This window comes from Streptomyces flavofungini, from assembly GCF_014650815.1.
GTDB lineage: Bacteria > Actinomycetota > Actinomycetes > Streptomycetales > Streptomycetaceae > Streptomyces > Streptomyces flavofungini.
Map to the genome: position 1 here is coordinate 1 of NZ_BMVR01000022.1, position 103,066 is coordinate 103,066.

80 protein-coding genes, 11 tRNA genes, 1 other RNA gene, 2 pseudogenes and 1 riboswitch are annotated in these 103,066 nt (G+C 72.5%); of the genes and pseudogenes, 52 read left to right on the plus strand and 42 right to left on the minus strand.

The window, feature by feature from the left end:
* The 7 genes and pseudogenes from IE274_RS36290 to IE274_RS36320 all read right to left on the minus strand — a co-directional run.
* Positions 1-731 (minus strand): annotated as a pseudogene (locus tag IE274_RS36290) (hypothetical protein); the annotation flags it as partial.
* 71 nt (positions 732-802) lie between these two features.
* Positions 803-2,614, minus strand: a complete 1,812-nt coding sequence (locus tag IE274_RS36295; RefSeq protein ID WP_190120217.1) for an acetate and sugar kinases/Hsc70/actin family protein — start codon at positions 2,612-2,614, stop codon at positions 803-805.
* A gap of 3 nt (positions 2,615-2,617) precedes the next feature.
* Entirely contained in the window at positions 2,618-4,204 is a 1,587-nt protein-coding gene (locus IE274_RS36300) for a hypothetical protein (RefSeq protein WP_190120218.1), read from the minus strand.
* A 266-nt stretch (positions 4,205-4,470) separates the two neighbouring features.
* A tRNA-Ser gene (locus IE274_RS36305) sits at positions 4,471-4,558 on the minus strand.
* Positions 4,559-4,606: 48 nt separating this feature from the next.
* Complete coding sequence (gene tadA / locus IE274_RS36310; protein WP_190120281.1) at positions 4,607-5,068, minus strand: tRNA adenosine(34) deaminase TadA; 462 nt, start codon at positions 5,066-5,068, stop codon at positions 4,607-4,609.
* 54 nt (positions 5,069-5,122) lie between these two features.
* Positions 5,123-5,662 carry a tRNA adenosine deaminase-associated protein gene (locus IE274_RS36315; protein ID WP_190120282.1) on the minus strand — a complete coding sequence of 180 codons (540 nt, stop codon included), beginning with the start codon at positions 5,660-5,662 and terminating at the stop codon, positions 5,123-5,125.
* Positions 5,663-5,855: 193 nt separating this feature from the next.
* Positions 5,856-6,053, minus strand: coding sequence for a hypothetical protein (locus tag IE274_RS36320; RefSeq protein ID WP_030363602.1), 198 nt, complete (start codon positions 6,051-6,053; stop codon positions 5,856-5,858).
* 105 nt (positions 6,054-6,158) lie between these two features.
* Here IE274_RS36320 and upp point away from each other — a divergent pair, with 105 nt between their 5' ends.
* Positions 6,159-6,794, plus strand: coding sequence for a uracil phosphoribosyltransferase (gene upp / locus IE274_RS36325; RefSeq protein ID WP_030363603.1), 636 nt, complete (start codon positions 6,159-6,161; stop codon positions 6,792-6,794).
* Between the two features lie 105 nt (positions 6,795-6,899).
* On the opposite strand, the gene IE274_RS36330 is transcribed toward upp, so the two are convergent.
* Together IE274_RS36330 and IE274_RS36335 are read right to left on the minus strand one after the other, a co-directional pair.
* The gene (locus IE274_RS36330; RefSeq protein ID WP_229910043.1) at positions 6,900-7,559 is read right to left on the minus strand and encodes a LytR C-terminal domain-containing protein; all 660 of its coding nucleotides are present in this window, start codon (positions 7,557-7,559) and stop codon (positions 6,900-6,902) included.
* A gap of 98 nt (positions 7,560-7,657) precedes the next feature.
* Positions 7,658-7,954, minus strand: coding sequence for a type II toxin-antitoxin system VapB family antitoxin (locus IE274_RS36335; protein WP_003955420.1), 297 nt, complete (start codon positions 7,952-7,954; stop codon positions 7,658-7,660).
* 120 nt (positions 7,955-8,074) lie between these two features.
* On the opposite strand from IE274_RS36335, the gene IE274_RS36340 reads away from it, so the two are divergent.
* Positions 8,075-9,772 carry a helicase HerA-like domain-containing protein gene (locus IE274_RS36340; protein WP_229910044.1) on the plus strand — a complete coding sequence of 566 codons (1,698 nt, stop codon included), beginning with the start codon at positions 8,075-8,077 and terminating at the stop codon, positions 9,770-9,772.
* Between the two features lie 150 nt (positions 9,773-9,922).
* On the opposite strand, the gene IE274_RS36345 is transcribed toward IE274_RS36340, so the two are convergent.
* On the minus strand, positions 9,923-10,516 hold the full coding sequence (locus tag IE274_RS36345) for an HhH-GPD-type base excision DNA repair protein (RefSeq protein WP_190120220.1): 594 nt from the start codon (positions 10,514-10,516) through the stop codon (positions 9,923-9,925).
* 267 nt (positions 10,517-10,783) lie between these two features.
* Between IE274_RS36345 and IE274_RS36350 the strand changes: the two genes are divergently transcribed.
* Entirely contained in the window at positions 10,784-12,376 is a 1,593-nt protein-coding gene (locus tag IE274_RS36350; RefSeq protein ID WP_190120221.1) for an ABC-F family ATP-binding cassette domain-containing protein, read from the plus strand.
* Between the two features lie 68 nt (positions 12,377-12,444).
* Positions 12,445-13,017 (plus strand): GNAT family N-acetyltransferase, encoded by a 573-nt coding sequence (locus IE274_RS36355; protein ID WP_190120222.1) that lies wholly within the window; start codon positions 12,445-12,447, stop codon positions 13,015-13,017.
* On the opposite strand, the gene IE274_RS36360 is transcribed toward IE274_RS36355, so the two are convergent.
* Positions 12,960-13,976, minus strand: a complete 1,017-nt coding sequence (locus tag IE274_RS36360) for a LysR family transcriptional regulator (protein ID WP_229910045.1) — start codon at positions 13,974-13,976, stop codon at positions 12,960-12,962. The two genes, IE274_RS36355 and IE274_RS36360, sit on opposite strands and share 58 nt — an antisense overlap.
* A gap of 93 nt (positions 13,977-14,069) precedes the next feature.
* On the opposite strand from IE274_RS36360, the gene IE274_RS36365 reads away from it, so the two are divergent.
* Positions 14,070-15,161 carry a DMT family transporter gene (locus IE274_RS36365; RefSeq protein WP_190120223.1) on the plus strand — a complete coding sequence of 364 codons (1,092 nt, stop codon included), beginning with the start codon at positions 14,070-14,072 and terminating at the stop codon, positions 15,159-15,161.
* Here the strand turns inward: IE274_RS36365 and IE274_RS39855 are convergent.
* Together IE274_RS39855 and IE274_RS36370 are read right to left on the minus strand one after the other, a co-directional pair.
* Positions 15,098-15,766: pseudogene (locus tag IE274_RS39855) on the minus strand (sensor domain-containing protein); the annotation flags it as partial. The gene IE274_RS36365 and the pseudogene IE274_RS39855 overlap by 64 nt on opposite strands.
* 326 nt (positions 15,767-16,092) lie before the next feature.
* A tRNA-Ser gene (locus IE274_RS36370) sits at positions 16,093-16,180 on the minus strand.
* Positions 16,181-16,300: 120 nt separating this feature from the next.
* Between IE274_RS36370 and ffs the strand changes: the two genes are divergently transcribed.
* The 6 genes from ffs (at position 16,301) to IE274_RS36400 (ending at position 26,093) form a co-directional block, all read left to right on the plus strand.
* Positions 16,301-16,397, plus strand: an RNA gene (gene ffs / locus IE274_RS36375) — signal recognition particle sRNA small type.
* 103 nt (positions 16,398-16,500) lie between these two features.
* Entirely contained in the window at positions 16,501-18,894 is a 2,394-nt protein-coding gene (locus tag IE274_RS36380; RefSeq protein ID WP_190120224.1) for a DNA polymerase III subunit gamma and tau, read from the plus strand.
* Positions 18,895-19,193: 299 nt separating this feature from the next.
* Positions 19,194-20,453 (plus strand): phosphoribosylamine--glycine ligase, encoded by a 1,260-nt coding sequence (gene purD, locus IE274_RS36385; protein ID WP_190120225.1) that lies wholly within the window; start codon positions 19,194-19,196, stop codon positions 20,451-20,453.
* 577 nt (positions 20,454-21,030) lie between these two features.
* Positions 21,031-23,151 carry a hypothetical protein gene (locus IE274_RS36390; protein WP_190120284.1) on the plus strand — a complete coding sequence of 707 codons (2,121 nt, stop codon included), beginning with the start codon at positions 21,031-21,033 and terminating at the stop codon, positions 23,149-23,151.
* A 420-nt stretch (positions 23,152-23,571) separates the two neighbouring features.
* Positions 23,572-25,086 (plus strand): N,N-dimethylformamidase beta subunit family domain-containing protein, encoded by a 1,515-nt coding sequence (locus IE274_RS36395; protein ID WP_190120226.1) that lies wholly within the window; start codon positions 23,572-23,574, stop codon positions 25,084-25,086.
* A 92-nt stretch (positions 25,087-25,178) separates the two neighbouring features.
* Entirely contained in the window at positions 25,179-26,093 is a 915-nt protein-coding gene (locus IE274_RS36400) for a phosphoribosylaminoimidazolesuccinocarboxamide synthase (RefSeq protein ID WP_190120227.1), read from the plus strand.
* Positions 26,094-26,138: 45 nt separating this feature from the next.
* On the opposite strand, the gene IE274_RS36405 is transcribed toward IE274_RS36400, so the two are convergent.
* From IE274_RS36405 to IE274_RS36440, 8 genes are all read right to left on the minus strand, one after another.
* Positions 26,139-26,211, minus strand: a tRNA-Gly gene (locus tag IE274_RS36405).
* 23 nt (positions 26,212-26,234) lie between these two features.
* Complete coding sequence (locus IE274_RS36410; RefSeq protein ID WP_190120228.1) at positions 26,235-26,846, minus strand: response regulator transcription factor; 612 nt, start codon at positions 26,844-26,846, stop codon at positions 26,235-26,237.
* Positions 26,843-28,120 carry a sensor histidine kinase gene (locus IE274_RS36415; RefSeq protein ID WP_190120229.1) on the minus strand — a complete coding sequence of 426 codons (1,278 nt, stop codon included), beginning with the start codon at positions 28,118-28,120 and terminating at the stop codon, positions 26,843-26,845. The genes IE274_RS36410 and IE274_RS36415 overlap by 4 nt, the downstream gene beginning before the upstream one ends.
* A gap of 56 nt (positions 28,121-28,176) precedes the next feature.
* Positions 28,177-29,004, minus strand: a complete 828-nt coding sequence (locus IE274_RS36420; RefSeq protein ID WP_190120230.1) for an ABC transporter permease — start codon at positions 29,002-29,004, stop codon at positions 28,177-28,179.
* The gene (locus IE274_RS36425) at positions 29,001-29,999 is read right to left on the minus strand and encodes an ABC transporter ATP-binding protein (RefSeq protein WP_190120231.1); all 999 of its coding nucleotides are present in this window, start codon (positions 29,997-29,999) and stop codon (positions 29,001-29,003) included. Before IE274_RS36425 ends, IE274_RS36420 begins: the two co-directional genes overlap by 4 nt.
* A 147-nt stretch (positions 30,000-30,146) precedes the next feature.
* Positions 30,147-30,222 (minus strand) — tRNA-Gly (locus tag IE274_RS36430).
* 79 nt (positions 30,223-30,301) lie between these two features.
* Positions 30,302-30,373: transfer RNA gene (locus IE274_RS36435), tRNA-Gly, on the minus strand.
* Between the two features lie 144 nt (positions 30,374-30,517).
* Positions 30,518-30,835: a histone-like nucleoid-structuring protein Lsr2 gene (locus tag IE274_RS36440; protein ID WP_190120232.1), complete on the minus strand. Its 318-nt coding sequence runs from the start codon at positions 30,833-30,835 to the stop codon at positions 30,518-30,520.
* A gap of 455 nt (positions 30,836-31,290) precedes the next feature.
* On the opposite strand from IE274_RS36440, the gene purS reads away from it, so the two are divergent.
* From purS to purM, 10 genes are all read left to right on the plus strand, one after another.
* Positions 31,291-31,554, plus strand: a complete 264-nt coding sequence (purS, locus tag IE274_RS36445; protein WP_030362773.1) for a phosphoribosylformylglycinamidine synthase subunit PurS — start codon at positions 31,291-31,293, stop codon at positions 31,552-31,554.
* Positions 31,551-32,234 (plus strand): phosphoribosylformylglycinamidine synthase subunit PurQ, encoded by a 684-nt coding sequence (purQ, locus tag IE274_RS36450; RefSeq protein WP_190120233.1) that lies wholly within the window; start codon positions 31,551-31,553, stop codon positions 32,232-32,234. Before purS ends, purQ begins: the two co-directional genes overlap by 4 nt.
* Positions 32,231-34,480 (plus strand): phosphoribosylformylglycinamidine synthase subunit PurL, encoded by a 2,250-nt coding sequence (purL, locus tag IE274_RS36455; protein WP_190120234.1) that lies wholly within the window; start codon positions 32,231-32,233, stop codon positions 34,478-34,480. Before purQ ends, purL begins: the two co-directional genes overlap by 4 nt.
* Before the next feature lie 109 nt (positions 34,481-34,589).
* On the plus strand, positions 34,590-35,096 hold the full coding sequence (locus tag IE274_RS36460; protein WP_190120235.1) for an ArsR/SmtB family transcription factor: 507 nt from the start codon (positions 34,590-34,592) through the stop codon (positions 35,094-35,096).
* A 60-nt stretch (positions 35,097-35,156) separates the two neighbouring features.
* Positions 35,157-36,032 carry a M23 family metallopeptidase gene (locus IE274_RS36465; protein ID WP_190120236.1) on the plus strand — a complete coding sequence of 292 codons (876 nt, stop codon included), beginning with the start codon at positions 35,157-35,159 and terminating at the stop codon, positions 36,030-36,032.
* A 48-nt stretch (positions 36,033-36,080) separates the two neighbouring features.
* Complete coding sequence (locus tag IE274_RS36470) at positions 36,081-36,770, plus strand: TetR/AcrR family transcriptional regulator (protein ID WP_190120237.1); 690 nt, start codon at positions 36,081-36,083, stop codon at positions 36,768-36,770.
* 9 nt (positions 36,771-36,779) lie between these two features.
* The gene (locus IE274_RS36475; protein ID WP_190120238.1) at positions 36,780-37,577 is read left to right on the plus strand and encodes a maleylpyruvate isomerase family mycothiol-dependent enzyme; all 798 of its coding nucleotides are present in this window, start codon (positions 36,780-36,782) and stop codon (positions 37,575-37,577) included.
* 114 nt (positions 37,578-37,691) lie between these two features.
* The gene (locus IE274_RS36480; protein ID WP_229910046.1) at positions 37,692-38,513 is read left to right on the plus strand and encodes an META domain-containing protein; all 822 of its coding nucleotides are present in this window, start codon (positions 37,692-37,694) and stop codon (positions 38,511-38,513) included.
* Positions 38,514-38,803: 290 nt separating this feature from the next.
* Positions 38,804-40,330: an amidophosphoribosyltransferase gene (gene purF, locus IE274_RS36485; protein ID WP_190120240.1), complete on the plus strand. Its 1,527-nt coding sequence runs from the start codon at positions 38,804-38,806 to the stop codon at positions 40,328-40,330.
* A gap of 35 nt (positions 40,331-40,365) precedes the next feature.
* Positions 40,366-41,466: a phosphoribosylformylglycinamidine cyclo-ligase gene (purM, locus tag IE274_RS36490; RefSeq protein WP_190120241.1), complete on the plus strand. Its 1,101-nt coding sequence runs from the start codon at positions 40,366-40,368 to the stop codon at positions 41,464-41,466.
* A 171-nt stretch (positions 41,467-41,637) separates the two neighbouring features.
* On the opposite strand, the gene IE274_RS36495 is transcribed toward purM, so the two are convergent.
* A complete protein-coding gene (locus IE274_RS36495; RefSeq protein ID WP_190120242.1) occupies positions 41,638-41,892 on the minus strand; it encodes a DUF3073 domain-containing protein in 255 nt (84 codons plus the stop codon).
* Positions 41,893-42,224: 332 nt separating this feature from the next.
* A complete protein-coding gene (locus IE274_RS36500; protein ID WP_190120243.1) occupies positions 42,225-43,307 on the minus strand; it encodes a Leu/Phe/Val dehydrogenase in 1,083 nt (360 codons plus the stop codon).
* A 236-nt stretch (positions 43,308-43,543) separates the two neighbouring features.
* Between IE274_RS36500 and IE274_RS36505 the strand changes: the two genes are divergently transcribed.
* Both IE274_RS36505 and bldC read left to right on the plus strand, forming a co-directional pair.
* Complete coding sequence (locus tag IE274_RS36505) at positions 43,544-44,437, plus strand: DUF8083 family protein (protein ID WP_190120244.1); 894 nt, start codon at positions 43,544-43,546, stop codon at positions 44,435-44,437.
* A 489-nt stretch (positions 44,438-44,926) separates the two neighbouring features.
* Positions 44,927-45,133: a developmental transcriptional regulator BldC gene (bldC, locus tag IE274_RS36510; protein ID WP_190120245.1), complete on the plus strand. Its 207-nt coding sequence runs from the start codon at positions 44,927-44,929 to the stop codon at positions 45,131-45,133.
* Between the two features lie 626 nt (positions 45,134-45,759).
* On the opposite strand, the gene IE274_RS36515 is transcribed toward bldC, so the two are convergent.
* The 3 genes from IE274_RS36515 to hrpA form a co-directional block, all read right to left on the minus strand.
* Positions 45,760-46,032 (minus strand): DUF6274 family protein, encoded by a 273-nt coding sequence (locus IE274_RS36515; RefSeq protein ID WP_190120246.1) that lies wholly within the window; start codon positions 46,030-46,032, stop codon positions 45,760-45,762.
* Positions 46,033-46,312: 280 nt separating this feature from the next.
* Positions 46,313-46,387, minus strand: a tRNA-Asp gene (locus IE274_RS36520).
* A gap of 108 nt (positions 46,388-46,495) precedes the next feature.
* Positions 46,496-50,440 carry an ATP-dependent RNA helicase HrpA gene (gene hrpA, locus IE274_RS36525; protein ID WP_190120247.1) on the minus strand — a complete coding sequence of 1,315 codons (3,945 nt, stop codon included), beginning with the start codon at positions 50,438-50,440 and terminating at the stop codon, positions 46,496-46,498.
* 83 nt (positions 50,441-50,523) lie between these two features.
* Between hrpA and IE274_RS36530 the strand changes: the two genes are divergently transcribed.
* The 3 genes from IE274_RS36530 to IE274_RS36540 all read left to right on the plus strand — a co-directional run bounded on the left by IE274_RS36530 (position 50,524) and on the right by IE274_RS36540 (position 52,766).
* Positions 50,524-51,003: a hypothetical protein gene (locus IE274_RS36530; protein WP_190120248.1), complete on the plus strand. Its 480-nt coding sequence runs from the start codon at positions 50,524-50,526 to the stop codon at positions 51,001-51,003.
* Positions 51,004-51,069: 66 nt separating this feature from the next.
* Positions 51,070-51,927, plus strand: a complete 858-nt coding sequence (locus IE274_RS36535) for a DsbA family protein (protein WP_190120249.1) — start codon at positions 51,070-51,072, stop codon at positions 51,925-51,927.
* Positions 51,924-52,766, plus strand: a complete 843-nt coding sequence (locus IE274_RS36540; protein WP_190120250.1) for a cytochrome c biogenesis CcdA family protein — start codon at positions 51,924-51,926, stop codon at positions 52,764-52,766. The genes IE274_RS36535 and IE274_RS36540 overlap by 4 nt, the downstream gene beginning before the upstream one ends.
* A 371-nt stretch (positions 52,767-53,137) precedes the next feature.
* Here IE274_RS36540 and IE274_RS36545 read toward each other — a convergent pair.
* From IE274_RS36545 to IE274_RS36560, 4 genes are all read right to left on the minus strand, one after another.
* A tRNA-Phe gene (locus tag IE274_RS36545) sits at positions 53,138-53,211 on the minus strand.
* A gap of 27 nt (positions 53,212-53,238) precedes the next feature.
* Positions 53,239-53,313, minus strand: a tRNA-Asp gene (locus tag IE274_RS36550).
* A gap of 38 nt (positions 53,314-53,351) precedes the next feature.
* Positions 53,352-53,424 (minus strand) — tRNA-Glu (locus IE274_RS36555).
* Positions 53,425-53,506: 82 nt separating this feature from the next.
* On the minus strand, positions 53,507-55,066 hold the full coding sequence (locus IE274_RS36560) for a metallophosphoesterase family protein (RefSeq protein WP_190120251.1): 1,560 nt from the start codon (positions 55,064-55,066) through the stop codon (positions 53,507-53,509).
* Between the two features lie 143 nt (positions 55,067-55,209).
* On the opposite strand from IE274_RS36560, the gene IE274_RS36565 reads away from it, so the two are divergent.
* From IE274_RS36565 to IE274_RS36580, 4 genes are all read left to right on the plus strand, one after another.
* Entirely contained in the window at positions 55,210-55,560 is a 351-nt protein-coding gene (locus tag IE274_RS36565) for a metallopeptidase family protein (RefSeq protein ID WP_030685713.1), read from the plus strand.
* A gap of 220 nt (positions 55,561-55,780) precedes the next feature.
* Positions 55,781-56,347: a hypothetical protein gene (locus IE274_RS36570; RefSeq protein ID WP_190120252.1), complete on the plus strand. Its 567-nt coding sequence runs from the start codon at positions 55,781-55,783 to the stop codon at positions 56,345-56,347.
* A gap of 309 nt (positions 56,348-56,656) precedes the next feature.
* Positions 56,657-58,996, plus strand: coding sequence for a DEAD/DEAH box helicase (locus IE274_RS36575; protein WP_190120253.1), 2,340 nt, complete (start codon positions 56,657-56,659; stop codon positions 58,994-58,996).
* A gap of 145 nt (positions 58,997-59,141) precedes the next feature.
* Positions 59,142-59,217 (plus strand) — tRNA-Lys (locus tag IE274_RS36580).
* Between the two features lie 257 nt (positions 59,218-59,474).
* Here IE274_RS36580 and IE274_RS36585 read toward each other — a convergent pair.
* Positions 59,475-60,107 (minus strand): type III effector protein, encoded by a 633-nt coding sequence (locus IE274_RS36585; protein WP_190120285.1) that lies wholly within the window; start codon positions 60,105-60,107, stop codon positions 59,475-59,477.
* Between the two features lie 129 nt (positions 60,108-60,236).
* On the opposite strand from IE274_RS36585, the gene IE274_RS36590 reads away from it, so the two are divergent.
* The 5 genes from IE274_RS36590 to IE274_RS36610 all read left to right on the plus strand — a co-directional run bounded on the left by IE274_RS36590 (position 60,237) and on the right by IE274_RS36610 (position 62,527).
* Positions 60,237-60,668, plus strand: a complete 432-nt coding sequence (locus IE274_RS36590; RefSeq protein WP_190120254.1) for an Hsp20/alpha crystallin family protein — start codon at positions 60,237-60,239, stop codon at positions 60,666-60,668.
* Between the two features lie 101 nt (positions 60,669-60,769).
* Positions 60,770-61,165 (plus strand): DUF2267 domain-containing protein, encoded by a 396-nt coding sequence (locus tag IE274_RS36595; RefSeq protein ID WP_190120255.1) that lies wholly within the window; start codon positions 60,770-60,772, stop codon positions 61,163-61,165.
* A 53-nt stretch (positions 61,166-61,218) separates the two neighbouring features.
* Positions 61,219-61,662: a DUF2267 domain-containing protein gene (locus IE274_RS36600; RefSeq protein WP_190120256.1), complete on the plus strand. Its 444-nt coding sequence runs from the start codon at positions 61,219-61,221 to the stop codon at positions 61,660-61,662.
* Between the two features lie 119 nt (positions 61,663-61,781).
* Positions 61,782-61,946 (plus strand): hypothetical protein, encoded by a 165-nt coding sequence (locus IE274_RS36605; protein WP_190120257.1) that lies wholly within the window; start codon positions 61,782-61,784, stop codon positions 61,944-61,946.
* Between the two features lie 203 nt (positions 61,947-62,149).
* Positions 62,150-62,527, plus strand: coding sequence for an STAS domain-containing protein (locus IE274_RS36610; protein ID WP_229910047.1), 378 nt, complete (start codon positions 62,150-62,152; stop codon positions 62,525-62,527).
* Positions 62,528-62,952: 425 nt separating this feature from the next.
* Here IE274_RS36610 and IE274_RS36615 read toward each other — a convergent pair whose 3' ends face one another.
* On the minus strand, positions 62,953-63,291 hold the full coding sequence (locus IE274_RS36615) for a MerR family transcriptional regulator (protein ID WP_190120258.1): 339 nt from the start codon (positions 63,289-63,291) through the stop codon (positions 62,953-62,955).
* Positions 63,292-65,496: 2,205 nt separating this feature from the next.
* Between IE274_RS36615 and IE274_RS36620 the strand changes: the two genes are divergently transcribed.
* Positions 65,497-66,183: a DUF4232 domain-containing protein gene (locus IE274_RS36620; protein WP_190120259.1), complete on the plus strand. Its 687-nt coding sequence runs from the start codon at positions 65,497-65,499 to the stop codon at positions 66,181-66,183.
* Positions 66,184-66,313: 130 nt separating this feature from the next.
* Entirely contained in the window at positions 66,314-69,775 is a 3,462-nt protein-coding gene (locus tag IE274_RS36630; protein ID WP_229910048.1) for an AfsR/SARP family transcriptional regulator, read from the plus strand.
* Here the strand turns inward: IE274_RS36630 and IE274_RS36635 are convergent.
* The 3 genes from IE274_RS36635 to IE274_RS36645 form a co-directional block, all read right to left on the minus strand.
* Complete coding sequence (locus IE274_RS36635) at positions 69,759-70,520, minus strand: ABC transporter permease (RefSeq protein WP_198897939.1); 762 nt, start codon at positions 70,518-70,520, stop codon at positions 69,759-69,761. The two genes, IE274_RS36630 and IE274_RS36635, sit on opposite strands and share 17 nt — an antisense overlap.
* On the minus strand, positions 70,517-71,494 hold the full coding sequence (locus tag IE274_RS36640) for an ATP-binding cassette domain-containing protein (protein WP_190120260.1): 978 nt from the start codon (positions 71,492-71,494) through the stop codon (positions 70,517-70,519). Before IE274_RS36640 ends, IE274_RS36635 begins: the two co-directional genes overlap by 4 nt.
* A 160-nt stretch (positions 71,495-71,654) precedes the next feature.
* Positions 71,655-71,912, minus strand: a complete 258-nt coding sequence (locus tag IE274_RS36645) for a hypothetical protein (protein ID WP_190120261.1) — start codon at positions 71,910-71,912, stop codon at positions 71,655-71,657.
* Between the two features lie 174 nt (positions 71,913-72,086).
* On the opposite strand from IE274_RS36645, the gene IE274_RS36650 reads away from it, so the two are divergent.
* From IE274_RS36650 to IE274_RS36695, 10 genes are all read left to right on the plus strand, one after another.
* Positions 72,087-72,494, plus strand: a complete 408-nt coding sequence (locus tag IE274_RS36650; protein ID WP_229910049.1) for an XRE family transcriptional regulator — start codon at positions 72,087-72,089, stop codon at positions 72,492-72,494.
* Between the two features lie 126 nt (positions 72,495-72,620).
* Complete coding sequence (locus IE274_RS36655; RefSeq protein WP_190120263.1) at positions 72,621-72,899, plus strand: hypothetical protein; 279 nt, start codon at positions 72,621-72,623, stop codon at positions 72,897-72,899.
* A gap of 278 nt (positions 72,900-73,177) precedes the next feature.
* Positions 73,178-74,407, plus strand: coding sequence for an alginate lyase family protein (locus IE274_RS36660; protein WP_190120264.1), 1,230 nt, complete (start codon positions 73,178-73,180; stop codon positions 74,405-74,407).
* A 101-nt stretch (positions 74,408-74,508) separates the two neighbouring features.
* Positions 74,509-74,582: transfer RNA gene (locus tag IE274_RS36665), tRNA-Met, on the plus strand.
* 221 nt (positions 74,583-74,803) lie between these two features.
* Entirely contained in the window at positions 74,804-75,187 is a 384-nt protein-coding gene (locus IE274_RS36670; protein WP_190120265.1) for a hypothetical protein, read from the plus strand.
* A gap of 77 nt (positions 75,188-75,264) precedes the next feature.
* Complete coding sequence (locus IE274_RS36675; RefSeq protein WP_190120266.1) at positions 75,265-76,428, plus strand: PLP-dependent cysteine synthase family protein; 1,164 nt, start codon at positions 75,265-75,267, stop codon at positions 76,426-76,428.
* Positions 76,425-77,687, plus strand: coding sequence for an MFS transporter (locus IE274_RS36680; RefSeq protein WP_190120267.1), 1,263 nt, complete (start codon positions 76,425-76,427; stop codon positions 77,685-77,687). Before IE274_RS36675 ends, IE274_RS36680 begins: the two co-directional genes overlap by 4 nt.
* A gap of 183 nt (positions 77,688-77,870) precedes the next feature.
* On the plus strand, positions 77,871-79,079 hold the full coding sequence (locus tag IE274_RS36685) for a PP2C family protein-serine/threonine phosphatase (RefSeq protein WP_190120288.1): 1,209 nt from the start codon (positions 77,871-77,873) through the stop codon (positions 79,077-79,079).
* 230 nt (positions 79,080-79,309) lie between these two features.
* A riboswitch (cyclic di-AMP (ydaO/yuaA leader) is annotated at positions 79,310-79,445 on the plus strand.
* An 11-nt stretch (positions 79,446-79,456) separates the two neighbouring features.
* Positions 79,457-80,572 carry a M23 family metallopeptidase gene (locus IE274_RS36690; RefSeq protein WP_190120268.1) on the plus strand — a complete coding sequence of 372 codons (1,116 nt, stop codon included), beginning with the start codon at positions 79,457-79,459 and terminating at the stop codon, positions 80,570-80,572.
* Positions 80,573-80,739: 167 nt separating this feature from the next.
* On the plus strand, positions 80,740-81,684 hold the full coding sequence (locus IE274_RS36695) for an aldo/keto reductase (protein ID WP_190120269.1): 945 nt from the start codon (positions 80,740-80,742) through the stop codon (positions 81,682-81,684).
* A gap of 1 nt (position 81,685) precedes the next feature.
* On the opposite strand, the gene IE274_RS36700 is transcribed toward IE274_RS36695, so the two are convergent.
* From IE274_RS36700 to IE274_RS36715, 4 genes are all read right to left on the minus strand, one after another.
* Entirely contained in the window at positions 81,686-83,065 is a 1,380-nt protein-coding gene (locus IE274_RS36700; RefSeq protein WP_190120270.1) for a PrsW family intramembrane metalloprotease, read from the minus strand.
* A 59-nt stretch (positions 83,066-83,124) separates the two neighbouring features.
* Positions 83,125-84,024, minus strand: a complete 900-nt coding sequence (gene trmB, locus IE274_RS36705) for a tRNA (guanosine(46)-N7)-methyltransferase TrmB (protein ID WP_190120271.1) — start codon at positions 84,022-84,024, stop codon at positions 83,125-83,127.
* A 184-nt stretch (positions 84,025-84,208) separates the two neighbouring features.
* Positions 84,209-85,414 carry an L-2-hydroxyglutarate dehydrogenase gene (gene lhgD, locus IE274_RS36710; RefSeq protein ID WP_190120272.1) on the minus strand — a complete coding sequence of 402 codons (1,206 nt, stop codon included), beginning with the start codon at positions 85,412-85,414 and terminating at the stop codon, positions 84,209-84,211.
* Positions 85,415-85,535: 121 nt separating this feature from the next.
* Entirely contained in the window at positions 85,536-86,999 is a 1,464-nt protein-coding gene (locus IE274_RS36715; protein ID WP_190120273.1) for an NsdA family TPR-like regulatory protein, read from the minus strand.
* Positions 87,000-87,813: 814 nt separating this feature from the next.
* Here IE274_RS36715 and IE274_RS36720 point away from each other — a divergent pair.
* Together IE274_RS36720 and IE274_RS36725 are read left to right on the plus strand one after the other, a co-directional pair.
* Positions 87,814-89,904, plus strand: a complete 2,091-nt coding sequence (locus IE274_RS36720) for an asparagine synthase-related protein (protein ID WP_190120274.1) — start codon at positions 87,814-87,816, stop codon at positions 89,902-89,904.
* 553 nt (positions 89,905-90,457) lie between these two features.
* Complete coding sequence (locus tag IE274_RS36725; protein WP_190120275.1) at positions 90,458-93,922, plus strand: AfsR/SARP family transcriptional regulator; 3,465 nt, start codon at positions 90,458-90,460, stop codon at positions 93,920-93,922.
* A 73-nt stretch (positions 93,923-93,995) separates the two neighbouring features.
* Here IE274_RS36725 and IE274_RS36730 read toward each other — a convergent pair whose 3' ends face one another.
* Together IE274_RS36730 and IE274_RS36735 are read right to left on the minus strand one after the other, a co-directional pair.
* On the minus strand, positions 93,996-96,053 hold the full coding sequence (locus IE274_RS36730) for a sigma-70 family RNA polymerase sigma factor (protein WP_190120276.1): 2,058 nt from the start codon (positions 96,051-96,053) through the stop codon (positions 93,996-93,998).
* A gap of 210 nt (positions 96,054-96,263) precedes the next feature.
* Complete coding sequence (locus IE274_RS36735) at positions 96,264-97,076, minus strand: TetR/AcrR family transcriptional regulator (RefSeq protein WP_190120277.1); 813 nt, start codon at positions 97,074-97,076, stop codon at positions 96,264-96,266.
* Positions 97,077-97,449: 373 nt separating this feature from the next.
* Between IE274_RS36735 and IE274_RS36740 the strand changes: the two genes are divergently transcribed.
* Positions 97,450-98,808 (plus strand): NAD(P)/FAD-dependent oxidoreductase, encoded by a 1,359-nt coding sequence (locus IE274_RS36740; RefSeq protein ID WP_190120278.1) that lies wholly within the window; start codon positions 97,450-97,452, stop codon positions 98,806-98,808.
* A 242-nt stretch (positions 98,809-99,050) separates the two neighbouring features.
* Positions 99,051-100,724 (plus strand): ATP-binding SpoIIE family protein phosphatase, encoded by a 1,674-nt coding sequence (locus tag IE274_RS36745; protein ID WP_190120279.1) that lies wholly within the window; start codon positions 99,051-99,053, stop codon positions 100,722-100,724.
* A gap of 80 nt (positions 100,725-100,804) precedes the next feature.
* On the opposite strand, the gene IE274_RS36750 is transcribed toward IE274_RS36745, so the two are convergent.
* Positions 100,805-102,079 carry an MFS transporter gene (locus tag IE274_RS36750; protein WP_190120289.1) on the minus strand — a complete coding sequence of 425 codons (1,275 nt, stop codon included), beginning with the start codon at positions 102,077-102,079 and terminating at the stop codon, positions 100,805-100,807.
* 115 nt (positions 102,080-102,194) lie between these two features.
* Here IE274_RS36750 and IE274_RS36755 point away from each other — a divergent pair, with 115 nt between their 5' ends.
* The gene (locus IE274_RS36755; protein ID WP_190120280.1) at positions 102,195-102,743 is read left to right on the plus strand and encodes a MarR family winged helix-turn-helix transcriptional regulator; all 549 of its coding nucleotides are present in this window, start codon (positions 102,195-102,197) and stop codon (positions 102,741-102,743) included.
* Positions 102,744-103,066: the final 323 nt, after the last annotated feature.

Here is a 103,066-nt window from a genome sequence, read left to right on the forward strand (position 1 = left end):
GACGGCGTACCCGGTCCCGCGCCCGACGGCGTACCCGGTCCCGCGCCCGACGGCGCACTCGGTCCCGCGCCCGACGGCGTACCCGGTCCCGCGCCCGACGGCGTACCCGGTCCCGCGCCCGACGGCGCACTCGGTCCCGCGCCCGACGGCGTACCCGATCCCGCACCCGACGACGCACTCGATCCCGCACCCGACGACGTACCCGACTGCCCGTCAGCCCGCCCCGGCGGTACGGCATCCCAAGAGAACTCCACCCCCGCCTCGACGGCGGCACCCCGCAGCGCCACACCGTCGGCCTCCACCGAGCCACGGTCGGCCCCTGCGGCCCCGGACGCCGCACCCTCGCCCCCCAACACCCTCCGCAACAGCTCCCCGACCCCCCGAGCCTGCTCCCGAGGACTCCCCACAGCCCGCCCGGCCCCACGCTCTCCCCCCGCCCGCCAAGCCCGCAGCCACACGTGCTGGAGGTCCTCCGCGACGTCGAGCGCCCGGCGCCGGGCCTCGTCGAGCACGTCCCCGCTGCCGGAACCGGCCGCAGCCGCGAGGAGGTCGCGTATGTCCTCCTCGTGCCGTTCCACGTCGTCGCCGAGAGCACGCACCGCGGTGCCGAGCGCGTCCAGCCGGGCGATCACCTCCAGCAGGCCGATGTCCGCGTACCCACCGCCAGTGGGCGCGCCCCCGCGCTCCCCGCGCTCACCGTCCTCAGCACGCTTGTCCCTCCGCGAGAACATCCTGGATCGCCTCCCCATCACCGCAGTTCGGGCCGTTCGGAATTCAGGTCGGCTTCGGTCCCGGATCCGGATCAGAATTCGGGATCGAGGTCGAGGGTGGCGTCGACCGCCTGGCCGTCGTGCCGGTTGACCGCGCGCACGGTGATCTCCGCCCGGCCGAACGACAGGTGGACGTCGACCTCGCGGGACTCGCGCGGCAGGTGCATGCAGGAGCTGAGGTCGACGGTGATGTCGCCGATGCGCTTGGCGGGGGCCGAGTCGTAGTAGCGGGGGTCGGGGGCGTGGGTGGCGTAGAAGTCGACGGTCATGTGGGTCCGGTCGGCCCGGATGGGGACCAGGTTCCGGTGGGCGACCTCGTGGCCGACGCCGACGCGCCGGCCGATGGTGACGAACCGCAGGAAGCGGTCGGGGCAGAAGGGCCGCCCCTCGTCGTTGTGCTCCAGGGCCCGGTCCTGGGCGCCGTCGGCGTCCTCGTACGGCACGGAGACTCGGGCGCCGTACGTGTAGAGCGCGCAGCGTTCCGTGATGTCCGGCCCCGAGCGGCGCGCGCCGATCCCACCGCCGGTTCCGGCGGCCACGTCGTCGCCCTCGCGGACAGCGGACGCGTAGCACCGGTGCACGGCCCCGTGCAGCACCGCCCGCTCGGGCCGGTCCGGCATGAAGACCCGGGCCCGCTTCCCGACATGGGCCCGGACCCGCTCCCGCAGATAGGGCGACTTCGAGAACCCGCCCACCAGGTACACGTCCGGGCGGGCCGCGCCGCCGCCCTCGGCCGCCGTCTCCACGTGCGCGTCGATCAGCGGCAGGATCCCGCCGACCGCGGCCTCCAGGAGGTCGGCCATCTCCTTGGGCCGGACGACGAGCCGGTCGCCCTTGCCGCCCTGGACCTCGCCGAGGTGCCGGAGGTCGTCCGGCGAGAGCAGCCCGTGCAGACCGTCCACGCGCAGCGCGACGCTCTCGCGGGAGCCGACCGTGAACCTGTTGCGGTGCGTCTCCCAGTCGCTCAACAGCTCCTGGAACTCGGTCCAGTGATACCTGGTCAGGCGCTCCAGGTTCGTCTGGTCCAGGAACCGGCTGCCGAGCACGTCCTTGATGAAGCCGTTCGTCGTGTACGTGGCACCGAACGCGCCCCCGGAGGGACGGCGGAGCTGCGCGAGCGAGCCGTCCCCGAGCACCTCGTACGCCACCACGTCGACCGTGCCGCCGCCGCAGTCCGCCACCACGAACCGCTGCCCCGACCTGCGGAACGCGCCGAGCAGCGAGCGCACTGGGCCGGTCGGCGCGAGCTCCTTGACGGCGCAGTACAACGCGGCCATGTCCGGCTCGGGTTCGAGCAGCAGCGTGTCGTGCCCGGCCGGGAACCCGGCGGTCTCCGCGGCCTCGCGCATGGCGCCGAGGGCGGCCTGGGACCAGATGGCGGGCACGGTGAGGCACCACCGTATGTCCGACTCCCGGTAGCCGCCCGCGGCGGTGATCTCGGCCACGGCGGCCGCCCGCAGCCGTTCGAGGTACGTGGCGATCAGCGGCACCGGGCGGGACAGGTCGTCGTCGAGCGCGCGCGGCACGCGGTTCCCGGGGGCCGGGCGTGAGGGGTCGTCGGCCGGGCGCAGCGACATCTTCATGCCGGTGACCAGGCGGGAGCCCGGCGGGCGGGCGGCGCGCACGGCCGGGTGCCCCCAGGCGAGCACGGCGCCGGAGCTGTCCAGGAGCAGGGCCGAGCGGGTCTTCGGATAGCGCTTCTCGGTGGTTTCCGGCCAGTTCTCCCGGTCGACGATGTCGCGCCGTCGGGGGTCCGCGTGGTCCCGGCTGACGGCGGTCCAGGCGTACCCGCTGGCGTGCGTACCGAAGTCGATGGCAGCCGCCACCCGGAACCGCGCCCCCATGCGTCAGCCGTCCTCTCCGGCACCCGCTCGGCCACCGGCGCCCGCCGGACCGGCCGGACCCGCGCCACCGCCACCCGCACCGGCCCCGCCGTCCTCCGCGCCGTCCTCGTCGTCGTCCTCCCCGAGGAGCCGACGGCGGTTCTCCGCGCCCGCGATCTCCTCGGCGGACGCCCGCAGTTCCGCCGCCTCGCCGCCGAGCTTCAGCGAGTCGAGGACGGGCAGCAGCCCGCGCACCCGGTCCAGATAGGTCTGGCGTTCCGTGCGCGTGCCGGGCGTGGGCAGGCGCAGCGCGCGGCGGGCGGTGAACAGGGCGGGTTCCTCGAAACCGGCCTCCTGGTAGGTGGCCGCCTGCTGGATGAGCGCGTCGGTCTCCGCCTTGAGGCCCCGGTCCACCGACACGTCCAGCATCGCGGCGGTGCCGAGGGCGGCGGCGCGGGGCAGCGGGTCCAGGGAGCCGTCGAGCCGGGAGTGCAGCTGCGGGTCGTGGCCCGCCGCCACGTGGAACCACTCGGCGATCACGGCGGCGACGCCCGCGGCCAGCGCCGCGATCTGCGCCTCCACCGCGTGCCGCTCCTTGCCCGCGTCCGCCGGCAGCGCCGGGAACGGCAGCGAGAGCCGCACCGCGGCGGGCACGAGGGGCGAGAGCGCGTCGAAGGTGCCGAGCCGCCGGGGGACTTCGGGCGGCGCGGCCGCGGCGGCGGCCTCGCCGTAGAGGTTCCAGGCGACGATGTCGACGCGGGTGCGCCAGCCCTCGGTGATCTCTCCGTGGACGAGCACCACCGGGTGCGCGGCGAGGACCTGCCGGACGAGGTACAGGTCGGTCTCGTGCCGGTTGAGCGGGCGGCGGAACAGGCCCGGCACCCCCGCCATCAGCTTCGGCCCCGGCAGCTCCCGGAGCGCCTCGCGCAGGTGGAAGTCGAACTCGGCGTTGACCGGGTCGATGAGCGCGTGCGGGTCGCTGGCGCGGAAGAAGGGGGCGGTGATGAGGGCGGGCAGGGTGCCGTTGCGGGTCTCGGCGGTGATCTGCGCGCTCACCTCGTGCGGATAGACCAGTGCGAAGGGCGTGTGCTCGCGGTGGTGGGCGGCGTCGGCGAGGGCCTGGTTCAGTTCGTAGTCCACCTGTGCGCCGTGCGACCGCTCGTCCTTGCGCTGCCGGTGCTTCCGGTCGGACCGCTCGCGCCGGAACCGGTCGTCCAACGTGAGCCGTTCCGCGGCGAGTTCGTGGGTCAGCCGGGCGTGCCGCTCGGCGAGCCTGGCCCCCTCCTGCTGGAGCTGTCGCTCGTGCTCGCGCTGCTCCTCGGACCACTGGTTCGGGGGCACGGTGACGGTCGAATGCGGGAGCAGTACGTCCACTTGGGACGACGGTGAGCCGCCGCCCCCGCCCGGGCCGAGGGCGGCGGGGGCGTGCTTGCGCTCGTCCTTGGCGAAGTCCCGCAGCCTGCGGTCGTGGATCTCCAGCCGCTTGGTCTCCTGCCGGGCGCAGTAGATGTCGACGGCGGCCTTGGGCAGATCGCCGATGGCGTCCGCCACGCCCCGGGCGACTTCCTTGGCCGTGTCACCGAGGCTGCGGAAGAAGTTGATGATGCGCATGGCTGTCCGTCCGTCCGGTGCGGGTCGGCTGACCGTGTGGGCGCCTTACCCGTGACCGTGCGGCGGAATGCCTGATTCTCCCGGCCCGTCACATAAAACAAAGAAATGGTTGCTTGTGGCGGTGTTCGATCGCTCGTGCGCACTTAGTGCGAAGCGCTCCGCTTCGCTGGACGCCGGGCTTCGCTGGATGCTTCGTCAGGTGCCGGGGCGGGGGCCGAACGCGAAACACCCCGCCGGTCCAGTTTCCTGGACCGGCGGGGTGTCTATGGCGGTAGCGGAGGGATTTGAACCCTCGGTGACTTGCGCCACACTCGCTTTCGAGGCGAGCTCCTTCGGCCGCTCGGACACGCTACCGAGAGAGATCCTAGCCCAAGGTGGGCCGTGGGCCGAAATCCGTTGGGACTACCCCTCGGCGGGCGGGGTGCCGCGGTCCCGGGAGCGGGCGAAGAAGTCGGTGAGCAGCCGCGCGCCCTCCTCGGCGAGGACCCCTTCGATCACTTCGGGCCGGTGGTTGAGCCGCCGGTCGCGCAGCAGGTCCCACAGGGAGCCCGCGGCGCCGGCCTTGGCGTCGCGGGCGCCGTAGACGACGCGGTCCACGCGGGACTGCTGGAGGGCGCCCGCACACATCACGCACGGCTCCAGGGTGACGACGAGCGTGCAGCCGGGCAGCCGCCAGGTGCCGAGCCTGGCGGCGGCCCGGCGCAGCGCGAGGATCTCGGCGTGCGCGGTGGGGTCGCCCCCGGCCTCGCGTTCGTTGTGGCCGGTGGCGAGCACCGTCTCGCCGTCCGCGGACAGCACGACGGCGCCGACGGGCACGTCACCGCCCTGGACGGCCCGTTCGGCCTGGTCCAGGGCGATCCGCATCGGCGCCCGCCAGCGGTCTCGTACCGGATCTGGGAGTTGTGTCACGCGGTGAAACTAACGGACGGCTTCGAGGACCTCCGTGACTCCGAGCATGTCGGCGATCTCACCGAGCGCGTCGCCGCTCTCCAGTGCCTTGAGGTCCTTGTCCGACACTCCGAGGTCGCCGAGGACCTGCGGGTCCCCGAGCGGCCCCGCGGGCACGGCCTCGCCGGTGCTGTCCGGCCCGTCCGTGTCGTCGTCGGAGGTGTCGGGCTCGCCGTCCTCCGTGCCGTCGAGGTCCAGGGACTCCAGGGCGTCCGCCTCGTCGTCCGGGTCGCGGCCCAGCATCTCGTCGGTGAGAAGGATCTCGCCGTAGGCGCTGCGAGCGGCGGCCGCGGCGTCGGAGACGTAGATCCGCGGGTCCTCCTCGCCGTCCACGCGGACGACGCCGAACCAGGCGTCCTCCTGTTCGATGAAGACGAGGACCGTGTCGTCGTCGACAGCGGCCTCACGGGCCAGATCGGCCAGATCCGACAGGCTCTCCACATTGTCGAGCTCCGTGTCGCTCGCTTCCCACCCGTCTTCGGTGCGCGCGAGCAGTGCGGCGAAGTACACCGTGACTCTCCCACTGTTCATAGGCGCCGGTTGGGGGTCCCCCCGGCGGACGTCGGCGGCGGGAGTGCTGTTCCAAGCCCCGCCCACTCGGAATCGTGGCAGAAACAACGGCTTCAGGAGAGGTCTTCGGACCGCTGTGTCCGCGTCGCGTTGTGAATCACAGGCCGCTTTGCCGCGGCGGCCTCCTTCGCGGCTACCAGCGGAACGTACGCATACGCATCGCCTGTCGCAGTCGGGCCGCCCGGGCGCGGCGCGGTGTCACCCGGGCCCGCAGCTCGCGGGCCTCGGTCAACTCGTGCAGGAACTGGGCGCGGCGCCTGCGCCGCTCGGCTTCCGTCTCGCGTCGCCTGCGTCGCTCGGCGTCGCTCTCGCGCGCTTCCCGGTCGGGCATAGGCCACACCACCCCAGTGTTCGTACGTCCACCTTCCCTCCGTGGCCGGGGTTGATGCCAGCGCGGAGGGATCAGGGGGCCGCTTCGCCCGGTTACTGTTGAACAATGCGGATCCACGTCGTCGACCACCCGCTGGTGGCGCACAAACTCACCACGCTGCGCGACAAGCGCACCGACTCCCCGACCTTCCGGCGCCTGGCCGACGAGCTGGTCACCCTGCTCGCGTACGAGGCCACCCGGGACGTGCGCACCGAGCAGGTCGACATCGAGACCCCCGTGGTCGGGACGACCGGCGTCAAGCTGTCGTATCCGCGGCCGCTGGTCGTGCCGATCCTGCGCGCCGGTCTCGGCATGCTCGACGGCATGGTCCGCCTGCTCCCGACCGCCGAGGTCGGCTTCCTCGGCATGATCCGCAACGAGGAGACGCTGCAGGCGTCCACGTACGCGACCCGGATGCCGGAGGACCTCTCCGGCCGCCAGGTCTACGTCCTGGACCCGATGCTGGCCACCGGCGGCACGCTGGTCGCGGCGATCCAGGAGCTCATCAAGCGCGGCGCGGACGACGTGACCGCCGTGGTCCTGCTGGCCGCCCCGGAGGGCGTCGAGGTCATGGAGCGCGAGCTGGCGGGCACGCCGGTGACGGTCGTGACGGCCGCGGTGGACGAGCGCCTCAACGAGAACGGGTACATCGTGCCGGGGCTCGGTGACGCGGGGGACCGCATGTACGGGACGGCGGAGTAGCCGTCAGGCAGTACGGCAGTACCGGCGGCCGAGTGGTCGTCGGGCCGTACGGGGCGGTCGAGTGGCCGCCCGGGTGGGTGACTGCTGAGCGGCCCGTCGCTGCGCTCAGCAGTTCTTGCCGTCGGACGACTCCGGCTTCGAGGGCGTCGGCGCGGGCCTGGTGAGTGCCGCCAGGGCCTTGTCGGCGTCCTTCTTCGTCGCCAGGTCCTTGAACTTGCTGCCGAGGATCAGGTCGACCTCGCCGCCCTTGCGGGCGTCCGTCTGCCGGGCGGCGCCCTGGAGCTGGGTGGCGAGCACCGGCAGCGCCGTGTCGGCGGCGGACTTCGCGCCGAGCACTATCCCCGGGCCCTCGACCTTCTTGTCGAACGCCTTCGTCGCGTTGCCCACGTCGCCGATGGCGAAGCCGCGCTTCTTCAGCTCGGCGGCGGTCTCCTTGGCGAGGCCGCCGCGCGGGGTGGCGTTGAAGACGTTGACGGTGATCTTCCGGGGCTGGGGGAAAGCTTTCGGCTCGGCCTTGCGGGCCGCGTCGGCCGACGCCGGTCTCGTCGGGCAGTCCTTCGCCCCGCCCGCCGCGGACGCCTCGTCGTCGCCGGAGAACACGTCGACGAGCTGCAGGCCGCCCCAGCCGAGCAGCCCGGCCACGGCGAGGGACGCGACGGCTCCGAGCACGATCCGGCGACGGCCGCTGGGGCGACGCATACGCGGGTATTTGTCCCCCGTGATGCGGTATTTGCCGCCCATGCCGGGGGGAGTGAGCATGCTCATGGGCGCAGCGTAGTGCTGCGCGGCGGCGATTCCTACTAAATGATCATTGCCCGGCGCCAAGGCCAACCCAAAAGGGCCAACGCGGGCCCCCGCGGGGCTCAGCCCAGTTCGAGAACGCGGGCGTGCAGCACCTGGCGCTGCTGGAGCGCGGCGCGGACGGCGCGGTGCAGCCCGTCCTCCAGGTACAGATCGCCCTGCCACTTCACGACGTGCGCGAAGAGGTCGCCGTAGAACGTGGAGTCCTCGGCGAGCAGCGTCTCCAGGTCCAGCTGGCCCTTGGTCGTGACGAGCTGATCGAGGCGGACCGGGCGCGGCGCGACGTCCGCCCACTGCCGGGTGCTTTCCCGGCCGTGGTCGGGGTACGGCCGGCCGTTTCCGATGCGCTTGAAGATCACACGGAAAGCCTACCGGTCAAGGCTCTCCGGGCGCAGCCATGGCGGCCGAGTGCGACCCTGGGAAATGACGTCGGAAACCGGGGCAAACCCGGAACTCTCAAGCCGGGAGCAGGGGCCGAAGTGAGCGACAGCCAGCCGATGCCGTCCACACCCGATGGCGGAAATCCCCCGAACGGGTCCGTGTCCGACGTCGGGGTGACGCCGTCCGCGTCACCTCCGGAGGTCGCCGAGATCGCCGCCGGGTACGCCTTCGACGGCCCCGCACTCGACCTCGGCGCGCTCCTGTGGGACGGCCGGTGCCACCCCGAGGCGCAGGTGCGCATCCCGTTGCCGATGCTCAACCGGCACGGCCTCGTCGCGGGCGCCACCGGCACCGGCAAGACCAAGACCCTCCAGCTCATCGCCGAGCAGCTCTCCGCCCAGGGCGTGCCCGTGTTCCTCGCCGACATCAAGGGCGACGTCTCGGGGATCTCGGCGCCCGGCGAGGCGGGCGACCGGGTCACCGGCCGGGCCCGGGACGTCGGGCAGGAGTGGGCGCCGCGCGGGTACCCGTGCGAGTTCTACGCCCTCGGCGGGATCGGGACGGGCATTCCGGTACGGGCGACGATCACCAGCTTCGGACCCGTCCTGCTGTCGAAGGTGCTCCAGCTCAACCAGACGCAGGAGCAGTCGCTCGGCCTGATCTTCCACTACGCCGACCAGAAGGGCCTCGAACTCGTCGACCTGAAGGACCTGCGCGCTGTCGTCGCCTTCCTCACCTCGGACGAGGGCAAGCCGGAGCTGAAGACGGTCGGCGGTCTGTCCACGGCGACCGCCGGGGTGATCCTGCGGGCGCTGACGGCGTTCGAGGCGCAGGGGATGGGGGACTTCTTCGGGGAACCGGAGTTCGACACGCGTGAGCTGCTGGGGGCGGCGGGGGCCGGGGGCGCGGCGGGTGCCGAGGCGGGATCGGGCTCGGCGGGTTCGGGTGCGCCGGGGCTCGTCTCCGTGCTCGAACTGCCCTCCGTGCAGGACAAGCCCGCCCTCTTCTCCACCTTCCTGATGTGGCTGCTCGCCGACCTGTACCACGACCTCCCCGAGGTCGGGGATGTGGACAAGCCCAAGCTCGTCTTCTTCTTCGACGAGGCGCACCTGCTGTTCAGCGGCGCCTCCAAGGCCTTCCTGGAGTCGATCACGCAGACCGTGCGGCTGATCCGGTCCAAGGGCGTCGGCGTCTTCTTCGTCACCCAGACTCCGAAGGACGTGCCCGCCGACGTCCTCGCGCAGCTCGGCAACCGGGTGCAGCACGCGCTGCGCGCCTTCACGCCCGAGGACGAGAAGGCCCTCAAGGCGACCGTCCGTACGTTCCCGAACTCCGCGTACGACCTGGCGGAGACCCTCACCGGCATCGGCACCGGCGAGGCCGTCGTCACCGTGCTCAGCGAGAAGGGCGCGCCCACGCCGGTCGCGGTTACGCGGCTGCGGGCGCCGCAGTCGCTGATGGGCCCGGTCGCGGCGGCGGACCTGGAGCGGGCCGTCCGGGAATCGCCGCTGTACGGGCGGTACGCGGAGGCGGTGGACCGGGAGTCGGCGTACGAGCGGCTGAGCGCCCGGGAGGCCGAGCGGGCCGCCGCACCCGCTGCGGCTCCGGTCCCGGCGCAGGCGAAGGGGAAGGCGGCGCCGAAGCCGCAGGAGGGCGCGGGCGGGTCCGGCGGTGGGTCCGTCGTCGAGCAGGTGATGGGCAGCGGGATGTTCAAGTCGCTGCTGCGGTCGATGGGGACACAGATCGGCCGGGAGATCTCACGGTCGGTCTTCGGCACGGCGAAGCGGCGGCGGTAGCCCCGGGTCGGCTAGGGCGTTTCTGATGGCTCTTGGTCGGCCGCCAGGGAGATCGTCGGCGCAACGGGAGCTGCCCCCCGAGGTGCTGCTCGCCCCGGCGCCCACACCCGTGACAGCCATCTGACGGTTTCAAGAGCCGTCAGAAACGCCCTAGCCCTTCGCGGCCTTGGCCGCCTTCGCCGCCGCCTTCATCTCCTGCTTGTGGGCGCGGACCTGCTGCAGGGACTCGGGCCCCTTGATGTCCGCGACGGACCGGAACGCCTTCGGCTCGCCGTACGCCCCGGCCGCCTCCTGCCAGCCCTCGGGCCGCACGCCGAGCTGCTTGCCGAGCAGGGCCAGGAAGATCTGGGCCTTCTGCTTGCCGAAGCCGGGCAGCTCGTTGAGGCGCCGCAGCAGTTCCTTGCCGTCGGCCGCGTCCCGCCAGACGGCCTCCGCGTCGCCCTCGTAGTGCTCCACCAGGTACTGGCAGAGCTTCTGTACGCGCCCGGCCATCGCGCCCGGGTAGCGGTGCACGGCGGGTTTGGCGGAAAGGAGCTCTACGAAGGCGTCGGGGTCGTACGCCGCGATGTCATGGGCGTCGAGGTCGTCCGCCCCCATCCGCTGGGCGATCGTGTACGGACCCGCGAACGCCCACTCCATGGGGACCTGTTGGTCCAGGAGCATCCCTACGAGCGCGGCCAGCGGGCTGCGGCTCAGCAGCGCGTCGGCGTCTTCTTGCTGTGCGAGGTGCAGCGTGGCGTCCATGGGGCGATCATCTCGCGGGTGCGGGGGGTTCGCAGGGCGGCGCGGGCGGCCGGGTACGCGGACGGGGCGGGCGGCGGCGGACGTACGCGCGGGCGATGGCGCCGGAGGGGGCCGGCGGGAGCACCGGCGGCGGCGCCCGGAAAAGCGGGTGCGGGCGCGGTGGGCCGCCGCCTAGCCTGGAGGCATGTCTACGCCCCGCATCTCCTAGCCAGGACACACGCCTTCACGTCACCCGTGTGTCCTTTCGCTGTTGCGGAGCGTTTCCCCATGCTTTCTGTACGTGATGTCGACCTGTGCGTCGGCGCCCGGACCCTGCTGTCCGGCATCTCCTTCCACGTCGGCCCCGGCGACCGCGTCGGCCTCGTCGGTCGTAACGGAGCGGGCAAGTCCACCCTCCTGAAGACCCTCGCCGGTCCGGCCCCGAGCGCCACCGGCACCATCACCCGCACCGGCTCCCTCGGCCACCTCGCCCAGGACCCGGCCGCCGCGGACCCGGCGGCCACCGTCACCGACCGGATCCTGTCCGCGCGCGGCCTCGACGAGGCGGTGCGCGCGCTCCGGGCCGCCGAGGCGGCCCTGGAGCGCGGCGCCGACGAACGGTCCGCCCTCGCCGCGTACGCCCGCGCCGACGACGCCTTCCAGGCCCGCGGCGGCTACGCGGCCGAGGCCGAGGCCGCCCGGGTCGCGGCCGGGCTCGGGCTGCCCGAGCGGGTCCTCGGGCAGGCCGTGGGCGAACTGTCGGGCGGGCAGCGGCGGCGCGTCGAACTCGCCCGGATGCTGTTCTCGCGCCACGACACGCTGCTCCTCGACGAGCCCACCAACCACCTCGACCGGGACTCGGTGGAGTGGCTGCGCGGATTCCTGCGCACGTACCCGGGCGGCGTCGTCCTCGTCAGCCACGACGTGGACCTGCTCGGCGACGTCGTGAACCGCGTCTTCCACCTCGACCCCGCCCGCGCCGCCCTCGACGTCCACAACACCACCTGGCCCGCCTACCTCGCCCAGCGCGCCGCCGACGAGCGCCGCCGCACCCGGGAGCGCGCCAACGCCGAGCGCAAGGCCACCGCCCTGCGCACCCAGGCCGACCGGATGCGCGCCCACGTCGCCACCGCCACCGCCGCGAAGAACATGGCGCGCCGCGCCGACCGGCTGCTCGCGGGCACCGAGCCCACGCGGCGCGGCGAGAAGGTGGCCCGCATCCGGCTCCCCGAACCGGCCCCGTGCGGCCGCATGCCCCTCGGCGCGGTCAGCCTGGCGAAGTCCTACGGGACGCTGCGCGTGCTGCACGGCGTGGACCTCGCCGTGGACCGGGGCAGCCGCCTGGTCGTGCTCGGCTTCAACGGGGCCGGGAAGACGACGCTGCTTCGCCTCCTCGCCGGGCGCGAGACGCCGGACGCGGGGCGGGTCGTGCGTGGCCACGGCCTGCGCATCGGGTACTTCGGGCAGGAACACGACACCCTGGACGGGGAGTCGACCGTACGGGAGAACCTCGCGGCGGCCGCCCCCGGCCTCACCGACGGCGAGGTGCGGCGGGTGCTCGGGTCGTTCCTGTTCAGCGGCGACGACGCGGACAAGCCCGCCAAGGTGCTCTCCGGCGGCGAGAAGACCCGCCTCGCCCTGGCCGGACTCGTGCACTCCGGCGCCAACGTCCTGCTCCTGGACGAGCCCACCAACAACCTCGACCCCGCGTCCCGCGACGAGGTCCTGGCCGCCCTGGGCACGTACCCCGGGGCGATCGTGATGGTCACCCACGACGAGGGCGCGCTCGACGCCCTGCGCCCCGACCGGGTCCTCGTTCTGCCCGACGGGACCGAGGACCTGTGGAGCACGGAGTACCGGGAGCTGGTCTCCCTCGCGTGAGAGCGCTCGGGGCGGCGCGGGCGGAAACACGCGCGCGGGGCGTGTGAGCCGTGTGCTTGCATGCCCGGATGAGCGACCGACGCAAGGGTGCCGTGGACCTTCTCGTACGACGGCGGGTCCCCGCCGACCTCGACGCCTGCGTGCGCGTCCTCGCCGACGTGCACGACAGCGACGGCTACCCCACCAACTGGCCCGCCGACCCGGCCGGTTGGCTGACGCCGTCCGGGTTGCTCGGGGCGTGGACGGCCGCGGCCGACGGGGACGTCGTGGGGCACATCGCGCTCTGTGCTCCCGGGGCGGACGACGTGGCGCCGAGGATGTGGGGCGCGCGGGACGGCTCGCCCGTCCGACGGACGGCCGTGGTCAGCCGGTTGTTCGTCGGTCCGGGGGCGCGCGGGCGGGGGATCGGCGCGGTGCTCCTCGACCGGGTGGCGGGGGCGGCGCGGGAGCGGGGGCTGTGGCCGGTGCTCGATGTGGTGGCCTCGGACGCGGGGGCGGTGGCGCTGTACGAGCGGGCGGGCTGGGAGCTGCTCGGGGTCGGCGAGCAGCGGTGGAGCGCGCGGCAGACGGTACGGGTGCGGTGTTACGCGGCGCCGGGGGCGGTGCCGAGGGTGGGGTCGGCGGGGTCGGGGTCGGAGTAGGCGGTCCCGCCCGCCCCGGTCGTCCTGCCCGCCTCGGCCGTCACGCCGGTCTCTGCCGCCGCGTCCCGCAGAGCGCCCAAGAACGCCCGCAGCACCGGCCCCTGCGGCGCCGTCGCCCGTACCGCCGCCCAGATCGACCGCACCGGCTCCGGATCGCGGACCTCGCGCACGACCCACTCCGGGCGGCCGGCCTCGGCCCCCGGCGCCGTGACGAGACCCATCTCCGGCACGAGCGCGACGCCGACCCCGGCGGCCACGAAGCCCTGCGCGGTGGCGTAGTCCCCGCTCTCCACCACGAAGTCCGGCGTGAACCCGGCCGACCCGCACGCGTCGAGGACCGCCTCCAGACAAGGGCCCGGCAACTCGCTGCCGACGAAGGGCTCTTCGGCGAGGTCGGTGAGGCGCAGGCCGGTGCGGGCGGCGAGGGGGTGGGCCGGGGGCAGCACCGCGCGGTAGCGGTCGTCCAGGAGGTGGACGAAGCGGATGCCGTCGACCGGGGGAGCGTCGTGGCGGCGGACCACGAGGGCCACGTCGGTGCGGCCCGCCTTCACCTCGGGCAGCGGGTCGTCCGGGTCGGTGAGGCGCAACTCGGCCTGTACTCCGGGGTGTTCGCGGCGCAGCCGGGCGAGGGCGGGCGCGGCGAGGCGGGCGCCCGCGGTGGCGAAGTACCGTACCGAGATCCGGCCCGTGCGCCCGGCGCGCAGATCGGCGAGCGCCGTCTCCGCGCGGGCGACGTGGGTGCCGATGGCCGTCGCGCAGTCGGCCAGGAGCAGCCCGGCGTCCGTGGGCCGCACCCCGCGGCCGGTGCGCTCCAGGAGCGGGGTGCCCGCCTCCTTCTCCAGGGCCGCCATCTGCTGGCTGACCGCGGACGGGGTGTAGCCGAGGTTCCGGGCCGCAGCGGTCACCGAACCGCTGGTGACGACCGCCCGCAGGATCTGCATGCGCCGCATGTCGAGCATGCGGCCAGCGTACGCCACGAATGAAGCTCAGCTTCATTCTGCCTTCGAATCTTTTCGCTTGTCTTACGAATAGGGCCGGGGCACCGTCGAGACATGCGAATCGCCGTCCTCGCCCTGCTCTGGGGTTCGAGTTTCCTGTGGATCAAGCTGGCCCTGGCGGGCGGCCTCGCGCCGCTGCACGTGACGATCGTGCGCTGCGCGCTCGGCGCCGCCGTCCTCCTCGTCCTCGCCCGCTCGGCCCGCCAGCGGCTGCCGCGCGAGCGCCGCATCTGGGGCCATCTCGTCGTGGCGGCCCTGTTCTGCAACGCGCTGCCGTTCCTGCTCTTCAGCATCGGCGAGCAGACGGTCGACTCGGGTGTCGCGGGCGTCATGAACGCCACGACCCCGCTGTGGTCGCTCGGGCTCGGCCTGCTGCTCGGTACGGAGCGGGGGCTCGGCCCGAAGCGGCTCGCCGGACTCGTCCTCGGCTTCGGCGGCACGCTGCTGATCTTCGCGCCGTGGCAGCAGTCGGGGCTCGCGAGCTGGGGCGCGCTCGCGCTGCTCGCCGCCGCCGTCAGCTACGCCGTCGCCTTCGCGTACATGGCCCGGCACCTCATCGGCCGCGGCACGCCGCCGCTGGCCCTGTCCGCCGCCCAACTCCTCGCCGCCACCGGCCTGACCACGCTCGGCCTGCCCGCGAGCCCGCACACGGAGTCGGCGCCGACCCTCACCGGCGTCCTCGCCGTCGTCGTCCTCGGCGTCTTCGGCACCGGCCTCACCTTCCACCTCAACTCCCGCCTCATCGCCGACGAGGGGCCGACCGCGGCGGCCACGGTCGGCTATCTGCTCCCGGTCGTCTCGGTCGCCCTCGGCGCGCTGGTCCTCGGGGAGGAGATCGGCGTGCGGGTGGTGGCCGGGATGGTCGTGGTGCTCGCGGGGGTGGGGCTCTCACGGGCGGGGCTCTCACGGGCGGGGCTCTCACGGACAGGGCTCTCGCGGACAGGGCGGTGCCGGGCGGGCGGGGCCCGCCCGGCACCTCGCCCGGAGCTTCACCCGGCGCCTCGCCCGGCGCCTCACCGGCCGAGCAGCGCCCGCACCGCGGCCCGGTCCACGCCGGTGAGCGCCCGCACGATCAGCGGCGTGAGCAGCACGAGCAGCCAGCCGACGGCGGCGACCCCGGCGACCTGCAGGGGCGACTCGATGTAGTACGCGTGGTGCTCGCCGCCGGACGTGTAGTCGAAGACGCGGTAGCCCGGCCAGTCGGTGTAGCGCGCGAACACCCAGGAGTACGCGGGGAACAGCGCGACCACCCAGCCGGTCACCCACAGGGTCAGCGCCACCACGAAGCTCGTCACCCGCCACGGGAACATGACGACCTGGAACACCAGGGCCTTCCACCCGGCCGCGTCCCCGATCCGGGCCCGCACCCCCGCCCAGGCACCGCCCTCGCCCACGCGCACCGCCGCGGGCTCCGCCACCTCGACCCCGAGCTGCTCCCGCGCCCGCCGCCGCTCGACCGCGCCGAGGCCGCGGGCCCCCGCCAGCAGCACCGCGAACACGGGCAGCCCGAGCAGCGTGACGGCGAGCCCCGCGCCCAGCGAGAACAGCGTGACGGCGAACACGAACCCGGCGATGGCGATCGGCAGCGAGACGAGCGTGTACCCGAACTCGCGGAAGGTGGTGGCGGCGAAGGGGGCCCGCCAGAAGCCGGGGCGGGAGGTGGGAACGCGCTCCCGGGTCGGGGTCGGGGTCGGGGGCGCGGACCGGGTCGGCGTCGTGGCGGGGGCGTGGGGGAGCGTGTCGATGGTCATGAGCGGGGCCTCGTATTCGTCCGTTCGCCCGGCAGGGGACGTACCGTGCTGACATCCCCAACTCTGCTGCGCCCGCGCTCACCAGGGCATAGGGGAAAACGGTGTCCTGGGGGTGTACCCAACCCCCCTCTTCGCCCCGGCCTCCGGCGCGCGAACCCGAGCGGACGGCGCGGACGGCGCGGACGACGCGGATAGCGCCGACAACGCCGACAACGCCGACAACACCGAGAACACCGAGAACGCCGAGAACACTGACAACGCCGACAACGTCGAAGGGCCCCACCGCGAACGGTGGGGCCCTTCAACGTTAGTGCCCGGTGAGGCACTGGCGGAGGATACGAGATTCGAACTCGTGAGGGGTTGCCCCCAACACGCTTTCCAAGCGTGCGCCCTAGGCCACTAGGCGAATCCTCCGCCGCAAACAATACAAGACGCGGAGGTGTGCTCGCGAACGCGTTCCGGTCGCGGGGACCTGGTGCGTTCACGTCCGGGGAGCGGACTCGATCCCACCCCCCGGGATCGGCTAGGGTGGGGGCCAGCCCCTCACGTGGCGCTATCTGACTGAACTCCCCCAGGGCCGGAAGGCAGCAAGGGTAGGTCGGCTCTGGCGGGTGCGTGGGGGGCCCTTTGCGTTCCGGGGCGGGCGCGCGGCGGGGTGGCCCGCGGCGCCGGTGGGGCGGGGTGTTCGTCCGGGGCGGTCCGGGTTGTCAGTGGGCGCCTATAACCTCGTATACGTGTCGTCTCTCGCGCTGTACCGCCGTTATCGCCCGGAGTCGTTCGCCGAGGTCATCGGGCAGGAGCATGTAACCGACCCGCTGCAGCAGGCGCTGCGCAACAACCGGGTCAATCACGCGTACCTGTTCAGTGGCCCGCGCGGCTGCGGCAAGACGACGAGCGCGCGCATCCTCGCCCGCTGCCTGAACTGTGAGCAAGGTCCCACTCCCACCCCGTGCGGAGAGTGCCAGTCCTGCCAGGACCTCGCGCGCAACGGCCCCGGGTCCATCGACGTCATCGAGATCGACGCCGCGTCCCACGGTGGTGTGGACGACGCGCGTGACCTGCGCGAGAAGGCCTTCTTCGGCCCGGCCTCCAGCCGGTACAAGATCTACATCATCGACGAGGCCCACATGGTCACGTCGGCGGGCTTCAACGCCCTCCTGAAGGTCGTCGAAGAGCCGCCGGAGCACCTCAAGTTCATCTTCGCGACGACGGAGCCCGAGAAGGTCATCGGCACCATCCGGTCGCGCACGCACCACTATCCGTTCCGGCTCGTGCCCCCCGGCACCCTGCGCGACTACCTCGCCGAGGTCTGCGGGCGCGAGGGCATGGCCATCGAGGACGGCGTCCTGCCGCTCGTCGTGCGCGCCGGGGCCGGGTCCGTGCGTGACTCCATGTCCGTCATGGACCAGCTCCTCGCGGGCGCCCGCGAGGACGGTGTGACGTATGCCATGGCGACGGGCCTGCTCGGGTACACGGACGGCTCGCTCCTCGACTCCGTCGTCGAGGCCTTCGCCGCCGGTGACGGCGCCGCCGCCTTCGAGGTCGTGGACCGCGTCATCGAGGGCGGCAACGACCCCCGGCGCTTCGTCGCCGACCTCCTGGAGCGGCTGCGGGACCTGGTGATCCTCGCCGCCGTGCCCGACGCCGCCGAGAAGGGCCTCATCGACGCCCCCGCCGACGTGGTCGAGCGCATGCAGGCCCAGGCCGGAGTCTTCGGCGGCGCCGAGCTGAGCCGCGCCGCCGACCTCGTCAACGAAGGCCTCACCGAGATGCGCGGGGCCACCTCCCCGCGGCTTCAGCTCGAACTCATCTGCGCGCGCGTGCTGCTGCCCGCCGCCTTCGACGACGAGCGCTCGGTGATGGCCCGGCTCGACCGGCTCGAGCGCGGGGGCCAGTTCATGGCCGGGGGGCCCGCGGGCGCTCCCGCCATGGCCTACGTTCCCGGGCCCGAGGCGCACGCCGGGGTGCGGCAGCCGGGGGTCGCGGTGCCGCCGCCGGGGCCGGAGGTTCCGCCCGGAGGCGGGGCCGCGGCCGCGCGAGCCGCTGTACGGGGCGGGGGGCCCGGTGGTCCGGGGGGTGCTTCCGACTCGGGCCCGGGTGCGGGCTTCGTAGCCGGTGCTGAGGACGGGGGGCAGCCCGCCGCCGCCCAGCCCGCCGCCGCCCAGTACGCCCCCGCGCCCGCCCCCGAGGCCCCGGCGGCGCCCCAGGCGCCCGCCCCGGCCGCGCCCACGGCCCCTGCCGAGCCCACCGCCGCCCCCGCGGGCAACCGCCCCGGCGGCTGGCCCACGACCTCGGCCCCGGGCGGCGGAGCCGCGGCGCCGAACGGAGGCGCGCCCGGCGGCTCGGCTGGCGGCCCGGCCGGCGGCCCCGCGCCCACCGCCCCCGCGGCGAACCGCCCGGGCGGCTGGCCCACGGCGACCCCCGCGGGCGGCGGCCCCGCGCAGCCGCCCGCCGCACCCCCGGCCCACGCCCCGGCTCCGGCCCCGGAGCCCGCGGGCCAGGCGGCCCCGGCCGCCCCCGCCGCCGCGTACACGGGCGGTGGCCCCGACCCCCGCTCCCTCTGGCCGAACATCCTCGACGCGGTCAAGAACCGCCGCCGCTTCACCTGGATCCTGCTCAGCCAGAACGCCCAGGTGGCCGGGTTCGACGGCACCACGCTCCAACTCGGCTTCGTGAACGCCGGTGCGCGGGACAACTTCGCGTCCAGCGGCAGCGAGGACGTGCTGCGGCAGGCGCTGCAGGAGCAGTTCGGGGTGCAGTGGAAGGTCGAGGCGATCGTCGACCCGTCGGGCGGCTCGGCACCGCCGCCCGCCGCGAGCGGCTTCGGCGGCGGCGCCCCGGCGGCCCCCCGCCCGGCCCCGCAGCAGCCCGCGGCACCGCAGGCCCCGGCCCCGTCCCCGGCCCCGCAGCAGCCGGGCCCGGTCCAGTCCGCGCCCGCCGCCCCGCGGCAGCAGCGCCCCTCGGCCCCGGCGCCCACCCAGGCCCCCCCGCCCCCGGAGCACGTCGCCCCCGAGGACGACATCCCGGAGGACGACGACCCGGACCTGGTCGACTCGGCCCTCTCCGGCCACGAACTGATCGTCCGGGAGCTGGGGGCGACGGTGGTCGAGGAGTACACCAACGAGTAGGCGGGGGTACGGGTCTGCGGGGAGCCCCGGGCGGCCGGAGCCGTCACCGTGCTCCGGTCCTGCGGGAGCCGTCACCGTGCTCCGGTCCTGCGGGAGCCGTCACCGCACCCCTGTCCTGCGGGAGCCGTCACCGCACCCCTGTCCGACGGAAGCCCGAGTCGTACCCCGGTCCCCGGACTCCGTACCCCCCGAAACCCCAGCTCCGCGCCCCCCACCTGGAGAAACCCACAACCTCCCGCCGTCCCTCGCCTCGGACGCCCGAACAAAGGCACCCCCTTCGCCGGGCTAGGCTGATCCCCGTGAAGGTCCTCGTCATCGGCAGCGGTGCCCGCGAACACGCCCTGTGCCGCTCCCTGTCCCTCGACCCCGCGGTCACCGCCCTGTACTGCGCCCCCGGCAACGCCGGGATCGCGGACGTGGCCGAGCTGCACCCGGTCGACGCCCTCGACGGCGCCGCCGTGGCCGGGCTCGCCACGAAGCTCGGCGCCGGTCTGGTCGTCGTGGGGCCGGAGGCGCCCCTGGTCGCCGGGGTCGCCGACGCCGTGCGCGAAGCGGGCGTCCCGTGCTTCGGGCCGTCCAAGGAGGCCGCCGAGCTGGAGGGCTCCAAGGCCTTCGCCAAGGACGTGATGGCGGGCGCGGGTGTCCCCACCGCCCGCAGCTACGTCTGCACCACGCCCGCGGAAGTCGACGTCGCGCTCGACGCCTTCGGTGCCCCCTACGTCGTCAAGGACGACGGCCTCGCCGCCGGCAAGGGCGTCGTCGTCACCGGTGACGTCCAGGAGGCCAGGGCACACGCCCTCGCCTGCGGGCGCGTCGTCATCGAGGAGTTCCTCGACGGCCCCGAGGTCTCCCTCTTCGCCGTCACCGACGGCAAGACCGTCGTCCCGCTGCGCCCCGCCCAGGACTTCAAGCGCGCCCTCGACGGCGACGAAGGCCCCAACACCGGCGGCATGGGCGCCTACTCGCCGCTGCCGTGGGCCGACCCGAAGCTCGTCGACGAGGTCCTTGAGACCGTCCTCCAGCCGACCGTCGACGAACTGCGGCGCCGTGGCACCCCGTTCTCCGGTCTGCTGTACGCCGGACTCGCGATCACCAGCCGCGGCGTCCGCGTCATCGAGTTCAACGCCCGCTTCGGCGACCCCGAGACCCAGGTCGTCCTCGCCCGCCTCAAGACCCCGCTGTCGGGTCTGCTCCTCGCGGCGGCGAACGGCACGCTCGCCGACCTGCCGCCGCTGCGCTGGAGCGACGACGCGGCCGTCACCGTCGTCATCGCCTCGCACAACTACCCCGGTACGCCGCGCACCGGCGACCCCATCGAAGGCCTCGCCGACGTCGTGGACCAGGACGCCCCCGACGCGTACGTCCTGCACGCCGGGACCAGGCGCGACGGCGACGCGGTCGTCAGCGCGGGCGGGCGCGTGCTCTCCGTGACGGCGACCGGTGCCGACCTCACGCAGGCGCGCAAGCGGGCGTACGCGGCGGTCGCGCGCGTCCGCCTCGACGGCTCCCAGCACCGCACGGACATCGCGGAGCAGGCGGCCCGGGGCGGAGCGGCGTAGGCCCTGCGGGGCGGGCAGGGGTGGCCGGGGCGGGGTGCGCTAGGCCGCGCAGCCCCGCAGACACCACCCGCCCGGCCACGTAACCCCGCGGGCCCCCGGGCCCCGCGCCGCGTAGCCCGCATGGTCCGAGTCGTCCCCCGCCACCCCCACCCTCTTGCCCCACGGGTCTACGGTCCGCCGTAGACCCGTCCGGCGTTACGGAGGGTGTGTGCTGAGCCCGCCGTATGACGGGCGCCGAGTTGCCGCTCCTTCGGGGCCGGTCGGCGTGGTGGATGTCGGCCCCGGGCCCTGTGCGGAGGGGCTCGCGGCCCGTCCCCCGGCCCCGCGCGGAGCGGGCCAGCTTTACCCAAAGCCATTCCATCGGGTGACCGCTCGGCCATCCGGCTGACGGTGACCGGCACCCCAACTAGGGTGCGGCGCAGGCATTCCGGCACTCACAGCCAAACAGCCCACCGGCATTGCGATGTCGGTGGCGGGTGCCACAGTGGGGGAGTGAACAACGCCAACGACGTGCGCCGTCGGCTCCGGTCGCCGGCCGAGCTGTAGGCAGCAGGGGGTGACTTCGGTCGTGTCAGGGATGGGTGTGGAGGTGGGCGCGCAGGCCGCGCGTTCCCGGGCCCTCGCCGTGCTGCGCATCCGCAGCCGGGCGCTGGCCGTCGCCCTGTTGCCCGCGGCCGTCGCCGTCGTGCTGCTCGCCGCCACGGCCATGGGGCACATAGGCGGCGGCAGTTGGGCCGTGGCGCGCTGGGCCGTGACGGTGTTCGCGGTGCTCGTGCTGCTCGGCGCCGCGGCCGTCGCCCTCGTCGTCGCGCGGGCCAGACCCGCCATGAGCCCGACGGTCCCGATCACGGAGGCCTCGGCCCCTGATCTGTACCGCCTGGTGCGGGACCTCGCCGACCGCCTGGAGGTCCCCGCACCCTCGGCCATAGCGCTCACCCCGGACTGCGACAGCTGGCTGGAGGACCGCACCCACCGGGCGCACGGGACCCCGGCGGACGCCGCCGAACCCGGCGCGGGCACCGGCCCGGACGGCACCCGCACGGACCTGGCCACCCCGCCCGAGGGGACGGCCATCCAGGGCGCCAGACCGCCCCGCCGCCGTACGCCCGCCGCCCCGGTCCTCGTCATCGGCTCGCCCTTCCTGTGGTGGATGCGCGTCGGCGAGCTGCGGGCGGTGCTCGCGCCGGTCGTCGCGGGTACGGGTCCCTCGGCGCACCCCGACATAGCGGCCGCCCGCCGTTTCGTACGCGGCCTCGACGCCGCCGTCGCCGTCGCCTCCGCGCCCGGGCGCGGCCCGCTCACGCGCACCGTCCTCGGCGGCATCGGGAAGGTGGCGCGGCTGCTGCTGCGCAGTTGCCGGGTGCACGCCGCGGAGATGGAGCGCGGCGTCGCCGCCGCCGCGGCCGAGCGGGCGCAGAACGTGGACTACGGCGTGCGGATCGTCGCCCAGGAGCAGGTCGGTCTCGCGTACGCCGGGTGGGACCGGCTCCTGACCCGGGTCGCCCTGCCCGCCTGGCGGATGGGGCGGTGGCCCTCGCGGCTCGACGCGGGCGTCGTCTCCGCCCTCACCGAACTCTCCCGCCGCGACCGCCTCGCCGAAGGCTTCGCCTCCCGGCTCGGCGAACGCCCCGCCTGCGACCTCCTGGAGGAGCCCGGCGCGGTGGACGAGGCGGCCTCCCTCCTCGCCGCCCGCCTCTTCCACGGCGGCCCCGCCGAGCCCGGGCCCGGCTGGGCTCCGGTGGCCTGGCAGGAATATCCGGACGAGGTCGTCGACCGGAAGTGGCGGATGGACGCCGCCCGCCTCCACCGCGTCCTCGACTCCCTCGGCGTCAGCCGCTCCAGCGACCCCACGTCCCCCGACCCCAAGGGGCCGACGCTCGGCCGCGTCCTGGACCACCTGACGGATCCGGAGGCGATGGCGCGCCGGGCCGTGCTGGAGGCGCGGGCGGAGGCTGCTGCGGCGATGCGGGCCGGGACCGGCGCGGGGGTCCGGCCCGACGCCGGGTCCGGGGCCGGGCCGGATGCCGGTCGCCCCGAAACCGGGCGGGCCGACGCGGATGTGGCTGAAGCGGGCTCGGCCGAGGCCGAGTCGGCCGACGCCGGTCCCGCCGGGACTGACCTCGCGAACGCCGAGGTGGCCGGGGCGGACGAACGCGCCGCGGCCGACCCCACGAACGCCGGGCTCACGGATGCCGAGTCGGCCGACGCGGGTTTCGCCGAGGCCGACCTCACCGATGCCGAGCTGGCCGAAGCCGGTTTCGCCGTGGCCGCCGACCCGGCCGACGGTGCCGACGCCGTCGAAGGACGGGGCGGGGAGCTGGTCGCGCGGCTCAGCGCGGAGTTGGCCCGGGAGGAGGCCGTGGCGCCGCCTCGGCCCGAGCCGGCCGGGCAGGGGCCGGACGAGGCGTTGTGGGACGACGGGGTGCTGCCGCTCTTCCCGCTGCAACCGCCGCGTTCCGGCAGGGAGTTGCTGGCCGACCACGTCACGGCGATGGTGTGCTGCGCGGCTGTCGACACGGCCGGGGCGGCGCCCGGCCTCGACTGGCTGGACGGCCCGTCGCTCCTCATGCACGGGGAGCGCGCGGCCGACCTCACGCCGAGGGTCCTCACCCTGGTCGAGGACGGCGATCCCGAGCCCCTCCGCCGCTGGCTCGCCCGACTCGGCGTTCGCCCGGAGAAGCCGGTACGCCTGGTCTGACCCGGGCACCGCCCCGCGCGGGCAGACCGGTTCTCCGCCGATCGGGGGCGGACCGGCCTGCCTGAAGGCGACACCCAGCCATCTCGGCCCATCTCAGCCTGTCCGGCGCTTGAGGACGAGGCGCGGAGCGCCGATCGGCGGTGGACCGGCCCGGATGGGGAAGGCCCCGCAGGGCACCCTCCCCACGCCCGGAGGGATTCGTTCCGCTCATGTCAATTCGCGACGAACGGTGACGACGCACGTGCGTAATGTGATGTGCTGGGGTCGGCGCCCCCCGCAACCCCGTGGGACAGAGCACGGCAAAAAGCGCAGAGCCCACGGCGCACGGGACAAGGCGCAGAGCAGAGCCGCATCGACCCTCCGAGCGAGCCGTGTCGACCAGGCCCGGGGGAGCGAGGGAAGCGAGGGAGGGGACAACGCATGGGACCGGAGCCGATCCGCCGCTGGGAGTCGGGCGCCCTCGCCCACGCCGTGACCGACCCGTTCGGCCAGGGCCCGCTGCCCTGGCTCCGCGGCGCCGAGCACTACTTCGACGACACCGGCCAGGTGGTCCCCTGGTACGTCGACCACGTCCCGGGCGCCACCGGCCCGGTCCCGGTCCCGTCCCCCCGTACGGGCAGCCCCCGCACCGCCGACGACATACATCGCCAGATCAAGGGCTTCACCGGCACCGGAGCGGCCGCCCCTGGCGAGGCGCTGGACTTCCACATCACCGTGGACCCGCCCCAGCAGTTCAGCGTGGACATCTACCGCATCGGCCACTACAGCGGCGACGGCGCCCGCAAGATCACCACCAGCCCCCGCCTCTCCGGCATCGTGCAGCCCGCCCCGCTCGCCGCCGACCGCACGGTCTCCTGCCACCACTGGTGGCTCTCCTGGCGCCTGCAGATCCCGTCGTACTGGAACGTCGGGGCGTACGTGGCCGTCCTCACCACCACCGACGGCTACCGCTCGCACGTCCCCTTCACCGTCCGCGACAGCGTCCCCCCGGGCCCCGGCGAGCCGGTCGCGCCCTGCGCCGACCTGCTGGTCCTGCTGCCCGACATCACCTGGCAGGCGTACAACCTCTATCCGGAGGACGGCCACACCGGCGCCAGCCTCTACCACGCCTGGGACGACTACGGCCGGCTCCTCGGCGAGAGCGAGGCCGCGACCACGGTCTCCTTCGACCGGCCGTACGCGGGCGCGGGCCTCCCCCTGCACGTCGGCCACGCCTACGACTTCATCCGCTGGGCCGAGCGCTACGGCTACGACCTCGCGTACGCCGACACCCGCGACCTGCACGCGGGCCGCATCGACCCCACCCGCTACCGGGGGCTGGTCTTCCCCGGCCACGACGAGTACTGGTCGGCGGCCATGCGCCGCACCACCGAGCTGGCCCGCGAGTCCGGCACGTCCCTCGTCTTCCTCTCCGCCAACACCATGTACTGGCAGGTGGAGTTGGGCCCCTCGCCCTCCGGCGTCCCGGACCGCCTGCTCACCTGCCGAAAACGCCGCGGCCCCGGCAGGGCCGCCCTGTGGCGCGAAGTCGACGTCCCCGAGCAGCAGTTGATGGGCATCCAGTACGCGGGCCGGGTCCCCGAACCGCATCCGCTCATCGTCCGCAACGCCGACCACTGGCTGTGGGAGGCGACCGGCGCGCACGAGAGCGACGAGATCGACGGCCTGGTCGCGGGCGAGGCCGACCGCTACTTCCCGCGCACCGCGCTCCCCGAGCACCAGGACCGCATCCTGCTCGCCCACTCCCCGTACGCGGACAGCGAGGGCAGCACGCGCCACCAGGAGACCTCGCTGTACCGCGCCCCGTCCGGCGCCCTCGTCTTCGCGTCCGGCACCTTCGCCTGGTCCCCGGCCCTGGACCGCCCCGGACACGTCGACCCCCGCGTCCAGCGCGCCACGGCCAACCTCCTGGACCGCATCTGCAAACGTGACTGAGCCCGTCCGGCTCGGCGGCCCGACCCCTGGCCAAAACCGTCCTCCGCATACGGGAGAATCGGAGTCATTGGACAGAACCACGGGGAGGAACCGTGTCCGGATTCGTCGAAAAGCCCGAGCCGATCCAGGTTCCGGGTCTGGTGCATCTGCACACCGGCAAGGTGCGCGAGCTGTACCAGAACGAGGCGGGCGAGCTCGTGATGGTCGCCAGCGACCGCATGTCCGCCTACGACTGGGTGCTGCCCAGCGAGATCCCCGACAAGGGGCGGGTGCTGACCCAGCTCTCGCTGTGGTGGTTCGACCAGCTCGCCGACCTGGCCCCCAACCACGTCATCTCGACCGACGTGCCGCCCGGCGCCCCCGCCGACTGGGAGGGCCGCACGCTCATCTGCAAGTCCCTGGCGATGGTCCCGGTCGAGTGCGTCGCCCGCGGCTATCTGGCGGGTTCGGGGCTCCTTGAGTACAAGGAGTCCCGCACCGTCTGCGGCCTCGCGCTGCCCGAGGGCCTGGAGAACGGCTCCGAGCTGCCCGCGCCGATCTTCACGCCCGCCACGAAGGCGGCGGTCGGCGAGCACGACGAGAACGTGTCGTACGAGGAGGTGGCCCGCCAGGTCGGCGCCGACACCGCCGCCCGGCTCCGGCAGGCGACCCTCGCCGTCTACGGCCGGGCCCGTGACGTCGCCCGCGAGCGCGGCCTGATCCTCGCGGACACCAAGTTCGAGTTCGGCTTCGAGACCCGCGACGGCGAGCCCGGCACCCTCGTCCTCGCCGACGAGGTCCTCACCCCCGACTCGTCCCGGTTCTGGCCCGCGGCCGAGTGGCAGCCGGGCCGCGCCCAGCCGTCCTTCGACAAGCAGTACGTCCGCGACTGGCTGACCTCGGCCGCGTCCGGCTGGGACCGTGCGAGCGAGCAGCCTCCCCCGCCGCTGCCCGCGGAGGTGGTGGCCGCCACCCGCGCCAAGTACATCGAGGCGTACGAGCGGCTCACGGGAACTCCCTGGGCGTAAGCACGACAAAGCCCCCCGGTTCCGAGAACCGGGGGGCTTTCGCTGAGCGGACGACCAGGTTCGAACTGGCGACCTCAACCTTGGCAAGGTTGCGCTCTACCAACTGAGCTACGTCCGCGCTGCGCCGAAGCGCGAGAGCCACTATACCCAACCTCGCTCCCGCGCGAGCCGCACCGCCGCATGCCGGTTCTCCGCACCGATCTTGGTGACCGCCGAGGAGAGGTAGTTGCGGACCGTCCCCTGGGAGAGCGCGGCGCGCTCCGCGATCTCCGACACGGGTGCGCCGTCGGCGGCGAGTTCGAGCACCTCGGCCTCGCGGGCGGTCAGCGGGGAGTCCCCGGCGGAGATCGCGTCGGCGGCCAACTCCTGGTCCACGTAGCGGTTTCCGGCGTGGACGGAACGGATGATCTCCGCGAGGCGCTGCGCGCTGACCGTCTTCGGGACAAACCCCCGCACACCCGCTTCGAGTGCCCGCTTGAGGTGTCCGGGCCGGCCGTGACTGGTGACGATCATGGTGCGGCAGGCGGGGAGTTCGTCCCGCAGGAGTGTGGCGACACTCACACCGTCGGCGCCCGGCATCTGCAGATCGAGCACGGCGACGTCCGGCCGGTGGGCCCGCGCCATGGCCAGCGCCTCGGGTCCGGACGCGGCCTGGGCGACGACGGCCAGGTCGTCCTCCAGGGCGAGCAGGGCGGCGAGCGCGCCGCGGATCAGGTGCTCGTCGTCGGCGAGCAGCACGCGTACGGCGGTCATGAGGCCTTGGTCTCCGGGGTGCGGGGGACGGCGTCTGTCGGGGCCGATGTCCGGTCCGGGCGGCCGGTCTCCGGCAGCGGCACCAGCGCCGTGAGCCGGAAGCGCCCCTGTGCCGAGGTGTGCTCCAGCGTGCCGCCCACGGTGGCGAGCCGTTCCCTGAGGCCCCTGAGCCCGGACCCGCCGCTGCCGACGGGAGCCTCGGGCGCCCCGTCGTTCTCGATGGTCAACTCCGTACGTCCTTCCGTCACCGAAACCGTGATGGCGCAGGTCTCCGCGTCCCCGTGCCGCAGCACGTTGGTCGTGCCCTCGCGCACGACCCACCCGAGCGCCGCCTGCACGGCCGGGGGCAGGCGGCGCTCGGACGGGTCGTTCGCCCCCGTCACCCGGCAGCGGATCCCGGCGGCCTCCAGGACGCCCTGCGCGCCCGCGAGTTCGGCGCCCAGCTCGGCCTCGCGGTAGCCGCGGACGACGTCCCGTATCTCCCGCTGGGTCTCCTGCGCGATCCGCTGCACCTCGACCATCTGGTCCACCGCCTCGGGCCGGCCGCGGCGGGCGAGCTGCACGGCGAGCTCGCTCTTGAGGGCGATGACGGCGAGGTTGCGGCCCATGACGTCGTGCAGGTCGCGGCCGAAGCGCAGGCGTTCCTCGGCGACGGCGAGCCTGCTCTCGGTCTCGCGGGCCCGCTCGGCCTCCCACATCACGGACAGCGTCCAGGCCCCGCAGCGCGAGGTCAGCAGCGAGAGCATGCCGCCCGCGGCGACGAGCGCGCCGACGCCGACCAGCTCGCCGCCGCGCGCGCCGACGGCGGCGAAGGCGGCCACGAGGACCACGACGAGCACGGCGAGGTGGCGGAAGAAGTTCCGGATGGACAGGGCGAAGCCGAGCGCCTCCGCGTACGGGGTGATCAGGAAGAGCACGCCGAGGACGAGCACGCCGTCCTCGATGCCGTCGACGCGCCGCAGGGCGAGGGCGAGGCCGAAGCCGAGGAGGCAGAGGCAGAGCATCAGGGCCAGGTCGCGGCGCGGGAACTCGGCGTGGCCCAGGTAGTGGTCGAGGGCGCGGCGCAGCGAGCGGTTGATCTGTACGCACTGGAGCGCGGCCACCGCGATCATCGACCAGCCCAGGACCTGCGCCGCGGGCTCGTGCCGCAGGCCCAGGCCCACCGGCAGCGCGCACCAGCTGAGGAAGAAGATCCAGGGCACGGTGTGCCACATGACCACGCTCTGGAGCTGGACCTGTTCGATCTTCCTCAGGTCGCGCCAGCGTCGCTGCATCCGCCGAATCCGGCCCACCGCTCCCTGTCCTTTCGCCCCGCCCGGCTTTCCCCCGGCTAGCGCCGCGGCTCCCAGCGGAACCACCTTCGTACAGCAAACACGCCGACTCCGATCCAGGCCACCGCGATCACGACGGCGCCGAGCGCGTCGGACGCGGACATGTCGCCGGTCCAGCCGCCGCGGATCAGCTCGATCGTCGGGGTGAGGGGCAGCAGTTCGCAGACGGCGGCGAGCTTGTCCGGCATGACTTCGAGGGGCACGAGTGTGCCGGAGCCGATGAACGAGACGAGCAGCAGCGGCATGGCCGCGACCTGGGCGCTCTCCACGCTGCGGCTGAAGGTCGCCGTGACCGCGGCGAGCACGGGCCAGAGCGCGAAGGCGAGGAGCAGGCCCAGGACGGCGTGGAGGGGCGCGTCGGGCGCGCCCACGTCGAGCAGCGCCACGCAGGCGCCGGTCAGGATCAGGCACTGCGCGAACCCGACGGCCACGGACGGCACGGCGGAGCCCGCGAGGATCTCGATGTCCCGCACCTCACCGGTGCGCAGCCGCTTCAGTACGAGTTCCTCGCGCCGGGCCGCGTAGACGCTGACCAGGGCCGAGTACACCGCGAAGAGCAGGGAGAAGCCGATCGCGGACGGCAGCACGACCGAGCCGATCGACAGGCCGGTGCCGTCCAGGTCCATCCCGTCGGCGGCCTGGCGCACGCTGAACGGCATCACGAGCGGCACGAACATCGCCGCGAACATCGTGCCCTTGCTGCGGCCGAGCAGCGTCAGCTCGGCGCGGGCGAGGGACCGCAGGCGTCCGGCGGCGGTGGTGCGGGTCGCGGCCCTGCCGGGCCGGGAGACCGTTGCCGCGGTCGTGCTCGGGGTCGTGGAGCTCATGCCACCTTCTCCTCGTCGTACGTGTTCCGGCCGGGCCGGGCAGCGGTCGCGCCGGAGCCCGGCCGTTCCTCGTGGCCCCGCGTCGCCTCCTGGGCGATGCGCAGGAAGGCCTCCTCCAGGGACGCGGCCCGGACGTCGAGTCCGCGCAGTTCGACGCCGGTCTCCCGGGCCCAGACGAGCAGCCCGGTGGCGGCGTGCTGGAGCGCGTCGGTGCGCAGCCGTACGGTGCGGCCGCGCAGTTCGTGTCCGGTGACGCCGAGCGCGGGGAGCGGCGGCAGGTCGCCGAGGTGGTAGCCGTCGGGCAGGTCGAAGGAGATGTGGGAGGGCTGGGAGGCGACGACGTCGGTGACGGTGCCCGCGGCGGCGATGCGGCCCTCGTGCAGGATCGCGAGGCGGTCGGCGAGGTTCTCGGCCTCTTCCAGGTAGTGCGTGGTGAGCAGCACGGTGGTGCCCCGGTCGCGCAGGCCGCGTACCAAGTCCCAGGTCTCGCGGCGGCCTTCGGCGTCGAGTCCGGTCGTGGGCTCGTCGAGGAACAGGACCTCGGGGTCGCCGAGGAGCGCCATCGCGAGGTCGAGGCGGCGCTTCTCGCCGCCGGAGAGCTGTTTCACGCGGACGCCGCCGCGGGCGGCGAGCCCGACGGCTTCGAGGGTCTCGCCGACGGGGCGGGCCCCGCTGGTGCACCCGGCCCACATGCGCGCGGTCTCGTGGACGGTCAGCTCGGAGGGGAAGCCGCCTTCCTGGAGCATCACGCCGATCCGGGGCCGGACCGCGTCGCGCTCGCGGTACGGGTCGTGCCCGAGCACCCGCACGGTGCCGGCGGCGGGTTCGGCGAGGCCTTCGAGGATTTCGACGGTGGAGGTCTTGCCCGCGCCGTTGGTGCCGAGCAGAGCGAACAGCTCGCCGCGACCGGCGGTGAACGAGATCCCCCGGACCGCTTCGAAGCCTCCCGTGTAGCGGCGCCGCAGGTCCGTCACTTCGATCACTTGGTCTGTCATGAATCAAGGCTCGCCCGCGGTCGAAGGCGCAGGCAGTGCGCGTTGTCATCGACTCGCATGACAAATGTCAGACGCGCGGGCCGCCGCCTTCGGGGCGTACCGGAACACGACGAAGGCCCGGTGTCTGGGACACCGGGCCTTCGTGACTGGAGCGAACGACGAGGTTCGAACTCGCGACCTCAACCTTGGCAAGGTTGCGCTCTACCAACTGAGCTACGTTCGCATTGCCTCCGACCAGCTCTCACTGATCGGCGCGAGCACCAGCTTACCGCACCCGAATGGGTGGTCGGTGAGCGGTGCGGAGCGGGTGACAGGAATTGCACACTGCGCCTTCCCCCTGGAAGGGGGATGTTCTACTACTGAACTACACCCGCACGACTCCTCGGGGTTCGGCCTTTTCGGCCTTGCCCTTCGGCGTGCTCCAGACTCTAGCTGACCAGCGGGGGTGCTGCGCAAGTCGGTTGCGCGAGCACCCCCGTCCCGGGGTTCCCGCGGGCCCCCGGGGCCACCGCCCGGAGTCAGTTGGCGGCCTCGAACGCCTCGTACACCTTCTTCGGGATCCGGCCGCGCGGCGGTACGTCCAGGCGGTGCGAGCGGGCCCAGGCGCGTACGGCCGCCGGGTCGGGGGTCACCGCGGTGTGCCGGTAGACCTTGCCGGACTTCGACTGCTTGCGGGCCGCCTGGAGGTAGGGGCCGAGGACCTTGCGGAGTTTCTCGGCATTGGTTTGGTTGAGGTCGATCTCGTACGACTTCCCGTCCAGACCGAAGGCGATCGTTTCCGCCGCTTCTGAGCCGTCGATGTCGTCAAAGAGAGTGACCACGACACGCTGCGCCACGAATATCGGTCCTTTCGTGCGGCGCCACCGCATTGACGTGCAACGATGTGCGGTGATGCCGACTGTCCGGCAGTTTTGGGACAAAGTATCGGCTATTGCCAATTCCTTTGTACAGTGCCTGGCATTGAATAGTGAAGCCATGGAAAACCAACCGCGTGTTCCGGCGGCGTGTCCGGGAGAATGCGGGCAGGCCGGGCGCTTCCCCTGCAGGGTGGGTGCGGTGGGGTGGCGGGCGCAATGGCGAACTGTGATCTTTTCCAGGATTTTTCGCGCACGTGTCCTGGTCGACGCCGTGCCGAACCCTTCGAAGTGACTGCGGTCACGTATGTTGCTACGAATCTACGCGGGTAGAAATTTTGTACGGGTAGTCTGAAGGAACCTGCTCGGCGGCCCGCTCGGCGCCAGGTGAGCAGTCCGCAAGCAGCACACGCAAGCACCACACACCGGGAGTGCCAGTGGCACGCGTCGTAGTCGACGTCATGCTCAAGCCGGAGATCCTCGACCCCCAGGGACAGGCGGTGCAGCGTGCACTGCCGCGCCTCGGATTCCAGGGCATCTCCGACGTACGTCAGGGAAAGCGCTTCGAACTCGAGGTGGACGGGCCCGTCGACGACGCCGCCCTCGCCCGTATCCACGAGATGGCGGAAACCTTCCTCGCCAACACCGTGATCGAGGACTTCGTCGTAAAGGTCGAAGAGCCGGCGGTGGAGGCGAAGTGACCGCTCGAATCGGAGTCGTCACTTTTCCGGGAACGCTCGACGACCGGGACACGCAGCGCGCCGTCCGCGTCGCCGGTGCCGAGGCCGTGCCGCTGTGGCACCGCGACAAGGACCTGAAGCAGGTCGACGCCGTGGTCCTGCCGGGCGGTTTCTCCTACGGCGACTATCTGCGCGCCGGTGCCATCTCGCGTTTCTCGCCGGTGATGGAGTCGGTCATCGAGCAGGCGAAGGCCGGAATGCCGGTCCTCGGGATCTGCAACGGCTTCCAGGTCCTCACCGAGACCCACCTGCTGCCCGGCGCGATGCTGCGGAACAACCACCTGCACTTCATCTGCCGCGACCAGAAGCTGCGCGTGGAGACCAACTCGACTGCCTGGACGGCCGATTACGAGACCGGCCAGGAGATCTCGATCCCGCTGAAGAACATCGACGGGCGGTACGTCGCGGACGAGCGCACCCTCGACATGCTGGAGGCGGAGGGCCGCGTCGCCTTCCGCTACCTGGACATGAACCCGAACGGCTCGCTGCGCGACATCGCGGGCATCACGAACGCGGCGGGGAACGTGGTCGGCCTGATGCCGCACCCCGAGCACGCCGTGGAGCCGCTGGTCGGGACGGGCCGCACGGACGGCCTGGGCTTCTTCACCTCGATCCTGAAGAACCTGGTGGGTGCACGATGACCCTGGACACCGTCAAGCACGCCGAGCAGACCGCCGGGGCCGAGCAGCCCTGGAAGGAACTCGGCCTGAAGGAAGACGAGTACGCGCGCATCCGGGAGATCCTCGGCCGCCGCCCGACCGGCGCCGAGCTCGCCATGTACTCCGTCATGTGGTCCGAGCACTGCTCGTACAAGAGCAGCAAGGTGCACCTGAAGCAGTTCGGCGAGAAGGTCCCCGAGAACGACGCCATGCTCGTCGGGATCGGGGAGAACGCGGGCGTCGTCGACGTCGGCCAGGGCTACGCGGTCACCTTCAAGGTCGAGTCGCACAACCACCCCTCGTACATCGAGCCCTACCAGGGCGCGGCCACCGGCGTCGGCGGCATCGTGCGCGACATCCTCGCGATGGGCGCGCGCCCGGTCGCCGTCGTGGACCCGCTGCGCTTCGGCGCCGCCGACCACCCCGACACCAAGCGGGTGCTGCCCGGCGTGGTCGCGGGCATCGGCGGCTACGGCAACTGCCTGGGCCTGCCCAACATCGGCGGCGAGGTCGTCTTCGACTCCTGCTACCAGGGCAACCCGCTGGTCAACGCGGGCTGCATCGGCGTCATGAAGCACGAGGACATCCACCTCGCGAAGGCGTCCGGCACCGGCAACAAGGTCATCCTGTACGGCGCCCGCACGGGCGGCGACGGCATCGGCGGCGTGTCCGTCCTGGCGTCGGAGACCTTCGAGTCGACCGGTCCGGCCAAGCGTCCCGCCGTCCAGGTCGGCGACCCCTTCCAGGAGAAGCTCCTCATCGAGTGCACCCTGGAGATCTTCGGCGAGAAGCTGGTCGCGGGCATCCAGGACCTCGGCGGCGCCGGGCTGTCCTGCGCCACCAGCGAGCTGGCGTCGGCCGGTTCGGGCGGCATGCGCGTGGACCTGGACACGGTCCCGCTGCGCGATTCCTCGCTCTCGCCCGAGGAGATCCTCATGAGCGAGTCGCAGGAACGCATGTGCGCGGTCGTCGAGCCGGGCAAGGTCGACCGCTTCATGGAGATCTGCGAGAAGTGGGACGTCATCGCCACCGTCATCGGTGAGGTGACGGAGGGCGAGCGCCTGGAGATCTTCTGGCACGGCGAGCAGATCGTCGACGTGCCGCCGCGCACGGTCGCCCACGAGGGCCCCGTCTACCACCGGCCGTACGCCCGCCCGTCCTGGCAGGACGCCCTCCAGGCGGACGACGCGAACAAGCTGGCGCGCCCGGCGAACTCCGCGGAGCTGCGCGAGCAGGTCCTCAAGCTGGTCGCGTCCCCGAACCAGGCCTCCAAGTCCTGGATCACGGACCAGTACGACCGCTTCGTCCAGGGCAACACGATCCTCGCGCAGCCCGAGGACGCGGGCATGGTCCGCGTCGACGAGGAGTCCAACCTGGGCGTCGCGATGGCGACGGACGGCAACGGCCGGTACGCGAAGCTCGACCCGTACGCGGGCGCGCAGCTCGCGCTCGCCGAGTCGTACCGCAACGTCGCCGCCTCCGGCGCCAAGCCGCTCGCCATCTCCAACTGCCTGAACTTCGGCTCCCCCGAGGACCCGGACGTGATGTGGCAGTTCGCAGAGGCCACCCGCGGTCTCGCCGACGGCTGCCTGCAGTTGGGCACCCCGGTCACCGGCGGCAACGTCTCCCTCTACAACCAGACCGGCGAGACGGCGATCCACCCGACGCCCGTCGTGGCCGTGCTCGGCGTCATCGACGACGTCACGCGCCGCACGCCGATCGCCTTCAAGGAAGAGGGCCAGCTCCTCTACCTGCTCGGCGAGACCCACGAGGAGTTCGGCGGCTCGGCCTGGTCGCAGGTCGTGCACGACCACCTCGGCGGCCTGCCGCCCAAGGTCGACCTGGAGCGGGAGCGGCTGCTCGGCGAGATCCTGATCTCCGCGTCCCGCGACGGCATGGTCGACGCCGCGCACGACCTCTCCGACGGCGGCCTGATCCAGGCGGTCGTGGAGTCCTGCCTGCGCGGCGGGGTCGGCGCGCGGCTGGTCGTGCCGGACGGGCTCGACGCGTTCACGTTCCTGCTCAGCGAGTCCGCGGGGCGTGCCGTGGTGTCCGTGCCGCGCAGCGAGGAGCTGCGGTTCACCGACATGTGCGGGGCGCGGGGTCTGCCCGTCACGCGCATCGGTGTGGTCGACGGTGACACCGTCGACGTGCAGGGCGAGTTCGCGCTGTCGCTGAGCGAGCTGCGCACGGCGCACGAGGAGACGGTGCCGGGGCTCTTCGCCTGACCCGTTCCTCCCTGACGTCCCGCTGAAGCCCCCGTTCGGACCTGGTCCGGGCGGGGGCTTCGGCGTTTTCAGGGTTGCACGTAATTACGTAGTTACGTAATCTCGGATCATGGATCTGGAGGAGCGCGTCGCCGAGCTCGAACGGCGCCTGGCGGCCCTGGAGAGCGCGGGCCCGCCCGCGCCTCCCGTCGGCGAGGGGGACTTCTGGGCGCTCGACGCGCTGAAGGCGCGGTATCCGGTGACCGACGACGCGGACGGCGCCGTCCTGTTCACCGGGGCGGTGCGGGTGCCGACGGGGCATCGGTACGAGTGGCAGTACGGCCTGCTCACCGAGACGGTGTTCGAGGGCGACTGGTCCGAGGCGGCCGAGTCGTTCGCCGCGCTCGGCCATCCCGTGCGGCTGCGGCTGCTGCGGGAGATCGTCGGCGGCAGGCGCACCGCCGCCGACCTCGCCGCCCTCGACGACATCGGCACGACCGGCCAGATCTACCACCACCTGCGCCAACTGACCGGCGCGGGCTGGCTGCACACCACCGAACGCGGCCGCTACGAGGTCCCGGCGGGGCGGGTGGTGCCGCTGCTCGTGGTGCTCACCGCCGCGCGTCCCGTGACCTGACCGCTTTCTGTCTGACCGATTCCTGTACGAACCTGACCGCTTTCTGTGCGAGGGGGACTCGTGTCCGTACGTCAACGCAAGCTCGCCGCGCTGGTCAAGCGCCTGCTGTGGCTGCTCTTCTTCGCCCAGGTGGTCGCCGGGACCTTCGTGGACCTGCCGTACAACTACTGGGTGGGCTGGCTGCCCGCGCTCGGCGCGATCGCCATCAGCGTGGTGACCTACCGCTCCGCCAGGCGGCGGATCGCGGCGGAGCCCCCGGCCCCGGTCGAGGTCGAGGCCCCGGTCACCGGCCGCTGGTCCGCGCTCAACAGCCCGGCCGACAAGGTGCCGAGCCACGGCACGCACGGCCTCGGCCAGACGTACGCCATCGACATCACGGCCGAGCCGCAGGACCCGGCGCGGGCCCGCCCCGCCCCTGTCTGGTTCTGGCCCGTCGCCCGGCGCGGTCGGGCCTACCCCGCCTTCGGGGCGCCGCTCCTCGCGGTGGCCGACGCGACCGTCGTGCACGCCGAGGACGGCCAGCGCGACCACCTCAGCCGCAGCTCCCTCGCGGGGGTGCTGTACTTCTGGCTGGTCGAGGGCATCGGCAGGTCCCTGGGCGGCGCCCGCCGGATCGTCGGCAACCACATCGTCCTCGACCTCGGTGAGGGGACGTACGCCCTGTACGCGCACGTCCAGCAGGGCTCGCTCGCGGTCCGGGCGGGGGACGAGGTCGTCGCCGGGCAGCGGCTCGGCGGCTGCGGGAACTCGGGCAACTCCACCGAGCCGCATGTGCACTTCCAGCTGATGGACGGGCCGGACCTGGACACGGCCAGGGGGGTGCCCTTCCGGTGGCGGGGGGTCGGGGTGCCCGCCAACCGGGAGGTGTTCACGGTCGGGGGCGGCGAGCGGGTCGCCGACCCCGCTGGTCAGCCCGTCGGCGAAAAAGTGCACTAAGTCAATATTTAAGCCGGGATAAAAATTCATCCTGGTATAGTCCGCCGCATGGCCGCACGAGAAGCCGCACCCGCTGACCAGCCCGGGGCCCGGGCGCCGGGCCCCCGCGCGCCGGGCCTGCGGGAGCGCAAGAAGCAGCAGACCGCCGCGCGGATCTGGCAAGCCGCCGTGGAGCTGTTCGCCGAGCGCGGCTTCGACAAGGTCTCCGTCGCCGAGATAGCGGCCGCCGCCGACGTCTCGAAGATGACCGTCTTCAACTACTTCGGTACGAAGGAGGACGTGCTCCTCGGCCCCATGGAGGAGCACGTCGCCGACGCCGCCGACGCCGTGCGCGCCCGCGCCCCGGGCGAGTCCGCCGCCGAGGCCCTGCGCCGCCAGCTGCTCGACCAGATCGAGGCCAGGGACCCGTCCGTCGGCCTGAGCGACAGCGCCCGCACGCTCCAGGTCCTGCGCCTGATCACCGAGACCCCCGTCCTGCTGCACCGCGCGCACGCCTTCCACCTGCGCCGCCAGCAGCTCCTCGCCGCCGTCCTCGCCGAGGAGACCGGCGACGCGGTCCTCGCGGAGGTCGCCGCGGCCCAACTCATCGGCGTGCGCAACGCCGTGTTCGCCGAGGTGCACCGCCGCCGCATGGCCGACGCGCCCCTCGACCAGGTCGCCGCCGACGCCGCGCGGCTCGCCCGGGACGCCTTCGGCCTGGTGGAGAAGGGCCTCAGCGGGTACGCGGTCAAGGCTTAGGCTCCCCCCATGCCACCGGCCAAGAAGCGCACCCGCAACTACGACCCGACCAAGATCCGCGCCGCCGTGCTCGCCCAGTTCACCACGGTGCGCGCGGCCGTCGCGGGCCTGACCCCGGAGCAACTGGCCGCGCCCACCCGGCTCGGCGACTGGACCGTGCGCGAACTGGCCGCCCACCTCACGATGGTGCTCGGCTCCGTCGCCCGCTATCTGGACGCGCCCGAGCCGGACAAGATCGAAGTGCCGCTCCAGGACTGGCCGTTCCGGATGTCGTCGGCGGCGGGCCGGGGCGACGAGGACGTGCACGCCATCGTCGACGCGGGCACCGGTCTTGACGGACTGTTCGCGCACGCCCTCGACCGGCTCGCGGAGACCCTCCCCGGCGCCGCCGACACCCGCCTCGTGCCGTCCCGGTTCGGCGGCATGACCCTGGCCGACTTCATGGTCACCCGCACCGTCGAACTGGTCGTCCACACCGACGACTTGAACGACGCCCTGCCCGGTCTCGACGTCCCGTACGACCGCCAGGCCCTCGCCGCCTGCACCCGGCTGCTCGCCGACGCGCTCGCCACGAAGGCGCCCGGCGGCTCGGTGGAGGTCCGTGTTCCGCCGTACGCCGTGGTCCAGTGCGTCCAGGGCCCCCGGCACACCCGCGGCACCCCGCCGAACGTCGTCGAGACCGACCCGCTGACCTGGATCAGGCTGGCCACGGGCCGGACGACCTGGGCGGCGGCCCGGGCGGCGGCGCAGGTCAGCGCGAGCGGTGAACGGGCGGACCTGGGCGGGCTGCTGCCGATCATGTCGTGACCGGTGGGGCGCGTGTGCCGTGACCACCGGCGGGACCCGGGCGTCGTGCGCCGGTGCGCGCGAAGGGAACCGGACCCGGAGCCGCCCCGTCACAATGACATGTACAAGCAGCGTGTGACCCAGACCCTCACCGTCCTCGCCGCCGCCGGGCTGCTCGCGGCCTGCGGCTCTGAGTCCGGCTCCGGCGACGGCGGCTCCGACAAGGCAGGCGCGGGCAACGCCGGTTCCGGCAAGGGCGGCTCGGCATCGTCCCTCACCGGTGTCCGCTGGAACGTCGACAGCCTCACGGTCGACGGCAAGAAGAAGTCGGCCCCGAACGGCGCCTATGTGAAGTTCGGCGGCAAGGGCTCCGCCGGCGGCAACTTCGGCTGCAACGGCTACGGCGCCAAGGTGTCCGTCAAGGGCGACACCGTCGACTTCGAGCCCGGCCCGCACACCGAGATCGCCTGCGACGCGCTCGACTTCGAGAAGAGCCTGGCCCGCGCCATGGACGGCAAGCTCAAGGCCGACGTGGACGACGAACGCCTGACGCTCACCACGGCCGGGGGCGACCGCATCGCGCTCAGCGCCGAGGCCGGGGCGCCGCTGAAGGGCACCGAGTGGACGGTGACCTCCGTCGGGACCGGATCCACGTCGACGTCCCTGCCCAAGGCCCTGAACGACAAGATCAAGCTGACCTTCACCAAGGACGGCAAGGTCCGCGGCAACCTCGGCTGCAACGACGTCTCCGCCGCCGCGACCGCCGCCGACGGCAAGATCGCCCTCGGCCAGCCGCGCGCCACCCGCAAGATGTGCCCCGGCGACGTCATGCCCACCGAACGCGCCCTCATGAAGCTCTTCGGCGGCAAGGCCGGGTACGAACTGGACCACCGCACCCTCACCCTGACCGCCCCCGACGGCAAGACGACGGCAAAGGCCCAGGCCCCGGCGGCCTGACCGGGCGGGACGGCCGCGCAGCCGCCGATGCCCCCGGCAAACGGGATGATTCGGGCTCGTAGGAAGACACGAAGCGCCTCTGGACGCGGCGCGGCGAAGAAGAGCGGGAAGGGGGAACTCAGGCCGCGCGCGGACAGAGGGCGCTTGCTGTGCGGAGCAGATCGAGGCCTTCGTAGGATCGCAGCAAGGGCCGCTTTGCGCGGGGTCCGCGACAGGAGCGCGCTTACGTTCCGTACCGGCTCCGTATCCCCAATTCGGACCAGTGGTCGATCTCGCCTACACTCGGTGGCGTGCCACGTGGTGACGGTCGACTCAATCACGATCTGCTCCCCGGCGAGAAAGGCCCCCAGGACGCTTGTGGCGTCTTCGGTGTCTGGGCTCCGGGTGAAGAGGTCGCAAAGCTCACGTACTTCGGGCTCTACGCCCTCCAGCATCGGGGCCAGGAATCCGCGGGAATCGCGGTCAGCAACGGCTCCCAGATCCTCGTCTTCAAGGACATGGGACTCGTGTCCCAGGTCTTCGACGAGACCTCGCTCAGTTCTCTCCAGGGACACATCGCGGTCGGTCACGCCCGCTACTCCACCACCGGAGCGTCCGTCTGGGAGAACGCCCAGCCCACCTTCCGCGCCACGGCCCACGGCTCCATCGCCCTCGGCCACAACGGCAACCTCGTCAACACGGCCCAGCTCGCCGAGATGGTCGCCGACCTCCCCAAGCAGGAGGGCCGCACCACCCGGGTGGCGGCCACCAACGACACGGACCTGCTGACCGCCCTGCTCGCCGCGCAGACCGACGCGGACGGCAAGCCGATGACCATAGAGGAAGCCGCCGCCGCGGTGCTTCCCCAGGTCCAGGGCGCCTTCAGCCTCGTCTTCATGGACGAGCACACGCTGTACGCGGCCCGCGACCCGCAGGGCATCCGCCCGCTGGTCCTCGGCCGCCTGGAGCGCGGCTGGGTCGTCGCGTCGGAGAGCGCCGCGCTCGACATCTGCGGCGCCGCCTACGTCCGCGAGATCGAGCCGGGCGAGTTCGTCGCCATCGACGAGAACGGCCTGCGCACCTCCCGATTCGCGGAAGCGAAGCCCAAGGGCTGTGTCTTCGAGTACGTCTATCTGGCGCGCCCCGACACCGACATCGCGGGCCGCAACGTCTATCTCTCGCGCGTCGAGATGGGCCGCAAGCTCGCCAAGGAAGCCCCGGTCGAAGCCGACCTGGTGATAGCGACGCCGGAGTCCGGCACCCCCGCCGCCATCGGCTACGCGGAAGCCTCGGGCATCCCGTTCGGCGCCGGCCTGGTCAAGAACGCCTACGTCGGCCGGACCTTCATCCAGCCCTCGCAGACCATCCGCCAGCTCGGCATCCGGCTCAAGCTGAACCCCCTCAAGGAAGTCATCAAGGGCAAGAAGCTGGTGGTCGTCGACGACTCGATCGTCCGCGGCAACACCCAGCGCGCCCTGGTCAAGATGCTCCGCGAGGCCGGTGCCGCCGAGGTCCACATCCGGATCTCGTCGCCGCCCGTGAAGTGGCCGTGCTTCTTCGGCATCGACTTCGCCACCCGCGCCGAGCTCATCGCCAACGGCATGAGCATCGAGGAGATCGGCACGTCGCTCGGCGCCGACTCGCTCTCCTACATCTCCATCGACGGCATGATCGAGGCCACCACCATCGACAAGCCGAACCTCTGCCGCGCCTGCTTCGACGGCGAGTACCCGATGGACCTGCCCGACCCCGAGCTGCTCGGCAAGCAGCTCCTGGAGACGGAGCTGGCGGCAGGCCCTGCCGCCACGGCCGCGGCCGACGCGATCCGTCGCCCGTAAGCCCACGTAGTAACGACACGAAAGCTCTCACCCACATGTCTGCTGAGTCTTTTGAGGGTGCTCCGCACGCGGGCACTGGTGCCAGCTACGCAGCGGCAGGCGTAGACATCGAGGCGGGCGACCGAGCCGTCGAGCTCATGAAGGAGTGGGTCAAGAAGACCCAGCGCCCCGAGGTCGCGGGCCTCGGTGGCCTCGGCGGCTTCGCCGGGCTCTTCGACGCCTCCGCCCTCAAGCGCTTCGACCGCCCGCTGCTCGCCTCCGCCACGGACGGCGTCGGCACGAAGGTCGACCTCGCGCGCAAGCTCGGCGTGTACGACACGATCGGCCACGACCTCGTCGGCATGGTCGTCGACGACATCGTCGTGTGCGGTGCCGAGCCGCTGTTCATGACCGACTACATCTGCGTCGGCAAGGTCCACCCGGAGCGCGTCGCCGCGATCGTGAAGGGCATCGCCGAGGGCTGTGTCCTCGCGGGCTGCTCCCTCGTCGGCGGCGAGACCGCCGAACACCCGGGCCTGCTCGGCCCGGACGACTTCGACGTGGCGGGCGCGGGCACCGGCGTCGTGGAGGCCGACCGGGTCCTCGGCGCCGATCGCATCCGTAAGGGTGACGCGGTCATCGCCATGGCGTCGTCGGGTCTTCACTCCAACGGGTACTCGCTGGTGCGGCACGTGGTCTTCGACCGCGCCGGGATGTCCCTGGAGCAGGAGGTCGAGGAGTTCGGCCGCACGCTCGGCGAGGAGCTCCTGGAGCCCACGAAGATCTACTCCCTGGACTGTCTGGCGCTGATCCGCACGGCCGAGGTGCACGCCTTCAGCCACGTCACCGGCGGCGGCCTCGCGGCGAACCTCGCCCGGGTCGTCCCCGAGGGCCTGCACGCCACCGTGGACCGCTCCACGTGGACGCCGGGCGCCGTCTTCGACCTGGTCGGCCGCGCCGGCCAGGTGGAGCGCCTGGAGCTGGAGAAGACCCTGAACATGGGCGTCGGCATGATCGCCGTCGTGCCCCAGGAGTCGGCCGACGTGGCCCTCGCGACGCTCGCCGACCGCGGCGTGGACGCCTGGGTCGCGGGCGAGATCACCGACCGGGGCGAGCGCGCGAGCGGCGCCGAACTCACCGGCGACTACGCGAAGTAGCCGCCGCGGGCCCATGATCCACGCAGCTCTCGGGAGCGTGGGCCCGCGCGGTTTGCCGCGGACAGCACAAAACCCGGTCCGGCGGTGTTACCACCCCGGCCCGGGTGAAGTGCGGTCGCTGTCAGAACGGCGCGAGTGGCGCGAACTCAGCGATGTGCGGCTGCCGCGAGGTCAAGCGCCGCGGCGCTGCGACGAGGGACCGGACTGGTCGTCCTCGTCGTCCTCGTCGTCGTTGTACAGATCCGCGTACTGCGCGTACGGGTCGTCTTCCTCGTCCTCGTCCTCGAACGGCTCGCCATTCGGCGGCTGCTGCGAAGTCGAAGCGCCCAGCTCATTGGCCAGACGCGACAGGTCAGTCCCGCCGCTGTTGTACTTCAGCTGGCGGGCGACCTTTGTCTGCTTGGCCTTGGCCCGGCCGCGCCCCATGGCTCGACCCCCTCGGTATCGGGGCTTCATGGCCCCAGAGTCTTGACACGCGTTCATGATCTAGAACGGACTCTCCTTGGAGAGACCGGTCCGTAGGGCTTCCACGGTACCTGCTCCTGCGGCCATACGGTACGTCGCCCGCAGGACGCGCCTAGGCGCACGACTGGCAAGGTGCCCTTTCCTCGCTGGTCAGCTGCGATTTTAACCTCTTCTTGGCAGGCGACCCGCCGACGGGGGTGAGTCTTGTCTCCCGAGGGCGTCGGCGGGCCGTGATCCGGCGTCGAATCGGCTGCTGTGCGTAGGCGTTCCGGTTGCGTTCCGTCAGGGACGCGTCACGGGCGACGGGCCTCCGAGATCCGCTGCTCGGCGATCCGGTCGGCCGCCGCGGCCGGCGGAATCCCGTCCTGCTTCGCACGTGCGAATATGGCGAGCGTGGTGTCGAAGATCTTCGAGGCCTTCGCCTTGCACCGGTCGAAGTCGAAGCCGTGCAGCTCGTCGGCGACCTGGATGACACCGCCCGCGTTGACCACGTAGTCGGGCGCGTAGAGGATCCCGCGGTCGGCGAGGTCCTTCTCGACGCCGGGGTGTTCGAGCTGGTTGTTGGCGGCGCCGCACACCACCTTCGCGGTGAGCCGCGGCACGGTCGTGTCGTTCAGGGCGCCGCCGAGCGCGCACGGGGCGTACACGTCCAGGCCCTCGGTGCGGATCAGGGTCTCGGTGTCGGCGACCGTGGTGACCTCGGGGTGCTTGCTGGTGATGCGGAGCAGCGAGTCCTCGCGCACATCCGTGATCACGACCTCGGCGCCGTCCGCGAGCAGGTGCTCCACGAGGATGTGGCCGACCTTGCCGACGCCCGCGACGCCGACCTTGCGGCCGCGCAGCGACGGGTCGCCCCAGGCGTGCTGGGCGGAGGCCCGCATGCCCTGGAAGACGCCGAAGGCGGTCAGGACCGAGGAGTCCCCGGCACCGCCGTGCTCCGGGGAGCGCCCGGTGGTCCAGCGGCACTCGCGCGCCACCACGTCCATGTCGGCGACGTACGTACCGACGTCGCAGGCCGTCACGTAGCGGCCGCCGAGGGAGGCCACGAAGCGGCCGTAGGCGAGCAGCAGCTCGTCGCTCTTGATCCGGTCCGGGTCACCGATGATGACCGCCTTGCCGCCGCCGTGGTCGAGCCCGGCCATGGCGTTCTTGTACGACATCCCGCGCGCGAGGTTCAGGGCGTCGGCGACGGCCGCTTCCTCGGTGGCGTACGGGTAGAAGCGCGTGCCGCCCAGGGCGGGGCCCAGGGCGGTGGAGTGGATGGCGATGACGGCCTTGAGACCACTGGCGCGGTCCTGGCAGAGCACGACCTGCTCGTGGCCCCCCTGTTCCGAGTGGAACAGGGTGTGCAGGACGCCGTCGGTTACATCGGTCACGGTGGTGACTCCCGGTTGCGTAGCGGCGGTTGGGCGGGGTTCCCGTGCGGGTGGCGGGCCCCGTTTGCCATGAGGGTAGAGCCTCGTGGTGCCCGGGCGCCGCACGGTGGTCGGCATCACTATGTCCGGCCCCCGCGGGGGTCACTCTCCCGGGCTGCAGGACGGAGTACGGCACTGTTCGGCCATGGCACGATTTGCAGTGTTTTCCAGTCGCTGCGCGGGGGAGGGGAGGAGCCGTGCCCAAGGTGTCCTCGGTGATCGTCCCGTACGCGTCGTACTTGCGTGTGTATGAGCCCCTGGCGGCCTTCCCGGAGCCCGAGCGCACCCACTGGGCGCGCTACGCCCGCCGCCGGGAGCGCCCCTCGTACCAGGACGAACTCCGTCGTTCCCTGGCCGACTTGGTGCCCACGCCGCCCGTCCCGGTGCCGGTGCACGAGAGCGGCGAGGCGTTCGTGGTGGAGACGGACGGCGTGGTGTGCGTGTGCCCCTGGCGCACCCGGCTGCGCGGCTGGCAGGCCCTCGGCGAGCTGAGCGGCCAGCTGCCCGCCCCGGTCCTGGACGCGGTCCTGCCGCCGGTGGTGCGCCGCCAGGCCACCGCCGACTACGAGCAGTGGCTGGCCCGCAACCCCGACGCCCGCCCCTGGATCCGCACGGCGACCTGGCACGTGCCGCTGAACTGGTTCGTCCTGGTCACGGACGAGGAGCGGCTGTACGAGCCCGCGTACGGCGAGGGCGACGCGGACGACGCGGCCGGTACGGGCGAGGAGCCGCCCGCCGGGGCCGGGGCGCCCGTCCTGCGGTACCGCACGCCCATGGTGCAGGCGCGGCGCCGGGTGGCACGCGGCCTGAAGGCGCTGCGGGACGCGATGGACGAGGGGCCGCTCATCGACGGCCTGGTGGACGTCGGGCGGTGGCTGGAGGAGTTCCACCCGCGCTCCCTGGTGGAGCTCGACTACGGCGGCCTGGTGCACGCGCTGCCGGACGAGCTGCTCGACGAGGACCACTCGGCGGCCGACGTGGCGGCCGGGATCGAGGCGCTGCGGGCCGGCGACGGGGTGGGGGCCGGCGAGGCGTATGCGAGGCTCGTGGAGCGATGGCGCGCGGTCCGGGAGCGGCAGTTCTCGAACTGAGGGCCGCGCGGACCTCCTGGCATGGAGAGCGCTTGTCCCGGTGACGGGACGTAGGTCCCGATCCGGGCCTTTGCCTCAAGCGTGATGGACCGCACTTAACTGACCCTTGCGCCGATCGGCCTTCCTCATGCCAAAATAGGACAAGGAGTCCGGACAGGACTCCTTCCGTTCAACTATGGGCGGAATACTCGGCATTGCGCGCTATGGGGGGTCTGTTGACTCCTGATCGCTCTGTGACTGATCGTCACTGTGGCGTGACTGTCCGCTATGGCATGGTCCATCGGCTTCCGTCGCTGATGGACACCTGGGAGGGCAATTCCATCGGTTTGGCCGACGCGGCTGGACGGATGGTGTAGTTGTAGTGCCGAGGACAAGCCGTTCGTCCTATAACCGACTCGACTCGCGTCCGCCATTTCGGGCAACGCGGGTCAAGGTGCAGAATTTAGAGGAATGAACCGAGAAGGTTCGGTTCTCCCGAGGAGGCCGCTCATGACCGCTCGCACCCCTGATGCCGAGCCGCTGCTGACCCCGGCTGAGGTCGCCACGATGTTCCGCGTCGACCCCAAGACGGTCACGCGCTGGGCCAAGGCTGGCAAGCTCACGTCGATTCGCACGCTCGGCGGACACCGCCGATACCGCGAGGCTGAGGTCCGCGCTCTGCTGGCGGGTATCCCCCAGCAGTGCAGCGAGGCCTGAGCACGGCGTTTGTGAACTAAGCAGCAATAAGCAGTACACATCGGACGATGAGTACGACCACTGCCAGGTCCCCCAACCTGGCCGTAACGTCCGACATATAGCTACACACGACACGGGACCCGCCCCAACGGGCCCCACGCCTGATCATTCTGGGTGCGTCGTAGATCGCGCTGGACTCCGCCGGGTCCAGCGCGATTTTTCATGTCCGGGTGGTCCGGGTGTCCGGGTGCCCGTCGGAAATGCCCGTCGGCCGCCCGGGTCCGCCCGCCGTTCGCCCGGTGTCCCTCGGGTGGCTGCGCGCTGTTGGGGGCCTCTGTGAGCCCTCCTGTTGATCCCTGAGGGACCGTGTCGGGCGGGTCGTGCGGGCACGAGGTGTGTGCCGTCAAGGCGGCGCGTCAGGTGGTGCAATTGCACATATTAGATTGACCTGTTGTAGGGCAGGTGTAAGTTCCGGGGTTTCTAAAACTCGTTCGGTGACTACCGTCACACGAACCGCGGCTTGTTGCCCTTGCCGCCCGTGCGCTAGAGGAGGCGAAGCGCACCGGCACCCGGGACGAACCTTCGGAGAACACTCCCGCTCTCCGCTCAGCTTCCCACTCGGCGGGTGTCGCGCGCCTCGGCTTTGGTCATGCCTTGGGAGGACTTTCGTCCTCGCATTGCTCAGGGGTCTCGGCGCTCTCGGGGGTCCCAGGAGCCTCGTGGGCCTCGTGGGCTTCCGGGGCGGTGTCGCGGCTCTCCGCGGCGTCGCGCGGGTCGCCGGTGGGCTCCATGGCGAGGCGCAGGAGCCGGTGGCAGATGGGGCAGTGCCGGGTCAGGTGGCGGTAGCTGGTGGCGGCGGCGAGATGGGCGCGCAGCAGCGCGCGGGTCTCGTGCCGTGCGGACGCGGGGTATGCGGGCATGCGCCACCTCCTCGGGAGCGTGCGGCTCACTCCCTGTGTCTGGGGTACCGGTGGAATGTGACGCCGTCAACCCTGCTGCGCACGGCCACAACGCAGTGCGGCCCGCACCCTCGCGGGTACGGGCCGCACACTTGCTGCGGTCCTGACGGGATGTGCTGTATCGATTGCGGCTGCGCCGCGGGCGCGGCCTCCGTCTAGACGGGGCGGCAGGTCGGCGGGGCGGAGTTGAACGCGGAAGCGGGCCGCACCCTCATGGGATGCGGCCCGCCTTCCTTCACTGCGGTCCTGACGGGATTTGAACCCGCGGCCTCCACCTTGACAGGGTGGCGAGCACTCCAAACTGCTCCACAGGACCAGGTTTCGCAGCTCCGATTGTTGCTCTGGGCTGCGAAAAAAGACTGTACAGGAGGCAGGCCTCCTGGTCGAACTCGCTCTGAGTGAGCGGGTGGTCACAGGCGTACGGCTAGGGGGCCGCGGCGTCGATGGCCTTCACGATGCGCTTGTCCGAGACGGGGTACGCCGTGCCGAGCGCGTGCGCGAAGTAGCTGACGCGCAGCTCCTCGATCATCCAGCGGATGTCCAGGACCTCACGCGGCACGGGCCGCCCCTGCGGCAACTGCTCCAGGAGCCACGCGTACTCGTCGCGCATCTCGCGGACCTTCTCCATGCGCGTGGTGTCCCGCTGGACGCTCGTCGGCATCTGCTGGAGCCGACGGTCGGCGGCGACCATGTAGCGCATCAGGTCGGGCAGTCGGCGCAGCCCCGTCTCCGTGACGAAGCCGGGCTTGACGAGGGCGTCGAGCTGCTCCCGTACGTCCGCGAGGTTCGCGAGCAGTGCCGGGCTCCTGGTGGACTTCAGGCGCCGCTCGCAGGCCTGCCAGGCGGCGAGGACCTGCTGGACCTGGGCGACGGCGTGCACGGTGGTGTCGACGATCTCGGCGCGCACCTTCTCGTACAGCTTGCGGTACGACTCCTCGTCCCAGGCGGGCCCGCCGAAGTCCGCGATGAGCTTGTCCGCGGCGGCCCGCGCGCAGTCGTCGAAGAGGGCCTGCATGGAGCCGTGCGGGTTGGCCGACAGGGCGAGCTTCTGGGCGTTGGTGAGCTTGTCCTGGGCGAACTTGGCCGGGTTGACCGGGATGTTGCGCAGGATCAGGCGGCGGGTGCCGCGCCACATCGCGCCCGTCTGCTCCGCCTCGGTGTCGTAGAGGCGCACGGAGACGGTGTCGCCGTCGTCGACGAGGGCCGGGTAGGCCTTCACGGGCTGGCCCGCACGGCGGGCCTCGAAGACGCGGGAGAGCGAGCCGATCGTCCAGTCGGTGAGTCCGGCGCGCTCCACGGACTCCCCGCCGGAGCGCTCGGCCGTCGCGGCGGCGGCCTGCGACAGGGCCTTGCGGGCCTTCGGCTTCAGCCGCAGCTTCAGGGCCTCCAGGTCCTTGTCCTCGGCCAGCTTGCGGCGCCGCTCGTCGGTCACGCGGAACGTGATCTTCAAGTGGTCCGGTACGCGGGTCAGGTCGAAGTCGTCGCCGTGCACGGGCACGCCGACCATCTTCTGCAGCTCGCGCCCGAGGGTGACGTGCAGCGGCTCCTGGAGGGGCGTGGCCCGCTTCAGGAACTCCTTGGCGTAGTTGGGCGCGGGCACGTAGTGGCGGCGGATCGGCTTCGGCAGGGAGCGGATCAGCTCGGTGACGACCTCTTCGCGCAGACCCGGGATCTGCCAGTCGAAGCCGTCGGGCGCGACCTGGTTGAGCACCTGGAGCGGGATGTGGACGGTCACGCCGTCCGCGTCCGCGCCCGGCTCGAACTGGTACGTCACCTTGAACTTCAGCGGGCCCTGCCGCCACGAGTCGGGGTAGTCGTTCTTCGACACGTCGCCCGCGCGCTCGTTGATGAGCATCGACCGCTCGAAGTCGAGCAGCTCCGGCTCCTCATGGCGCTTCTTCTTCCACCACGAGTCGAAGTGCGCGCCCGACACGACGTCTTCGGGCACCCGCTGGTCGTAGAAGTCGAACAGCGTCTCGTCGTCGACGAGGATGTCGCGGCGCCGGGCGCGGTGCTCCAGCTCCTCGACCTCGGTGAGCAGGCGGCGGTTGTCGGCGAAGAACTTGTGGTGCGTCCGCCAGTCACCCTCGACCAAGGCGTTGCGAATGAAAAGGTCCCGGGAGACCTCGGGGTCGATGCGGCCGTAGTTCACCTTGCGGTCGGTGACGATCGGGACGCCGTACAGCGTGACCTTCTCGTACGCCATCACGGCCGCCTGGTCCTTCTCCCAGTGCGGCTCGCTGTACGTGCGCTTCAGCAGGTGCTGGGCCAGCGGCTCGACCCACTCCGGCTCGATCTTCGCGTTGACGCGGGCCCACAGCCGGGACGTCTCGACGAGCTCGGCGGACATGATGAAGCGCGGCGGCTTCTTGAAGAGGGCGGAGCCCGGGAACACCGCGAACTTGGCGCTGCGGGCGCCCAGATACTCGTTCTTCGCGCCCTCCTTCACGTCCTTCATGCCGACGTGGGAGAGGAGCCCCGCGAGGAGTGAGACATGGACGTGCTGTTCGGCCGCGTCGTCCTCGTTGAGGTGGATGTCCATCTGCTTCGCGACCGTGCGCAGCTGGGTGTAGATGTCCTGCCACTCGCGGATGCGCAGGAAGTTCAGATACTCGCGTTTGCACATGCGGCGGAACGCGGAGGAGCCGAGCTCCTTCTGCTGCTCGCGCACGTACCGCCACATGTTGAGGTAGGCGAGGAAGTCGGACGTCTCGTCCTTGAAGCGGGCGTGCTGCTGGTCCGCCTGCGTCTGCTTGTCGGCGGGGCGCTCGCGCGGGTCCTGGATGGACAGCGCGGCCGCGATCACCATGACCTCGCGCACGCAGCCGTTCTTGTCGGCCTCCAGGACCATCCGGGCGAGGCGCGGGTCCACGGGGAGCTGGGCGAGCTTGCGGCCCTGCTGCGTGAGGCGCTTCTTCGGGTCCTTCTGGCCGGGGTCGAGCGCGCCCAGCTCCTGGAGGAGCTGCACGCCGTCGCGGATGTTGCGGTGGTCCGGCGGATCGATGAAGGGGAACTTCTCGATGTCGCCGAGCCCGGCCGCGGTCATCTGGAGGATGACGGAGGCGAGGTTCGTACGGAGGATCTCCGCGTCCGTGAACTCGGGGCGGGCGAGGAAGTCGTCCTCCGAGTACAGCCGGATGCAGATGCCGTCCGACGTACGGCCGCAGCGGCCCTTGCGCTGGTTGGCGCTGGCCTGGCTGACCGCCTCGATGGGCAGGCGCTGCACCTTGGTGCGGTGGCTGTAGCGGGAGATGCGGGCGGTGCCCGGGTCGATGACGTACTTGATGCCCGGGACGGTCAGGGAGGTCTCGGCGACGTTGGTCGCGAGGACGATTCTTCGGCCCGTGTGCTGCTGGAAGACGCGGTGCTGTTCCGCGTGCGAGAGGCGCGCGTACAGGGGGAGCACTTCCGTGAACCGGTAGTTCTTCTTGTTCAGCGCGTCCGCCGTGTCGCGGATCTCGCGCTCGCCGGACAGGAAGACCAGGATGTCGCCCTTGCCCTCGCCCTGCAGCTCCTCGACGGCGTCCGTGATCGCGGTGATCTGGTCGCGGTCCGGGTCGTCGTTGTCCTCTTCGAGGAGCGGGCGGTACCGCACCTCCACCGGATACGTGCGCCCGCTGACCTCGACGATCGGCGCGTCCCCGAAGTGCCGCGAGAAGCGCTCCGGGTCGATGGTCGCGGAGGTGATCACGACCTTCAGGTCCGGGCGCTTGGGCAGCAGCTGGGCGAGATACCCCAGCAGGAAGTCGATGTTCAGGGACCGCTCGTGGGCCTCGTCGATGATGATCGTGTCGTACGCGCGCAGCTCGCGGTCCGTCTGGATCTCGGCGAGCAGGATGCCGTCCGTCATCAGCTTCACGTACGTGCTGTTCGGGTTCACCTGGTCGGTGAAGCGGACCTTCCAGCCGACCGCCTCGCCGAGCGGCGTGTTCAGCTCCTCCGCCACCCGCTCCGCCACCGTGCGCGCCGCGATCCGGCGCGGCTGCGTGTGGCCGATCAGGCCGCGCACGCCCCGGCCCAGCTCCAGACAGATCTTCGGGATCTGGGTCGTCTTGCCCGAGCCCGTCTCACCCGCGACGATCACGACCTGGTGGTCGCGGATCGCCGCCAGGATGTCGTCCTTCTTCTGGCTGACCGGCAGTTGCTCCGGGTACGTGATCGCGGGCACGCCCGTGGCGCGGCCCGCCATGCGGGCCGCGGCCTTCTCGACGTCCTCCGCGATCTCCGTGAGGACGGCCGCGCGGGCCTCGGGCTTGCGGATCCGGCGCGCACCTTCGAGCCGCCGGCCGATCCGGTGCTCATCGCGCAGCGAGAGCTCCGTCAGGCGGGGGGCGAGGGCGTCGAGGGTGAGGGCGGGCTGCGTAGACATACGCGGTCCAGGATCTCACCCGGTGCTCGGGAACGGCCAACCGATTTCCCGTGGGGCACGGGGGAACACGTACGATTCCGGGCATGTGGTCCCGGGCCCGGCTTGCGTGGTGCCCCCTGGTGGGGGTGCTGGTCGTCGTGCTCGGGCTCGGGGTGCTCTGCGGCTCCGCCGGGGCTGCGGGGTCCGGCGCGGGCGCCAGGGCCGGGGCTTTCGGGTACGCCGTCGACGCCCGGGCCGGGGCCGCGGATGCTCTGGCCGGGGCCCCCGAGGGGCAGGTGGCCGCCGCCGCGGGCCAGGTCTTCGCCGCCGGGGTTCAGGCCCTGGCCGAGGAAGGCCACGGTGTGCCCGGGTGCGGCCGGGGTGGCGAGAAGGGCGACGGGCAGCGGCCCGCCGCGCCGCCGCGGTCCCCCTCCTCGTACGAGCTGCTTCCCGCTCTCTACGACACCCGCGCCGCCGCCGTCGCCTGGATCTGCGACCCGGCCGTTCTGACCGTCTCGCCCGGCCGCGCGCCGCCCGCGCTGGTGCCGCCCTCGCCGATGGACCTCTCCGTTCTGCGCGTGTAGGAGGCCCCTGTCCCAGGGGCCCCTCAGCTACGTACGCACCACACGCAACAGGAGAAGTGCATCACCATGTCGTCAGCCACGGGCAAGACGCCCGGATCCACCAGCAAGGCGTCCGCCCGCGCCCAGCAGGCCGCCCGCGAGAAGGCCGCCGCCCGCAAGAAGAAGAACATCGCCGTCGTCGCGGGTGTGGTCGTCGTCGCCGCGATCCTCGGTGTCGCCTCGTACACCGCCGGCAAGCCCGAGAAGCCGTCCACCGCCACCGCCGAGAAGTCCTCCGGCTCCGGCGACTCCGGCGCCGCCCCGCGCGAAGGCGTCTACCCCGAGCTCGCCGCGCTCGCCCGCCGCGAAGCCAAGGACCCGCTCGCCCAGGGCAAGGCCGACGCGCCCGTCGTCATGATCGAGTACGCCGACTTCAAGTGCGGCTTCTGCGGGAAGTTCGCCCGCGACACCGAGCCGGACCTCGTCAAGAAGTACGTCGACGACGGCACCCTGCGCATCGAGTGGCGGAACTTCCCCATCTTCGGCGAGGACTCCGAGCGGGCCGCCCGTGGCGCCTGGGCCGCGGGGCGGCAGGGCAAGTTCTGGGAGTTCCACGAGGCCGCCTACGCCGACGGGGCCAAGGAGAAGGGCTTCGGGGACGGGCGGCTGAAGGAGTTGGCCCGGGAGGCCGGGGTCGGGGACGTCGAGCGGTTCGCCCGGGACGCGGACGGCGCGGGGGCTCGGGCCGCCGTGAAGAAGGACCAGGAGGAGGGGTACAAGCTGGGCGCCACCTCCACGCCTTCGTTCATCGTCAACGGGCAGCCGATTGCCGGGGCGCAGCCTGACGCCGTGTTCGAGCAGGCCATCGAGGCTGCGAAGGCCGACGCTGCCAAGGGTGGCGCGTCGGGTAAGGGTGGTGCGGCGGGCAAGGGTGGCGGCAAGTGAGCCCCGATGTGGGGTACTTCGCCGCTTTTCTGGCGGGGTTGCTGGCGTTGGTCAGTCCGTGCAGTGCGCTGTTGCTGCCCGCCTTCTTCGCCTACTCCATCGACTCGACTTCACGGCTTCTCGCTCGTACCGGCATCTTCTACGCCGGGCTCGCCACGACGCTCGTGCCGTTGGGCGCCGCCGGGTCCGTGGCCGGGCGGTTCTTCTTCGGGCATCGGGAGCAGTTGGTCTTCTGGGCCGGGTGGCTGATCATCGCGCTCGGTGTCGCGCAGGTGGTGGGCCTCGGCTTCGCCTCGCGGCGCATGGCCGAGCTGTCCGGGCGGATCCGGCCCACCACGGCTGTGTCCGTGTACGCGCTCGGGGCCGTGTACGGACTCGCCGGGTTCTGCGCCGGGCCGATCCTCGGGAGCGTGCTCACCGTGGCGGCCGTGAGCGGCAGTCCCGTGTACGGGGGCGCGCTGCTTGCCGTGTACGCCCTGGGGATGGCGGTGCCGTTGTTCGTTCTCGCCGTGCTGTGGGAGCGGTTCGAGCTGGGGCGGCGGCGGTGGCTGCGGGGGCGGGTGTTCCGGGTGGGGCGCTTTGAGCTGCATACGACGTCGGTGCTGTCCGGGCTGTTCTTCGTGCTGCTCGGGGGGCTGTTCCTGGCCTACGACGGGGCTGCCGCGTTGCCGGGGCTGCTGGATGTGGACGACTCGTTCGCGGTGCAGGAGTGGGCCGGGCGGCTCGGGGACGCCGTGCCGGACTGGGTGATGCTGGTGGGCGTCGTCGTGGTGGTGGGCGCCGTGGTGCTGCTGCGGCGGCGCCGGTCCGCCGCGGCGGAGGCCGACGCGTCCGGCTAGCCGGGTCCGTCGGGGGTGCGGTCTCTTCGCCCTCCGTCCGGTTCGGGGGCGGGGCCGCGCCGGTATGTCCGTGCTCGCGTGTGTGGCATCGCAGGCAGCTTCTGTACGTCCATCGCGGTCGTCCGAGCTGCGCGCGGACATACCGGCACGTTCCCTGCGGTCCGGTTCGCGGGGATCGGTCCGGTGGGGGGTTTCCCGTCCGGCTTGCGGTCCGGTGGGCGGCGGTGCCTGCCGTCCTGCCCTGTGGGCAGCTGGGCCGCCAGGGGCGGCACGGGTGGGCACAGGCCCGGCCGACGGCGCCCGTGGTGTGGGTGAGGGGGAGAGAGGGGGGAACGACGAAGGCCCCGTCCTGGACGGGGCCTTCGGTGAAGTGGCTGGGGCCGGGATCGAACCGGCGACCTATCGCTTTTCAGGCGATCGCTCGTACCAACTGAGCTACCCAGCCACGCGACCCCGCGAGCGGGGTCGCAAGCGGTCCTGACGGGATTTGAACCCGCGGCCTCCACCTTGACAGGGTGGCGAGCACTCCAAACTGCTCCACAGGACCAAGCTTTGTGCGAGCACAAGTCTCGCACAGGTGTTGCGTGCCCCCAACGGGATTCGAACCCGTGCTACCGCCTTGAAAGGGCGGCGTCCTGGGCCACTAGACGATGAGGGCTAAGAGGCCCGCCGTGGGCGCTTTGCAGCGCGTCGGGGACGTGAGAAGCATATGGGATGGGGGGAGGGATCGCCAAAACGGTTTACGAGGGCGGCACCGGGGGCGGTGTCGAGGGGTCGGCGCCGGGCTGGTTCTCCTTGGGCAGATGGCGGCTGACCTCCGCCTTCGTGAGGCCGAGCCCGCCGAGTTTGATCTCGTCCCAGGCCTGCAGGCGCTTGGTCGCGCGGTCCAGGTAGAGGACGGACGTCTCGACCGGGTCGGGGTGCTCGCCCTCGACCGCGCGCAGTCCGCTCCCGCCCGTCGACCCCTCGATGCGCAGCCGCGTCCCCTCGTCCATGACCTCCATCTCCTGGTGGTGCACGTGCCCCGCGAGCACCAGCGGCACCGTGCCGTCCGTCTTCCGCGCGGCCGTCGGGTTGTGCGTGACCGCGATGTCGACGGGGGTGCCCTCGGCCGCCTGGTCGCGCAGCGACGTGGCGAGGTTGAGGCCCGCCATCTCCTCGACCGGGTTGCCCTCCTGCGGGACCGAGCGGTCCGGGGTGAACTCGGGGTCCCCGATGCCCGCGAAGCGCAGTCCGGCTACGTCCGCGGGCTTCCCGCCGTCCAGGACGTGCGTGTTCTTGAGCTTCTTCAGATAGCGCTGCGTCGCCGTCGAGTCGTGGTTGCCGCGCACCCACACGTAGGGCGCGCCCAGGTCCTCGATCGGGTCCAGGAAGGCGTTCTCGGCGGCGGTGCCGTGGTCCATGGTGTCGCCGGAGTCGACGATGACGTCGATCTCGTACTGCTCGACCAGTGAGGAGATGATCTTCCAGCTCGCCGGGTTCAGGTGGATGTCCGACACGTGGAGCAGGCGGATGGTGGAGGGGTCGGGTTCGTACGCGGGGAGGGTCGACGTGACGTCGTACAGCTTCGTCACGTTCGTGACCAGGCGTGCCAACTCCCTTTGGTAGACGTCGAATTCGCTCACGATGTTGCGTGCGTTGCCGACGACCGAAGGGGCGCTGCTGAGCAGGCCGGAGAACTTCGGCTCCAGGACCGATTTGGGGTTCCAGGTCGCGTACGCCGCCGTGCCCGACGCCGCCAGGAGCGCGAGGGCCAGGCCGCCCGCCGCCAGCGCCCTGCGCGGTCTGCGGTACACCGCCAGGCCCAGTGCCGTCGCGCCCGCGACCACGGCCGCGCAGGAACGCACCGCCAGATTGAGCGTGCCGGTGACGACGTCCCCCGCCACCTCCTCCTGCATCCCCGAGATCCGCTCCGGATGGTCGACCAACGCCTCCGAACGCACCGGATCCAGGCGGTCCACCTCGACGTCCAGGCGGATCGGCGCCACGTGCGAGTTCAGCTCCAGGGCGCCGAGCGGGGACACGTCGATCTTCGTGCCGCCGGTGAGGGACGGGCGCAGCTGCATGCGCGTGTCCATGGGCCCCACGGACGTACGTACGCTGCCGACGACCAGCAGCCCGAGCCAGGCCCCCAGCAGCACCACCGCCACCAGGCCCAGCGCACGCCCGAACGGGTGCGGGGTGCTGGTGAGGTTCGTGGTGGGGGGCGTGTGGGCCGCGCGGTAGCGGCGTACGAGAGCGGTCGTCGCCCCGCGCAGGCCGCGCAGGTTCCGCAGAACGACCGTGACGTCGCGCCCCATTGGGCCCGTATGCCCATACGGGGTGGTAGCTATGCCCGTGCCGGGCGGGCGCACGGCTCGTCGGGGGCACGGTCGCCGCTCCCGCGCGCGGCTGATTCCGGCCGGGGCGGCGGCGATGGTGGGGCGTGGCGGACAATGGGCGGGTGCTGGAGATGACGCGCGAGGAGTTCGAGGAACTGGTGGCCGAGGCGCTCGACCGGATTCCTCCCGAGCTGACGCGGCTCATGGACAACGTCGCGGTGTTCGTCGAGGACGAACCGCCGAGCGACGATCCCGAGCTGCTTGGGCTGTACGAGGGAACTCCGCTCACCGATCGCGGGGAGTGGTACGCCGGGGTGCTGCCCGATCGCATCACCATCTACCGGGGGCCCACCCTGCGGATGTGCGAGTCGCGCGAGGACGTCGTCGCCGAGACCGAGATCACTGTGGTGCACGAGGTGGCGCATCACTTCGGGATCGATGATGAGCGGTTGCACGCGCTGGGGTACGGCTAGCGGTCGCAGGCGCTGGGGTACGGCTGACGGTCGCAGGCGTGGGGGTACGGCTGAGGTCCCGCGGCACGGCTGAGGCCGGGGGTTCTGACGCTTCGGGTGCGGTGCGGCCGGGGCTTCGGTCACAGGTCGGGTGCGGGTGCCACCGGTCCGTGTCCTCTTGCGGGGCGCGGGAGTTGGGCAGGGCGTCCCTTCCCCCCAGCGCCTTCGGAGGTGCTCGGCCGTGCGCCATGTGTACGTTTCCGTTCGGTTGGCCGCGGCCGTGGTGGCCGTCGCGGCGACCGCGGGCTGTATGAGCATCGGCGACGACGGGAGCGGCGGTCCCGCCCCCGCGCGGTCCGCCGGTGAGCGGAGCGGCGCCGCCGTCCCCGACGGGGGGACCGTCGCCCCCGGCGGCGCGCGCGGCGCCGGGCCCGAGGGCGGCCGCGAGGGCGGCGAGAAGGACGGCAAGGGCAAGGACGCCAAGGGCGGCGAGAAGGGCCGGGGCAAGGACGGCAAGAGCCCGGACGCCGGACGCGGGAAGGACGCCGCGCCCGACGACAAGCCCTCGCAGGGCGGGTCCGGCGGCGGCTCGACCGTCAAGCCCACCAGCGACGGCGGCAAGCCCACGCCGACCCGTACACGGCCGGGGCCCCGGCCGACCCGGAGCACGCCCGCCCCCGACCCGACGACCGCCACCCCCACGCCCACGCAGGAGCCGACGTCCCCGGAGCCGTCGTCGTCCGCGCACGGCGGGGTGGGGGAGCCCGCGGGGCGGGGGGAGCCTTCGCCTCAGGCCGGGCCTGCGTAGGGCTGGGCGGGCGCGGGCGCGGGCGCGGGCGTCGGGGAGAGGCGTGGAGGTGTGGTCGGCGGGTCCGGGGAGGGACGCGGAGGAGGGGGCGGGGCCCTGGGAAAGCCCCGATATGGTGGGCGTTTGCCAATTGGGGTGGGGGGTGCGTATGGTGGTAGATCGTTTGATCCCATTTGCCCGGCGCCGACACAGAAGAGCGCCGCGTGGCGCGTACTCTCCCTTGCCGTGGCTGACCGCATAGAGGCGGTCCATTGCGAAATCACGGAGTTATGGGCGCGTGCCGAGACTCCGGAAGGTTTCGCATTTCGCATGTCCATTTTCAGTTCTGACCACGCCGTCCTGCCCGAGAACGAGGCTGTCGCGACCGTCGAGAGCGACGCCGTAGCGGCCGTCGCCGAGACCGTCGCGGTCGCCGAGACCGTCGCCGACGCCGCCGAGACCGCCGAGGCCGAGGGCGTCACCGAGGTCACCGCCGACGCCGTCGCCGAAGCCGTGGAGGCCGACGCCGACGCCGAGCCCGAGATCACCTTCGGTGACCTGGGCCTGCCCGACGGCGTCGTCCGCAAGCTCGCCCGCAACGGCGTGCACACCCCGTTCCCGATCCAGGCCGCGACCATCCCGGACGCCCTGGCCGGCAAGGACATCCTGGGCCGTGGCCGCACCGGCTCCGGCAAGACCCTCTCCTTCGGCCTGCCGACCCTGGCGCGCCTCGCCGACGGGTACACGGAGAAGAAGAAGCCCCGCGCGGTCATCCTGACCCCGACCCGCGAGCTGGCGATGCAGGTCGCCGACGCCCTCCAGCCCTACGGCGACGTCCTCGGCCTGAAGATGAAGGTCGTCTGCGGCGGTACGTCCATGGGCAACCAGATCTACGCCCTGGAGCGCGGCGTCGACGTCCTCGTCGCCACCCCGGGCCGCCTGCGCGACATCATCAACCGCGGCGCCTGCTCCCTGGAGAACGTCGAGGTCGCCGTCCTCGACGAGGCCGACCAGATGTCCGACCTGGGCTTCCTGCCCGAGGTCACCGAGCTGCTCGACCAGGTCCCGGCCGGCGGCCAGCGCATGCTGTTCTCGGCCACGATGGAGAACGAGATCTCCACGCTGGTCAAGCGCTACCTGAACAACCCAGTGACGCACGAGGTCGACGCCGCCCAGGGCGCCGTCACGACCATGACGCACCACATCCTGATCGTGAAGCCCCGCGACAAGGCGCCGGTCACCGCCGCGATCGCCGCGCGCAAGGGCCGCACCATCATCTTCGTCCGCACCCAGCTGGGCGCCGACCGCATCGCCGAGCAGCTCCGTGACGCCGGGGTGAAGGCCGACGCGCTGCACGGCGGCATGACGCAGGGCGCCCGTACGCGGACCCTCGCCGACTTCAAGGACGGCTACGTCAACGCGCTCGTCGCCACCGACGTCGCCGCCCGCGGCATCCACGTCGACGGCATCGACCTGGTCCTGAACGTGGACCCGGCCGGTGACCACAAGGACTACCTGCACCGCTCCGGCCGTACCGCCCGCGCGGGCCGCTCCGGCACGGTCGTCTCCCTGTCCCTGCCGCACCAGCGCCGCCAGATCTTCCGCCTGATGGAGGACGCGGGCGTCGACGCCTCGCGCCACATCATCAACGGCGGCGGCGCCTTCGAGCCCGAGGTCGCCGAGATCACCGGCGCCCGCTCCATGACCGAGGTCCAGGCCGAGTCCGCGGGCAACGCGGCCACCCAGGCCGAGCGTGAGGTCCGCGACCTCACCAAGGACCTGGAGCGCGCCCAGCGCCGCGCCGCCGAGCTGCGCGACGAGGCCGACCGCCTCACCGCCCGCGCGGCCCGCGAGCGCGGCGAGGACCCGGCAGCCGCGGTCGCCGAAGCCGCCGAGGCCGCTGCCGAGGCGCCCGCCGCCGAGGCCACCGAGGTGTCGGTGCCCGAGCAGCCGGTCGCCGAGCGCCCGGTCCGCGACGACCGTCCCTCGTACGAGCAGCGTCGTCCGGCCCGTGACGAGCGCGGCAACTACGAGAAGGAGCGCCGCTCCTTCGACCGCCGTGACGACCGCGGTGGTGACCGTGGCGGCTTCAACCGCGACCGTCGCGACGACCGCGGCGGCTTCAACCGCGACCGCCGTGACGACCGCGGCAACGGTGGCGGCTTCAACCGTGACCGCCGTGACGACCGTGGCGGCTTCAACCGCGACGACCGCGGTGGTGACCGTGGCGGCTTCCGCCGCGACTTCAACCGTGACGACCGTGGCGGCCGCTCCTTCGAGCGCCGTGACGACCGTGGCGGCGACCGCGGTGGCAACGGTGGCGGCTTTAACCGTGACCGTCGTGACGACCGTGGTGGCCGTCCCTTCGAGCGCCGTGACGACCGTGGTAACGGTGGCGGCTTTAACCGCGACCGTCGTGACGACCGTGGTGGCCGCTCCTTCGAGCGCCGTGACGAGCGGGGCGGCGGCTTCCGCCGCGACGACCGCCCGTCCGGCCACCGGGGCAGCGACCGCCCGTTCAACCGTGACCGCCGCGACGACCGCCCCGCCGGCGGCCACCGCGCCGGCGGCCACGACCGTCCGTCGTACAACCGCGGCTCCGGCACCGGCACCGGCACTGGCTCCTTCGGCCGCCGCGACGACAAGCCGCGCTGGAAGCGCAACGGCTGACGCCGTCTGAGCAGTAACTGAAGGCCCGTACGACGTACTCGTCGTACGGGCCTTCGCCAGACCACGGGCACACGGACGGGATACCCGATCGGATGCCGGGCCCCGTCCGGCTATGCTCATGGGTGCGCCGACACTGTGTCGGCGAGGACCGTTAGCTCAATTGGCAGAGCAGTGGACTTTTAATCCATTGGTTGTGGGTTCGAGTCCCACACGGTCTACCAAGAGCGGGAGCGAGAAACCCCCTCTGAACTGCTACGCAGCGTCCGGGTCCACTTCGGTGGGCTCGGGCGCTTCTTCGTTCTCCGGCTCGTGCGTGAGCGATGCGTGAGCGGACGGGGCATCAGCAGGGCGCCCAGGCCCTGCCCGGTGAGGGAGCGGGCCAGGTGGGGCCGTAGGCCGGCCGCATCGGTCTCCAGGTCTGCTCGTTCGCCCGGGGGCGGAGGCTGACCGGGCTGCTGTTGCGGTGCGCCGGGCGGGGTCATGGGGGTGTGAGGGTGTCGAGCCGGGCAGCGAGGCCGGGGCGGGCGGCGGCCAGGTAGGGGCGGGTGGCAGCCAAGGGGGCGATGAGATCGGCGGGGTCGTCGTGGGCGAGGGCCGCGTGGAGCTCGCCGAGCGGGCGGCGGGCGGCGGGGGGAAGGTCGGTGAGTGCGGTGATCTGGCCGGCGAGGCGGCGCAGGTCTGCCGCGTTGCGGCGGGCCCAGGTGGCGGTGCTCCGTTCGGCGGCCCGGGCCTGGCGGGTGGCCGTCACACGCTCTTCGCCGGTGGTCCCGGCGGGGCCGGGACGGCCGCGCAGGTAGCGGCGCTCGGCGGCCTGGCGGCTGGCGACGCCGAGGGGGTGGGCGAGGTCGGCCCAGCTGGCTCCCGCGTCGCGGGCCGTTTCGATCAGGCCGGTCTCCCATCCGGCGAGCCGCTCGCGTACCTGCCTCAGCAGCATCAGGGAGGCCAGCGCCTGCTCCGGCCCGGGACCGGGGGTGTCGGGGATGTCCTTGGCCCCTTGCTGGGCGTCGCGCAGGGCGTTGTCTATGGCATCAAGGGCCGCCGCGGCGGCGAGGAACGACGCCGGGCTGTGGGCGTCGGTGCGGGACGGGGACGGCTGGTCGGCCGGGGTCACGGGCACCTCCCTCGGGCTTGTCATCAGGAAGACGACACCGTGTTTGTCATCCATTGGATGACATGTTACAACGGTGTCAGTGAAGCGCATTGGCAGCAACTGCCTGAACCTGCTGGAGGTGTTTTCACGATGTTGATGCGCACTGACCCCTTCCGTGAGCTGGACCGGCTGGCGCAGCAGCTGATGGGCCCGGGCACCTGGTCGAAGCCGTCCGCGATGCCGATGGACGCCTACCGCGCGGGCGACGAGTACGTGGTGGCCTTCGACCTGCCCGGCGTCAGCGCGGACGCGATCGACATCGACGTCGAGCGGAACATGCTGACGGTCAGGGCCGAGCGCCGACCGGTGGCGAAGGCCGACGACGTGCAGATGGAACTCTCCGAGCGGCCGCTGGGCGTCTTCTCCCGCCAGATCGTGCTCGCCGACACCCTCGACACCGAGCACATCAAGGCCGACTACGACGCGGGCGTGCTCACCCTGCGCATCCCGATCGCCGAGCGCGCCAAGCCCCGCAAGATCTCCATCGGCGTTGGGACCGGCGGCAAGGAGATCTCCGGCTGACACCGGCCGGACTGGTGCGGAGGACGGGCACCTGATCTCCCCGACGCCCCGCCCTCCGCACCCGTGGGCAGTCCGAAGGACAAGAAGGGGCGGCGGCCGAGATGACTCTGCGACGCGAAGCGTTCCTCGACCACGTCAAGGAGCGCGGCGAGTACGGCACTGTTCGGGAAGCCGAGCGCGCGGCCCGTGTGGTGCTCGCCCTGCTCGGCGCGCACCTGGTCGGCGAGGTCCGCGCTCAGCTCGCGGCACGCCTGCCGGAGGAATTCGCCCTGATCCTGCTCAACCCGCTGCAGAGCGCCGAACCGCTGCCGACGGAGCGGTTCGTCAGGGCGGCCGCGGCCTGGATCGAGGGCGCCACCGAGCAGACCGCGACCTGGGACGTCAGCGCCGTGCTGTCCACGGTCGCCGACACCGCCGGCGACGACCTGATGGGGCAGATCCTGCTCCAGCTCCCCGCCGGCTACGACCTCCTCTTCGGCCGGCCTCAGCCCACCTGACCCCTACCTCGGTGCCACACATCCGCACCGCTCCACGAAAGGCATGCACCGCAGTGATCACCGACGTGCGCGTACCGTCTGAGCACCAGAAGCCGTATGGGGCGGCGTACGAGCAGATGCTGGAGAAGGTCCGCTACGAAGGCGCCTACGCCACCCTCGAGAGAGCCGACGAAGCCGTCCGCCTGGTCCTATCGGGGCTGGGACGCCAGCTGACCGGCGATGAACGCGTCGGCCTGGCCGCCTGTCTGCCCCGGGAGGCCGCGCGTGTCCTGACCGCGCAGATCCCCGACACCCAGCTGCTGACCGGATGGGCCTTCGTCAAGGACCTCGCCGCCCGCTCCGGGGCATCCCTGGCCACCACCCGCTGGGACACCGGCTCCGTCTTCGCCGCCCTCGCCGCCCACGCCGGCCCCGACCTCATCACCCGCATCCTGCACCAGCTCCCCACCGGCTACGCGCTGCTGTTCGGCCAAGCCGAACTCAACTCCGCCGCGTAAACGGGCACCTGGCGCCCGGCGGGCCGCAACAGAGGACCTCCGGCCGGGCTTGGTGAAGTCCCCGATCGCGCAGATCGGGGACTTCTGCTTTCCACCCGACCGACATGTAGCTGTGCGTGATGACCGGCGTGGACTGTGATTCTCAACTGGAAATCACCTGCGACCACGCCCTGATCCGGCTGCGCGGCCACGCCTTCAGCCACAGCCAACCGCTCCTGGATGTCGCCCGTGACGTGCTGGCCGGCCGACTGCACCTGGAAGACAACGGAGACAGCACGCCCTGACGGCCTGATGCAATGTCATGCTGGGGAGCGCCCTCTCCAAGGTGTCCAGTCCCGCCGCCGCGCAGCAGTAACGCCCTAACGCCCGCAGCTCGTTGGTGCAACCCCTCGGCAGGCCAACCCCTGCCCACTATTCTGGAGTGCCGACCCAGATCCCGTTGGTGACCGGTCCTGATGGACATCCACCTTCGGAGAAGAGGGTCGCCATGACCCCACCCCCTGCCCCCGCTGTGGTCTGCGTCCAGGACGTCCGCCCCCACGGGGACTGCACCCTGGTGGTCCTGTGCGGCGAAATCGACATCCACACCGCTCCTGCCATCAGCTGGCAGCTCGACGATCTCACGCCCAACGGCGGCGCCGACTTGCTGGTCGACCTGCGTGCGGTCGAGTTCATGGACTGTGCTGGTGTACGGCTCTTCGACCGCGCCCGCACCCGAGCCCGAATGGGCGGACCACACGGACGCCTGCGCCTGATCTGCACGCGGCCCGCGTCCCTGCACCTGCTCAAGCATCCACGACTACGGCTGGGCTTCGACATCCTGGACCAGCTACCCGCACCCGTACCACCGCAGGCCGTGTCTTGACCGGCGCGAAATCACCCTGGGCGTGCTCCCCAGGCGCAGCTACGCTCACCAAGCGGCCCCGGACCTTGGTCGACTGTGCGCCTCCCGTCGCCGGGCCCGCCCGCGCCCAGCGCTCGGTCGAGGCAACCCGGCCGCGGCCCCATGGGGAGTGGGTCCGCAGGCCGGGCCCACGGCAGTCCGCACACAGCCCGATCTTCGACGCCGGTTCGTCATCGGTCCGGCCTGCATCGTGGCCGAGCAGGCCCACGCCCAGCACGTTGTATGCGGCGGTGAGCCGTGACCACCGTGTGACGGCGCAGGTCAGCATGTCGTCATCGATGGCCTTCGGGCGCCCGCCCTTGCTGCCGCAGCGTGCATAGCCGGGAGCCACGGCGAAGTTTCAGGGGAAGTTGCGACTCTCAGCCCTCTCAGCTCTCTCAGGCCCCTCAGCTCGCGGTCGTCGGGTTCTCTGATTCGGCGGCGCGGCGGTATTCGGCGTTGATGCGCTGGGCTTCTTCGAGCTGGTCTTCGAGGATGATGATCCGACAGGCGGCCTCGACGGGGGTGCCCTGGTCGACGAGTTCCCGGGCGCGGGCGGCGATGCGCAGCTGGTAGCGGGAGTAGCGGCGGTGGCCGCCCGCGGAGCGCAGCGGGGTGATGAGGCGGGCTTCACCGATGGCACGGAGGAAGCCCTGGGTGGTGCCGAGCATTTCGGCGGCCCGGCCCATCGTGTAGGCGGGGTAGTCGTCGTCATCGAGACGGCCGAACGAGTCGTCTGCTGTCACTTGCACCTCTCTGTGGAACGCGTCGAGGGGCCCTGGTGCCGTACGGCACCAGGGCCCCGAAGGAACTGCTACACCATCTGCCGACCCTAGTACTGCGTCGACTTCCTGTTTCCGCGTGCCCGACCGAGATGCTGTCGTGGACGCGGGGATCGCGGTTGCTTGACCGGAGACCACCTCACTATCGATGTCCTGCGGTACCCGGGCTCAGCCTTCTGCCCGGGCGATCCTGATGGCGCTCGGCTCCTCCGTCTCTTCCCTCTGGGATCAATCACTTACCTAGCGGGCACTACTTGTACTGCTCTCCTGCGTACTGCTGGTGATGCGAACTGCTCAGCGGCCTGTGACAGCGCCACTCTTCGGCAGCCAGCCCCGTCGCCCGTCCTGCGTTTGCTCTGGCTTAGAACCCCACTGCCGAACCTCCCGGTGCGCGCGTCCGCAGCCGACGCCTTCACCGAGGTGCTGCTCACTGACTCCACTGCTGGGTACTGCGAACTGCACTTACCGAACTGCTACTGCGTGAACTGCGGTCCTGCTCACGGCGGCCCCTGATCACTGCGGGCCGCCCGGTCCGGTCGTCAGTCCCGTCGCCGTCCTGCGACAACCCTGGCTTCGGAACTCCACCACCGCACCGTCCTGCGCACTGCAACTGCGGGTACTGCTGCCCGGCAGTTCGTCTCTGCCGGGCCTTGCTCGATCTCGGCTACGAGAGAAACCATAACCACGCCACAGCCCAATGTCTACTCCGGCCAACATAGATTTCCGCGTGTTCGAAGGTGAGGTAATCGACCTCGAACAGTCGTGGCGGGTGGGCGCAAGGCCGTCACCGCCGGGATTACGGGCCGCAGGCCGGGGCACGCGACATCCGGCGCTGGAGCACGCGGCGGCGCCGGGGGAATTCCTCGAAGGACTCGAACAGCCGGCGATCGCAGCCGAGGCTGCCGACACAGTGGTCCGGGTGGTCTCGGAGGACCTCAACCCCGGCCGCCGGGGTGGTCCCCGATCCGGGGTGGGCCAAGACGGACACGGTCGTCGCAGACGATGTCATGACGTGATCACCGGTGGCCCGGCCCTTGCCAGGCGCGGGGCGCCCGGGACGTACTCCGCTGGTGGCTCTCGGGGCCGTCACGATCGCGGTGCAGGCGCAGAGGGCAGCCCAGGGGCCCCAGCCGATGCGTGAGCGATGTGTGAGCGGGCGGTGCCCCACGCCCCGGTACAGCGTGGCTCACGTGCCACCGTGTATGTGTCCTGACCAGGGAAGTCCGGATGGAGGAGGGCCGCCCGGACTCATCGATGGGCGCTGGACATGTCCGCGTGGGGTATCGACCCTTTGCCCCGGTGCGTTACAGCGAGGGCGCGAGCGGTCCCGGCGTGACCCTGTACGCCTGTCCCGGCCGCGCACCCCACCTGGCCCCCGGCCCGCTTCCTGTGGGGGCGATCCCGCGGTTCGGAGCTGAACCCGAGGGCGGGTGTTCACAGGGTTGGGTGGCGTATGGATGAGGTGTGGTGGGAGGAGTGCGGTCCTGGAGGGTTCGGGCGAGTTGACGCCTGAGCCGGTAGATCTCCTCATGGAGCAGCTGGCTCGTCTCCATCAGGGCACGAGCAGTCCTCTGTAGCTCGTCGGCGAGCTCACGAGCGTCCTTCAGTCGCTTCCGCAATGGGCTCCGCTGCAATTTCATCGCCATGAGGTTGGCCTGCCCGATTCCGGCCCTGCCATGTCGGGAGTGGTCAGAGACGCGATTCGACGGTCTGCCGCAGAGGGTTTCGCGTAGTGCGGGGTTCGGTCTCGGCGATGGCGATGGCGATGGCGATGGCGATGGCGATGGCGAAGGCGATGGCGAAGGTGAGGCGCAGTGCGGCCTGGGGCGGGTAGCGCAGCGCCTCGTCTGGTCAAGTTCGCGAGGGGGTACGGGGGTTGGTGCTCGTCGAGGTCAAGGGGTGTCGGGTTACGGGTCTGTCCCAGGCGGGGGGTGGGGGCGAACAGGTGCGCGAGGGCGTGGGGGATCGGTGTCCCGGCCGGTGTGGCGTGGGGTTGTGTTCGGGGGTGGTGGGTGTTGTTCGGGGTTGTGCGTGTAACAGGGGTGTATTAGCGGGGGGTTGGGAGGAACGCGGGTTCGAGGCGGGGCGCTCTTGGGGGGGCAGAAACGCTCGGTCGTATCCGCTCGCGCCGAGCCGCCGGGACCCCCAACCGATGCTGAGGAAGAAACGATGCGCGTTCGCAAGCTCACCTTCGTTGCTCTGGCCGTTGCCGCAGGTCTCTCGCTCACGGCCTGCGACAAGGGTGACGACAAGGGACAGGGTGACCCGAAGCCCGAGTCCGCCTCGTCCTCCGGCGGTTCGGGTTCGGAGGGTTCGGGCCAGGGTGAGGAGAAGGGGTCCGGCGGGCAGGGGTCCGGTGCGGAGGACTCCGCCAGTAAGGACTCCGGGGGGCAGGGCACCGCCGGGTCCGGGTCCGGCGTGGACGGCAAGGTCGCCAAGTGCCGTACCGACGACCTGGACATCTCGGCTTCGGACAGCAGCATCAGCGACGAGCCCGAGGGCACCGTCACCGTGGAGATGAAGAACGGCAGCGGTCAGGACTGCTCGATGTCGGGGTACGCGGGCGTCGACCTGAAGACCAGCGAGGGCGCGCTGTCCGCGAAGCGCAGCGGTCAGCCGGCCGGGCCCGACATCCTCAAGGACGGGGACTCGACGTTCTTCCCCGTCAACTACCCGCTCAACGACTCGGGCGGCTCCGGCGTCAGCGTCAGCGCCCTTGTCGTGACCCCGCCGGACGAGACGAAGTCCGTCTCCATCGAATGGCCGGGCTCCGCCACGCTGCCCGTCACGGACGGCGCCGGCTCCCCGGTGACGGTCGGTCCGATCGGCAGCGCCGGTCAGGGCGGGGCCAACTGACCCGTACGACTCCCCCGGAAGAGCAGCGTCCGGTCCACTTCGGTGGGCTCGGGCGCTGCTCTGTTCGTGGGGTGGCCTGCGGTGTTACGGGGCTCGGGGCGTCGCCGGACGCGCGTGGCAAACTCAGCGCGTGCAGATCGGGATGTTGGGGCCATTCGAAGTGCGTACGGACGACGGCGGGTTGGCCGACGTGCCGGGGGCGCGGTTGCGTGCGCTGCTGGTCGCGCTCGCGCTCAAGCCGGGGCAGGCCGTTCCGAAGGCTGCGCTCGTGGACTGGATCTGGGGGGAGCGTCCGCCCGCTGACGCTACGAACGCCTTGCAGCGGTTGGTCTCGCGGCTGCGGAAGGCACTGCCTGGTGGGGTCGTCGAGGGGCGGACGGACGGGTATCGGCTGGCGGTCGAGCCCGGTGATGTCGATGCTGTGCGGTTCGAGCGGTCGGTTGCGGCGGGGCAGGGCCGTGGTGAGGACCGGGCCCGGCGGGTGCGGGTGCTGCGGGAGGGGCTTGCGTTGTGGCGTGGGGCCGCCATGCAGGACGTGGGGTTGCAGGGCAGTGCCGCCTTCGATGCCGCTGTCGTTCGGCTTGAAGGGTTGCGGCTGGGCGCCACGGAGGAGCGGGTCGAGGCTGAGGTCGCTCTCGGGGGCGGGGCCGAGCTGGTCACCGAGCTGAGCGATCTGGTCGCCGCGCATCCGCTGCGGGAGCGGCTCGTCGCCGCGTTGATGCGTGCGCTGGTCGCGGCCGGTCGTGACAGTGAGGCGTTGGTGGCGTACGAGCGTACGCGGGAAGCCCTTGCCGATGCGCTCGGCGTCGACCCTTCGGCGGAGCTGGCCGCGTTGCATGTCGCGCTGTTGCGGGGTGAGTTGGGGCGGTCGGTGGGGTCGGTGGGGTCGGTGGGGTCGGTGGGATCGATGGGGGCGGGGCGCTCGGGGTGGGTGGGTCCGTCAGGGGTATCGGGGTCAGCAGGGTCATCTGGGTCGTCAGGGCTGTCGGCGACAGTGGGGGCTGCGGTGGCATCGGTGGCACCGGGGGCGTCAGAGGCATTGGGTGCATCAGGTGCATCGAGGCCAGCCGGGCCAGGCGAGGCCCCGTCGGACCAGCCCCGCCGGACCAACCTGCGCGCCGAGCTCACCAGCTTCGTGGGCAAGGGCGCCGACATCGCGGCCGTACGCGAACTCGTCGCCGAGCACCGGCTCACCACCCTCATCGGGCCCGGCGGCTCGGGCAAGACCCGGCTGGCCACCGAGACCGCGCGCACCCTGCTCGACGACCTGCCGGACGGGGCCTGGCTGGTGGAGCTCGCCGCCATCGGGCCGGACGGCGACGTGGCGCAGGCGACGCTCGCCGGGCTCGGCCTGCGGGACGCCCTGTTCGGCGGGGCCCCGAACGCCGAGCCGACGGACCGGCTCATCGCCGCGATCCGGGAGCGGGACGCGCTGCTGGTCCTGGACAACTGCGAGCACGTGATCGAGTCCGCCGCGGTGTTCGCCCACCGGCTGCTCGGGGAGTGCCGTCGGCTGCGGATCCTGGCGACCAGCCGGGAACCCCTCGGCATCACCGGCGAGGCCCTGTGGCAGGTCGAGCCGCTGGCCCTGCCGGACGGGGGCGTGGGCCGGGACGAGATCGCGTCGTCCCCCGCCGTCCAACTGCTGCGCGACCGGGCCGGGGCCGTACGCCGGGGTCTCACGGTCGACGGCCACACCCTGGCGACGATGGTGCGCGTGTGCCGGGCCCTGGACGGGATGCCGCTGGCCATCGAGCTGGCCGCGGCCCGCCTGCGCACGATGTCCTTCGACCAGCTCGCCCACCGGCTCGACGACCGGTTCCGCCTGCTGACCAGCGGCAGCCGGACCGCCCTTCCCCGGCACAGGACGCTGCGCGCGATGGTCGACTGGAGCTGGGAGCTGCTCAGCGAAGCCGAGCGGATGGTGCTGCGCAGGCTGTCGGTGTTCTCCGGCGGGGCGAGCCTGGAGGGAGCGGAACAGGTCTGTGCGGGGTACGTGGGCGACGTAGCCGACGCACGCGAGGTGCGCGGCACCGGCGGCGCGGGCCGCACCGATGACCCGGACGCCCCGCCCGGCGCACCTGCCCTGGTCCACCCCGACCAGGTCCTCGAACTCCTCACCACCCTCACCGAGAAGTCCCTCCTCCGCGCCGAAGGCGACGACGCCCCCCGCTACCGGATGATCGGCACGATCAAGGAGTACGCGGGCCAGCGCCTCGCCGAGGCGGGGGAGGCGGACCTCGCCCGGCACGCGCACCTGGCCCACTTCGCCGAGCTCGCCGAGACCGCGGAACCGCACCTGCGCCGCGCCGAGCAACTGGAGTGGCTCGCCGCGCTGGACGCCGAGCACGACAACATCGGTGCGGCGATGCGCGGCGCGCTCGCGGCGGGCGAGGCGCAGGCGGCGATGCGGCTGGCGGCGGGCGCGGGCTGGTACTGGTGGCTGAGCGGGCACCGGACCGAGGGCTTCGAGCTGATCACCGCGGCCACCGAGACGCCCGGCGAGGTGACCGACGACGTACGGGCCACGGTGTACGCCCTGGTCGTGCTGTTCGTGACCTCCGGTCCGGGGGACGAGCACCGGGCCGCGGAGTGGATCCACAAGGCGTACGAGTTCAGTCGGCGCGGCAGGCACCACCACCCGCTGATCAACTTCGTCGCCCCGCTGGAACACATGCTGCGGGAGCCGGACGAGGTCGTGTCGGCGTTCGAACCGCTGCTCGGTGACGAGGACCCGTGGGCGCGGGCGCTCGCCCGGCTGCACCTGGGCAAGATGCGGATCATGCTCGGCCGGGACGGGGCGGACGGGCAGGAGGCGGACGCGTGTCTGGTGCGGGCGGTCGCCGAGTTCCGGGCGCTCGGTGAGCGGTTCGGGATCTCGTTCGCCGAGACGGAGCTGGCGGCCCGGATCGCCGTACGCGGCGAGTTGGCGGAGGCGTGCGAGCACTACGAGCGGGCGATCGAGGCGATCACCGAGGTCGGCGCGACCGAGGACGTCATCCCGATGCGGTCGGCGCAGGCGCAGCTGTACTGGCTCCTCGGCGACGCGGAAGCCGCCGCGGCGGCCCTCGCCGAGGCGGAGCGCTGGGCGGAGCGGGTCACCTGGCCGGGCGCGCTGGCCGTACTGGCCTTCTCCAAGGCCGAACTCGCCCGCTGGGGCGGCGACTCCGAGGAGGCGCGCAAGCAACTCGGCGTCGCGTGGGACCTGCTGGGCGACGAAGCGGAGCGGGCCAACATCCGCGCGATGAAGTACGACCTCCTCGGGTATCTCACCGACGACCTCGCCGAGGCCCGGGAGCACCGCGCCGCCGCCTGCGCGGCGGCCGCCGAGGCGGGGCACGCGCCGGTGATCGCGCGGGTGCTCGTCGGGGTCGCGGACCTGGCGCTGCGCCGTGACGAGACCGAGCAGGCCGTACGGCTGCTCGCGGCCGGTGAGGGCGTGCTCGGGATCAAGGACCGCTCGCACCCGGACGCGGTCCGGATCGAGCGGACGGCGCGGAGCCGCCTCGGCGACACGCGGTTCGCCGAGGCGGCTCGGGAGGGGACGCGGACCGGCTGGTCCGAGCTGGCCGGGGTCACGCTCGCTTCTTGAACGAGGAGACCGCCCAGGCGTACCCGAGGACGGCGATGCCGACGCTCCAGGCGAGGGCCGCGAACGTGTCGCCGCTCGACGGGTTGCCCGCGAGCAGCCCGCGCAGCGACTCGATGATCGGGGTGAAGGGCTGGTACTCCACGAACTGCCGCACGCCGGTGCCCATCGTGTCCGAGGGGACGAACGCGCTGCTCAGGAACGGCAGCATGATCAGCGGCACGGTGGCCATGCCCGCCGCCTCCGGGGACTTCGCCGCCAGGCCGAGTGCGACAGTGAGCCAGGCGGCCGCGAAGCTGACCAGCGCGATGACACCGGCCACGCCGAGCCATTCGACGGCGCTCGCGCCCGGGTCGAAGCCCATCGCGAAGGCCACCCCGATGATGGCCGCGCAGGCCACCAGGCAGCGCACCGTGGTCACGACGACGTGTCCGGTCAGCATCGCGCCGCGGGAGACGTCCATCGTCTTGAACCGGTTGATGATGCCCTTGGTCATGTCGTCGTTCACGGCCGTGGAGGTGGCCCCGAGGCCGTAGCTGATCGTCATCACGAGCAGGCCCGGCGTCGCGTAGTCGATGTAGGGGACGTCGACGTCGAAGCCGCCGCCGAGGACCTTGACGAACAGCAGCATCATCACGATCGGGAAGAGGATCGCGTTGAACACCGTGATCGGGTTCCGCAGGGTGTGCTTGATGTTGCGGCGCAGCATGATCGCCGAGTCGGCCAACGCTGTCGATGCGGTACTCACTTTGCGATCGCCTCCTGGCTGTTGCTGTGGCTGACAGTGGTGCCGGTGGTGCCGGTGGTGCGCTCGGTCAGAGAGAGGAAGACGTCGTCGAGGTCGGGGGTGTGCACGGTCAGCTCGTCCGCCTCGATGTCGACCGAGTCCAGCCAGTCGAGGATGGAGCGCAGCTCGCGCTGGGTGCCGTCGCTCGGGATGCGCAGCGACAGCGTCTCGTCGTCCTTGGCGGCCTCCTCGCGCAGGGCGGAGGCGGCGTGCCGGTACGCGGCCGGGTCGGTGAACCGCAGGCGCACGTGCCCGCCGGGGATGAGCCGCTTCAGCTCGTCGGAGGTCCCCTCGGCGGCGATCCTGCCGTCGCTCAGGACCGCGATGCGGTCGGCGAGTTCGTCGGCCTCGTCCAGGTACTGGGTGGTGAGGAAGATGGTGGTGCCGTCGGCCACCAGGTCGCGGACGATCTGCCACATCGTGCGCCTGCTGCGCGGGTCGAGGCCCGTCGTCGGCTCGTCCAGGAAGATGATCTCCGGGTTGCCGACCAGCGTCATCGCCAGGTCCAGCTTGCGGCGCATGCCTCCGGAGTACGTCGACACCAGCTTCTGCGCCGACTCCACCAGGTCGAACCGCTCCAGGAGACCCGAGATCACCTTGTCCCCGGAGCGCACGCGCTTCAGGTCCGCCATCATCTGCAGGTTCTCCCGGCCTGACAGCAACTCGTCCACGGCGGCGAACTGACCGGTCACCCCGATCGCCGACCGCACCCCCTTCGTCCCGGTCACCACGTCGTGCCCGGCGACCTGCACCAGGCCCGCGTCCGCCGTCATCAGCGTCGCCAGAATGTTCACCGTCGTCGTCTTGCCCGCCCCGTTGGGACCGAGCAGCGAGTACACCGACCCCGCCGGAACATCGAAGTCGATGCCGTCGAGCACGACCTTGTCGCCGTATGCCTTGCGCAGTCCCGAGACCGCGATTGCCGAAGTGTTCATGTCCGCCAAGGTGCCCGGGGGGCCTGTCATGCGGCTGTCACGGGCCTGACACGGCCCCTGACACCGGCGGTCGCTGACGTCGTCCCTGGTCGGACGCGGCGATCCGGCCCTGGGCAGTTGTGGCGATCCGGTCCCGGTCAGTCGTGGCGATCCGGTCCCCTCAGCCGCGGCCGTCGTGGATGCGCCAGCCGACGCCGGGGAGCTCCTCGAAGAGTTCGGCCGCGACGAGTTCCTCGGCGTGCCGGCGCGGCGCCCGTGCGTCGACCACGCATCTGAGCTCCGCGGCGGTGATGACACCGTTGCCGAGGTTCCCCTCCGACCAGCAGATCGCGCAGACGTAGAGGCGGAACGCCCCGTCGGAAAGGAACCGCACCCTCCAGTTCCACGGGAACCGCGCATCGAACTGTGCCCACGGCATCGGCGCCTCTTTTCGTCGGCGTTGACTGCTCCCCAGGTGAGTACTTCTCGTATACAGGATGTCTATGTAAACGCACACGGCTTTGGGGATTCGCCCCCTGGCCCGCGGGGGCCGGCGTAGCCGCGGTTCGCCGCGCAGGCATGGGCGGGCCGACAAGCAGGCAGGATGAGCTCCATGGGTGAGCAGGGCCGGACGGACTTCAACGACCTCGTGCGCGAGCGCCGGGCCGAGCTGGGCATCAGCCTGCGCGAGCTGGAGGCGCGGTCCGTCGATCCGGAGGCCGGTGAGCAGGCCCGCTTCGGCTGGATCGCCAAGGTGGAGAAGGGGCGGCCGACCGATGCCCCGCCCCCGGCGCTGCTGCGCGCCCTGGCCGTGGGCCTCGAACTGCCGCTGCGGGTGCTGCAGGAGGCCGCGGCGGCGCAGTTCCTCGGCATGACCTCGTACGTGTGGAGCGAGGACCGCACGACGCGGGTGCTCGCCGCGCAGATCGAGGAGATGTCCGACGCCGAGCGGCGGCAACTGGCCGACATCGCGGAGACGTTCGCGCGCAGGCGTGCGCGGAGCGAGGGCCCGCCGGGCTAGCGCCGTGCGCCGGTGCGTGGCGAGTCACTCTGGCCGCCGGGTAGCCGGTGTGGCACAGTCGGTGATCCGCCGCCTGGGGGGCGCAGTCGGAACCCACCGTGAAGAGCGTGGCCATGAGGGGCTGGAATGGCAGACGACGACACGCAGCGATGTGATCCGGGCGAGTCGAGTGAGCCGCAGGCGGTCTTCGACATGGAGTTCGTGGACTGGCTGCCGGGCGGCAGGGTCGCGATCCCGGTGGAGAGCCAGGGGCGATTCACCTGGCTCGTGGTGCGTGGCCATGTCTCGGAGCAGGCACGCCGGGAGTTCGTGCGGGAGATCCAGCACATCGTGGGCCGCGGGCTCTGGCGCCAGGACTGGCCGCCGGAGACGGAGTCGGCCTCGCCGTCATCGCCCGGAACGTGAACTCCCACCACCCGCTCTTGGCCGCGAGGCACTGCTCACCGAAGTAGCCGCCGCCGGAGACCTGATACCCAGGGCAGGGTCCGCCGCGTCGGGGGAGATCGGGGGGCCAGTCGTGGCGCTCGCCGCGGCCGTCCAGTGCAGTCGAGGACCCTCACCCGGCCGGGGCACGCCCACAGGGCCGATCGGGGGACGCGTGCCCCGCGTGGCCCATCAGCCCCTGCGCTCCCGCCCGCCCCACGGCACGCTGCCAGGGGCGCGACCCGATACGGAGGTGCGGGATGGCGGCAGCGGATCGCAGGGGCCGTGGCGTGCGGGTACTGCTCGCGGCGGCGCTGGCCCTCACCCTGGGCCTCGCCACCGCCGCCTGCGGCGGGAGCGACGACAAGGACGACGGCGTACGCCGAGCCCGCGCCGCCGACCTGCCGTTCTCCCACCCCGGCGTCCTCGTCAGCAAGAAGCAGCTCGACCGCGTCCGCGCCCACGTCGCCGCGCGGCAGGAGCCCTGGTTCACGGCGTACGAGCAGATGCGGGCCAGCAAGTACGCGGCGAACGGCTACACGGCCAAGCCGTACCCCGTCGTCGCCTGTCCACCCGACCTCCGCCCCGGGCAGGGGTGCGTCGAGGAGCGGGAGGACGCGCTCGCCGCGTACACGCACGCGCTGCTCTACAACATCACCGGCGACCGCGCCCACGCCGCGAAGGCCGTGCAGATCATGGACGCCTGGTCGCGCGTGCTGACCAGGCACACGGAGGCCAACGCCGGACTCCAGACCGCCTGGGCCGCCACCTCGTGGGCCCGTGCCGCCGAGGCCGTGCGCTACACCTACGACGGGTGGACCGACGGCGAGCTGCTGCGCTTCGAGCGGATGCTCCGCAACGCCTATCTGCCCCAAGTCCGCGACGGCTCCGCCGACTTCAACGGAAACTGGGACCTCGTCATGGCCGACGCCACCATCGGCATGGCCGTCTTCCTCGACGACCACGAGGCGTTCGAGCGCGCCGTGCACCACTTCCGCACCCGCGTCCCCGCCTACTTCTACCTGAAGTCCGACGGACCGCTCCCCGTGTCGCCGGAAGGCAGCGGCATCACCACCGAGCCGCAGCTGGAGAAGTACTGGTTCGGGCAGAAGACCTTCGCCGACGGCCTCTCCCAGGAGACCTGCCGCAACTTCAAGCACGCCAGCTACTCCCTCGCCGCCACCGCGCACATCGCCGAGACCGCCTGGCACCAGGGCGTCGACCTGTACGGCGAGGCCAAGGACCGGCTCAGGGCCGCCCTGGAGTTTCACTCCCGCTACCAGCTCGGCGCCGCCGTGCCCGGCTGGCTCTGCGGCGGCAGGGTCCAGCGCGACATGGGGCCCGACACCGAGGTCGCCCTCAACCATCTGCACGGACGCCTCGGCCTCGACCTGCCCGAGACGCGGCGCCTCACCGCGCGGCAGCGGCCCGAGGGGACGGACGACCTGTTCGTGGCCTGGGAGACGCTGACGCACGCCGAGAACACGTGAGGGCGGGGGCCGCCCGGGACGCCCGCGGGGCTCCGCCGAGGGGGGCATTCGTCACCGGTTCGCTTTCCGCACGTCGCATGGCGTACTGTTGGGTTCACCGACGCGGGGTGGAGCAGCTCGGTAGCTCGCTGGGCTCATAACCCAGAGGTCGCAGGTTCAAATCCTGTCCCCGCTACTGAAACCGAAGGCCCGGAATCGTTCATCGATTCCGGGCCTTCGGTGTTTTCGGTGTGCGTCGGTGTGCGTCAGTGTTCCTCGGCGTTCTCCGGCGTTCTCCGGCGTTCCCGGCTCCCCGCCCCGGCGACTGCATTTCGGCTGTACGTGGCGTTGTTTCACGCCGTTGTCGGCGTCGGCCTTTGCGTTGACTCATGTGCCGTGCGTAGCTTTGTGGTCACTATGAGTCGGGTGCGGTATGTGCTCTCGGTGGTGCTGCTGACCACCTGTGCGCTGTTCGCCGGTGTGTGCCACGGGCCGCACGGGCTCGCCGCCGCGACCGCGGTCACCGCCGCCCCGCCCGTCCACCACGTCTGCCCGGGCCCCGACCACAGCGAGCACGCCGGTACGGGGCACCCCGCGGCGCTCGCCGCGCAGCCCGCCGACCGGGAGCGGCCGGACGGGGCGGGCGGCAAGGGCGAGAAGACCGGCAAGGGCGCCCTGGGCGGTGACCCCGCGGCGGACTCCGCGTCCGGCGTCACCCGGTGCGCGCCGCCCCGCGCCGGGCCCTGCTGTCCGCCATCGGGCCAGCGGCTCCTCCTCGCCATCGGAGTGGACCGGAACTGAGGGTGCTCCGGAGTTCCCGCGTGGAACTCCCACGCCACCCCCCATCCACGTACCGAAGCACCGAAGGACACCCCCGCATGATCGGCAACCTTCTGCCCGCGGCCGCCGCCGTGGGCAACACGCCCGTGCTCTGGATCGACGAACCCACGCCCGAGGGCGGCCGCGGCTACTGGGCCAAGCTCGAAGGCTTCAACTTCGGCGGCATCAAGGACCGGGCCGCCCTCCACATGGTCGAACGCGCCCGCGCCCGCGGTGAGTTGCGGCCCGGCGCGCCCATCGTCGAGTCGACGTCCGGCACCCTCGGCCTCGGTCTCGCTCTCGCGGGCGTGCACTACGGCCACCCCGTGCACATCGTCACCGACCCCGGCCTCGAACCCATCGTCGAGCGGATGCTGACGGCGCACGGCGCCCGCGTCCACCTCGTCCGCGAACCCGGACCCGTGGGCGGCTGGCAGCAGGCCCGGGTCGAGCGGGTCGCCACGCTGATGGAGCGCCCTGAGTTCGCGGGCGCCTGGTGCCCGAACCAGTACCACAACCCCGAGAACCAGGCCGCGTACCGGCCGCTCGCCGACGAACTCGTCCGGCAGATCGGGCAGTTCGACGTGCTGGTGTGCGCCGTCGGGACCGGTGGACACTCCGCCGGGATCGCCCGGACCCTGCGCGCGCACGCCCTGCCAGGCCTCGAACTCGTCGGCGTGGACAGCGTCGCCTCCACCATCTTCGGGCTCGCCGCCGGGCCCCGCCTGATGCGCGGACTCGGCTCGTCCATCCACCCCGGCAACGTCGACCACGCCGCCTTCGACGAGGTCCACTGGGTCGGTCCCGCCGAGGCCGTGCGCAGCGCCCGGCGGCTCGCCGGGCGGCAGTTCGCCTCGGGCGGCTGGAGCGTGGGCGCGGTCGCGCTGGTCTCCGCGTGGCTCGCCCGTACGCGGCCGCGCGGGACGCGGATCGCGGCGGTCTTCCCGGACGGGCCGCAGCGGTACTTCGACACGGTGTTCAACGACGAGTACTGCGACGCGCACGGGCTCCTCGGCCGCCCCGACGCCATCCCGGACGAGCCCCGGGAGGTGCCGGGCCCCGGGGACGGGGTGGTGGCGTGGAGCAGGTGGCGGGCCGGGCGGCGCGCGACGGCTCCGCGGCGGGACGTACGGGGTGAGGCACGGGACGCGGGCCGATCCGCCCCCGCGCGACCGGACGTACGCGAACCCGTGCCCGCCCACGGCGAAGGCGCCGTCCAGTGACCCAGGTCTGGGCCCGCGCACGCACCTTCGAGCCCGCCGTGCAGCTCCTCTTCGTCAACCAGTTCAGCATCAACCTCGGCTTCTACATGCTGATGCCGTACCTCGCGGCCCACCTCTCCGGCCAACTCGGGCTCGCCGCCTGGGCAGTGGGCCTGGTGCTCGGCGTGCGGAACCTCTCCCAGCAGGGGATGTTCCTGGTCGGCGGCGCGCTCGCCGACCGGCTCGGGTACAAGCCGATGATCGTCGCCGGGTGCGCCCTGCGCACGGGCGGCTTCGCCGCGCTCGCCTTCGCGCAGACCCTGCCGGTGCTCATCGCCGCGTCGGCGGCGACCGGGCTCGCGGGGGCGCTGTTCAATCCGGCGGTACGCGCGTACGTCGCCGCCGAGGCGGGCCCGCCGGAGCGCCGCGTGGAGGCGTTCGCGCTGTTCAACGTCTTCTACCAGACCGGCATCCTGGTCGGCCCGCTCGTCGGACTCGCCCTGACCGGCGTGGACTTCAAGCTCACCTGCGCGGTGGCGGCGGTGCTCTTCGCCCTCCTCTCGGTGGTGCAGGTGCTGCGCCTGCCGGGGCGGCGGGGGGAGACGGCGACCGGGGCCGAAGGCGCGGCCCAGGGGCAGTGGCGGGCCGTGTTCGGCAACCGGCCGTTCTGGCTGTTCTCGCTCGCCATGACCGGCTCGTACGTCCTGTCGTTCCAGGTGTACCTCGCGCTGCCCCTTGAGATGGAGCGGCTGCTCGGCGGGGGCACGGCGACCACGGTCGCGACCGGCGCGCTGTTCGTGGTGTCGGGGCTCGTCGCGCTCGTCGGGCAGTTGCGGATCACCGACTGGTGCAAGCGCACCTGGACGCGGGAGCAGTGTCTGGTGGCGGGGCTCGCCCTGATGGGGGCCGCGTTCCTGCCGCCCGCGCTCGGCGGGCCCGGCTACGCGGGCGTCGCGGCGCTGCTGCTGTGCGCGGCGGCGCTGGCCGCCGCGAACGCCGTGCTCTACCCGTTCGAGATGGACACCGTCGTCTCGCTCGCGCGGGAGCGGTGGGTGGCCACGCACTACGGCCTCTACAACACGGTCTGCGGCATCGGCATCACCGCGGGGAACCTCGCGATGGGCGCGCTGCTCGACGTGGGGGAGAGCCGGGGGCTGCCCGCGGTGCCGTGGCTGGTCCTCGCGGCGCTCGGCGTCGGCTGCGCGTGGGCGCTGCGCTCGCTGGGCCGGTCGGGTCGGCTCGCGGCCCCGGTGCCGGTGCTCGGGGGTGACGCCGCCTGACGTGTGCGCGCCCGGGGCGTGCGGCGGCCGGCCCGCTCGGCCCCGCACGTCCGGGCGCGGCCCCGCCCCACCGCACGGCTCACCCACTCGGCCCACATCAGGTCGCCCCGGCGCCCCGCTGCGGGAAGCCTGGACAGGCCGACGCGGCGCGGATCGCGGTGGAGTGGAGTGGTGGTGGTCGCTGTGCGTGGTGGGGGGCGGGACGGTGCGCCCGGCGGCCGCGAGTCCGGTGCCCGGCGCCCCGGCCGCGCGGGCCGCCCCCGTGCGACCGTCGCCCCCGGCGGCACCACCCGCACCCTCCCCCACGAGCGCGCCCTCGTCCGGGTCCTGCCCCCGCTCCTCCTCGTCGCCGGGATCTGCTTCGACATGCTCACGCCGCCCGAGTTCAGCGCGTCCCCGCTGTTCGCCGCCGCTCCCCTGATCACCGCCCCGTTCTTCCGGCTGCGCACCACCGTCGCGACCGCCGCCGTGTCCTGCGCCGCCGTACTCGCCCTGCGCCTGAACCAACAGGGCAACCGCGCCGACGTGCAGGTCATCACCGAGTTCCTGACCATGCTGACCGTCGGCGTCCTGGCCGTCGTCATCAACCGGGTCGTCCGCCGCGGCGACGCCCGCCTCGCCTCCGCCCGGTCCATCGCCGAGGCCGCCCAGCGGGCGGTCCTCCCGCAGCCCGACCCGCGCATCGGCGGCCTGGACATCGCCGCGCGGTACGAGGCGGCGGAGGCCGACGCGTTCATCGGCGGGGACCTGTACGCGGTGCAGGACACCCCGCACGGGGTGCGGCTCGTCGTCGGTGACGTGCGGGGGAAGGGGATGGGCGCGGTGGCCGCCGTGGCCGTCGTCATCGGGGCGTTCCGGGAGGCCGCCGAGCAGGAGGCGACGCTGGAGGCGGTGGCGCAGCGCCTGGAGCGTGCCCTCGCGCGGGAGGGGACGCGGCGCGACGGGCTCGACGCCTTCGAGGGGTTCACCACGGCGGTCCTGGTGGAGATCCCGCGCGGCGACGAGGGCACCGTACGGATCATCAACCGCGGGCACCCCGAACCGCTGCTGCTGCGGCCCGACGGGCGGCTGTGCGTGCTGGCGCCGACCGAGCCCGCGCTGCCGCTCGGCATGGGGGAGCTCGGGACCTGGCCGGACCGCGCGGACCAGAGCCCGTTCCCGCCGGGGTCGACGCTGCTGCTCTACACCGACGGGCTCTCGGAGGCCCGGGACGAGGACGGCGAGTTCTACGTCCCCGCCACCCGGCTCGGCGGCCGGATCTTCCCCGGGCCCGCCGGACCCGACGCGCTCCTCGCCACCCTCGTCGACGAGGTGCGGCGGCACACCGGGGGCGGCGCCACGGACGACCTGGCGATGCTCGCCGTACGCCGCCCGGTGACGGTCGGTGACTGACGGACACCCCTCCGCAGCGCAACTGACGTGATGTCAGCAGGCGGTGGAGATCCAGAACGCTGCGGTGCGTCATGGTGCTCGCTCAACTCGCCCTACTCCAGCCGCTGATGTCCCTTGTGTTCGTGGCGTAAGCGTTAACGATCAGTCGGAACGGCTTGGAATACGGCACCGCTGTCTATTAACGTTCGATAACGCAGCGCGGTCGTCCCAGCCGGCACTCAAGTCGGCTCCGTGCGCACGCGCCTAATCCCGCAAGGGAGCCGGGGAACCACCACATTGGGGTGAATCGGGCACGTTCCACGCCCGTAGGAGACCTTCCTGCTCCGAACCCGTCAGCTAACCCGGTAGGCGAGAAGGAAGGAAAGGAGTGCGCCCCAGTGGCGTCCAACCGGCCTGCCCCCGAAGCGCTCTACGTACCGAACGACGACTCCGAAGAGGGACCGCAAGGTCCCTCCGGTTCCACGGGGTTCGGCGGGTACGCCCCCGAGGAGCCGTGGGAGGAGTGGAACCCCACCGCGGAGTCCATCCGCCCCGTGCGCGGCCGGCACCGGGTCCACAAGAAGGGCGGCGGCGGGCTCGCGCGCAGCTCCACCGTCCTCGGCGTCGGCGTCATCGCGGCCGTGGGCGCGGGCGGCATCGCCACCGCGCAGGGCGGCAAGCCGCCGGTCTCCATCGCCATGCCGGACATGTCGGCGGTCACCGACCAGCTCCCGGAGGCCAAGTCCCTGCCGGGCGTGGGCTCCCTGATATCCGACGGCTCCGACGACGGTGCCGAGACGACCACCGCCGCGGCCGCCGCGCCCCTCAGCTCCGCGGGCGTCACCGGCGCCGACGCGGAGCGGGGCACCACCGGCGCGGGCGAGGCCCTGCGCGCCCGCATCATGCAGCAGGCCGAGAACCAGCAGCACCAGGCCGAGGACGCCCAGCGCAGCGCGGCCGAGGACGCCGCCGTGCGGAAGGCCGCCGAGCAGGCCAAGGCCCAGCAGGACAAGGCGAAGGCAGCCGCGAAGGCCAAGGCCGCCGAGGAGAAGCGCAAGAAGGAAGCGGCCGCGCGCAAGAAGGCCGAGGCGGAGCGCCTCGCCAAGCTCGCCAAGGCGTTCTCGCTGCCCACCTCCTCGTACACCCTCACCTCGCACTTCGGTGACTCCGGCTCCATGTGGTCCTCCGGCCAGCACACCGGCCTGGACTTCGCCGCCCCCACCGGCACGCCGCTCAAGGCCGTGCACACCGGCACCATCAAGTCGGCCGGCTGGTCGGGGTCGTACGGCTACCGCACGGTCCTGGAGCTGGAGGACGGCACCGAGATCTGGTACTGCCACCAGTCCTCGATGAGCGTCAGCGTCGGCCAGAAGGTCACCACGGGCGACGTCATCGGCCGCGTCGGCGCCACCGGCAACGTCACCGGGCCGCACCTCCACATGGAGGTCCACACCAGCGGCGGCGCCAACATCGACCCGCTGGCCTGGCTGCAGGGCAAGGGCCTCAACCCGTAACACCCCACCGGCTCCGGCGGTCCTGGCGACGACCCCCCGACGCCAGGGCTGCCGGTTGAAGTCCATGACTTCGCAGACCGGAGCCACGGAGTCTTCGGAGACCGGAGCCACAGAGTTCCGTGGGCCACACACGGAATTCCTTTTCCGACGCGGACGTTGAGCCCCTTATGACCACTCTCCGCCCGCTGGGCTCCTCCGACCTCGAAGTCTTCCCCCTCGCCCTCGGCGGCAACGTCTTCGGCTGGACCGCCGACGAGACACAGTCCTTCGCCGTTCTCGACGCCTACACGGCTGCCGGCGGCAACTTCGTGGACACCGCCGACGTGTACTCGGCGTGGGCTCCCGGCAACAAGGGCGGCGAGTCCGAGACCGTCCTCGGCCGCTGGCTCGCCGCGCGCGGCAACCGCTCCGACGTCGTCATCGCCTCCAAGGTCGGCGCCCACCCCGACTACAAGGGCCTCGCGGCGAACACCATCAAGTCCGGAGTCGAGGAGTCGCTGCGCCGCCTCGGCACCGACTACATCGACCTGTACTACACGCACTACGACGACCCGTCCGTGCCGGTCGAGGAGTTCGTCACCGCCCTCGACGAGCTGGTGCGCTCCGGCAAGGTCCGCGCGATCGCCGCGTCCAACATCAGCGCCGATCGCCTCCAGGAGTCCCTGGACTTCTCCGACCGGGAGGGCCTGGTGCGGTACGTCGCGCTGCAGCCGCACTACAACCTGGTCTCCCGCGACACCTACGAGGGCCCGCTCCAGGAGGTCGCGTCGCGCTCCGGCCTCGCGGCCATCCCGTACTACTCGCTCGCGTCCGGCTTCCTGACCGGCAAGTACCGCCCGGGAACCCAGGTCGACAGCGCGCGGGCGGGCAACGCGGGCGCGCACCTGGAGACCGAGCGCGGGCAGCGCGTCCTCGCCGCCCTCGACGCGATAGCCGAGGAGCGCGGCGCCGAGCACGCGACGGTCGCCCTCGCCTGGCTCGCCGCCCAGCCGACGGTGGCGGCCCCGCTCGCCTCCGCGCGCACGGTCGAGCAGCTCTCGGCGCTGCTCGCGGTGGCCGACCTGGACCTGACCGAGGGCGAGGTGGCCCGCCTCACCGCCGCCTCGGCGTGAGTCAGGTGCGGTAGGGGTTGTACGAGGGGTAGGCGGGGCCGTACGCGGTCTGCGGTGCGCCGTGCGCGGTGCGGGGCGGGGCGTACGCGGTGTGCGGCGGGGCGCAGGTGCCGTGCGGCGGGCCGTACGCGGTGTACGGCAGCGGCACCACGACCGGTGCGGTCACCCGCGCCGCGTACGCGAGCGCCGGGCGTGCCACCTCGCGGCGCTCCCACAGCGCGTCGAGCAGTTCCCGCTCCCGGACGGCGAAGTCGGCGCGGGCCCGGCCCCGGCCCGCCCGGTGCCGCAGCAGCGCGAGCGACGTCGCGTACGTCTCGTACGCGGCGACGGTCCGCCCGCCCGGTCGGCCCAGGTGGTGCGTGGCGTAGTCGCGGGCGAGGTTCCGGGCGGGCATCGAGCCGAGCGCGAACGGCTCGGCCGCGGTGAGCCAGCCCGCCGCCACATAGGCGGGCAGCTCGGCGCGCACCAGCCGCAGTTCGCGCTGGCGCAGCCAGACGGCGAGCCAGCAGAGCAGCCCGAACAGGGGCAGCATGAAGGTCGCGTACACGACGAAGAAGCCGTACTCGCCGAAGCTCGCCGAGCCGTTCCAGAAGGCGTGCAGGCCCATCGCGAGCAGCAGCCCGGCGATCGGCAGGAGCACCCGGCGCACCGTATGGCGTTCGCCGCTGAGGGCGGCGATGCCGAAGCCGATGCCGGTGAGCACGGTGAACAGCGGATGCGCGAACGGGGACATCACCACCCGGACGAAGAACGTCGCCGCGGTCACCGACGCGAGGCCGGTCTCGCCGCTGAGCTGGTCGGTGCCGAAGGCGTTGCCGAGATAGAGGATGTTCTCGGTGAAGGCGAAGCCGGTCGCGGTGACGCCCGCTATGACGAAGCCGTCGACGACACCGGTGAAGTCGGTTCTGCGGAAGAGGAAGACGAGCAGCACGGCCGCCGCCTTCGCGGTCTCCTCGACGATCGGGGCGATGACGGTCGCGCCGAGCGTGTCGGCGCTCGTCGGGTCGGCCGTCGCCGTGGCTATCCAGCGGGTCGCGAAGCTGTTCGCCACGATCGCTATCAGCGCGGCCGCGCAGGCGCCCCAGGCGAAGGCGAACAACAGGTTCCGCCAGGGCCCGGGCGCCACCCGGTCCAGCCACCGGAACGCCGCGATCAGCAACGGCACCGGCAGCGTCGCCAGGCCCAGGCCCACCAGGAACCCCTCGGTGCCGGTCTGCTGGCGCACCAGAGCGAGGATCACCAGACCGGACAGCGCGAGCAGCGTGACCAGGGCCGCCGCCCGGATCGCCCGCCGCTGCCACCAGTGCGCATGCCGGGCCCCGGGTGCACCGGCCGACCCGGCGGGTGCCGGGCATGTCGGGTACGCGGGACTGGTGGCCACGGCTTTGACAGTAACGAGGGTTGCGGCGGACCGCGATGGTGCCTCGGGGTCCGGGGGTCTCAGGAGCGGGGCGGGGCCTTGGGGGCGGTCGGGGCTGCTGTTGTGTCTGCCGGGGGCGCGGGAGGTGCTTCCGCCGGGGGCGCGGGGGGCGTTTCCGCCGGGGTCGGCTGCGGCTGCTCCGTGAGGGTGGCGGCGCGGCGGAACAGGAGGTCGTGGACGACGTGGCCCTTCCGCAGGCCCTGGCCCTCGAAGCGGGTCTGCGGCCGGAAGTCCGGCCGGGGCGCGTACCCGCCGTCCTCCCGCACGTTCTCGAAGTCCGGATGCGCGGTGAGCACCTCCAGCATGTGCTCCGCGTACGGCTCCCAGTCGGTCGCGCAGTGCAGCACGGCTCCCGGCTTCAGCCGGGGCGCGAGCAGGCTCAGGAACTCCGGCTGGATCAGCCGCCGCTTGTTGTGCCGGGCCTTCGGCCACGGGTCCGGGAAGTACACACGGACCCCGTCCAGGGCCTCCGGCGCGAGCATCTCCGTCAACAGGATCACGGCGTCGCCGTTCGCCACCCGCACATTGGACAGCCCGTTCCGCTCCGCGAGACCCAGCAGGTTGCCCTGGCCGGGGGTGTGGACGTCCACGGCGAGGATGCGGGTGCCGGGGTCGGCGGCGGCCATCTTGGCGGTGGCCTCGCCCATGCCGAAGCCGATCTCCAGGACGACGGGCGTCGGCCGACCGTCCGGCTGCTCGTCCGCTGCGAACAGTTCGTCCAGGTCCAGGACTTCCTTGCCGTCGATGTCCAGCCCCCACTGGGGCCAGAGCCTGACCAGGGCGTCGCCCTGGGCGGTGGTGACGCGGCTGCGGCGCGGCGTGAAGCTGCGGATCCGCCGCTCGAACCTCGACCCGGTCGGGTCGGGGGCGGGTCCGTCGGGGAAGCGGGGGGTGCCCTTCGGGCGGGGATTCTCAGACACAGTGGGGCGATTTTACCGGGGGTGGACCCTGCGGGGCGTTCCCCGGTCCCGCCCCTTCCCGATCCTGGGGCTCCGCCCCAGACCCCGCTCCTCAAACGCCGGAGGGGCTGGAACCTACCGGCACATTCTCAGCCCCCCGGTTCCGGAGAAGGGGCTGGACCGGGGTGCCCCGCGAGGGCACCGCTCACAGCGCGGCCAGGACCCGCCGCGCCACCTCCCGCCCGATCGGCAGCGATGCCGTCGCGGCAGGCGAGGGTGCGTTGAGGATGTGGACGGCCCGAGCCCCCTCCCGGATGAGGAAGTCGTCGACGAGCGTCCCGTCCCGCAGCACGGCCTGCGCCCGCACCCCCGCCGAAGCGGGAAGGAGATCCTCGGCCCGCACGGCGGGCAGCAGCCGCCGCACGGCGTCGGTGAAGGCCCCCTTGGACAGCGACCGCCGCAGCTCCCCGGCCCCGTACCGCCAGTGCTCCCGGGCCATCCGCCAGGCTCCCGGCCAGGCGAAGGTCCCGGCGAGCTCACGGGGATGGACGACGGACCACCCGTACCCCTCGCGGGCGAGCGCGGGCACGGCGTTGGGCCCGACGTGCACACCCCCGTCGACGCCGCGCGTGAGGTGCACGCCGAGGAAGGGAAAGGCGGGATCCGGCACGGGATAGACGAGCCCCCGCACGAGCCCGGGCCGCGCCAGCGTGAAGTACTCCCCTCGGAAGGGCACGATCCGCATCCCGGGGTCGTCCCCGGTGAGCCGGGCGACCCGGTCGCAGTGGAGCCCGGCACAGTTCACCAGGACCTTGCCGCGCACGACGTCGCCGGAGGCGGTGCGCACGGCGACCCCGAGGTCGGCGCGCCGGTCGACCCGCACGACCTCCGCCCCGTAGCGCACCTCGACCCCGGAGGCCCGGGCGAGCTGCGCGGCGACGGCTCCGTAGTCGCATATCCCGGTGGTGCCGACGTGGATGGCGGCGAGGCCCTCCACGCAGGGTTCGTACTCGGCGATCTGGGCGGGTCCCAGCTCGCGGACGGGAATGCCGTTCTCCCGGCCCCGCTGGACGAGGGCGTGCAGCCGGGGCAGCTCGGCGCGGTCGGTGGCGACGATGAGCTTGCCGGTGACCTCGTGCGGGATGCCGTACTCGGCGCAGAACTTGACCATCTCGGCGGCCCCGCGCACGGCGTACCGCGCTTTGAGGGAGCCGGGGCGGTAGTAGATCCCGCTGTGGATGACGCCGCTGTTGCGCCCCGTCTGGTGGCGGGCGGGGCCGCGCTCCTTCTCCAGGACGGTGACCCGGGTGCCGGGCGCGGCCCGCGTCAGGGCATACGCCGTCGCAAGGCCGACGATCCCGCCCCCGACCACGAGCACGTCACAGTCGTACGCCACAGCACCTCGCCCCATCGCCCTTCACCTCCCACCCCCGATACTGCCTTGCGCCACTGACAACCCCGCCAAACCTGCGATCGGGGAGCGCCGGAGCGCGCCCGTGCCCGCGGTGGACGACCGTGCCGCGGGGCCGGGCCTACGCGGGCGCGACCAGCAGCGGCCGCGCCCGTTCCCGCAGCTCCACCACCCGGGGCTCGTCGCCGTACGGCTCCAGGCGGTGCAGCAGGTCCTTCACGTACTCCGTGGTCCGGGCGGAGGAGATCCGTCCGGCGACCTCCACGGCCCGCACCCCCTGCTCGCAGGCGGCGTCGAGGTTCCCCGACTCCAGCTCGGCGACGGCCGACACCACGAGCCGTAACCCGTGCGAGCGCACGAACTCCTCGGTGGGCCGCGACAGCGCCTGCTCGGTGAAGCGGCGCACCTGGCGGGGCGCCTTCAGGTCGCGGTAGCACTCGGCGGCGTCCGCGGCGAAGCGGTCGTAGCCGTAGAAGCCGAGCCAGGAGGGGTCGTTGTCGCCGTCCCTGGCCCGCTCCAGCCAGCCCTCGGCGGCCCGCAGCGCGGCCCCGGCGGCGGGCGCGTCGCTGGCGCGCGCGTGCGCGCGTGCCTCCACGAGCCGGAAGAAGCTCATGGTGCGCGCGGTGGCGAGCCCCCTGTTGCGTTCGAGCGCGGCCTGCGCCAGGTCCACGCCCTCGTCCCCGAAGCCGCGGTACGTCGCCTGGAGGGACATGGACGCGAGGACGTACCCCCCGAGGGGCACGTCGGCGGCCGCGCGGGCGAGCCGCAGGGCCTGGATGTAGTACCGCTGCGCGGCCTCCTGCTGGCCGGTGTCGAAGGCCATCCACCCGGCGAGCCGGGTGAGTTCGGCGCTGGCTCCGAAGAGGGCGCGGCCCACTTCGTCGGAGTACGAACCGAGCAGCAGCGGCGCCGCCTCGACGCGCAGGCACTCGGGGACCATGGAGGAACGCCAGTCCCCGCCGCCGTACTTGGAGTCCCAGCGGCGCGCGTCCTCGGCCGCCTCGCGCAGTTTCAGGACGTCGCTGTGGCCGACCTTCATCGGCGGTCCGCCGTCGTCCTGGTGGGCCGCGTCGGGCCCCCCGTCGAGAGAGGCGTGCGAGGCGTGCGAAGCGTCACGCGCGACGGAGCTGTCGGCCGGGGTTATCAGCCAGCGGGACGCGGGCGTGGCGTACGCGCTGACCGCGAAGGAGCCGGCCAGGGACTGCCAGATGCCGCCGCCGGTCCTGCGTCCGGCCAGGTCCAGGCGGTACAGCTCGGTGGCCGACTTCACGGCGGCGCCCACGTCGCGCGGGAAGGCGAGACCCACTTCGGGGGCCGGATCCGCGTCGGCGAGGCCGATTTCGTGCAGCGGCACGGGGCGGCCGAGCTTCTGCCCGATGGCAGCGGCGATGAGGTGCGGGGCGGCGCCCTGCGGCACCATGCCCTTGGACACCCAGCGGGCCACCGAGGTCTTGTCGTAGCGAAGCGTCAACCCGCGTTGGGCACCGAGGTCGTTGACCCGGCGCGCGAGTCCCGCGTTGCTGATTCCCGCGAGGGCGAGAACGGTGCCGAGCTTTTCGTTCGGCCCGCGTTGCTCCCTGGACATGGCCACCCCTCGACACAGACGGCTGCCGGGCAGTGGCTTGACCGCGCGGCATTCGTGCTGCGTTCCCCGGGGACAGCGATGGGCGCCCGGCCCGTCGGCGTGTCGCGCGCCGCGGCCCCGTATCCCCGGCCGCAAGAGCACTTGGCCGAGCCCCCAGGTATATGCCTCCGCGAAAACATCAGCACACCCAGCGTAGTTCCACGGATCCCAAGCGTTAAGAGGCGCAGTTCCGTATGGCGAGATTGTTGTCTGTACGGGAGTGCGGGGCCGCCGCTGCGCGCTCCGGGTGTGTGGCCGTGCGCCTGTGTGTGCGCTCTTCTCCGGCCATGTGGGGAGCGCTTCCATGGTGATGCGTGGGTCGGCCCGCTGCGCTGGAGTCAGTGGGCTGGGGGACACCGCCGCCTCCATCCCCGCGGGCGGCGGACCGGTCCGGGAGGCGAGCACCGCCTCCCGGGCTGTGCGTGGGTGTCGCGGCACGGTGGGGCGTGTTCGGCCATGGCTGAATTGGCCGAAAATCGACCCCACGAAAGTGTGCCCAAGCCGTCCCACGTCCCCTTGTCGGTGCCGTTGCGGCCTCAACGACCGATCGCCCAGGGCGCGTTCGCGCCGGTGTGAGCGCCTCCGTAGGCACTCCCGCGCGCCTCCTTCGTGGCAGCATGGGACCTCGGTCCCTCGGTTCCCGGGCGCACTGGTGCCGCTTCTGGCCCCCGCTCCCCGGTTTCCGTACTCGGGCGGACCAGTCGCGGATCAGTCCCGGACGACCTCCGGGGCGGTTCCTGGGCGCACTGGTCGCCCACAGCCTGTGGAGGCGGCGATGCGGTGGTTGGTGGGGTGGAGCAGTACCACCACGGGGCCTACGCCCGCCGTAGGCACGGCGGGTGCCACCGGTGCCGACGGCGAGACGCTGCACCCCGTGGGGTCCCAGCTCCTGTGGGGTGACCCGGACCCGCTGTGGGCGGTCGGCGACTGGCGCGCCGACGAAGTGCGCACCGTGAAGGCCGACGACCGCACCCGCATCGCCGTGCTCGGCACCTGCGGCGCCAGCGACGAGGAGCTGCGGGTCAGCCTGTTCGCCGCGCGCGGCGGCGCCCTGCGGCACCTCACGGCCTGGCCCGGCAGCTACACCGCGGTCGTCCAGGTCGGCCGCCGCGTGATGATCGCCGGTGACCTGGCGGGCGCGCGGCCCGTGTTCTTCACCTCCTGGGCGGGCGGCACGGCGTACGCGACGGCCGCGCTGCCGCTCGCCGACCTCATCGAGGCCAACCTGGACATCGGGCACCTCGCGGCGCTGCTCGCGGCCCCCGACGTCCCGGAGGCGCTGCAGGACTCGACCCCGTACCAGGACGTGCGCCGTGTGCCTCCGGGGCATGCGCTCATCCTCCGCGCGGGCGCACGGGAGATCGCCGGGTACGAACCCGTCGCCTCGCTCGCCGTCGCGGCGCCCGCGGCCGACGAGGCCGGTGCGCTCGGTGGGGTGCGGGACGCCCTCGTGGAGGCGGTCCGCGCACGACTGCGGGCGCCACGGCACGTACCCGGCACGGACATCGACCCCGGGCCCGTGCCCGGCATGGGGCCCGCCGAGCGGCGGGCCGCGCGGGGCATGCCCGTGCCCGGCATCGGAGCCGACCTCTCCGGAGGGCCCGCCTCGGGAACCCTCGCCCTCCTGGCCGCCGGTCTGCCCGGGATGCCCGGCACGGTCCTCGGGCACGGCACCGGCGCGGGGGAGCGGCTCCTCGCCGTCACCTTCAACGACCTCGTGTCCGGCGGCCGCGAGGCCGAACTGGAGCGCGCGGGCGCCATCGCCGCCAACCCCCGGCTGCACCACGTCGTCGTCGCGGCGGGCGAGGAGGCGCTGCCGTACGCCGATCTGGACGGGCCGCTCACCGACGAACCCAGCGCCGTCATCGTCACCGCCCAGCGGCACCGCGCGCGGCTCGCGTCGGGCAGCGCCGATCACTTCACCGGCTACGGCGCGCGGCAGGTCCTCGACGCCCATCCGGCGCGCCTGGCCGACCTGTTGATGGACCGCAAGCGGCGGCACCTGGTGCGGCCCGTGACGGCCCTCGCCAAGGCCGAGGGCTCCGTCATGGTCCCCGCGCGCGTGTACGGCGCCGCGCGCAAGCTCGCCCGTACGACGCACCGCGCGGGCGTCCAGTCGCTCGCCGACCGCCTCCTCCACCGCCAGTTCGAGGAGCCCGGCGGGGCCGTGGGCGCCTCCCTCGCCGCCCTGGCCTGGTCCAGACCGGGGCCGGCGGCGCGCTGGCTGACCGGTGAGGCCCTCGCAGAAGTATCGGTTCGCCTCCAGGAGACGGCGACGCGGCCGGGCCCCGGGCCCGGCCAGCGGCCCGGCGAGTTCCGCGCGCGTGCGGCGCTGTTCCGGCACGCGGCGGATCTGCGCGTCCTGGAGCAGGCCGCCGAGGTGCGTTTCCAGCGGCTGCACGCGCCGTTCCTCGACAACCAGGTCGTACGCGCCTGCCGGGCGCTGCCGGAGTCCCTGCGGGTACGGCCCGGGGCGCGCGCCGCGATCCTGCGCAGCGTCCTCGAAGGCGCCGGGGTCACCGAGCTCCCGCCCGGCTGGGGGGCGCCCTCGCACGCCTCCGCGGCCGCCGCCGCCCGCACCGGGCTGCGGGTCGCCGTGCACGACCTCGTCGACCTCTTCGACACCCCCCTGCTCGCCCAGGCGGGGCTCGTCGAGGCCCGCGTCGTCCGCAAGGCCCTGCGGGCCGCTGCCGACGGCGAACCCCTCCCGCTGGACGGCCTCGCCGACCTCGTCTCCACCGAGATCTGGCTCCGCCGCCTCCTCTCCCGCCGCGGCACCTGCTGGACCGGCACCCCGGCCCGCCAACGCGCGGTCCCCACCGGCACGGTCGTCCCGGAACGGGGCGCACTGGGCGCGGGCCGCTGACCGCTGCGCGGGGCTCAGCGGGACGGCGTGCGCCAGCCTCGGCGCGGGGTGCAGCGGACGGTGGCGCCAGCCCCGGCCGGGGGTTCGCCGGAACGCTCCACCAACTCCGGCCCGGGGTTCGCCGGAACGCTCCACCAACCCCGGCGGCCCCGCAACCACCCCGCCGCTCCGCGGCGGTTTTCTCCCACCCGCCCACCCGTTTACTGGAACATCAGCTCCGGGCGGCAGCCTGCGGCTACGGGAACATCAGGCTTCGGGCGGCAGCCCGCGGCACTGCCCACCGCCTGCTCGGGCGAGCCGTGCGCACCGGTGCCACAACGGCCCGTCCGGCGTCGCCGAGCTGAGTGGGCAGCCGTCTGCTGCCGTTCCTCCCAGGTGGGGGCTGCTGGGCCGCCCAGAGGGCGATGGGGTCCCCCTGCTCAAGCGAAGCCGAGAGCTTGGGGATGGGCACGGCCCGGTTCACGGCCCAGCGACGGCAACGGCACACCCACTCCCCAGCGCCCCCGCCAGCAATAGACGCGACGCATCCCACGCCACCGGCCAGAATGGCCCCGTGCGGTACCAGATCCTGGGCGCCACGCAGGCGCACGACGACCAAGGGACACCCCTGCCGGTGGGAGGCCCCCGGCTGCGCTCCCTGCTCGCGGCCCTGGCCCTGAGAGCGGACCGCACGACCCCCGTCGACACCCTCATCGACGACATCTGGGCGGACACCCCACCGGCGGACGCCCCGGCGGCACTCCAGGCCCTCGTGGGCCGACTGCGAAGGGCCCTGGGCCGGGGCACCATCGCCTCCGAGCCCGGCGGCTACCGCCTCACCGCCCCGCCCGACGCAGTCGACCTGCACCGCTTCGAACGCCTGACCCGCGAGGGCACCGCCGCCCTGGACCGCCAGGACCCGGCGACCGCGGCCCGCCTCCTGCGCGAGGCCCTCTCCCTGTGGCACGGACCCGCCCTCGCCGACCTCCCCGACCGCACCGCGGCCACCCGCCCCGAGGCCCGCCGCCAGGAGGCCACCCGCGCCCGGGCCGAGGCGGAACTGCTGCTCGGCCGCGCCCCGGACGTCGTACCGGAGCTGAAGGAGCTGACCACCGACCAGCCGTACGACGAGGCGCTGCGCGCCCTCCTCATCCGCGCCCTGCGCGACGCGGGCCGAGGCGCGGACGCCCTCGCCGCGTACGAGGAGGCCCGCCGCACCCTCGCCGAGGAACTCGGCACGGACCCGGGCCCGGAACTGCGCGCCCTGCACGCGGAGTTGCTGGCCGGGCCGACGAGGCCGCAGGCGGCCAGGGGGCATGCGGCCAGGGGGCAGGCGGCCAGGGTGCGGGCTCAGGCCCAGGCCGCGGGGCAGGCCCAGGCCCAGGCCCAAGCCCCGGCCGAAGCCGCGCCCGACGCCCGGCGTCCCACGGGAACCATGGGCATCACACCGCCCCCGAGCCCCCGTCCTCCCACAGAGCGCCAGGGCAATCTCCGGCCCCGGCTGACTTCTTTCGTGGGGCGGGAACCCGAACTCGGGGCCATCCGTTCGGATATGCGGAGGGCACGTCTGGTCACGCTCACGGGACCGGGCGGCTCCGGGAAGACCCGCCTCGCAGAGGAAGCCGCCGCCGGGCAGCCGAGCGCGTGGCTGGCCGAGCTCGCCCCGCTCGACCGGCCGGAGGCGGTCCCCGGAGCGGTCGTGAGCGCGCTCGGCCTGCGCGAGACGGTGCTGATGACCAGTGAGCTGACGATCCCGCACGGCGACCCACTGGCCCTGCTGGTCGAGTACTGCGCCCCGCGCAGCCTGCTCCTGATCCTTGACAACTGCGAGCATGTCATCGGCGCCGCCGCCGAGTTGGCGGAGACGCTGCTCACCCGGTGTCCGGACCTCACGATCGTCGCGACCAGCCGCGAACCCCTGGGCGTGCCGGGCGAGTGCGTGCGCCCCGTCGAGCCGCTCCCGCCCACCCCGGCGCACCGCCTGTTCGCCGAGCGGGCGGAGGCCGTTCGCCCCGGCTTCGACCCGGCCGGGGACGCGGAGTCGGTGGCGGAGATCTGCCGCCGCCTCGACGGCCTGCCGCTGGCGATCGAGCTGGCCGCCGCCCGCCTGCGGATGCTCACGCCCCGCCAGATCGCCGACCGTCTGGACGACCGCTTCCGCCTGCTCACGAGCGGTTCCCGCACCGTCCTGCCCCGCCAGCAGACCCTGCGGGCGGTCGTCGACTGGTCCTGGGACCTGCTCGACGCCGCCGAGCGCACGGTCCTGCGCGAGGTGTCCGTCTTCGCGGGCGGCTGGGACCTGGAGGCCGCGGAGGCGGTCTGCTCCGGATCGGCCGCGGACCTCATCGGCGCGCTCGTCGACAAGTCCCTGGTCGTCGCGCAGCCGTACGACCCGGCAGCGAGCGTCGAGGGCCCGGACGGCGTGGGTCTCGGCGGCGGGGGTTCGGACGGCGTGGGCCCCGCGATGCGCTATCGCCTCCTGGAGACCATCCACGAGTACGCGGCGGAGCGCGCCGCCGAGCCCCCCCAGACGCGCGCCGAGGCCGAGCGGCGGCACAGCGCGTACTTCCGCGCGTTGGTCGAGACGGCCGAGCCGCTGCTCCGCTCCGCCGGGCAACTGCCGTGGATCCACCGCCTGGAGACCGACCTGGACAACCTCCGCGCGGCGTTCCAGCGCTCCGTGGCGGCGCGCGACGAGGAGCTGGCCACGGCGTTCGCCCTGGGCCTCGGCTGGTTCTGGTGGCTGCGGAACTACCGCACGGAGGGCTCCGAGTGGGTCGGCAGTGTGCTCGGCCTGACGCTGCCGCCGGGCGCTCCCGAGGAGTCCGGGCAAGGCGCGTCGTCGCTCACCACGGGCGCCGCGGGACTGGACGCGGACCTCGCGAACGAGGACACCCCGGTGTTCTGGCCCCGCATGAGCCTGCGGATGCTGCACCTGTTCCTGACGGTGGAGTCCAGGCCTTCGGAGATGCTCGACGGCGGTCTGGAGCCGGACTACATCCGGCGGGTGCGGAACGTGTTCATCCGTCCGGTGCCCGAGGGCGGCCGATTCCCCGGCCTGGTGTGGCCGTTCACGCTCTACTTCGGCGACTCACTGGGCTGGGACGCCGACGTCCTGCCGTACCTGGACCTGGCGGTCTCCAACTGCCGTCGTTTCGGCGGCGACTGGGAGGTCGCGATCACGCTGATGTTCCGGGTGCACACCAGCGTCGACCGACAGGGCAACCTGGACGGTGTCGACGAGGACCTGCGGGAGCTGCGGGAGCTGAGCAAGCGGGTGGGCGACCGGTGGCTGCGCGCGCAGGTGTGCAGCGCCGTGGGCGAGGCGGCGATGGCCCGCAGCCACTACGAGGAGGCCCGCGGGGAGTACGACGAGGCACTGCGGCTCGCCTACGAGGTCGGCGCGTACGCCGAGGCCCCCTTCCTGATCGCCCGCCTCGCGGAGATCGCGTACCGCTCGGGCGACCGCGAACTCGCCGTGAAGGGCCTGGAGGAGGCCAACATCGCGGGCGATCGGTACGGGGTGATGGACTCCCGTGCCTTCGTCCGCCTGATGAGCGCCGACATGGCCCTGGGTGACGGCGACGTGGCGCGGGCCCGCGCCCTGTGCGACGAGGCCCGCGAGGCGTCCGAGCGCGGGACGCTGCCGCCCCAGTTCGCCGCGGGCCTCGGCGGCGTGGAGGCACGCATCACGGCCGCCGAGTCCACGCCGGGCGCGGGGCTCGCCGTCCTCGCCGAGGTGCTGCCGGAGGCCCTGCACGCCCACTGCTCGGAGTTGGTCGTCGCGGGCCTGGTGGACACCGCCGCCGTCCTCGTCTCCCGGACCGGCGACCACGCCCGCGCGACCCGCCTCCTCACCTTCGCCACCCACTGGCGAGCCGGCTACGAACGCCCCATGCCGGACCGCGCCGAGGCCGAGCACACAGCCAGAAGGGCCCGCGCGGCCCTCGGCGACGCGACCTACGAGCAGGAGTGCGCCGCGGGCGAGGCCATGTCCATGGACACGGCCCTGGAAGAACTGACGGCGATGGCCGACTGACCGGCACCACGGCCTCGGCGCTGCCGCGCTGACCGGGGTCGCCGCCCGGTCGGCGCTCCGCCGCCCCGACGGCTCACACGCACGAGACCCGCGACTGCGCCCAGTCCGCCAGGGCCGTCGAGGAGAACGGGGTGTGGGGCTCCACGACCAGGCGGATCGTCTTGCGGCCGGTCAGGCGGACCCGCACGGGTACCGCCGCGTCGCCGCCCTTCATCAGGGGGGACTGCCACAGCCGTACTCCGTCGGCGTAGACGGAGAAGCGCATCTTGCCGAGGCCCATCGTCATGTCGTCGACGCCGACGAGTGCCTCGTAGGAGGAGCACGTGCGGTTCAGGTCGATGGTGACCGAGGAGCGGCCGTGGACGGTGACGCCGTGGCCGTAGCGCTTGTCGGCGATGGACATGCCCCAGCGCTGCCAGACCCAACTGCTCTCGCCGAGCCGCATTTCGGGTTTGGTGCCGTCGCCGTTGAGGCCGTACTCCAGCTGGTTCCACTGGAAGACGCGCGGCGCGGGCGGCGGTGGGGGTGGCGGCTTCGGGGTCGGCTTGGGCGGGGTCGGCCTCGGCTTCGGTGGTGGGGGCGGCTTGGGCTTGGGCTTCGCCGGTGGGGGCTTCGGTTTCGGGCTCGGCTTGGGCGTCGGCTTGGGGGTGGGTTTCGGCGACGGCTTCGGTGGTGGGGGCGGCTTGGGCTTGGGAGCGGGTGGCTCCGGCTTCGGCTCGGGCTTGGCGGGCGGCGGCTTGCGCGGGACGACGGGGGCGGAGTCCGACGCCTTCGCCTGCGGCGGGTCCTCCTTGGGCTTGGGGTCACCGGCGAGCGCGATCGCCACGGCGACCCCGGCCGCGACGACGACGCCCGCCGCGATCGCGGCCTTCGCGGGCGCGCCGAGCCCTTCGGACGCGGCCGCGCCCCCGGCCCCGGCTGCCGCGCCGCCACCGCCCGCCGCGGCCCCGGCAGCCCCTGCCGCACCCGCGCCGACGGCACCGCCGCCGACGAGCGCGAGCACCTTCGCGTACCCGGCGGCACCGAACCAGCCGATGACGGCGACCGGCACGACCGCGGGGATGCTGCTGGCGACTTCCTTGATCTGACCGGCGGCGACCCGGCAGTCGGCGCACTCCTCCAGGTGCTTGCGCAGGCCGCGTTCGGCACGGGTGCGCAGGCCGCCGCGGGCGTAGGCGCCGAGTCGGTCGGCGTAGCGCGCGCACTCCTCGCTCTCGGTGCGGGTGGCGCTCACATGGGCCTGGAGGTAGGCCTGCTTGAGGCCTTCGCGGGCGCGGCTGGCGAGCACGCGGGTGCCGTTGGCGTCCAGGCCGAAGAGCGTGGCGACGTCGCTCGGGGACTCGTCCTCGACCTCCGTGTGCCACAGCACGGCCTGCCAGCGCTCGGGCAGGCTGCGGAATGCCTGCATGGCCAGGGACTGCTCGGCCTCGTGCATGGCGCGCACGTCCGCGCCCAAGTCGAGTGTGTCGTCGTCGGAGACTTCGGAGCCCCGGGCGGCCTGCGCGGCGAAGAGCGCGAAGTCGTCGACCAGTTGCTCCCGCTTCGCGGACTTCGTCCACCCGGCGGCGACACGTCGCACCGTGGTCAGCAGATAGGCGCGCACCGCGTGCTCGGGACCGGACCCGGACCGCACGGCTCCCAGCATCCGCGCGAAGACCTCGGCGGTGAGGTCGTCGGCGGTGTGGGCGTCGCGACAGCAGGTGCGGGCGTAGCGGCGTACCGATTCGGCATGCCTGCGGTACAGCTCTTCGTACGCGGAGTCGTCGCCCGCGCGCATGCGCTCGATGAGGTCGGCGTCGGACGGCGGGACGTCGGGACCGGTGCGGGCACCGGGCACCGCGGCCTCCGTGCCCCCGGCGGCACCGGGACCGGCAGGACCAGCGGGTCCACCGGACGGGGGACCGCCTCCCGGAACTCCCTCCGATCCGCGCTCCCGCTGCGTCGGCACACTGGGATCGGGACCGGCCGCCCCGGCCCCGCCGGAGCCACCGCCCGCAGGACCACCCGCGGCGCCGGAGCCCTGGGTCCCGCCGCTGCCACCGGGACCGCCTTGGTTCGGCACCTGCCGGGGAGGAAGCCCGCTCGACTCACCCCCGCCGGGGGTGGGCTCGTCCCGCCCGTCAACACTCATCGCGGAAAGCCTCCGCATGCACACTCGGACCCGAACACCGGGCAAGAGTGCCACACGGTCGCTCCGCATCGAATAGCGAAGACGAGCAACCACCCGTCCGGGGCGAGTTCCCGCAATGGAGCACTAGCGTTCACTCGTTCGGGGAATGCTCAACTCCCGTGCGAAGAACGGGAGTTGAGCATCACGGGCTTGAAAGTCCCACGTGAACGGCTACGCGGGCCGCGACCGCAGCCCCTCGAGCAGGATGTCGAGCAGCCGCGACGAAGCCGCCGCCTGCTGCGCGGCGTCCGGCAGCGAGGGCGCCGCCGTGGCTATCACGAGCAGCACGTCCGACACGGTCACGTCCGCGCGCAGCTCACCGGCCGCCCGCGCCCGCTCCACGAGCCGGCCGACGACCTCGAGCAGCGCCGCCGCTCCGGCGTCGTCGCTCTCCTCCGCCGGTGCCGGCCGCTGCTCCACGAGCCGCAGATCGGGCGCGGACAGCGAAGTCACCTGCCGCTGCTGCGGCACCCGGGCCTCCGCCGACCCGACCGTCCCGGCGATGCCCGCGGCGGTCGTGCCCGCGGCGCCGGCCGCGCCGGCCGCGTCCTCTTCGGATTGCACCCGCAGCACCTGCGGCGGCAACAGCCGCCCCGCGCCCGAGGCCACCGACGTCCGCAGGAAGCGCGAGAGCGCCGACCACGGCTCGTCCTCCTGGCCGAGCGCCGCCCGGGCCTGTTCCGTCAGCCGGGAGGTCTCCTCCTCGGCTATCCGTCGCACCAGTACGTCCTTGCTGGGGAAGCGGCGATAGACCGTGCCCACACCGACGCGGGCGCGGCGAGCCACGTCCTCCATCGGTGCGCCGTACCCCAGCTCTCCGAATACCTCACGCGCCGCGCGCAGCACGTGTTCGAGATTCCGCTGCGCGTCCACGCGCAGCGGTGTCGAACGCGGTCCGTCCGCCATGTCACGGCCGTTTCCGCCCGTGGCGACGGCTGCTGCCGACGCGGTCGCGGAAGTCCAGTGAGAGTCCTGAATGTGCATATACGTTCCCCCGGTAATGACGTCTCCCCCCGGAGACACTCCCCGCCATCGATGACCGGCGTGTGGGCGACAGCTCCTCTACGAGTCCGGCAAACCGGACCCGACGAGCGCATCCCCCGACACCCCGACGTCACACGAACATAGTTGAGCCAGAGTCAATTCAGAAGAGGTGGGTTCCGCACAGAGCGCCCCCCGATCGGAGTACGCACCGTTTCCCACCCGATTGCCCCCCGCACCACCACCCTGCCACCACCCTCTGACCTGCGCACATTCCATCAGCTCCGAGGGCCGGGCGGCGCGGCGCCGCCAGCGACTTCCTGTCATACAAATTGTCGAGCCTGTGGACAAACACGAAGTGCGGGTGCGTCATGGGATGGTGACGGAACCTGTGCGCATTCTCGTTGTCGGTGGTGGCTACGTCGGGATGTACACCGCGCTGCACCTCCAGCGGAAACTGAAGCCGGAGCTGAAGCAGGGCGCGGTGGAGATCGTCGTGATCTCGCCAGATCCTTATATGACGTATCAGCCGTTCCTGCCCGAGGCGGCGGCCGGTTCGATCTCACCGCGCCACGTGGTCGTGCCGCTGCGCCGGGTCCTCGACAAATGCCGGGTGATCGTCGGCGAGGTGCGGTCCGTCGACCACGCCAAGCGCACCGCGTCGTTCACCACCCTCGCCACCGTGGAGGAGGGCGCGGGCCCCCTCGACATCACGTACGACGAACTGGTCCTGGCCCCCGGCTCGATCTCCCGCACCCTGCCGGTCCCCGGTCTCGCCGACTACGGCATCGGCTTCAAGACCGTCGAGGAGGCCATCGGGCTGCGCAACCACGTCATCGAGCAGATGGACATCGCCTCCTCCACCCGCGACCCGGCCGTCCGCGACGCCGCCCTGACCTTCGTCTTCGTAGGAGGCGGATACGCGGGCGTGGAGGCGCTCGGCGAACTGGAGGACATGGCCCGCTACGCCGCGCGGTACTACCACAACGTCAAGGCCGAGGACATGAAGTGGATCCTCGTCGAGGCGTCCGGGCGGATCCTGCCCGAGGTCGGCGCGGAGATGGGCAAGTACACGGTCAGCCAGCTGCGTAAACGCAACATCGACGTACGCCTGGAGACCCGCATCGAGTCCTGTGAGGACCGCGTCGCCGTGCTCGACGACGGCGCCCGCTTCCCCACCCGCACCGTCGTGTGGACCGCGGGCGTCAAACCGCACCCCCTGCTCGCCGCCACCGACCTGCCCCTGAACGAACGCGGCCGCCTGAAGTGCACCGCCGAGCTGGCCGTCGAAGGCGCGCCGCACGCGTGGGGCGCGGGTGACGCCGCCGCCGTCCCCGACGTCACCGCCGCCGAACCCGGCACCGAGTGCGCCCCCAACGCCCAGCACGCCGTGCGCCAGGCCAAGGTCCTCGGCGACAACATCGCCGCGACCCTGCGCCAACGGCCCCTCCAGGAGTACGCGCACAAATACGTCGGCTCCGTGGCGTCCCTCGGACTGCACAAAGGTGTCGCACATGTCTACGGACGCAAGCTGAAGGGCTACCCTGCCTGGTTCATGCACCGCGTCTACCACCTCAGCCGGGTGCCCACCGTCAACCGCAAGTCCCGTGTACTCGCCGAATGGATCCTGTCCGGCCTGTTCAAACGCGAAATCGTCTCCCTCGGGTCGCTCGAACACCCGCGTGCGGAGTTCGAACTCGCAGCCGGGGGCGAGCGCCCGAAGGGGTCCCGATGACCTCCGACAGGAACTCCCCGGACGGGTCCGGCGTCTGACGGATGTCAGTCCCGTCGGCCAGACTGGACGTGTGACCATGATGGGCGGGCACACCCAAGACGGGCACACCCAAGAGAAATCGTCCGCTCCACGCCATGCTGTGTCTTCCCTGGAGGCGGCGCCCACAGCCGCCGCGCCACCGGCCGGACCCCCGGCCGCACACCCCCGCCCGATCCAGAAGCGACACCACGAGGCCTACCGCAGTGAACTTCACGCGCTGGAGCGCCCGGCTCCCCGGAACACAGCGCCGCGCCGCGGCGCGCACCAAAGCCGGCGGTTCCCCGGCACAGCTGGGCGAGAGCTCCGTCCCCGCGGCCCGCGCCGAGCGCCTCGCGGACACGCAGAGCCTCGCGGACACGCCCGCCGGCGGCGTGGACGAACTCCCGGCCCGCGAGGTCCTCGACCGCATCCCGGCCCTCGTGGCCCTGGTGCACGGCTCCGACCACCGCATCGCGTACGTCAACGACGCGTACACCACGGCGTTCGGCGCCCGCCCCGTCGGCGCGCCCGCGCGCGAGGCGCTGCCGGAGCTGGACGAGGTCGGCCTGCTGCCGCTCCTGGACCAGGTCCTGCGCAGCGCCAAGCCGCGCACGGTCAAGTCCCGCAAGGCGCCCGGCGGCCGGTCCTACACCTTCACGTGCACGCCGGTGTCGCTGTCGCTGAGCGGGCCCGCGGGCGACGGCTCGGGCGGCGTGCTCGTCTTCGCCGCCGACGTCACCGACCACGCCGAGGCCGCCGAGCGCCTGCGCGCCAGCGAGCGCACCCAGCGCGAGACGGCCGTCACGCTGCAACGCTCACTGCTGCCCCAGGAGTTGGAGCAGCCCGACGACTTGCGCATCGCCGCCACGTACCAACCGGGCGGCACGGACGCCGCGGTCGGCGGCGACTGGTACGACGTGATCACCCTCGGCGGCGGCCGCACCGCCCTGGTCATCGGCGACGTCATGGGCCGCGGGGTGCGCGCGGCGGCCGTCATGGGCCAGCTCCGCACGGCCGTGCGCGCGTACGCCCGCCTCGACCTGCCCCCGCACGAGGTCCTGCAGCTCCTGGACGGTCTCGCCTCGGAGATCGACGCCAGCCAGATCGCGACCTGCGTCTACGCGGTGCACGACCCGAACGAGGGCAGCCTCGCGTACTCCTCCGCGGGCCACCTGCCGATCCTCGTGCGGGACGAGAACGGCACGATCCACCGCGCGGACGAGCCCACGGGTCCGCCGCTCGGCACCGGCGGCTGGCTGCACGCCTCCGGCTCCCTGCCGCTCGGCCCCGGCTCCACCGCCGTGCTCTACACCGACGGCCTGGTGGAGCGGCGCAGCGAGGACATCGACGAGGGCGTCGCCGCCCTGGAGCGCGCCCTGGCGGGGGCCACCGGCACGCCCCAGGTGGTCTGCGACCGCCTCATCCGCGCCCTCGGGGTGACCGCCGACCACGACGACGACGTGGCGGTCCTCGTCCTGCAGCAGCCCGCCCGCACGGGCGTGCACGCCGACCTGTTCCGCAACGCCGCCCTGGAACTCCTCGGCGGTGTGGAGGCCGCGCCCCGCGCGCGGGCCTTCGCCACCGGTGTCCTCGCGAGCTGGCGCTTTCCGCCCGACCTGCACGACCTGGGCGTCCTCGCCGCCAGCGAACTCGTCGCCAACTCCCTGCAGCACGGCACCCCGCCGATGCGCCTCCGGCTGCGCCGCACCGACCGCCGCCTGATCATCGAGGTCACCGACGGCGACGACCACCTGCCGCGCCGCCGCCGCGCCGAGCCCGCCGACGAGGCGGGCCGGGGCATCGCCATCGTCGCCACGATCGCCTCGAACTGGGGCTCACGGCGCACGCCCGGGGGCGGCAAGGCGGTCTGGTGCGAGTTCGCGCTCCCGCGCGCGTGAGGCACCCATGACTACGCGCGCGCAGGCAGTGCCCACGCGCGCCTAGTCCCGTGTAGTCGGGGAGTGCGCGAACCGCGCTCCTAGGAGTGCGCGGCCACGGTCTCCGGGGAGTCCGGTGCGCCCTGCGCCACCACACGGCTCTTCTGCAGGTGCGGGTGGTTCTGCGCCGGGCTGAGGTTCCGGCCCATGCGCAGCGCGAGCACCGTGATGCCCAGGGAGAAGAGCAGGAACGTCACGATGTACGGAGCGTGCAGCGTGGCGCCCATCGGCCCGCCCACGGCCGGACCGACCGCGAGCGCGAGCTGCTTGACCAGCGCGAAGGCGGAGTTGTACCGCCCGACCATGGACTCCGGCGCCAGGTCGGCGACCAGCGGCGCGACGGTCGGCGCGAGCATCGTCTCGCCGAGCCCGAACAGGGCGTACGTCGAGATGAAGGCGGCGGTCGCCATGGCCTGGCTGCCGTGCCCCAGCCCCGCGTACCCCGCGGCTATCCAGGCCACGGCCCAGATGAGGCCGACGGCCGCGATCACCTGCGAGCGCTTGCGGCGCTCGACGAACCGCAGGACGGCGAACTGCGCGATCACGATGGCGCCGGTGTTGGCGGCCAGGGCGATGCCGAGCGTGGACGGGGATATCCCGGCGGCCTCGACGCCGTACGCCGAAAGGCCGGACTCGAACTGGCCGTAGCAGGCGAAGAACAGCACGAAGCCGAGGACGCAGAGCTGCAGCATCACGCGGTTGCGGAATACGTCCCTGATGCTGCCGCCGGACTGCGGCGTGGCGTCGGCGATGCGCGCCGAGCGGGGTATCCGGGCCGTCAGCATGATGCCGATGAGCACCAGGAAGATCACGGTCTCGATGGTGAAGAGGAGCGTGAAGTCACCCGGCCGCTCGTGCTTCACGATCTGGCCGCCGATGAGGCCGCCGATGCCGAGGCCCAGGTTCTGCAGGAAGAACTGGGTGGCGAAGGCGCGCGTGCGGGTCGCGGGCGTGGAGCACTCCACGATCATCGTGGCGAGCGCCGGCTGCATCACGGCCTGACCGGCGCCGAGCGCACCGGCCGAGAGCAGCACGAACGGCGCGCTGGCGGAGAGGCCCAGGCTGAGCGCGCCGACGGCGGCGGTGGACAGCGCGGCGATGAGCACGGGCATCGGCCCGCGCCGGTCGATCGCGCGGCCCGAGAAGGGCAGCACGATCAGCGCGGCCACGGCGAACGCGGCGAGCACGAGGCCCGCGGTCACCGCGCCCAGGTCCCGGACCTGCGCCACGTACACGTACAAGAAGGGGACGGTAAACCCCAGACCGAACGCACTCAGCGCGTTGCCCACGTGGATCCGGCCCATCGCAGCGCCCATCGCCTTGTTCACTTTCACCTGCCTTAGGACTGAAGACTTCGAAGCTAAAGTTAGGATCTAAACAATACACACCGAAGGACTTCGACGGCAAGCGGCCCCGTGCCATACTGCGGCCATGGGCGATACCCCCGGCCCCACGGAGCCGACACTCGAAGAGCAGATCGCCGCCTACCAGCGGGAGTTCCAGGGCCTCGACCCCCAGGTCGAGAAGATCGTCTCGGCCCTCGGCCGCCTCAACCGCCGCATGAACGTCGCCTACGGCCGCCAGACCGCGACGCTCGGCATCAGCAACGCCGAGTGGGAGGTCCTCAAGGCCCTGGTCCTGTCCGGCGCCCCGTACCAACTGGGCCCCGGGGATCTGGCCAAGCGCCTCGGCCTCACGCCCGCCGCCATGACCCACCGGATCGACCGCATGGTCAGCGAGGGCCTCGTCACGCGCGAGCGCGACGAGAACAACCGGGTACGCGTCATCGTCGAGCTGACCGCGGAGGGCAGGGAGAAGTGGCTGGAGGCGATGCGCCTCGCCACGGTCTTCGAGGACGACCTCCTCCAGGACCTCACCCCCGTGGAGCGCGGTGTCCTCGGCGAGGTCCTCACGCGGCTGCTGCGCCGGGTCGAGCACGCCCAGCCGGACGCGGGCGGCCGCCTCACCGACCTGGACTGACGCTCCACTCCCTCTTGTACTGAGGGGTGCGGCGCTCCGGACGGCGCAGGTTGACAGTCACCTGCCCGATCCGTAAGGTTCTTCGGGTTGCCGCCGAGCCGTAACGGTTCTGCGACAGCAACTCCCGCCGCTCACGCGGCCACTCAAACCACCTGCACGATCTCCCCTCGGGGATGATTTCGGCACGCCCGAATTCATTTCCCTGATCTTGTCGCGACCGGAAACGGCCCGATTAGGAACTGCCGGGAGAATCCGCTAAAGTTTGAGACGTCGGAACGGCCCAACAGCCGGGAAGACAACCCCGGTTGACTGGGAATCAGGCC

What these genes read in the sequence shown, in the direction of transcription:
- IE274_RS36295 (WP_190120217.1), bottom strand. Translation starts at nt 2,614, where the DNA reads ATGGGGGCGCGGTTCCGGGTGGCGGCTGCCATCGACTTCGGTACGCAC.
- IE274_RS36300 (WP_190120218.1), bottom strand. Translation starts at nt 4,204, where the DNA reads ATGCGCATCATCAACTTCTTCCGCAGCCTCGGTGACACGGCCAAGGAA.
- tadA (WP_190120281.1), bottom strand. Translation starts at nt 5,068, where the DNA reads ATGCGGATCGCCCTGGACCAGGCCGAACGGGCCGTCCAGGGCGGTGAC.
- IE274_RS36320 (WP_030363602.1), bottom strand. Translation starts at nt 6,053, where the DNA reads ATGCCCGACCGGGAAGCGCGCGAGAGCGACGCCGAGCGACGCAGGCGA.
- upp (WP_030363603.1), top strand. Translation starts at nt 6,159, where the DNA reads ATGCGGATCCACGTCGTCGACCACCCGCTGGTGGCGCACAAACTCACC.
- IE274_RS36330 (WP_229910043.1), bottom strand. Translation starts at nt 7,559, where the DNA reads ATGAGCATGCTCACTCCCCCCGGCATGGGCGGCAAATACCGCATCACG.
- IE274_RS36345 (WP_190120220.1), bottom strand. Translation starts at nt 10,516, where the DNA reads ATGGACGCCACGCTGCACCTCGCACAGCAAGAAGACGCCGACGCGCTG.
- IE274_RS36350 (WP_190120221.1), top strand. Translation starts at nt 10,784, where the DNA reads ATGCTTTCTGTACGTGATGTCGACCTGTGCGTCGGCGCCCGGACCCTG.
- IE274_RS36355 (WP_190120222.1), top strand. Translation starts at nt 12,445, where the DNA reads ATGAGCGACCGACGCAAGGGTGCCGTGGACCTTCTCGTACGACGGCGG.
- IE274_RS36360 (WP_229910045.1), bottom strand. Translation starts at nt 13,976, where the DNA reads ATGCTCGACATGCGGCGCATGCAGATCCTGCGGGCGGTCGTCACCAGC.
- IE274_RS36365 (WP_190120223.1), top strand. Translation starts at nt 14,070, where the DNA reads ATGCGAATCGCCGTCCTCGCCCTGCTCTGGGGTTCGAGTTTCCTGTGG.
- IE274_RS36390 (WP_190120284.1), top strand. Translation starts at nt 21,031, where the DNA reads ATGGGTGTGGAGGTGGGCGCGCAGGCCGCGCGTTCCCGGGCCCTCGCC.
- IE274_RS36395 (WP_190120226.1), top strand. Translation starts at nt 23,572, where the DNA reads ATGGGACCGGAGCCGATCCGCCGCTGGGAGTCGGGCGCCCTCGCCCAC.
- IE274_RS36410 (WP_190120228.1), bottom strand. Translation starts at nt 26,846, where the DNA reads ATGACCGCCGTACGCGTGCTGCTCGCCGACGACGAGCACCTGATCCGC.
- IE274_RS36415 (WP_190120229.1), bottom strand. Translation starts at nt 28,120, where the DNA reads ATGCAGCGACGCTGGCGCGACCTGAGGAAGATCGAACAGGTCCAGCTC.
- IE274_RS36420 (WP_190120230.1), bottom strand. Translation starts at nt 29,004, where the DNA reads ATGAGCTCCACGACCCCGAGCACGACCGCGGCAACGGTCTCCCGGCCC.
- IE274_RS36425 (WP_190120231.1), bottom strand. Translation starts at nt 29,999, where the DNA reads ATGACAGACCAAGTGATCGAAGTGACGGACCTGCGGCGCCGCTACACG.
- purL (WP_190120234.1), top strand. Translation starts at nt 32,231, where the DNA reads ATGACCCTGGACACCGTCAAGCACGCCGAGCAGACCGCCGGGGCCGAG.
- IE274_RS36460 (WP_190120235.1), top strand. Translation starts at nt 34,590, where the DNA reads ATGGATCTGGAGGAGCGCGTCGCCGAGCTCGAACGGCGCCTGGCGGCC.
- IE274_RS36470 (WP_190120237.1), top strand. Translation starts at nt 36,081, where the DNA reads ATGGCCGCACGAGAAGCCGCACCCGCTGACCAGCCCGGGGCCCGGGCG.
- IE274_RS36475 (WP_190120238.1), top strand. Translation starts at nt 36,780, where the DNA reads ATGCCACCGGCCAAGAAGCGCACCCGCAACTACGACCCGACCAAGATC.
- purM (WP_190120241.1), top strand. Translation starts at nt 40,366, where the DNA reads ATGTCTGCTGAGTCTTTTGAGGGTGCTCCGCACGCGGGCACTGGTGCC.
- IE274_RS36495 (WP_190120242.1), bottom strand. Translation starts at nt 41,892, where the DNA reads ATGGGGCGCGGCCGGGCCAAGGCCAAGCAGACAAAGGTCGCCCGCCAG.
- bldC (WP_190120245.1), top strand. Translation starts at nt 44,927, where the DNA reads ATGACCGCTCGCACCCCTGATGCCGAGCCGCTGCTGACCCCGGCTGAG.
- IE274_RS36515 (WP_190120246.1), bottom strand. Translation starts at nt 46,032, where the DNA reads ATGCCCGCATACCCCGCGTCCGCACGGCACGAGACCCGCGCGCTGCTG.
- hrpA (WP_190120247.1), bottom strand. Translation starts at nt 50,440, where the DNA reads ATGTCTACGCAGCCCGCCCTCACCCTCGACGCCCTCGCCCCCCGCCTG.
- IE274_RS36530 (WP_190120248.1), top strand. Translation starts at nt 50,524, where the DNA reads ATGTGGTCCCGGGCCCGGCTTGCGTGGTGCCCCCTGGTGGGGGTGCTG.
- IE274_RS36535 (WP_190120249.1), top strand. Translation starts at nt 51,070, where the DNA reads ATGTCGTCAGCCACGGGCAAGACGCCCGGATCCACCAGCAAGGCGTCC.
- IE274_RS36560 (WP_190120251.1), bottom strand. Translation starts at nt 55,066, where the DNA reads ATGGGGCGCGACGTCACGGTCGTTCTGCGGAACCTGCGCGGCCTGCGC.
- IE274_RS36575 (WP_190120253.1), top strand. Translation starts at nt 56,657, where the DNA reads ATGTCCATTTTCAGTTCTGACCACGCCGTCCTGCCCGAGAACGAGGCT.
- IE274_RS36590 (WP_190120254.1), top strand. Translation starts at nt 60,237, where the DNA reads ATGTTGATGCGCACTGACCCCTTCCGTGAGCTGGACCGGCTGGCGCAG.
- IE274_RS36595 (WP_190120255.1), top strand. Translation starts at nt 60,770, where the DNA reads ATGACTCTGCGACGCGAAGCGTTCCTCGACCACGTCAAGGAGCGCGGC.
- IE274_RS36605 (WP_190120257.1), top strand. Translation starts at nt 61,782, where the DNA reads ATGACCGGCGTGGACTGTGATTCTCAACTGGAAATCACCTGCGACCAC.
- IE274_RS36610 (WP_229910047.1), top strand. Translation starts at nt 62,150, where the DNA reads ATGACCCCACCCCCTGCCCCCGCTGTGGTCTGCGTCCAGGACGTCCGC.
- IE274_RS36620 (WP_190120259.1), top strand. Translation starts at nt 65,497, where the DNA reads ATGCGCGTTCGCAAGCTCACCTTCGTTGCTCTGGCCGTTGCCGCAGGT.
- IE274_RS36640 (WP_190120260.1), bottom strand. Translation starts at nt 71,494, where the DNA reads ATGAACACTTCGGCAATCGCGGTCTCGGGACTGCGCAAGGCATACGGC.
- IE274_RS36645 (WP_190120261.1), bottom strand. Translation starts at nt 71,912, where the DNA reads ATGCCGTGGGCACAGTTCGATGCGCGGTTCCCGTGGAACTGGAGGGTG.
- IE274_RS36650 (WP_229910049.1), top strand. Translation starts at nt 72,087, where the DNA reads ATGGGTGAGCAGGGCCGGACGGACTTCAACGACCTCGTGCGCGAGCGC.
- IE274_RS36655 (WP_190120263.1), top strand. Translation starts at nt 72,621, where the DNA reads ATGGCAGACGACGACACGCAGCGATGTGATCCGGGCGAGTCGAGTGAG.
- IE274_RS36660 (WP_190120264.1), top strand. Translation starts at nt 73,178, where the DNA reads ATGGCGGCAGCGGATCGCAGGGGCCGTGGCGTGCGGGTACTGCTCGCG.
- IE274_RS36670 (WP_190120265.1), top strand. Translation starts at nt 74,804, where the DNA reads ATGAGTCGGGTGCGGTATGTGCTCTCGGTGGTGCTGCTGACCACCTGT.
- IE274_RS36675 (WP_190120266.1), top strand. Translation starts at nt 75,265, where the DNA reads ATGATCGGCAACCTTCTGCCCGCGGCCGCCGCCGTGGGCAACACGCCC.
- IE274_RS36695 (WP_190120269.1), top strand. Translation starts at nt 80,740, where the DNA reads ATGACCACTCTCCGCCCGCTGGGCTCCTCCGACCTCGAAGTCTTCCCC.
- lhgD (WP_190120272.1), bottom strand. Translation starts at nt 85,414, where the DNA reads ATGGGGCGAGGTGCTGTGGCGTACGACTGTGACGTGCTCGTGGTCGGG.
- IE274_RS36715 (WP_190120273.1), bottom strand. Translation starts at nt 86,999, where the DNA reads ATGTCCAGGGAGCAACGCGGGCCGAACGAAAAGCTCGGCACCGTTCTC.
- IE274_RS36720 (WP_190120274.1), top strand. Translation starts at nt 87,814, where the DNA reads ATGCGGTGGTTGGTGGGGTGGAGCAGTACCACCACGGGGCCTACGCCC.
- IE274_RS36730 (WP_190120276.1), bottom strand. Translation starts at nt 96,053, where the DNA reads ATGAGTGTTGACGGGCGGGACGAGCCCACCCCCGGCGGGGGTGAGTCG.
- IE274_RS36735 (WP_190120277.1), bottom strand. Translation starts at nt 97,076, where the DNA reads ATGCACATTCAGGACTCTCACTGGACTTCCGCGACCGCGTCGGCAGCA.
- IE274_RS36740 (WP_190120278.1), top strand. Translation starts at nt 97,450, where the DNA reads ATGGTGACGGAACCTGTGCGCATTCTCGTTGTCGGTGGTGGCTACGTC.
- IE274_RS36750 (WP_190120289.1), bottom strand. Translation starts at nt 102,079, where the DNA reads ATGGGCGCTGCGATGGGCCGGATCCACGTGGGCAACGCGCTGAGTGCG.
- IE274_RS36755 (WP_190120280.1), top strand. Translation starts at nt 102,195, where the DNA reads ATGGGCGATACCCCCGGCCCCACGGAGCCGACACTCGAAGAGCAGATC.